The sequence below is a fragment of the Limisphaerales bacterium genome, assembly GCA_014382585.1.
In the GTDB taxonomy this organism is placed as follows: Bacteria; Verrucomicrobiota; Verrucomicrobiia; order Limisphaerales; family UBA1100; genus JACNJL01.
Genome location: JACNJL010000026.1, coordinates 57,356 through 146,745, shown reverse-complemented (window position 1 = coordinate 146,745; position 89,390 = coordinate 57,356). Strand labels below are relative to the sequence as shown.

Here is an 89,390-nt window from a genome sequence, read left to right as displayed (position 1 = left end):
AAGTCTGAAGATTCACAAAAAACCATAATCATAATGAAAACGAAAACCCTAATTCCCGCCATCCTTGGCGGCCTCATCCTCATTCCCACCGCCGCACAGGCACAACAACGCGGCCCGGGCGAAGGCGGCGACCGACGTCCCAGCGGCGGCGACCGTGGCACCATTCGCGAACAAATGCTCAAACATTTTGACAAAAACAAAGACGGCAAACTCGACGAAAAAGAGCGCCCCTCTCGCGAACAAATGCAGGAATTTTTCCGTGCCCAAATAGGCGGTGCGGGCGGCGGAGACCGTGCTCCCGGCGGCGGAAGGCCCGGCGCGGGGGGGCGCCCCGGTGAAGGGGGACGGCCCGGTGAAGGAGGTCGCCCCGGTGAAGGAGGTCGCCCCGGTGAAGGAGGTCGCCCCGGTGAAGGAGGACGGCCCGGACAAGGCGGTGACCGGCCCAATTTCGGTGGCGGACGCCCGATGAATCCTGTGATGATCGCGTTGGACGCCAATAAAGACGGTGAGATTTCCGCTGCGGAACTCAAGAACGCCACCGCCGCATTGTCCAAGCTGGACAAAAATAAAGACGGCAAACTCACCCGCGAAGAAATGCTCCCGTCATTCGACCGCGGCGGCCGTGAAGGCGGATTCAATCCCGGCCAACGCCCCGGTGGTGATCGTCCCGGAGGAGGCTTCAATCCCGGCCAACGCCCCGGTGGCGATCGTCCCGGAGGAGGCTTCAATCCTGGCCAACGCCCCGGTGGCGATCGTCCTGGAGGAGGCTTCAATCGCCCCGGCCGCCCGGATCAACGCCCCGGCGGCGACCGGCCCACCCGGCCAGGACGCCCCACCGATCGACGCTCGGACGCTTAACCTTTGGCTCGCCCCACAAATGAAATCGCTGCGCCCTGCCCTGCTTGGCCTTGCTCTGGCCTCAACCGCTTTAGCGGCTCCTGCGGCTGATAAAAACTGGCCCCAATGGCGCGGACCCAACGGCGATGGCACGGCTCCCGGCGAGTCTGCGCCGCTCACTTGGAGCGACTCTAAAAACCTTAAGTGGAAACTCCCACTCCCCGGTGCTGGCGCATCCAGCCCGGTGGTTTGGGGGGACCACCTTTTCCTCACGTGCTATTCCGGCTACGGCGTGGGTGGTGGCGATAATTCCGGCAATGACCCGCGCGAACTGCTACGCCACGTCCTTTGCATTAGCGCCAAGACCGGCGACATTTTGTGGCACAAAAAAATCAAGCCCACTGCCGAGGAAGATCGCTACGGCGGGATGGGCGTGCCCGAACACGGCTACGCCACCAGCACGCCGGCCACCGATGGCAAATCCATTTTCGTGTTCCTCGGCAAAACCGGCGTGCTCGCCTTCGATATGAAAGGCAATGAATTATGGCGTGTGAAAACCGGCACGCAATCCAGCCGCAAACGCTGGGGCTCGGCTTCCAGTCCGGTGTTGCACGGCAATTTACTTTTGCTCAACACCCTGCAGGAAGGCGGTGCCCTCGTGGCACTCCACACCGCCACCGGCAAACAAGCGTGGCGTTGGGGCCCGAAAATCATCGCCGGTTATCAGGATTCCTACGGTACACCCGCGCTCATCAAAACAAAATCAGGAACCCAAATGATCCTCGCGGTGGACAGCGAAGTGTGGTCGCTCAACCCCGCCAAAGGCACCTTCAATTGGTACGCCTTTACCAACGTGGGCGGCAGCAATGTTTCCCCCAGCGTGATAGCCGCGGGCGGCGCGGTATTTGCCTTCGGCGGTTACCCTCGCCAAAGCGGCGTCGCCCTTCAGCTCGGCGGCCAGGATGATGTCAGCAATTCTAAAACACTCTGGACCTCCACCCGCGCCCCCTACGTCGCTTCGCCCGTCCATCACGCCGACCACATTTACTGGATGGACCGCAGCGGTTACGCCGTTTGCCTTAACGCCAAGACCGGCAAAGAAGTTTACCGCGAGCGCCTCCAAAGCACGCGCGGTGTCCCAAAATTTTATGCTTCCCCGATTTTGGTGGACGGCAAACTCATTTCCGTCAGCCGCAATGCCGGTGCGTTTGTGGTGGAAGCCAAACCCAAATTCAACCAACTCGCCCAAAACAGTTTCACCAGCGACCGCACCGTCTTCAACGCCAGCCCAGCCATCAGTGATGGCCGCCTTTATCTGCGCTCCGATTCGCACCTCTATTGCGTGGGTGAGTAAGCCGATTCATCACAAAAAAACCCCACACAATGATGTGCGGAGTTTGGATGGATTTGTAGAATTCTGAACTGAAATCTATTTCGTCATCTTCACGCCGAGGCGGACTTTTCCGCTGGTCCCGCCCACACCGTCGACCATGAAGTAGATGCGGTCGCCGGGGTTGAGCCTCACTTGCGGTAATATCACGGTGCTGAAGGGGCCGCCGCCGCCGGGGGCATTATTGTTCCACTTGAAATACTGGTTGTTGAGCGGCACTTGGGTGGCCGCCTGGCCTTTGGCCACGTACATCACCCCGAGGGTGGTGTCAAATGTACTTCCCTTGGTGCTCGCCGTTAGTTGCTTAAGGGTAATGGCAGCAGCGGTGGCGGGCCATTCGATGTACCACCACACGGATTTGCCGTGGAAGGCCGGATGCCCGCGTTCGGCGTTTTCATGGGTGGCGCCGTTGTTGTGGCCGTTGATGACGGTGGCAAAGGTGGTATTATTGTTTGCCCAGCGCCCGCCATTCCATTTAGTGGCGGAATATCGGTGGTCATTAGGCACTGCGGGATTGATGGGTAATACGGTGGGATTATTAGTGGTGCCCCCGAGCCCGCCGCCGGGATTATTGGTGCCGCCCAACCCGCCGCCAGGCGGGATGACGGGCAGGGTGGGATTGCTGCCTCCACCAAGAGGAATGCCCGGCCGGTTGGTGGTAGTGGTAGGATTGGTCGCCCCGCCGAGCCCTCCGCCGGGATTAGCAGCACCGCCGGGACCCACTTGAGTGGGGGCGCCTGCGGCTGCCGTTCCACTGTTGCCACCTTTAGCGTTTGCTTGGCTCGGATTGCGACTGTAATTCACGGGCCGTTCCCCAGGCAAACCCTTGGGTGGCTCGGGCCGGACAGAGGTGCGCGAGGGGGCTCGCCCGGATCCGTTGGAGTCCCGATAGAACGCCGACAAATGCCCAGTGGCACTTATGCACTGGGCATTATCCATATACAACGGCTGGCTGTAGGATGACAAAGGGGGTGGGAGATACATCCCCCGGAGGCGACCCGTGGGTTCTCCTCGCCAGAACGCAATCGGGCTACTGTATAAAGGAATTTGGGTACTGCCGCGAGTGCTGGGGTAAGCCATGATCGTGCAGTACTTGGTGCCAAACCCCTGAGAGCCCCAGCTCATAAAGTGGTTTCCCACGGCAAGGAACGTATCCGCCACTCCATTGGAATTTGTATAAGCGTATGGGCTAAACGTGATGCCCCCATCATGCGGATGGAGCCCCGGCGTGCCGGGAAGTGAGCCGGCACCCACATCCCCCAAACCATGCGCGGCACCGAGCACGTGACCCAGTTCGTGTTGGAAGGTATACCCGCCGGTCATATATTGGCCCTGTAAAGAGAGATTGCGAATACTGTCGCGGTGACGAATTACCTCGGATGAGTTGAAATCCACATCATCCGGCCTTGTGGTGTTGGTGAAGAGATCGCGGGGCGGATTGGTGCCTCGATCGGTGAGTTTCAGTGCCAAACCCGCCGCTGGTCCGGTGAGATTCTCAGTAAGGATACAGACCAAATCCGCGCGAGTAGAAATGTATCCCATTTCAAAATCGCCGTAGGCGCCGTGGAGGTTCGGGTAACGCTGACCTCCCGCGCCGTTAAGATCCATACGCAACGCTCCCACGTCCACACCGTTGGTTCCCAACACCCCCCCGTAAGTGGGATCGAATGCCTGACCATAGGCGAGGTCCGCCACACTGCCGCGGGTCATATGGATACCGAATCCGGTGCCATTGAAATCAATCTTATTTTTATTTTTTAAGGCTTCATTCCAGCTGAGATACAGGCTGAATTGCGTGGCGCTTTCACGCCGCACATAATAATCTGTATTGAGAACGATGTTGATGCCGAGGCCAGTTGAGTAATCGCCTGAAACTGTGATTCCACGATCGTTGAAGGCTTTTTGAATCGACGCGGTATGCGCGCCCGCATAAAGGGAGAGATCCGCATTATTTATTGCGACGGCGGCAGTTCTCATAGTGCTGCCACCGGGCAGGCCAAAGTGGTGTTGCAGAATCAGCCGATCGGCGATCGAAGCATTCCCATCCGAAGCCAGAATCGCCTTGCGAATATCCCACAGAGCGCGAGACCAAATTTCGCCATCCGCATGAACCTCCCCCACCAAATCTGCCGGGTACATCTTGTTGCCATCCACGCGGCGCAAATTGGGCGGATCAATCGGAGGCCCTCCGTAGCTTTTGCGAAGGCGAAGCCCACCGAGCGGGGTGCTCCCCAGCGAATAAACCTGTAGGTTACCATCCACCCCAATCGTTTTCACCGGTCCGATCATCGCCGCGCTCGTGGAATTTCCATCGCCGGTATCGTTGGAGCCACCGCCGGAAACCGTGGTGATAATGCCCGCGACATCCACCCGCCGCACGCGTTGCGCGCTGCCATCGCCAAAATACAGTCGCCCAGAACTATCAAACCTCATGCCATCCACGTCTGTGAGCCGGCAGGAAATTGCCGTGACCGGGTTGGACGAGTTGGCGTCCGGATCATTCCCGATTAAGCCCGAACCGGCCACCGTGGTGACCAACCGCAAGGTGGGATTATCATCCACGGCAATGCGTCGAATCCGAACGCCGTTCAGGGTGGTATTGGTGTCCAGATACACAAACCGGTTTAAACCAACCGTGCGCGTAGCCAGATTTTGCACCCCCCCGAAATTGCTGTTCGAAGCCGGCGGCCCGTCCCACTGTAACAAACCGCCGCCACCGAAGAGAATCATGGTTCCGTTTGATTCCAGCCGCCAAACGCGCTGACTGGTGCGCTGGCAAATATAAAGCCGGTTCAAGTCATCAAACGCAATATCGTCGATTGCGGAGAAGCTCAAAGACGTCGCCAAAGGCGCATTCACCGGGTTGGTGGTAATTGAGGTGGGATCCCCTGCCCCGCCACCAATTACAGTGGTGAGCGAGCCGTTGGTGTCAATTCGCCGAATGCGGCACGAGCCGGTTGAGTTTTTGTCTACAAAGAACACGCCTTCGGTGGAGTTAAGGTCGATGGCCCCGAGCGTTCCAAGGCTTTGTTGCAAGGCAACATTAGCTGCCGAGGCATTGGCGTCGGGATTTTGCGCGCCGCCGCCAGCCAAACGGGTGAAGGAGGAATTCACATCTACGGTGGTGTCAAAGGTCGCATTGTGATCCATCCGCCGAACACTGCTGCCGTTGTTGTCGGTGAAATAAATTTTCTGCGAAGCGGTGGGTTCGATGACAAAATCCCCGATGTTCACCAGTTGCACATCGTTAGACAGCGCCGAAGCATTATTATCAATAAACTGTGTGCCATCGCCCATGATGGTTTTGATTTTGCCACGGGAAACATCAAGGCTGTTATCAAACGAAGGATCATACACAACCGCATCCCACTCACCCACGGCCGGCGCATGATATGTTTGATATAACGAATCGCCGTCGTTAGCGAAAATGGAGGCTGCCAAATAGTCTCCGAACCCTTCGCCCATAGCGCCCATTTCACCGCCGGCCCAGTTTATATTCTGATCGCCCTGAACCGCGTGGCCGTATTCATGCGCGACGATATCGCCATCCTCGCCATCATCCACCCCGCCGGTGCCAAAATGCAAGGTATTGTTGGCCGGGGAGAAGAATGACTGGTCTACTGTATTCCATTGTGAACAGGCCCAAGTAGCGTTGGCATCGCGAATGCCATTGGGGGGGGTATTGCTCGCGGAAAACCCAAGTGATACAAAATAATTAGCAATGCGATCAATCGTGTAATAAATCGTAGGCTGCTCAAAACGCAAATCATTCCGGCTGTAATTATAGGCACGTGAAACTTCAAACGCATCGTTGTCTGGCAGGCTGCCGCTGTTGAGGCGCACCAGATCCGCGTAGGTCCCTGTGAGATAGCCCAATCCCGCTGTGAGTCGGGGCAGGGTTACGTTGTTCATCAGGCTGTCGAGCTGGGTGCTGTTGTTGTCGGCATTATCCACCAACGTGCCGTTCACATCGCCACCGTTCACCTGATATGGGTTTGGCTTAAACACAAAACCGGAACCGCTGACCGTCGCGAAACAGATGCGGTTTTCCTGCAGCATAACTTCACCAGTTTCCGCATCCACCACCGTGTGAAAATCGCCCAGTGGTTTCATAGCGCAAACGGTGACTTCCCAGGCGAGCTTGGCGTTGCCGTGCTCGTCGGGCCACCAAACCAGCTTGCCGGATCCGGGCATCCGCGGGCGCTTAACGCCGCCTTTGCGATAGGCTGCCCCCTTGGCTGCGGTCAGGCTAAGTCGCGGACGCGCTTCAGCGGGGACATTTAAGCTGGCATGATATTTGGTGTGTAACGTGTTTATGGCGCCATCGGTTCCCTGATTCACCGTCAGAAACGCGCCGTACACGGGAATGCCGCGAACGGTTTGCTGGAAACGGGTGTGGGCCGTGCCAAAGCCGTGCTTCACCTGGAGGGTTTGCAGGTCGGAGGTGTCCTGCTTCATTTTGAGTTGCCCGGCCATTGCGCTGAGAAACGCGCGCGCGCTTTTTTCTGGCTCCGCAGTTTTGCCCAGAAAATTCAGACGCCAGTAACTGGCCCGGCCCGATTCAATCATCGGGTGCACCTTGCCTTTGCCCAGATCGATCCCGGGGTAATGCTGTGCTTCGGTGACCACGCCGAATAATCCGGCCACGATTGGGTATTCTACCACGCCCTTAATCACATCGGCGCGTTGCATTGCCACGGGGCTTCCTGGTGCTTGGGCCGTTCCAGGATTTCCGGGGCGAACAGGGTCGTCACCGCTGTCATTAGAACCGCCTTCGGCGGCTTCCACTTTCACCTTGGTGTTTTTTACCGGTTGCTGGTAAGCCTTCCACTTGGGCCGTTTGCTGCCATTGGCATCGGGTGGAGTCGTCCAGGATGAAAAATGAACCACCGACCCCGTGGCCAATCCATGTTCCGCCCCGCCAATCCATTCGAGCTGATCCGTTCCAATATCGACCAACACCGGCCCGGGAGTTGGCCCGGTTATATCGTTGTATTGCTGAACTGGGGCATGCGAGGTTGCTGCGCCCATATTTCCCGTTGGGCTACCCACCGCATAGCTGTCGTCCAGCGCATGGCTGGAACCAGCATCCTCAACCGGTCCGGTGTTCAGCTCCGGAGTGCGCGTGGAGTTAAACGTAAAAGTCACCGCATCATCTGCGGGCGTACCGGAATTGTCGTACTCGGGAACGATCGTCCAAGTCAACGTACTCGGCAAATTGATGTAGGGCCGCTGCGCGGGCGGGGTGCTGGCAAAGGTGCCGCTGCCCCAATATTGGTCACCATAAATCAGGCTATTGCTGGTGTCACCAATCCATGACAACGCCGCGCCCAAATCACCGGGGTTATAATTTTCATACTTGGGCCTGTAGATGCCTACTTTCGCGCCGTTGTTCCAATGCTTGCTCCATGCGGGGGGGGTTGCTGCCGGATCCCACACCGGTCGAACCGGAGCCTGCACCTCTTCCCAGGCCGGCCCGCCGGGGCCGCCGTTTTGCGCCAAGGTGGCATCGCCACCGGACATTGCCCGAGACCGCGCTAATGTGAGATCCGCCATACGGATTTCCAACGGGATATGGCATTGGGAAAAAATTGTATTGGTCAGCTCCACCGTGCGGATGGTGGAAAGATTCAGGTTATTCAATTTTTCAGATGCATTCGGTGGCGTTTGTTCCTGCAGCAAATCATCGGTGTAAATAAACAGAATATCGATGTACTCCGTATCGCCACCGCGCAGATGTTCTAAAACTCCAGGCGACGCAGGGCCAACCGATTGCACCGCTGAACCGCCCCGCCCCCAAAGACCAAAGCTCCGATTAGAGGGATTGATGGCCGCCAACAACGGCTTGTTGAACCCCATCGAGTTAAGCAAATTATGAGAGCTGGTTTTCACCGGCTCAGTCGCCGGGCTTTCCCGGGGCGGGATAGGCGCCAACGCACCGGTTTTTGGAATTTGATTGAGCTCGGCCTGCTTAAAGCGTTTTTTCAACTCGGTGAACGACCGGCAATCCGTACAGACCGTACCCGCGCGATGTGTATGGCCGTTGGGATCGAGCAATGCCGCCGCTTCCGAGCCGCGCACCATCCGCTGCAACGCCTTCGCCTCGGCCGAGCTTTGAGCAGCCATCGGCGAAGCGGATTTCTGTGATTTCGTTGCAGCTGTTTTGACGGGTTGCTTTGCCTGCTCCAGTTCAATCACCCCTCCGCAGCCGGGGATCTTGGACTGATCCACCTCCACAATGACATGTTTGCCATCCATCTCATGCGAAATTAAATATTGCGTGCCGAAGGTGTCCACCACCACGCCCATCAATTTCCCCGGCTGAGTGGTTTGCCGGCACATCATCATTAGCGTATCCGGATCATTATCCAGCCGCCCCACCGAGGTCTCGCTGCCGCCATGAATGAAACGATGCACCACCACCTCAGTGGTCACTTGCAGGTCATCAAACAGATTCAATCGAATCTTGCCGCCGAGCGTATTCAACCGCTCCAACGCATCAGGCGAAAGATTCACCCAACGATGACGCTTAGCCAAATTGGATTCAAAAAACGTCGCTGGCCGTTCACTCGCCGGCACATCCACAAACAATTCGGGCCCGTTTTTATAAAGATCATATTGCCAGTAACCAATTAAACTCAAAACCACCACCACCATCGACACCATGCCTGCCACCAAGGCACGCTTGTTGGCCACCGCCAACCCTTCAACCGGCTCGCCTTCATCACGCATGGCATACTCCTCATTTTCCCAACGACGACAAATTGCCATCGCCTCATCCTTGTCCGTGGTGCCAGTGCTTCGTTGTGTTCGCCGCCCGTCTGCAGTAGCATAGCAACACACCCAATTATCACTTTTCAGTCGTTTTCTTAAACTAGCCATGATGTGGTAACAACTCTGTTTTCAATCAAAAAAACACGGTAACAACGAACCGTTCACAATTGATTACCACGGAAAACTGAAAAACGCAAATTATTTTTCGGTAACAACAGCATGTTTTTATTCACCGTTTTTTACATGTTTTGGCAAAAGGTGCGATTCCAATTTGAGCAATCCAAAGGTTATTTCCTATTCAATCCCTTGCCAGAATCTGAATCGGGGTAGCCTTCAAACCGGTTGCGATGAAACAATCCGACCTCAGTTTCCAATCATTTTCCTGATGAACCGCGCCACGATGTTTGGGCACACTGCTCTGCGTTTGATCGGGTGAGGCTGATGGTGTGGGTGTGCTCGCGTTAGTGGTAGACTCACGGCAAAGTTGTCGCCGCATTAGTGGGTGTATGCATTGGGATCGCTGGTAATTTTGCTGGCCGCAGCTTGGCGGCGCGAATCAAAGCGCCGCTCAAGCGCCGAACAACTCCGCGCCGCCACACCTCACAAAAGCGTCCTCGCCGGCCGCGGGAAGATTAATCACCAGATCAGCCTTTACCCGAACTTCATTGTGCGTAGGGTTGGGGCAGATGAAACCCACACTGTATTTTCTCGTTCTCGGTTTGCTGGCCAGTGCTTGCGGCGATCAGCCGGAGCCGGACATCAATGATAATTCTTCAGGCAATCCCGCGACCGCGCCGGTGGATTATTTGGGCGCGGTAAACAAAGGCCGCAACAAAGCCATCATTGACGCCGGCCTATTGCAGGTGAATAGCGCCCTCAACCAATACCAAGCCACGAGTAGCCAACCGCCGGCCAGTTTGCAGGAATTAATATCCGAAGGCCTCCTCGCCGAATTACCCGTCGTACCCAACGGAATGAAATGGAATTACAACCCGGAAACTGGAGTAGCTTCGGTGGTGCCCACACAATAATTACGCTCGCGTAATCGGCTTTGTGCCGACATCGGTTGCGACGAACTAACTACACATCCCAAAGGGATGAACAATAATAGCCCCGGATGAAACCCGAGGTTAGAGGATGAAAAACTGAGCCAACCCCGGAGGGGTTGAACTTCCAAATTTATCGGGGCCTCCAAAGTTCAACCCCTTCGGGGTTGTTTTCCTTCGATGCTTTTTCCCCGGGTTTCACCCGGGGCTATTGTTATTGATTCCCTTCGGGAATCATCGTGGACTTTTGATGAAGTGGTCGCAGATTGCGAAACGGGATGGATTCGAACTTGAAAGAAAAAAATGGCGGGAGTGACGAGACTCGAACTCGCGACCTCTGGCGTGACAGGCCAGCGCTCTAACCAATTGAGCTACACCCCCGCAAATTTCTGCGGGCGGCAAGCTAATGCAAGCGACGCACGCCGTCAATCGTTTCAGTAAAAAATTTTGGGATTTTTTTGACTTACCTTCGAAATGCGTCGGGGCGAAAAAAGTGATCCGGGCAACAGACGCCAAGGAGGTGGGGGTGGAGAACCCCTCTGAAGAAACGTTCTGTCGCCCGGATCAAAGAAATTGGTGTCCCGACAATCTGCCCGAGATTGGCCGTTTTGTCAACCGACGAATCTTCCACAATCTGTTCACCGACAGATTTCCCGTGACATTCGCGCCCGCATCCCTATATTTCCCCGCTCTGACAGGTGGACCCCTTCGTCTAGCGGTTAGGACACCGCCCTTTCACGGCGGCGACACGGGTTCGAGTCCCGTAGGGGTCGCCACTTTTTGTGGCAATCTTTGCAAAAAACCACCTGTTTTGGACGTGTTTTCACTTTCTACGCCCCGTTTGAGAAAATTTAATGCCTGGAACTATTGCCATTGTGGGTCGCCCGAATGTCGGCAAATCCGCGTTGTTTAACCGGATTGCCGGCCGCCGCATTGCGATTGTGCACGATCAAGCGGGGGTGACGCGCGACCGAATCACCGCCGAGGCCGAATGGGCCGGACGGGCGTTTACGCTCGTGGATACCGGCGGTATCGGCCTCATTCCGGGCGAAAAATCTCAGGACATCATCGCCAGCGCCACGGTGGAACAGGTGGATTTGGCCATCGAGGCGGCGGATGCCATTATTTTTGTGGTGAATGTGCAGGAAGGCATTGTGCCGCTCGACGAAGAAGTGGCCCAACATCTCCGCCAGAGCGGCAAGCCGACATTCCTCGCAGTCAACAAAGCCGACCACCAAACCGCCGCCGACAACGCCGTGGAATTTGCCGCACTGGGCTTCGAGCATATTTTTCCCGTCAGCGCCCTGCACGATCGCGGCACCTCCGTCCTAATGGACCCTCTCCTCAAGCACTTGCCGGAGGCTGACGAGCCCTCTCTCAATCCTCAACCCTCAACTCTCAACCTCGCGGTCGTTGGCCGCCCAAATGTCGGCAAATCCTCCATCATCAACGCCCTCACCGAAAGTGACCGCGTGATCGTCAGCGAAATTCCCGGCACCACGCGCGATGCGGTGGATGTCCCCTTTACCATCGAAACTGAAGGTCGCGTGCAACATTGCCAGCTCATCGACACCGCCGGCCTACGTAAAAAACGCCGCGTGAAGGACAGCCTCGAATACTTCAGCGTCACCCGCACTGCCGAAGCCATCAAACGCTGCGACATCGCGGTGCTTGTCGTGGATGCCGAAACGGGCATTGTGGAGCAGGACAAAAAAATTGCCGACCTCATCACCCGCAGCCACCGCGCGTGCATTGTGGTTATCAACAAATGGGATCTCACCACCGACGCCGTGAAGGAGGCGCGCAAAAAGGAAATCGTCAGCCGCCGCAAAAAAGACCGCCACCGCGATGACCGCACGAAACGGTTGACGATGCTTTCGGAGTTCGGCAGTTGGGTTCAGGAACAATTGTTCTTCCTCGATTACGCCCCCGTGATTTTTACCAGTGCCAAGTCCGGTTTTCATCTCGACCGATTGCTGGAAGCCATCCGTTACGTGGCCGATCAATGGAAGCAAAAAGTCCCCACGCCGCTGCTCAACCGCACGCTGCAAGACGCCCTCGATCGCCGCCCACCACCCAACAAAGCCGGCAAACGCTTCAAACTTTATTACGCCACACAAACCAATCAAGCGCCGCCCACGTTCACAATGTTTGTGAATGCCCCCGAAGTGTACACGGATAACTACGACAAATATCTGACCCGCCATATGCGCAACGCCTTTGGTTACGAAGGTTGTCCCCTGCGAATACTCGTCAAAGCCCGCCCCAAATCTATCGAGTCCGTGCGACGCGGGAAAAAGGGTGCCCTGAGTATTGAGGCGAAAAAAGCGAACAATGAACTGTAAGCTGAACCAAACGGTTCACCGTGCACTGTCAGCAAAGTCTCGTTGACCCCCGCGCCCCGCGCTTTACCCTCCGCGTATGGCCAGAACCAAAAAGCCCAAGAAATCCGCCAACCGTTTCGTGCACGAAGACCCGTGGCGCGTGTTCCGCATTATGTCCGAATTCGTCGAGGGCTTTGACGAGATGTCGCACATCGGCCCCGCCGTCACCATTTTCGGCTCCGCCCGCACCAAACCGCGCGATCGATTTTATAAATCCACCGTGGATCTTTCCAAACGCTTGGCCGAAAACAACTACGCCGTCATCACCGGCGGCGGCCCCGGCATCATGGAGGCCGCCAACAAAGGCGCGGCCGATGGCGGCGGGCGTTCGGTGGGGCTCAATATCAAACTGCCCTTCGAGCAATGCGGCAACAAGTACGCCAATGTCTCCGTGGACTTCCATTATTTTTTCGCACGCAAAGTGTGCCTCGCAAAATACAGCACCGCGTTTGTTTATATGCCCGGCGGCTTTGGCACGATGGATGAATTATTCGAAGTGCTCACTCTCGTGCAAACCGGAAAGGTCCCGCGTTTCCCAATCATTTGTTTCGGCCGCAGCTATTGGAGCGGCCTGTTCAAATGGGCCAACAGCACGCTCAAGCGCGGCAAATACATCAGCCCGAATGATACCGATCTCGTGACCATCACCGACAGCCCCGCCAAAGCCGTGAAGATCATCAATGACTATCACAACCGCGCCGGCCACCAAACCACGCCGCCTTCCGCCTTCGCCTGATGCGTCCGCTGATCGAGCATGCCCGCACGCGCCATACGCCAGAGACTCTGGCGGAGCAACTGCGCGGCCTGCCCGGCCTGATGCTGCTGCGCAGTGACGGCGAGGCGACCGATCAGGCGCGCTATTCGTTTGTCGTGGCGCGGCCGTTTTTGACGTTCCGCGCGTGGGGAAGCCGCTGCGAGTTACGCACGGACCACCATCGCGCGATTCAATTTGGCAACCCGTGGAACGCACTGGAGCAATTGCTCGAGCGGTATGAGTTGATTGACGAGATCGATTTGCCCTTTCCGCTGGGTGGCTGCTTTGGCTACTGGGGCTACGACCTGAAAAATTTTGTCGAACCCCGCCTGCGCGCGCGCGCGGTGAATGACCTCGAGCTGCCCGATTGTGCGGTGGGCTTTTACGATAGCCTCGCCATCTTCGATCATCACCTCGGCAAAACCTGGCTGGTTGCCACCGGCCTCGCCGCTGATGGGTCGCGCAACGAAACCCGCGCCCGCCAACAGGCCGATTGGTGGCACGAACAGCTTGGGAAGGACGCCTGCCACCGCGCCCCAAATCGATTCGAAAAAAACACGGACGAGGTGGAACTCGCCCCTCCCGTTCCCTCCTCCAACTTCACCCGCGACCAATTCATCAACGCCACCCGCCGCGCCCTTGATTACATTCGCGCCGGCGACATTTACCAAGTCAACCTCTCCCAACGCCTCACGGCGCCTTGGCCCGGAGGAGGTTGGGAGTTTTATCGGGCGTTGCATGCCGCCAGTCCGGCGCCGTTTGGGGCGTTCCTCGATGCGGGTGATTTTCAGATTACCTCGTCCAGTCCAGAGCGTTTTCTACGTCTCAGCGGTCAACACATCCAGACGCGCCCCATCAAAGGCACCCGTCCGCGGGATGCCGATCCGCAACGCGACGCGCAGCTTGCGTACGAACTCCAATCCAGCGAGAAGGAGCGCGCGGAGCTGGTAATGATCACCGACCTGTTGCGCAACGACCTCGGGCGTGTGTGCGAGTTTGGCAGCATCGCCGTGCCGGAGCTGATGCGGCTGGAAAAATTCGCTCAAGTGCAGCACCTCGTCTCCACGGTCGAAGGCCGATTACGTCCGGAGCTTTCGCATCTTGCGGCGTTGCGCGAGTGTTTCCCCGGCGGCAGCATCACCGGCGCGCCGAAGTTTCGCGCGATGGAGATCATTGATGAACTCGAGCCCGTCACCCGCGGCCCCTACACCGGCAGCCTTGGCTACCTAGGCTTCAACCGCGAGAGCCAGTTCAACATCGCCATCCGCACCGCCATCGTGCGTGACGGTCAAGTGCACTTCCAAGTAGGCGCCGGCATCGTGGCGGATTCCGATCCGGAAATGGAATACGAGGAAACGTTGGCGAAGGCGGACGGGTTTGTTGAAGCGCTTTCTTTTACCTCAGAGGCACGGAAAGAAATGACCAATTCCCAATGACCAAAAACCCAACGAATGCCCAAACTCCAAGTATATTATTGGAACTTGGGCGTTGGGCCTTGGTCATTCCTCAATGAAACTCCTGCACCGTCCGCACGCCGTAGCCGGCTTTTTTGAGGGCGCGGATTCCGTTCACCGCAGCCTTGGCGCTGCTGATGGTCGTCATGATGGGCGTGCCGGTGTAGACGGCGGTGGTGCGGATTTGCACTTCGTCACTGCGCGGCACTTCGCCCGTGGGAGTATTGATGACGAGTTGCAGCTCGTTGTTCTTTAGCAAATCGAGCGAGTTCGGCCGGCCTTCGGCGAGCTTGTTCACGCGCTCCACTTGCAGGCCCGACTCCTCAATAACATTTGCCGTGCCGCCGGTGGCGACCAGCTCGAAGCCGAGATCCACAAAGTCCTTCGCCAACGCGGGCACGGTGGCCTTGTGCGCGTCGCTCACGCTGATAAACACCTTGCCTTCCAGCGGCAACGGCGAGCTGGCGGCCATTTGGCTTTTGGCATAGGCCACGCCGAGGTCGGCATCGAGCCCCATCACCTCGCCGGTGGAGCGCATCTCGGGGCTGAGAATAATGTCCTGCCCGACGAACTTATTAAACGGAAATACCGACTCTTTCACGGCCCAATAGCTCGGCCAAATTTCCTCTGTGAACCCAAGCTCACTGAGCTTTGCGCCGGCCATCACCTGCGCGGCGAGCTTGGCCAGTGGTTTACCGATGGCTTTGCTGACAAACGGAATCGTCCGCGACGCGCGCGGGTTAACCTCCAGCACATAAACAATCTCGTCCTTCACCGCGTACTGCACGTTCATCAGACCGGTGACCTCCAGCTCGCGCGCCATCGCGTGCGTGTACTCGCGCATCGTGTCGATGGCCGATTGCGACAGCTCGTGCGGCGGCAGCACCATCGCCGCATCGCCCGAGTGCACGCCGGCAAACTCCACGTGCTCAAGCATCCCGCCGATGACGATCGTGCCGTCCTTGGCATCCGCGATGCAGTCCACATCCACCTCCGTGGCGTCTTCCAAAAATTTATCCACCAACACCGGCCGTTCCGGCGAGGCCTCCACCGCGTGCTGCATATAATGGCGCAGCTCGCTGTCCGAATAGACAATCTGCATCGCGCGCCCGCCGAGCACGAAGGACGGCCGCACCAGCACCGGATAATCCAGCTTGTGCGCGGCGGCCACCGCTTCCTCCTCATTGGTGGCCAAGCCGTTGGGCGGTTGCGGGATATCCAGCTTACGCAGCATGGCGGCAAACATCTCGCGATCCTCCGCGCGCTCGATGCTCTGCGGGCTGGTGCCCAGAATGTTCACGCCGTTGGCCTGCAAACCAAGCGCGAGATTGAGCGGCGTTTGTCCGCCGAATTGCGCGATGACGCCCCAGCATTGTTCGCGCTCATAAATGTGCAGCACATCCTCCAGCGTGAGCGGTTCGAAAAACAGTTTATCGCTCGTGTCGTAATCGGTGGAAACTGTTTCCGGATTCGAATTCACCATCAACGTCTCGAACCCATCCTCCTTCAGCGCGAACGCCGCGTGCACGCAGCAATAATCAAACTCGATCCCCTGCCCAATCCGGTTCGGGCCGCCGCCGAGGATCATGACCTTCTTGCGATCCGACGCATCAATCTCGTCATCCCCGCGGTCGTATGTGGAGTAATAGTAAGGCGTGTACGCCTCGAACTCCGCCGCGCACGTATCCACCAGCCGATAGCTCGGTACCAGCCCCGCCGCCTTGCGCTCCGCCCGCACCGCATCCTCCGTGCTCCCCGTCAGATGCGCAATCTGCCGGTCCGAAAACCCGTAAGCCTTCGCCTTCGTTAATAGTTCCAAATCCATAAATTGCCGTGGCAGTTAAACGCAAGGCAAGGAACCGACGCAAGCCTTGCGTGAATTGAGTTGTCCATTAATTGCCCAAAACCCTCAGATGGAGGGTCTATTTGAGTAGGGACACGCTGCGAGTGCCCACAGAAGCGCGGAAGCGAGTCCTTGATGAGACGATTTTTTGTGGCGTGGCGTGGGGAAATTTTTCGCAGGCTCGCTTCCCTCGCCTAGAAGGGTTGAGGTTCAAGGGGGCAAGGCCATAAGGTAACGAAGCCAACCTCACCTACCGGAACCACCCGCCAACACACACCGAAAACCGAAAGTAATATAGCGAGAGTCAGGAGTGTTCCAATAACGATAGGACAATAACAAACCACCGGGACTGAAATTGTCCCAAGATGCACCTCGCATCACTCGGAATTGTTTCTCTTCTGGGTCACTCCAATCCTCACAAAATTCCCATGCATTCCCACTTAAATCATAAAGGCCATTCAATTTGACCTCAAAACTTCCAACAGGTGAGGTTTTCTCAAACTTGTCCGAGTTCTGCTCTAGGTTGAAATTCCCCGCCCCCTTTGGCGGTGGCCACGTATTACCCCATACATACACGCCCTGTATTCTTTCGGTCTTTTCAGCAGGGGTGCTTCCTTGCTCCTCTGTCAAACCCACTGCCACGCTCCATTCCGCATCCGTGGGTAAACGGTACTTCTGGCCAGCTTGGATTTTTTCCGCTGCCAACTCCATTTTTGTCAGCCATGCGCAAAATGCCTGTGCATCATTCCAGTTAACATTCACCACTGGGTGGGTGTCCGTCTGCTTGAATTCAGGTTGCTTCCAACTCCCGTCCACCCCCGCATTCGCCGCGGCGTACGCCGCGTAGTCCTTCACCCGCGTTTCCCATATGCAAAACTGAACGTCCGTACCCGGAACCGGCACGAAGGGCATCCCCAGCGTGTTGACAAAAGCGTTGGTGGGAATCTTTGCTTCCGGCTCGGGTTCGGCATTGGTTTCAGGTTCCGCCGGAGTGGTTTTCTTCCCACACCCCACCATCGCCACCGCTGCTATTAAAAGAAGGGTTTGCCGCATGGGTTGAATCTACATTTATCCAGCCTTTTTGACAAGAAGCCCGTGGAGGGAAGTCCCAAAACCCATGCTCCAATTTGGTTTTTATGATTTGGGGCTTCCTTGGGATCTGCTCATTGGACCTTGGGCATTTGCAAACCCCTTGTTCATTACTCTTAAAGCAACGCCACCGCGCGTTCCAGCTCGGCGGGGGTGTTGTAAAAATGCGGCGAGAAGCGAAGGTAATCGCGGCCGCTGCGTTCGGTGCGGACGGAGGCGACGATGTTTTCGGCAGCAAGTGTTTCGCCAAGCGCTTTCATTTCCGTACCTTCGCGCGAGCAGGAGGTGATGCCGGCTTGGGCCTCGGGGAAAAGTATTTCAAAATCCTTCGCGCGCAGTGCGTCAACGAGCCACGCGCGCTTGGTGGTGAGGTCGGCGGCAATGGTGTCGATGCCCACTTCGAGCAGCAGCCCGAGCGCGGCATTGAGGCCGGTGATGCCGAGGATGTTGAAGCTACCAGCCTCGTAACGGCGGGCATCGGTGCGGAGGGTCATTTGCTCCTGCGCGACGTAACCGGGGCAGCGCACGTTGTTCCAGCCAAAGGCCTGCGGCGCGAGGCGATCCTGCAAATCACGCCGCACATAAAACACACCGGCCGCGCACGGGCCGAGCAGCCACTTGTGGGCATCGGCGGCAAGGAAGTCCACGTGCTCCACAGTGGTGGGAAACGCGCCGAGCGTCTGGATGGCGTCGAGGCAAAACAAAATATCGCGCGCGCGCAGTTCGCGCCCAATGGCATCGTGGTCAATACGCCAGCCGGAAACGAAATGACACGAAGCCAGCGCGACGAGGCGAGTTTTGTCCGTGAGTTGTGCCAGCACCAACTCCGGCGTGATCTGCCCCAGCGCGGGCGTTTGCAAACGTCGCACCGTCACGCCGCGCGTTTCCAGCGCCAACCACGGGTAGACGTTCACCGGAAAGTCGTCCTGATAAATCAGCACCTCATCGCCCGCCTGCCAATCCAGCCCCGCCGCCACGGCACTGAGACCGGCGGTGGTGGGCCCTAACAGCGCCACTTCGGAGGGATCAGCTCCCAGCAATTCGCTGGCGCGCGTGCGGGTTTGACGGAGCAAAGCGCCCAAACCCTCTTCCTGATCTTCCCGTGCAGCAGCGCTAACGGCGGCCGCCACCGCGCGTTCCACGCACGCCGGCACCGGCGACACCCCGGCGTGGGCCAAGTAAACCTTGTCCGTGCATACGGGAAATTCGCGCTGTCGCAGCGCTTCGTCGTTTTGAAGCTCGGGGAGGTTCACCCCTTTGATGCCGTTGAAGTTAGGCGAGGGCGTTGTCGATCATGCCGACCAGCGCGGGTTTGGGTTGGCCCCCGATCAGTTCCCCGACCTTTTCGCCGCCTTTAAACATCATCAACGCCGGGATGCCGTTCACGCCGTGCGTCACGGCGAGCTGTTTGGTGGCGTCGTCCGTCTCGATATCAATCTTCGCCACCTTCGCCTTGCCGGCGTACTCGTCGGCCAGTTGATCAATCACCGGCCCAAGCATTTTGCACGGCCCGCACCACGGTGCCCAGAAATCCACGAACACGGGGACATCACTTTGCAGCACTTCGGATTCGAAGTTATCTGCGCTCACAACAATTACGTTTTCAGAAGCCATAGGCGCGGAGGTTAAACGGGCAAGGTCGCAAGGGGAAGCGGATTTTTATTCCACTTTCATCATCGCGAGCACAACGACGCAGCCGACGGTAACGAGAAAGGCAACGACGGCAAGAATGATTTCCACCTTATCGGGGCCGGCAGCGCCCATCGAGACAGGTGCCGCACTGGGAGCCATAGCCGGATTAACCGCCGGATACATTGCCCCCATATCAGGTGCCGCGCCGGGCATTGGCGAAGGTGCGGGCGCACCGGCTGGCGGGGCACCCGGTGGGGTTGTATCCACGCCGGGCCCTACAGCGGGCATCGGAGCGGCAGCGGGCATCGGAGCGGCAGCGGGCATCGGAGCGGCAGCGGGCATCGGAGCGGCAGCGGGCATCGGAGCGGCAGCGGGCATCGGAGCGGCAGCGGGCATCGGAGCGGCAGCGGGCATCGGGGCGGTGCCGGAAGTGGGAACCCCCTGATCCATCGCGGGCGCAGGAGCCCCCGGCATTGGCGCAGGTGCTGCAGCAGGGACGGGCGCAGGTGCAGCGGCCGGAACGGGTGCTGCTGCTGCGCCCCCTCGGCCGGGTAGGCTGATGCGAATGGTTTGCTTGGCGTCTGGTTTGGGCGGGAGGCCAATGCGCACGGTTGCCTTTTTTTGAGGCGGTGCGGCTCCAGGTTGTGGGGGAGGCGGCATTACAAAATGTGTTTTGGAAGCGAGGCTAAGCAAGAAGTGCCGCCCAACTCCTCCCGCTCATCCTATCACGGACAATCTTTTCGGCAAGATTTTACTCGCGCGCGTCGGTGAGTTTTCGATCCAGCAAATGGATGCGGTCCACCAGCCGTTTTTCAATGCTTTGGGCCCAGTGACTGGGGTGCGGATTGCTGCGGACGTAGCGCATGGCACCGCCCCCTTCATAGCCGCCTTCGGTCAACACGCGCAAGCTGGGGATGTACGTCATCACGTCATTGGAATAACCGGCCACCCACACTGCGCGGCCTTTGCCGAGTTCGCGCTTGAGGCGCAGTGAATAGTCGACCGCCACTTCGCCCCCCATCGTCACCATCGTAAGTTGGTCGCCGAAACGAATGACCTGTACGGGCACGGGGTAATGCTTTGGCAACGCGCCTTCGGCGTCGAGGATTTGCAGCAGCGTCTCGGCGTAGCGTTTGTCGTAACGATTGGAGCTCCTGGCTCGAGCCTCCAGCTCGGGGCGGGTGGGGTGTTTGGAGTAATCAATATCCTGATATGCCAGCGCCGCGCGCAGTGAACCGGTGAGGGATTTGGGATTCGCAATGAGCCCGGCCTCCACGGCGGTGGCCAGTGAGCGGCCGTGTTTTTTGGCTAACTCGATGGTGCCGCGCGGATAGGGATTTTGATCGGCCCCGCAGCCGGTGATAAAGAGCGCCACCGCGCCAGGATTGTCCGCCTCCAAATACTCCTGCGCCCAACCGGCGTAATCGCCATTAAATTTCATCGTCCCGGTGGTGGTGTTGTGGCAGGCGTAGCCAAATAAAATTCCCAGCAACTTGCCGTTCAGGCTGCGCACCTGCAGCACGGGCACATCGTGATCCACCGGGCCGGCGGGATTTGGGCTGTTGCGAAAACCGTCTTTCACCGGCAAGCGCCGATTCATCGCAAACCCGCACCGCGCATGACTATAAGCAAGTTTCACGGGTTGAGGGTTTTTTATGCAATCGCCGACAAGCCCGAGCACCGTGGTTTGCAGCTCTTCCATATACGCGAGCGTCTCCGCCACGCGCCGGGCTTGTTGGGCGGCGGGAATGTTATCGTAAGAAGCCGTCGCCGGCCGGATGAGTGCACCTTTGCCAATGGGCCGCACGACACGAATCATTGGACCGCTGTGCGTGTGCGAAGCGTTGAGTAACAAATGCGACGTCGGCAACTTGAACTTTGCGAGCGCCGCCTTTTCCATCGCCAACCGAAACGGCCGCGGCACACCAATGAGATCCAGCGTGACGATGACCATCCGTTCCCCTGAGGGATCCTCCACCATCAATGCCTTGGCAAAAAGATCCTGCAACTTCCCCTCCGCACCGGATTTACGCGAAGCGTAACCAGCCATCCACAATGGCTTATCCGGCGTGATCACCGCCTTGGCCACGGCGGCCTTCCATGTGGGTGCAGCGGAAATTGTCTGGAAAACACACAGCGACACAAGGAACAATATGCGCGATTTCATCCGGATAAAAATCCAACGCTCCCTCACCGTTGTCCATTCTAAAATTCAACCGTTTATTTCAGAACCTTGCCGAATGCGCCCGCATTGTTTAGAGTCAAAACCGCAGATTGATGAGGGCCATCATTGCAATATTAATTCTCGGCACAGGCGTAACACACGCGGCGGGACCAGTGTTTTTTGAAAAAGACATCCGGCCGATTCTCAAGGCGCATTGTTTCCATTGCCACGGGGAAGACGGGCGGGAACGCGGCGACCTCGATGTGCGGTTGCGACGGTTGTTGCTGGAAGGCGGCGAGCACGGGCCCGCCATCGTCGAAGGCAAGCCGGAGGAAAGCCGGCTGTTCCAGATGGTTCAGTCCGGCAAGATGCCGAAGGAAAAGGCGAAGCTGGCAGCCGAAGAGATCGCCCTGATCCGCGAATGGATTGCCCAAGGCGCCAAGACGGCGCGACCGGAGCCGGGGGATCCCGATGCCGTGGGTATCACGGCGGAAGAACGCAGCTTCTGGGCATTTCAGCCGATTCAAAATCCCAAGGTGCCCGAGGGCGCGAAACATCCGGTCGATGCGTTTCTACTGCGACGCCTGCACGCGGAGGGCTTGAGCTTCTCCGCTGCCGCGGACAAGGCCACGTTGATCCGCCGCGCCACCGTGGATCTTACCGGTCTGCCGCCCACACCGGAGGAAACCAAAAATTTCATTGCCGACCCATCGCCCGACGCCTACGCCAAGCTGATCGATCGCCTGCTCTCCTCGCCGCAGTACGGCGTGCGCTGGGGCCGGCATTGGCTGGATGTGGCGGGCTATGCCGACTCGGAGGGGTACAACGAGAAAGACACCGAACGCGCGTGGGCCTGGCGTTATCGCGATTATGTCGTCAACGCCTTCAACAAGGATTTGCCGTGGGACCAGTTTATTCACGAACAACTCGCCGGTGACGAGATGGTGAAGCCGCCGCATACCGAGCTGCAGCCTGACCAAATCGACAAGCTCACCGCCACCGGCTACCTCCGCATGGCGCCGGACGGCACGGGCACGGCCAACAATAATGACGCCCGCAATCAGGTGATGGCCGAGACCCTCAAGATTGTGTCCAGCTCGCTCATGGGCCTCACCGTCGGCTGCGCGCAATGCCACGACCATCGTTACGATCCGATCCCGCAAAAAGATTACTACCAACTGCGCGCCATCTTCGAGCCGGGCCTTAACCCCAAGAGTTGGCGCGTCCCCAACAGCCGCCGCATCACGCTCTACACCGATGCCGACCGCAACAAGGCCGCCGAGATCGAGGCTGAGGCCAAGAAGGCGGATGCCGAGCGCCAAAAGAAGGTTGAGTTCTTCATCGAGCGCACGCTCACATGGAAACTCGAGGCTGTGCCAGAGAAGGATCGCGCCGAACTGCGCGAAGCCTATCGCTCCAAGAAACGCACCGACCCGCAGAATGCCATTCTAAAAAAATACCCGAGCGTGCGGCAGATCAGCGCCGGTTCGCTGTATCTCTACGACCGCGAATACAACGGCGAAATCAGCAAGCTCAACACTGAGCGGAAAAAGTTTGCCGATAAAAAAGATGACGAGAAGGCGGCCGCCGAATTGAAGCGCATTGATAAACGCATCCAGTTTTTCAAGGAGGCCCTCAGCAAGAAGGTGCTCGATGCGATGGCCAAAAAGGCGAGCGACATCCGCGCCACCAAGCCGGAGGAGCCTTTCATCCGCGCACTCACCGAGCCGGCCGGCACGCCGCCAACCACGCACGTGTTTTTCCGTGGCAACCACGATCAACCCAAAGACGCCGTGCCCCCCGCCGGCCTCACCGTCGTGTCCGCGCCCAGCTTTGCCGAAAATAATCCCGCCCTGCCCTCCACCGGCCGCCGCACGGCCTTTGCTCAGCATCTCACCAGCGGCAAACATCCGCTCACCGCGCGCGTTTTGGTGAACCGCTTTTGGCTGCATCACTTCGGCCGAGGCATCGTCGATACGCCCGGCGATTTTGGCCGATTGGGCGAACTGCCCAGCCACCCTGAGCTGCTCGACTGGCTCGCCGCTGATTTCATGCAACACGGCTGGCGCCTCAAGCGACTGCACAAACTCATCATGACCAGCCAAGCCTACCAACAGGTTTCCCGCCGCACCGCCAAGCAGGATGCCATCGATCCGGACAACCGTCTGCTCGGCCGCATGAACGTCCGCCGCATGGAAGCCGAGACCATTCGGGATGCGATGCTGGCACTCAGCGGCCAGATCAGTCTGCGCCTAGGCGGCAAGCCCGTGCCGGTGATGGAGGATGAGGTCGGCCAGTTCATCATCGGCAAGGAAAACCTCGACGGCGAACGCAAGCCCGGCAAGGCGGTCGATCTTCAAGGCGCGCAACATCGCCGCAGCCTCTACGTACAAGTGCGCCGCACGCGCAAGCTCTCCTTCCTTGAAGCCTTCGACGCGCCCGCCATGGAGCCCAACTGCGCCAAGCGCCCCGTCTCTACCGTGGCGCCGCAAGCATTGATCTTCATGAACAACGCCTTTGTCATCAGCCAAAGCCGCGCCATGGCCGAGCGTTTGCAGGCCGCCGCCAAGGACGATCTCGATGCCCAGCTCACCGGCGGCTGGCACCATGCCTTCGGCCGCGCCGCCACGCCCGAGCAGCTCTCCAAGTCGCGCGAATTTGTCCACCGCCAAACCGCCGTGTTCAAGGAGCGCAAAGACAAAACCCCGGAACTCACCGCGCTGGCCAACTATTGCCAGGCGCTGATGAGTGCAAATAATTTTGTGTATGTGGAATGATGTTGAAATGACCCATTGCCCAATGACCAAGAACCAAGGAATGACCAATTCCCAAATTTGGGCCTTGGTGATTGTGAATTCCTTGGGCCTTGGCCCTTGGTCCTTGGACATTTCCCCCGCAACCCCAAATCACCCATGACCTCTCCCTCCCCATCCACCCGCCGACATTTCCTCGCGCAGAATGCGATGGGGATCGGGGGCGTGGCGTTGACGTGGCTGTTACAGCGCGAGGGGCTGCTGGCCAAACCGGTGAAGCCGGATCTGGGATCCGCCGCGCATACCTTATTGCCCAAGCAACCGCATCACGCTCCGCGCGCCAAGGCGATGATTTCCTGCTTCATGCAAGGCGGCCCGAGCCAGATGGATATTTGCGATCCTAAGCCCCAGCTCGATGAGTGGGACGGGCGCGATTTCCCGGAGAAGATCAAGTACGACAACGCCGCTCAGGCGAGCAGCAAGGTGCTCGCCAGTAAATGGAAGTTCAAGCAACACGGCCAATGCGGCATGGACTTCAGCGAACTCGTACCCGGCTTTGGCGAGGTGGCTGATGAGCTCTGCCTCATTCGCAGCATGCACACCGGCGTGAACAATCACGGTCAGTCCATCCACGCGATGAACAGCGGCCGCACCACCGACGGCCGACCGTCGCTCGGCAGCTGGCTCACCTACGGGCTCGGCACGGAAAACCAAAACCTGCCCGCCTACATGGTACTGCGCGATCCGGTGAACATCCCCGTGCTGGGCGTGTTGAACTGGTCGCCCGGCTGGCTGCCCAGCCTGTACCAAGGCACAGTCGTCCGCGCCCGCGAACCGCGCATTCTCAATCTCGATCCGCCGCCCGCCCTGCGCGGCAAGCCACAGGAAAATTTTCTGGAATTCCTTAGCGAACTGAATGGCGACCCCTCTGGCGGCGAACTGGACCTCGAGGCACGCATTGCCAGCTTCGAGCTGGCGGCCCGCATGCAGACTGCCGCGGCGGAGGTCATGGATATCTCCGGCGAAAGCGAGGCCACCAAGCAGCTGTACGGTATCGATGATCCGGCCACCAAAGATTTCGGTACGCGCTGCCTGATCGCCCGACGATTGGTGGAGGCCGGCGTGCGGTTCGTGCAGGTGTTCACCAAGAACCAATACTGGGATCACCACGGTAACATCACCAACGCCCTGCCCGCGTCCTGCAAGAAAATCGATCGGCCCATCGCCGCGCTCATCAAAGATCTCAAGGGCCGCGGGCTGCTCGACAGCACAGTCGTCCATTGGGGCGGCGAAATGGGGCGCCTACCCGTGGTGCAAAACGAGAAAAGTCCCGGCCGCGACCACAACACCTACGGCTTTTCCATGTGGCTCGCCGGCGGCGGCTTCAAGCCCGGACACATCCACGGCGCCACCGACGAATGGGGCCACCGCGCTGTGCAGGATACAGTCAACCATTACGATTACCACGCCACCCTCCTGCACCTGTTCGGCCTCAACCACGAACAGCTCACCTACAAACGCGCCGGCCAAGAACAAACCCTGACCGACGGCCAACCGGGCAAAATCGTGAAGGAGATACTGGCGTAATGACCAATACCCAAAACCCAATCCCCAAGTTTGTGTCAGGGGTCATTGGATATTTCTTGGTCATTGATCATTGGTCCTTGGACATTCACCCATCATGAACGACCTCGCCCACACTCGCCGCCAATTCCTTGCCCGCAACACCATGGGCATTGGCAGTCTGGCGTTGGCGTGGTTGTTGCAGCGTGAGAAACTGCTCGGCACGCCCAAGGACATCCCGCGCGCCCAGCGTCGGTTTGATCTGAAGCCCAAGCAACCGCACTTTGCGCCCCGGGCCAAGGCGATGATTTCCCTCTTCATGCACGGCGGCCCGAGCCACATGGACCTCACGGACCCCAAGCCCGAGCTGCAGCGTTGCAACGGTATGGAATACGGCGGCAGCGTCCATTACAGCTTTGCTAACGAAGCCAGCCGCAAGCTCTTCGGCAGCCCCTGGCAATTCAAGAAGCACGGCCAATGTGGTATGGACTTCAGCGAACTGCTGCCGCACACCGCAAAGATCGCCGACGATCTCTGCATGATCCGAAGCATGCACACCGGCCACAACGGCCACGAGGTTTCCATCCGTTACATCAACGCCGGCATCCCGGGCATCACCGGCCGCCCCAGCCTCGGCGCTTGGCTCACCTACGGGCTCGGCAGCGAAAACGACGAGCTGCCCGCCTACATGGTGCTCAAGGATCCGGGCGGCAAACCGGTCGATGGCAATCACAACTGGAGCAACGGTTGGCTGCCCAGCCTTTATCAGGGCACCGTCCTGCGCGCCAAGGAACCGCGCATTTTTAACCTCGACGCCCCCGGCCATCTGCTTGGTGCGCCACAGGAAAATTTTCTGCAATTTCTCAGCGACCTCAATGCCGATCAAACCCAGGCGTTGCCCGGCGAAGACGCCCTCGAGTCACGCATCGCCAGCTTCGAGCTGGCCGCCCGCATGCAGACCGCCGCCAAGGAAGCGCTCGATATCAGTGGGGAAAGCGAGGCCACCCGAAAGTTGTACGGCATCGATCAAAACGAAACGAAGGAATACGGCACCCGCTGCCTCATCGCCCGACGGCTCGTCGAACGCGGCGTGCGTTTCGTGCAGCTCTTCCTCAACGGCCAGCCGTGGGATAACCACGAAAACATCCACGCCGGTCTGCCGTCCATTTGCCGCCGCACCGATCAACCCGCCGCTGCGCTGGTCACCGATTTAAAACAACGCGGCCTGCTCGACAGCACCGTCGTCCATTGGGGTGGTGAGATCGGTCGGCTGCCGGTGGTGCAATCCCGCAGCAAACCCGGCCGCGACCACAATGGCCAAGGCTTCAGCACCTGGCTCGCCGGCGGCGGCTTCAAGCCCGGCACCATCTATGGTGAAACCGACGAAGTCGGCCACCGCGCCGCCGTCGATAAGGTCACCGCCAACGATTACCAAGCCACCCTTCTGCACCAATTCGGCCTCGACCACACCCAACTCACCTACCACCACGGCGGCCAATCCCAAAAACTCACCAATGATCGCCCCGCCCGCGTTGTGAAAGAGATTGTTGGGTAACCCTTTCACCACAGAGTCAAAGAGGATACAGAGAAAGTCTCTTGAAAATTCTGTGCTCTCGGTGCCTCTGTGGTTAGATCATTGTCCCTGAAAACACCGCCACCTTTGACCCATCCGCATTCATCACCGAATCCGGTTCACCCGCCAGTGCCTCGGCCCATTCCGGGCCGTAAATCGCCAGCACATCCAAGTCGAATCGCGCCAACTCCACGGAACGAACCTTCCAAGTGGGATGCGTCACCTCGTACTCCATCGAGCCACCGTCGGTTTGCCGATTATACCCCCAGTAATGTTCGATGAAAAACTCCTCCATTGCCTCCGGCCCGCGCCAATCACCCGCGGCATCCACCGCCATTTGCTGGCGGGCACCGTCCAGTTCCAATTCGTAACCAGTGCGCCGGCCCTCAACCAAGGCGCGCAGAGGCAGCGTTTCGTACGGTTCATTATACACCGCGCGAGCCACCCACTCGACCAGCCGACGCGGTGTGAGTTCACGCAGAAACACCACTCCACGGCGCAGTTCCCCTTTCACCTCGCGGCGTACATAAAACCGTAAGTTTATTTCCGGAAAATTCCGGTGCCCGATCGCCGGCACCCCTTTCACTGCCAGATCCAAAAAACGAAAGCCCACCAGACTCACCCAATGCTCGTCTTCCCTCGGATCCAGTTCCGTGCCCGCCGGCACATGCGGCGCCAGCAACGCCGAATCCACGCGCCAGTTGAACAGTATCAAGTCGCGCCACGCCGCGGTGAGAAATGAATCAGGCACGGGTACAGTATAAACACAGCGTGCACCTTTGCCAAAACGTTTGCCCTCGGCGACAACACGGATACACTCCGCCCATGAGCAACACCGAGCCGCCTGTCTCCCCGCGCCTTGCCAGCTACCTTTGCCCGCCGCTGGCCATTTGGCTGTTGTGGCGGCATCGCCTCCCGTGGCGCGGAGGCAAGACTGTGATGCTGCTCATCTTCATGCTCGTCCAATTCATTCTCGGAATTTTGCTAATGACCAAGGCCGGCTGGACGCGTGTGGACTGGGATGGACGCGGCTTGCCCGGCGATCTCCGTTGGGTGCTGGCCGCACCCGGCGATGCAGATTGGAATTATTCTGATCGTAAACCCAACTCCGATGACCCCGCCCATTGGCCGGGCTATCGTGGCGCGCGGCGCGATGGCGTTTACAACGGGCCCACCATCCGAACCGATTGGGACACCGCCCCGCCGAAGTCCGCGTGGACCACCCCGGTCGGGGGCGGCCACGCCTCGATGACCCTCGCCCGCGGCCGTCTCTTCACCCTCGAGCAATGGGCCGAAGGCGAAGTGGTCACCTGCTACAACCTCACCGACGGCCGTGGACTCTGGCGGCACACGTACGCTGGAAAATTTAACGACACATCCGCAATGGGTGGCGTAGGCCCGCGCTCCACACCCACGTGGGATGACGATCGCCTCTACACACTCGGTGCCGAAGGCCAACTCCATTGTCTCGCCGCCGACACCGGCAAAGTAATTTGGCACAAAAACATTTACGACGCCTTCGGCACGCGCAACCTCCCCTTCGGCACGTGCGCTTCGCCGTGGGTGGCTGGCGAAAAACTGATCATCACCGCCGGCGCCCGCGCGGGATCAGCCAAGCACACCGTGTTTGCGTTGGACAAAATGACCGGCGAAGTCTTGTGGCGTTCCGCCGCTGAAAAACAAGCGTACATGTCGCCCATCACCACCACGCTCGGCGGACGCGAACAAATCCTGCTCTGCGCCGGCCGCGCGATCCAAGGGCTCTCACTTGAGGACGGCGAAATTTTGTGGACCGTAAAATGGACCGTGAGCTACGACAACAACATCGCCCAACCCGTTGTGATCGATGACACACACGTTTTCATCAGCGCCGGCTACGGCACTGGCTGCGGCCTCATCGAAATTGAAAAAACCGGCGACACCTTTTCCGCCAAACTCGTATGGGAAAATAAACACCTGAAAAACAAATTCACCAGTTCCGTGCTACACGAAGGCCACCTTTATGGCCTCGACGATGGCGGCGGCGACAACGCCGCGTACCTCGTCTGTCTCAACGCCCAAACCGGAGAAAAACAATGGCGCGGTGACAACTACGGCCACGGCCAGCTTTTGCTCGCCCAAGGCCACCTCATCATCCAATGCGAAAACGGCGACCTCGCCCTCGTCAAGGCCACCCCCGAATCCCATCAACAAATCGCCCGCCTCCCCGCCCTCCCCGGCAAAACTTGGAACAACCCCGCCCTCGCCAACGGTCGGCTTTACGTCCGCAATGACCAACAAATGATCTGCTTCGACATCCGCCCCGGCTCCGAAGCCGGCTCTGTCATTCTAAACAACCGCAACGCCGAGGCGCTCTCCGTTTTGGCAACGGCGTTTCTGTTACTAAACGGACTAGGCTGCATTGGGCTTGGCTGTTTTGTGCGCCCGACAGGCGAATGAATCCCCGCTAATACTCACGGCTACGCCACAACACACCGTTCGAGTTTTTCAAACACCAATCACCTCGAGCGATGGAAAGGCAAATCCCTTTTTGTCGCCGCACAGAAAACACTTCGACACCACTTTCACCTAGGCGTTTGAGCAACTCGGCTGAAGCACGTTCGGCGATGGGGTATTTGCTGTCGTGAACAATAATCACTTTCGGATCGATGAGGCGCAGCAAACCGGTATTCAGTGGTTCGCCATAGCTGGGGATGGCCACGACCACGATGTCCGCGCGCAAATCAGCATCGCGGGCCAGCATGGCTTGGCAGCCATCCGGGCCCACATCGGAAAGGAGGAGCACGCGCACTCCGTGAAACTCGCCGCGCAAAACCATCGCATCATCGGTGCTGCGGGCAAAATCATCACCTTTCGCCGGATGCAACACTGTCCACCGGCCGATAGAGTCGCCAGCGGATACGGTGCGTTTCAATCCCTCGTGTTGCGCCAATTCCGCCAGTACGGTTTTATGAAATCTGGAGGATGATTTGGCGTGGCTCAAGGACACGCGCTCCAGCGGCTGCGCAGCCAGCAAATGAGTAAAGCCGCCTATGTGATGGCCGATGCCGTGCGTGAGCGCCACAGCCTGTAGGGCATCCACACCGCGCGCTTGCAAATGACGCTGCACGGTATATTCCACGGCCATCGCGTTGCCGGTATCGATCAGCAAACCGGATGTATGCGCGTTAGCCTCCACGTGAATCATCGGCCCTTCCGGAAGCATCGTGATCCGCACTTCCTGTTGATCAAATTGCCAACGCGCCAACAACAAAACCACAAACACGCCGCCGCCACCCAAGGCCCAGCGACGCACAGCGGGTTTCAAAAACCAGCCCGTGCCCACGCCGAAAAGCACCGCGTACCAGCCGGCCATCATCCACGGCGCAGGCGCGCGCACATATTGCCACGCACCGGGGAGATCGGAAGTCCATTGGCTGATGGCCATCATGCAGTTCATAAAAAACCACGCCGAGTGATTAAACAAAATCGTCAGCGGCTCCAGCCAACCGCCGCAAATAAAACTCCCCATACAACTCGCCAACGCCAAAGTGCCGCACGCCACCACCGGCACATTCGCCAGCAATGCCACGGGGTTAACCAAATGAAAATAATGCGCAATGAGCGGCAACGACGCGAGCCACGCGCAAAAGGAAACCGCGATTGCCCCCACCAACCAATACGACGGTTCCAAAATCCACCGCCGCCAGCGCGGCCAAAGTTCGCGCGGCAAAAATAGATCCGGCCGCACGCCTGCTTGCAGTCGTTCCACGATGGGCGGCATCACCAACGCAAGGCTGAAGACCACAGCGAAAGACAATTGAAAGCTCGCACGGAACAGTTGTTGCGGATCCCACAACAAAATCAGAAACGCCGCCATCCCGAGCGAGTTCAAAATATTGACGGGCCGTTTAAGCGACCACGCCGCAAGGATGAGCGTCATCATCACCGTCGCCCGCACGGCGGAGGGTTGCCAGCCGGTGGCCGCGGTGTAAAACCACAGCAACGGAATCGCCACGACCCCCACCCACGCACGCGGCACACGCAGCACCCGCAGCAGCACCACGAAAATTCCCGCCACCAATCCGATGTGCAATCCGCTGATTGCAAAAAAATGCATCGTGCCCGATCGCATAAACGGCGCAGCCACTTCGCCCGTGAGTGCCGTGCGCCAGCCGAGACTCATCGCCCACAGCAACTCCAGCGCTTCGTCTTGCTCCGGTTGTCCTCGACTGAGATTGTGCCGCGCCCACGCACGAAAGCGATCGGCCAATGGAGGGCGCGGCGATGAGCTTTGCGGGATGAGTTTCCAGCGCGTGAGTTTGTCCGTATTCAGTTCAAAATAAATGCCACGCCGCCGCAGACTTTCGCGGCGGTCGTACAATCCCGGCGCTTTCGCGTGCTCGGGTTGGATGAGCACGCCATCGACCTCCACGAATTGCCCGGCATAAAAATCTTCGCCCAGCTGATTCGTGGTCGTCACCATCACCGTGCCATGGGCGGGTTGGCTTTGACCGCGGCGTGTAATGCTCTCGGCGCGGATGCGCAGTGAGGTGCGCTCCACCACGCCCGCGTGACGGCGTTCCGGCGTGGCCACCAACTTGCCGCGCAGCGTGACAATCGCGCCCTCTTCCGGAATGAGATGCCGCAGATCATTCGGTGAAATAGGCGCAGTTTGCCGTATGTAATTGGCCCAACCCACCAACACAATCGTGGCAATCAACGCCACTTGCCGCACGACATCGGCTATGCCGGAAACCATCCTGAGGCGGTCATTAGAAAATCCTACTCGTTGCGACACCGCCCCATCGCAGCGTTGGCCGAGCCACACGGCAGCCAATCCCACGCCCGTTGCCGGCAACGCCATCGCCAAAATGATTGCCGGCGATATTTCGATCCAATCGCCCAACAACACCCCCGCCATCAACAATGCGGCGATGATGAGCATTGGAAATTTCACATCGAATTTTTAACACACACCGCGGAGTTGGCAAGGCGGGGGAATTTGCGTAGCGTGTCCCGATGCTTAAGTTGGGAGTCAACATCGACCACGTCGCGACGCTGCGCGAGGCGCGTTATCGAGGGCAAAGTGGGCAAAAGCGCGGCGAGCCTTCGCCGGTGGACGCCGCCATCGCCGCCGAGGCCGCGGGCGCGCACGGCATCACCGCGCATTTGCGCGAGGATCGCCGCCACATTTTGGATGCCGACATCGCCGCGCTGCGCAAAGCGGTGAGCGTGCGGTTCAATTTCGAAATGGCCAACACCGCCGAGATGGTCCGCATCGCCCTGCGTACCAAACCGGAAATCGTCTGTCTCGTCCCCGAAAAACGCGAGGAGATCACCACCGAAGGCGGGCTCGATGTGGCCGGCCAATTACCCGCGCTGAAGCGCACTTGCAAAAAAATGGCGAAGGCCAACATTGAAGTCAGTTTATTTATCAATCCCGATGCCAAACAAGTGGACGCCTCCGCGCGTTCGGGCGCGCAGTTTATCGAGCTGCACACCGGCCAGTTTGCCGAGCACTTCGGCAATGCCCGCGCCCGCCAGCGGGAACTCAATCGCCTCATCGCCGCCGCCGAGCACGCGCACAGCCTCGGCCTGCGCGTGAATGCGGGGCACGGAATTAATTACGACAACCTCAGCACACTCCACGCCGTGCCCCATTTGGAAGAGTTGAACATCGGCCACTGCATCATCAGCCACGCCGTGAGCGTGGGCTTGCCGCGAGCGGTGAAGGAAATGTTGCAGCTGATGAAAGGCTATCGCGGATGATTTTTGGGACCGGCATCGACATCGTGGAAGTGGAGCGCATCCGCGAAATTTGCAAGCGCTGGCGCAAACGGTTTTTGAATCGCGTGCTGCGCGAGGAGGAAATTAAATATTGCCTCTCGCAAGGCGACCCCGCCCAATGCATCGCCGCGCGCTTCGCCGGCAAGGAAGCGATCAGCAAAGCCTTCGGCACCGGCATCGGCGCACAACTCGGCTGGCACGACATCGAAATCGTCCATCAACCCAAAGGCCGCCCGACGGTGAAATTGCACGGTCGCGGAAAAATTCTATTACTCGAACAAGGCGGCAAAAGCGTCCACGTCAGCCTCAGCCACAACGGCGGCCAAGCAGCGGCTATGGCGTTGTTTGAGGGTTAAAGTCCCTACTTTCTTTTCCGAGTGCTTTGTCCAACACCTTCTCAATCTCGTCCCAAAAAGGGTGGCCGATGTCCTTCAACTGTTTTGCGCTACGCGCAGACGTTTGACGAAACAATTTCTTTTCCTCAAGTGTCAACTGTTTCCCATAAAAGTAAATTTGATCATCGTTGAAATCGGGATGCTTCCGAATCAAAATCAAATTATCCTTTCTCATAACCCCGTTCACAGCACCCAAGAAATTCATAATCCGAGCGTTGCAACGTTTCTCAGCAGCCAAGTGCCATTCTGCCCTAGTGTACCCCCACACCTTTCCTTCTTCAACAACGCCTTGGCAGCCAACAGCTATCAAGGCCACCACAAAGCAAAACAATCGATCGAATTTTAACTGATTCACAAGTCTTCGTGCCTCCTCCCAAACCAATTTAAACTTCCAATCACAATACTCAATATATAATTTATTTCCACCTTATACGGGCCGCAACCCTCAGGAACAATTCCACCTATTAAGTTCGTGCGTTTATAAATGGGGATTTTGCGCGTATAATTATTTAAATCACCAACTGTGTCTTCAAGCGGCACCAAACCATTATTCATAGCTGTGTAGCGATACCATTTATCCTTTTCAATTCCTCGTTCTGATTGTATTTGGAAATCCCACGCAAACATCCGCCTCACTTTCTTTGTGAACAATGTCCTCGCCGCGCCACCTTCCACGTCAGTTACATTTATGGTGACATCATGTACATACTCGCCGGAGAGAGCCAGCTGCCACGCTGTATACCCGACTACTTTGCCATCCACATCAACAATTTCAACCCAAAAAAGTATTTCCCCCTCGTCCCTATGGAACCATATGTTGATTTTATCATCAGATAGTCCTCGTACTTTATTCAGTGGCTGGTTATTAAAAAAAGGTTGAGGCATCCATATCCATGGAACATCAAGTGTTTCCTTAAACAAAAGACTCATCATATCCAATTCATGGAAGTCTAGTAAATCAACCACAGAGGACTCACTTGAAGTCCATTTTTCGCCCTCACCCTCATCCACTTGATGTTCCTCCATCTCCAACATCACGTCATTCGACACAAAAGATTTTTTTCCGTCCCAGACCTGTAATAAAACTTGATCCGCCAACTCATTGAAGTCAAGTAGATCTAATTTATTGCTAACCCACTCCTCATGATAAGAACCACATGACTCTGACAGACCATTGATCTCACAAAGCCCATCTTCTACAACGCATCCGTGTTCTTCATAAAATCCTGACTCCTCGGAATATCCCATTTCTTCGAAGTGCCCCGAATCATCGAACGTGCTGATTTTTTCATAATAACCATAGTCTTCATCGTACCCAGTTTCTTCATAGAAACCTTCTCCGGTAATAAGGTCAAATTCTTCAATGTATGTATGAACACCTGAGCGCACCGAGTACGTTAATAGGGTGAAAATGACTGACAGTAACAGGGGAATGTTGGTTTTCATTTTAAACTTTTTTCATAGTTAGTCAGAACTGTTCAAATCTGACATTCAAACGGTTGTTGTCAACATGTATTTTTACGCCTCGTGCAGCGCGGCGATGACGTGGCGGAGCATTGTGGCGATGAATTGTTGGCGGCTTTCTTCTTCTACTTTTTCGCCATCGATGTCAGTGAGATAAAAGCTATCGTTGGCACCGCCTTTTTCGGTGTTAATGCGGGCAAGCTCGATGGTGAGGCCGAGGGCGTTTAGCGTATGCGTAACGGCATAGAGGAGGCCCACGTGGTCCTCGGCTTCGAGATCGAGCACGGTGAAGCGTGCGCTGGAACGGTTGTCAAAATGGATTTCGGTGGGAATGCGTTCGCCGGTGAGCGAGGTGTATTCGATGCCGGAATCGGGAAGGGCCGCGAGATCGAGATCGGGGTCCTCGTGCGCGGCGAGGGCGGGTTTGAGGTGCTCGGTAAATTGCGCGCGTTGTTCGCCGGTGGGCAACTGGCCGGTGCGGGCGTCAGTAAGATGAAAGTGATCGAGCACCATCGAATCGCCGCGCGTAAAAATCTGCGCGCTTAAAATATTTAAGCCGCATTGTGCGAGTACGCCGGTGATGCGGCTGAATAGCCCGGAGCGATCCCACGTGCAAATGCTGGCAACGGCATAGCCACGGTCGCGGTCGCGCTGCCATTCCACGGCGGGCTCGAGCATTCGATCGTCAAAGGCAATTTGCAGTCGGATGAATTCGTTGACCAACCCGATGTCCTCGGCGATTTCATCAGCCGGCAAGGCGCGAAAGTAACGCATTGGCAATTGCTCAAAGTGCGCGGTGATTTCCTCGCGCGGCACTTTGTTGCCAATCAATTTGGTGACTTCAGCCTCAATTTCGGCGCGTTCCTCTTCTTCCGCACGCACCGCAACAGGGCCTTCGCGGAAGAGCGCGCGTGTTTTCCAAAACAAACTCCACTGCGAAGTATCCTTGAACCCATTCCACAAATCATCGCTCGTGCCCAGCGAATCGGCCAGCGTGTGCAGCATCAGCAGGTTCAGATTTTCTTCCGTCTCCATTTCCTCGGCGAATTGCCTGATGACCTGCGGGTCTTCCAAATCGCGCCGCTGCGCCACTTGCACCATGGTGAGATGATGCCGAATGATGAGCTGCAAACTATCGGCAGCGGCTTCATCGAGGCCGAGGCGATCGGCCACGTGCTCGGCCACACGCGCGCCTTCGCGTTCGTGGCGATCGCTCTCGATGCCCTTGCCCGAGTCGTGCAGCAACAGCGCGAGGTACAGCGTGGAAGGCCGATCAATTTCCTCAAACACTTCGTGGTAGCGGCGGTAGTCCGGCCACGTTTCCTCCCACAAGCCATCGAGTTTTTCGAGGCACACGAGGGTGTGCTCGTCCACGGTGTATTGATGATAAAACTCGTGCTGCACCAGGCACGTCAGTCGGCCAAACTCCGGCAGGAATTTGCCCAACAAATCCAGCTCGTGCATCCGACGCAGAATGCGGCCGACCGCGCCGGGGTGATTGAGGATTTCCAGAAAGGTCTCGTGCACGTGCGGGTCCTCGCGAAAGGCGCGATCCACCAGCCACACTTGTTGGCGAATAATCTGCGCGAGATCCGGATGCAACCGCAAGCTATGGCGTTGCATCAGCAAAAAAACGCGCATCAGTTTGCGCGGTTGATCGCGAAACACGCGGCGGTTTTTCGTATTGATCGCGCCATCCTCAATCGTAAACCCATCGATCACCTGTTCCTTGCGGCCACTCACCCAACGCCCGAACGCCTGTTGCCACGCCGGACGCGGCACCAGCGCGAGACGTTGTTCGATGGCCCGCACGGTGAGATCAATGTGGCGCGCATGCTTGTAATAATCCCCCATAAATGCCTCCAAGCGCTTGGCGGGCGAGCGGTTCGTGTAGCCCAACTGCCACGCCACCTTCGGCTGAACGGCTTTGGTGAGCACCTCCACGGGACGATCCATCTGATAATGCAGCTCATTGCGCGCGCGCAGCAAAAAAGAATACGCCGCCTCCAGCCGTTCCGCCTCGGCTTTGGTCACCACCTTGCGCGCCTCCAAATCTTCCATCATCCGGAACCCCTCGCGGAAGTGCATCATCCAATGCAGATTTTGATAATCGCGCAGACTGCCGCAGCCATTTTTGATATTCGGCTCCTGCATCGTCACCGCGTTGCCATGCTTGGCACGCCGCGCCGCTTGATCCTCCAGCCGCGCGGCGATGTAATGTTCCACGTGCGGCTTCACGCATTTGGCGTGCACCGTGCGCTCCATTTTTTCAAACAGCGATGCATCGCCGGCCACACGGCGCGATTCGATCAGCGCCGTTTTGCTTTGCATATCCTTGTTCGCCTCCTCCACGCAATCGCGCACGCGCCGCACCGAATGACCAATCTTCAAGCCCACATCCCACAACGTGTACAGCACCGTGTCCGTGACACTCTGCAAAAACTCCTCCGGCTTCGGCTTGGCCAACAAACGGTCGTCACACAGAAAAAGAATATCGATGTCGCTCTGCGGATTCAGTTCCGCGCGGCCATACCCGCCGATGGCCACCACGGCGATGGACGGCGGGGTTTTGAATTTTCCCAATGGCGCAAGCCCAATCGCCGTATCGAGCAAATGCCGGATGAGCGCGTCGATCACTGCCGCCCGCGCGCGGCACACCTCACGCCCAAGGCCCCCGCCGCGATGCAACTTCTTGAGCCGCGCCGCCTCGTCCTTGAGAAACCGCTTGTAACGCGCCAACTCCGCCGCCGGCGTTTGACCTTCCGCCAACACCAACCGCTCCGCCGCGTGCGCCTCCACCTCTTTAATCAAATTCGACACGCGGCGTGATTACCCCAAAACCGCCCGCGCATACAGTTTATTCAGGTGCAAACAAGCCAAGCTTGCTCCGGACTGCCGCGCGGATTAACGTGCCGCGTGCATCCGGTTGCATTTCAAATTAGCGGGTTAACGGTTCATTGGTACGGCATTTTGCTGGCCTCGGGATTTATGCTGGGGCTGTGGACGGCTGGGCGGCGCGGAATGAAGATCGGCCTCAACGCGGAGGATCTCTCCAACCTCGTGCTGTGGATTTTCATTTGCGGCATCGCCGGCGCCAAGCTGCTGTACGTCATCAACGAAGGCGACAGCGGCAAGCCGCTCAAGGAATTGCTCTTCCAACGCTCCGGCTTGGTGTTCCACGGAGCGCTCATTGGCGCGAGCATCGCCATCATCATTTTCACGCGCGTGAAAAAAATGCCCGTGTGGGCCACGTTCGATGCCCTCGCGCCAAGCATCGCGCTGGGCCACGCCTTCGGGCGGTTGGGCTGTTTTATGACCGGCTGTTGTTATGGAAAAACCTGCGCCTTGCCGTGGGCGGTGACGTTCCCCGAGGGTCACCCCACCCACCCCGGCCACGTTCATCCCACACAGATTTATGAATCGCTTTTGAACTTCGCCCTGTTCGCGGGGCTGGCGTTGCTATTTCGCAAACGCAAATTCGACGGACAAATCTTTGCCGCATATTTAATGGGCTACGCAGTCATTCGATTTGGAATAGAATTTTTAAGGGACGATCCCCGTGGCAACACTCTGGGCGAATTACCTCCTGGCCAACTCATCAGTATCGGCTTGCTCGTCGCCGGAGGCATTTTGTGGGCCAAGCTGAAAGATCGCCCCGTGAAAGAGGTATGAGCCGACGCGAGACACTGCGCGTCGAGGAATCGCAACCCAAGGCGCGGCTGGACAAGTTTTTGCAGGGGCATTTCCCCGAAACCTCGCGTGGCACCTTCCAGCGCCTCATCGAAAACGGCAACGTGCGCGTGGACGACCAACCGACCAAAGCCACGCACCACCCGCGGGCGGGCGAGGCGATCACCATTGAATGGCCCGAAGCGATCCCCTCTGAGGCGATACCCGAAGACATCCCGTTGGACATTCTTTTTGAGGATGACCATTTGCTGGTGCTCAACAAACGCGCAGGCATCGTCGTGCATCCCGCCGCCGGCCACGAAAGCAACACGTTGGTGAACGCGCTGCTGCACCATTGCGCCGGTCAGCTCAGCGGCATTGGCGGTGTGGCGCGGCCGGGCATTGTGCATCGGCTGGATAAAGACACCAGCGGCTGCCTCGTGGTGGCCAAGAACGACGACGCGCACCTCGCACTCTCCGCACAGTTTGCCGACCGCACAACCACCAAAATTTATCACGCCCTGGTGTGCGGCCAACCGTCCAAACCAAAGCACACTGTGAAAGAACCCCTCGCACGCCATCCGGTGCATCGCAAAAAAATCGCCATCACCCCCAATGGCCGCGATGCGCACACAGATTTTCGAGTACTCGAACTCTTAAATAAATCCGCACTGATCGAAGCCACCCTGCACACCGGACGCACCCACCAAATCCGCGTGCACCTACAGCACCTCGGCTGCCCCGTGGTGGGCGATGCCGTCTACGGCGGCCGCCCCACCCGCGCCTTCACCCAAGCCACCAGCTACACCGCCCCGCGCCAACTGCTCCACGCCTTCACGCTCAGCTTTGATCATCCCGCCAGCGGTAAACGCCTCACGCTCGAAGCGCCCTTGCCGGACGATTTCCAAATAGCCTTGGACTTGCTGCGCGCAGAGTAGTGCAACTCTCGGGAGGGCGAAGCTCCCACCCAGTTTTGGCATCACCTTCAAGTTCGTTAAAAATGCGCGAAAACCGCTGTTTTTCTGCTTTTATCGGGCGCTTGCTTGGTCTATGCTCCGCGCCCGCTTATGGCGAAATTGACGATTAATAACTTAAATTTAAAGGGAAAACGCGTGTTTACACGCGTGGACTATAATGTGCCGATGGAGGAAACCGGCGGCACAATGGTGATCAATGATGACACACGAATCCGCGCCACGCTGCCCACGCTTCGATTGCTCACCGAAAAAGGCGCGCGCATCATCCTCGCCGCGCATCTTGGCCGGCCCAAAGGCGAGCGCGTGGCATCGATGAGCCTCCGTCCGGTGGCCAACAAACTTGCCGAATTGATCGGCCAACCCGTGGCCTTCGTTGACGATTGTGTGGGCGAAGCCGCCTCTTCGGCGGTGAACAATTTGCAGGACGGCGAAATCCTGTTGCTCGAAAATGTCCGCTACCACGCCTGCGAGGAAGCAAATAAACCGGACTTCGCCGAACAACTTGCGGCCAATGCCGATGTGTTTGTGAACGATGCCTTCGGTGCAGCACATCGAGCGCACGCCAGCACGGCGGGCATCGCGGAAGTCATCACCGCCCGCGGCGGCCAATGCGCAGCGGGATTGTTGATGGAACGCGAGTTGAAATTTCTTGGCGAAGAACTGAAAACGCCGGACAAGCCTTTCGTCGTCATTCTCGGCGGCGCAAAGGTGTCCGATAAAATCAAAGTCATCGATCGCTTAATTGAAAAGGCCGACACCATTCTGATTGGCGGCGCAATGGCCTACACCTTCAAACTCGCGCTCGGCAAATCTGTGGGCGATTCGCTGGTGGAACCGGATAAAGTCGATATCGCCCAAGCCGCGCTGGACAAAGCCGCCGCCCGTGGCGTTGAATTTTTATTGCCGACCGATAATTTAATTTCCCAAATGAATGACGGCAAATGGGCCGACCCCGAGGTAAACAGCTCCGAAGACATTCCCGATGGACGCGAGGGCGTGGACATTGGCCCCGCCACCGCTGCACGCTATGCCGAGGCCATCACTGGCGCAAAGACAATTTTATGGAACGGTCCGATGGGCATTTTTGAGGACGCGCGATTTGCCAAAGGCACGATGGCTGTGGCTGTCGCCGTGGCGGGCGCCACGGGCGCGGGGGCTGTCAGCATCATCGGCGGGGGCGACAGCGTGAAGGCGTTGAACCAAAACGGATTGGCCGAACAAGTCACTTTTATGAGCACCGGCGGCGGCGCGAGCCTTGAATTTCTTGAGGGCAACGAATTGCCCGGCGTAGCCGCGCTCTCTGAACAATAATTTAATCGAATGAACAAAGATCGAAAATTAATCGTTGCCGGAAACTGGAAGATGAACAAAACCGTGGCCGAAGCCACGGAACTAGTGGAGGCCCTCAAGCTCGAACTCGCCAATCAAACAGAAGTGGACGTGGTGTTGTGCCCGCCGTTCACCGCGTTGGAGCGAGTGTCGGCGGGGATTCGCGAAACTCGCATCCGCCTTGGTGCACAAAATATGAGCGAGCAGGATTTCGGCGCGTTCACCGGCGAGATTGCCGCCGGGATGCTGCGCGAGTTGCTGGTGCACTTTGTCATCCTCGGCCACTCCGAACGGCGCGCGATCCAAAAGGAAAGCGACGCGCTCGTAAACGCCAAGGCCAAAGCCGCGCTCGCCGCCGGACTTAAGCCGATTGTTTGCGTGGGCGAAACGCTCGCCCAACGCGAGGGCAATCAAACTGAGGAAGTGGTGGGCGAACAAATTCGCGGCAGCCTTACCGGATTGACGGATGACCAATTGCGCGACACCATCATCGCTTACGAGCCCGTGTGGGCGATCGGCACCGGCAAAACAGCCACCACCGAACAGGCGCAAGCCGCGCACGCGTTCATCCGCGGCCAGTTGCCCGCGAGCGTGTCCGCCGAAGTGCGGATTCAGTACGGTGGCAGCGTGAAGCCCGACAACGCGCGCGAATTAATGAGCCAACCCGATGTGGACGGCGCCCTCGTCGGCGGAGCATCATTGGAAGCCAAAAGTTTTATTGAAATCATTACCAACACACTCAATTAAGGAAACCCAATGGAAATTCTAAATCTTGCCCTCACGATCATCCTGTTTTTAATCAGCCTATTTCTCATCCTGCTGGTGCTCGTGCAACTGCCCAAAAAAGAAGCCGGTCTCGGCACAGCCTTTGGTGGCGGCACCACCGACGCCCTCTTTGGCGCCGGCGCCGGCAACGTACTCACCCAACTTACCAAATATTGCACCATCCTGTTCCTCGTACTCTGCCTCGTGCTATCCTACATGAACAAACGCGACGGCGAAACAACCGGCACTGCGAAAACAGGTAATAATAAAGCCAACACAGAACAACCCGCCCGACCGGGCAACGGATTAGGCGGTGTCCCTTCCACCAATCAGCCTGTCCCTTCCACCAATCAGCCTGTCCCTTCCACCAATCAGCCTGCCCCTTCCACCAACCAGCCTGCCCCTTCCACCAACCAGCCTGCCCCTTCCACCAACCAGCCTGCCCCTTCCACCCCCGAAACCGCGCCAACACCGTTAGAGGGTAAAGAAGACTAAAACTAGCGCTTGGGCAATAGCTCAAAGTGCTGAGACTTGTGTGAAAAGAGCATCCCTTTTGTCGGCATATGCCGACAAAAAATCATGCCACCCGCTGCTTGATGAAGTCCACGCTATCGCGGGGAATGGCCTCGATGAGACGTTGGGTGTAATCCTCGGCGGGGTTAGCGTAGATGGCTTCGGCTCTGCCCTGCTCCACGATTTTCCCATCGCGCATCACGGCCATTGTATCGGCCATAAATTTGACGACGCTGAGATCGTGGCTGATGAATATGTAGGTAAGGTTGCGGCGGCTTTGAAGTTCCTTCAATAAATTCAAAACCTGTGCCTGCACCGAGACATCCATTGCACTGACAGCTTCGTCGCACACGATGAACTCCGGTTCGAGCGATAGCGCGCGCGCCACGCAAATACGCTGGCGTTGGCCGCCGGAAAATTCGTGCGGATAACGGCGCAGAAAATGCGGCTCCAAATCGACCTCCTCCAGCAAGACCGCCGCGCGGTCGCGACGATCGCTGTGGCTGCTGCCAATGCCGTGCACGGCCATCGGCTCGGTGAGCGCCTGTTCGATGGTGAGGCGCGGGTTGAGCGAGGAATACGGATCTTGAAAAACGATTTGCATCCGCTTGCGCAGCGGCAACATTGCAGCGGCATTGCGGCCGGCGATTTCTTCGTCCAAAAATTTCACACTACCGGCGGTGGGCGCCACAAGGTTGAGAATGGCGCGGCCGGTGGTGGTTTTACCACTGCCGGATTCGCCAACAAGACCGAGTGTGCTGCCAATCGGCACGATAAAGCTGACGCCGTCGACCGCTCGCACCACGCCTTTTGGGCCGGAAAAAAAGCCGGCGCGTTCAGGGAAATGCACTTGGAGATCGTTCACCTCGAGCAGCAAATCAGTTTCGTCGATTTTCGGTTCCTCGATTTTTTGCATCGCCTCAATGCGGGCGACCGCATCGGGCTTTTCGCTGAGCTCGATTTCGCCGGCCACTTCCGTTTCATCAAGATAATCGGAAACGGTGGGCAGCACGTTGAAGGTCGATTCCAATCGTGGTCGACAGGCGAGCAATCCTTTGGTGTACGGATGTTGCGGGTTTTCAAAAATCGGCAAGACCTCGCCCTGCTCCACAATATGGCCGTGATACATCACCACCACGCGATCGGCCAGCTCGGCGATGACCCCGAGATCGTGCGTTATGAAAATAACTGACACGCCGAGATCGCTTTGCAATTTCTTCAGCAACCGCAGAATTTGCGCCTGCACAGTGACGTCCAGCGCGGTGGTCGGTTCATCGGCAATGAGTACTTCGGGATCGGTGATCAGCGCCATGGCGATCATCACGCGCTGGCGCATACCGCCGGAGAATTCGTGCGGATACGAATGCACTCGCTCGGCGGCGTCGCTCATACCCACTTTCTCGAGCATCGTGATGGCACGTTGCAGCGCCTCTTCACGATTAGCTTGGCCGTGAATGAGTAGCGGTTCGATAAGCTGCTCAGAAATTCGCAAATACGGGTTGAGCGAAGTCATCGGATCCTGAAAAATCATTGAGATGCGCTTACCACGTAGCGACCGAAACACCGCTTCATCAGCGGCAAGCAAATTGTTGTCATCAAACATTGCCGTGCCGCCCTCGATGCGTCCGGGCGGTTGTGGCACGAGGCCCATCAGCGTGTGCACCGTCACCGATTTGCCCGAGCCGGACTCGCCCACGATACCGAGAATTTCGCCCTTTTCTAGATGGAACGAAATGCCATCGACCGCCTTCACCACGCCATTGCGCGTGTGAAAGTAAGTTTTCAAATTGTCGACTTCGAGTATTGCCATATCAATCCTTCGATGATTTAGGATCCAACGCATCACGCAGTCCATCGCCAATAAAGTTTAGGCTAAAAAGTGTGAGCGAGAAAAAAGCAGCCGGGAAAAGCAGCAACCACGGGTAATCCTCCATACCCTCGGCGCCCTGTTTGATGAGCACGCCCCAGGAAGTGTCCGGCGCCTGCACGCCTAGCCCAAGGAAGCTGAGCACCGATTCAAGCAGCATCACCGCTGGCACGGTTAGCGTGGTATAAATAATCACCGGCCCAAGCAGGTTGGGGAACAGATGGCGGAAAATAATCCGCGCCCGACCATAGCCAAGCGCCACGGAGGCCTCGACAAACTCCTGATTTTTCAACGCCATTACCTGCGCGCGAACAATGCGCGACATAGTCAGCCATTCGACAAAGCCAATGGCGAAAAAGAGCAGCAGGAAGTTGCGCCCGAACATAACCATCAGCAGCACGACGAAAATGAGAAAGGGCAACGCATAAAGGACATCTACAATGCGCATCAAAAACTGATCCACACGCCCGCCAAAGTAACCGGCCACCGCGCCCCAGATGACACCGATGACCAGTGACACTGCCGTGGCCATGAAGCCAACGGCCAGCGACACGCGGCCGCCTCGCAGCACTGCGGCGCAAAGGTCGCGGCCCAACTTGTCGGTACCCATCAGGTGGCGGGCGGGTTGGGTGGCAGCCGGTTCCAGCGGCGTGTTGCAGACATAACAGTTTTCATCTTCGGAATAAAGATGCACGTATTCATGGTTTGGGCAAACGAAGGGGTGCTTTTCCGATAAAGGCGGCCGCGCTTGGAAGGGCAAATCGATGCTCTCGTGATCGTATGGCAGCAGCGAGGGGCCCACGAAACTGAGCAGTGTGATCAACGAAAAAACGCACAATCCGAACACTGCCATCTTGTTTTGAAACAAACGGCGCCGGGCGTCCTTCCAAAGGGAACTGCCTTCGTCAAGATTAACATCAGCTAGGCGGTCGCGTTTCATTGGGTTCGGATGCGGGGGTTGAGCCAGGCTTGGAGAATGTCGACAATGAGGTTGAGCATTAAAATAAGCGTGGCGTAAAACAGCACGGTTCCGAGCACGAGGGTGTAATCGCGGTTAGTCGCCGCCTCGATGAAATGTCGTCCAAGTCCGGGGATTTGGAAGATGGTTTCAATGACAAACGAGCCGCTGATAATCCCAGCGAAGGCGGGCCCGAGAAAACTGACGGTAGGCAGCAACCCGCCGCGCAAGGCGTGCTTTACCACCACACGCGTTTCGGTGAGACCCTTGGCACGGGCGGTCTTGATGAAATCCTGACTAAGCGTCTCGAGCATACCGCCGCGGGTGAGCCGAGCCACCATGGCGGCGTAGAAAAACCCCAACGTGCAGGACGGCAATACGCGGTCGCCGGGCCAGCCCTCGGGGAAAAAGCCTTCGGCGCCCCAAGCCGACCAGCCGGCTACGGGGAACCATTCCAGCCAGAGGCCAAAAACCAGTACCAGCAGCGGGCCCATCACGAATGTGGGCAGGCAAATGCCCACCATCGCGAACGACATGGGGGCGTAATCGAGGATGGTGTTTTGTTTCAATGCCGCAATGGCACCGGCGGTGATGCCCAACAACAGCGCGATAGCCATCGAGTAAAGGCCCAGCTCCAGACTCTTGGGAAATGATTCGCGGATGATGTCGTTCACACTCTTGCCCTTGTGCTTGAAGGATGGGCCGAGATCGCCCTGCAATAAACCGGAGCGTTCCCGGCGAAACACCTCCACCTCGCGCACGCCGGAAGTGGCGTTTTGATCCAAAGGCCGGGTCAGCCATTGGCTGTCGCCCTGCACGGTCTTGACCACGCCGGAGACCGTGACGCGGAGGGTGGCGTTCACATCCTCGCGCCGGTATTCCTTAGCATTTTCACCAGTCGCAAAGGTCACCCGATGCTTACTCACCTCCTTGGCCATTATGCCAAGATAAATGAGGTATTGTTTTCCAAGCGGCTGATCCAACCCATAGTAGGCCTTGATGCGATCGCGCACTTCCTCGGTCATTTCCTTTTCATCGCTGAACGGATCGCCCGGCGCCATTCGAACCATAAAAAAGGTTATGGTGGCAATGACCCAGAGAACCGGGACAAAAATAATAAGCCGCTTGAAAAGATACCGGATCATTGCACGCAGCTACTCGAGATAGATGTATTTGTAGGGGTGATGATCAAGGATGTTCGGGTGCCAGCCGCGCACGTTGGGTTTCACGAGGGACAGGCTCACATAAAAATAAATGGGGATGACCGGCATTTCGTCGAGCAGGATGGCCTCTGCCCTCTGAAATTTCTCGAAGCGCGCTGTGGAATCGCTGCTCTGTCCGGCTTCATTGATCAGCCGGTCGTAGCGGGCATTGGACCAGCCAGTTTGGTTGTTGCCGCCGCCAGTGAGCCACATATCGAGGAAGGTGTTGGGGTCATTATAATCTCCAATCCATCCGGCGCGGGCCACGTCGTACTTAATTTTGTTAACGGTGTCCAAGTACACTTTCCATTCCTGATTAAATAACCCAATGTCAATATTGAGGGTTTTCTTCCACATTTGCTGGAGCGCTTCGGCAACTTGTTTGTGGGCTTCGCTGGTGTTGTAGTAAATATCAATCTTGGGGAAGCCTCGGCCATTGGGATAGCCCGCCTCGGCCAGCAACTGGCGCGCGCGGTCAGGATCAAAGGTGAACTTGGTCTTCGATGTGTAGCCGGCAGTGTCGGGCGGCGTCATATAATAAGCAGGAATCTGACCGGCCTTCATCACGAAGCGGGTTATCTCATAGCGATTGATGGACATCGCCAGTGCCTGTCGAACGCGTTTGTCCTTCAACGCTTTGTGATTCACATTCACTCGATAAAAATAGGTGCCGAGGTACGGATCCACACGCAGCACTTGCGGCTCCTCTTTTTGGTAATGCTCAATGCGGGTGAGTGGAATGGTCTGGGTAACGTGCAACTGGCCATCCCGAAACATTTTTTCTTCAGTCTCGGCACTAGAGATGGGTAGAAAATAAATCTTCTCCAGCCGGACCTTGTCCGCGTCCCAGTAGCGGGGGTTTTTCTCAACAAGAATGTGCTCGTTGAGCTTCCATTCCTTGAGGCGAAAGCTGCCGTTGCCCACGTAATTTTTGGGCTGGGTCCATTGAGAATCGCGCTGGGTCATGCCACCAAACTTCTCGATGGTGGGCGGGTGTACCGGATACCACGAGTAATGATTGATGAGCTGGAGAAAATATGGAGTGGACTCCTCCAACGTAAGCACAAGCGTACGGTCATCCACCGCCTTTACGCCAACTTTGGAAAAATCTTTCAATGTGCCCTCGTTAAACGCCTTGGCATTTTTCAGCACATGCAGCATGTAGCCGTACTTGGTGGCCATTTCCGGGGTGAGCATCCGCTCGTATGAGTATGCAAAGTCGCTGGCTTTCACCGTATCGCCATTGGTCCATTTTGCATTTGCGCGAAAGTGGAAGGTGTATTCGCGGCCGTCCTCGGATATTTCCCACCGCTCGGCCACTCCCGGCTCAGGCGCAAGGGTCTTGGGGTTTTCGCTCAGCAACCCTTCCAATAACGCAGCCAGAATGAAATGCTCCGGCACACCGGTAACGATTTGCGGGTCCAGTCCTTCCGGTTCCGATGAATTGCCGAGCCGAAGTACCTGTTTGCTCTTATCAATCGGCTGACCTCCCCCCGAGCCTTTGTTGGTTTCATCCGCCTTCCCGCATCCCGCGCAAAGGACGGCGAAGCAGGAAATGAGTTGAACAATCCGCATAGGGAAAAGGTGGTTCACCAATCGCGCCGGGGCAAGCCGGGATTATTACTGGCCGGGACCGGGTTGGGGTTGGGGGCCCGGCGATGGCGGAGGTGTGGGCACCTCGGGCATTTCGCCTTCGGCTAACCCAACGGCAGTCCGCAGCATGGCTGCGCGCACTTTACTTTCTTCCAGGAGAAAGGCGCGCATCCGTAGAATCCGAATGACTTCAAACGGAGGCAAGGAGACTCGACCGCCTTTGGCATTAGCAAATCGCGCATTATAGCGGTCCACCACTTCTTTGGCCATTCCCAAGGCGGAGTCAGCCTCTTCCGCATCGCCTTCACCCAGCAAGGTAAAGTGGCGAATCAGTAAGCCGGTGAAGAGGGCCTGTGTTTTGTCGAAGTTGCCTCGCTTCACGTCTTCCTCCAGCTTGTAACGGATAAACTCATCCATGTTTATCGTGTCATTCTCAAAATCAAAACCGGGGTAGAACCGGACTTTGCCCGGATAAAGCTTGGCGCAAACTGTCAGCCAATAGCGGGCTTCTTCTTCGCGGTTGTAGTAGTAGAACCAGTTGGCGGCGCGGCGCAAAAAATTAAAATGCGCCGTTCCGAAGGTGCTGGAAATATCCTCACCGCGCGTCTCCTGCGCCTGCTTGATCATCTCCTGATAAGCCTCATGAGCTTTTGTGGTGATGTCCAAATTGGGAATAGTGCTCCAACTGGCGCTGATGTTCATCATATTCCGGGTGGAACCTCCAGGGCCGGTGACATTCTGAAATTCGTACTGATTGTCAATTGGGTTCCAGTTCAACTTGCCGCGCTCGAAGGCATACATCATCGATTGATAAATGATGCGCTCGAGCTTTCGTAACGCCTTCTCGCGGGATGGATTATGCGAACAGCGTTTGAGGCCGAGGTGAGCCCAGTAAATGGAATGTGTTTCAGGAATCCGCCAGTCCAAGGCGTTCACGATCTTGCCGTTGGGAAGCTTGGATCTGCCGTACTTAATGGCCACCGCTTTGATTTCGCGCGGATCCAGCCGATATTTTTTGCGCAACACTTTCACGCGCGCAGCCACTTCGTCATTGGGCGGGTCGATTAGCTCATCAAAGTTGGGGACGCCATTGGAATTGCGGGCATCCTCGGGTGTGGCCCACAGTACCGCGGTCATGTTGTTCATCCATTGCCGTTTATATAAACGATGGTGGTCATCCATGTTATGCCCAACCTTGTGTTGGAAAATCCAGGCCAACTCGTGGTAGATGATTGGCTCCTGCGGACAGTAACGGATGCCTTCATCGCGTAATAACCGAATGCCCTCCTGCACGTATATCCAGCGGGTTTCGCCATCGGGATGTTTCACCGAGATATTGTAAGCCATGTTCCAGGAACGATTGGCCCACACCGTGGGGACATTGGGCTGAAGTTGGGAGACCCATTGGGAAAGTTGCATTTGTTCCTGATACCGTTTTTCCAGCTGGGCTTCGTTTGCGCGCAGCCAAAGGTAGGAGGAGATGATTCCGCGAAACCCGCTCAACGCCTGAGTGGCAAGCACCAGCAAGGGCGGGGCATTCTGCAAGGGTTCGAGATAGTTATGACTCAGCTCGGCCCGTTGCTCGTTCAGCCGGCCTTGAACAACAAACGTCAATGCCAACAACAACACGATGAGCCCGGCCAAGGCGGGCTTGGGCAGGCTATCAACGGTATTGGCGCGGCGTGCGGTCATTCGGTAGTATCGGTAATGGCCAGTTGGCGGCGGGTTAAGATTAGCATCCCGAGCCCGGAAATCAAGAGGCCCGTTACGCCCCAAATATAACTATAGGCCCGGCCCAGTTGCCCCCAAGTGATGGCCCGGCCTTCGGTGAGATCTCCAATCGGTGAGTAATCCTTTACTGGTGAGATCACTGCCACCATCACCTTAAATGAATTGATTGCAAAAATATCCACCACAGAAGTGTCGTGCACTCCGTCGGTATAGGTCTGCATAATGGTATCATCTTTCACCACGTCTTTCAGCAATCCGGTGCAAAAGGAAATGAGCAGGATTCCTGTGCAGGCAAACACCGCCATAGGGAGGGACATAAAGCTTGCGGCCATGAGCCCCAGCGCGGCCAACGCACCCAGCCAGGCAAATACCACAGCCAATGCGCGCAGGTAATTTTTGAAAAATCCGCCCTCATAATACATCACCTCCACGCCGCGAGGATCCAGCTCGCCGGTGGTTTCATTCAGAAATGGCAGTTTCAGCGCGGCCATATATTCCTGTTCCGGTTGCGGAATTTCCGCATTCATCACATTCACATACAATTTACCATCCTCACCAAAAACGCTGACCTCTTCGCGTTCACCATTTTCTCCAAGGCGAAATCCCTTGGCCAGCATCGCCTCCTCGATTTGGGTTCGCGCAATATAGCTTCCCACAATTTCAATGCCGGGTTGATCGATTGAAGGCCCATACCCCACTACGGTACGATATTGACGATCCCCTTTGAAATTCATACGAGTATCCAACAGTTGAAATCTCAGAACCAACCCGCTGTCTTCGTCAAACCCTCCCCTTGGTTTTTGGAAGATAAACTGCCTTGCGGTTTCCGGCCGCATCACTTGTGAGCTGATCAGGTATCCCATGCGCACCCTGTCTTGAATTTGCCGCTGAATATCAAAGGGCAGCGACTGGGGAATCTCCACATTCTCGAAAGCGCCCCCCTTATTTGCCCGGCGATCCTGCTCGGCCCGGGCCATCGCCTGAACCTCCATTAGGGCTTTGGCTAATTCCACTCGCTCATCATTTTCCCGCTGCAGTTTCCTCCAGTCTTTATACGAACTGGAATTCATACTGTTCCCGCTCCGCTCCATTATTTTTACATCCACCAATTCCAGCGGAGCCCGGGCGACCAGCACTTGCGTTCGCAGTTCACGCTCCGGCAAACCCGCCAACAATTGCTTAAGCGCACCCATCGGCTGAAATATCGGTCTTTGATTGTCGTCCAACTTTAATTGGCGTTTCTCTTCCTGAAGCACAAACACCTCTTCAACCCGAACCCGGTTTTCCCTCAATGCCTTGGTGACATCCTGTTTAATTTCATCATCAGTCCGATCTTTGAGCCGTTCGTATTGGGAACTGGTCAGCACACGCGCGCGGTATTCCACCATCGCGTACACCACCGTTCCCGCCAAACCTAACAGGACGAGGTTTAGGCCCATGATGCCCAGCCATTTGCCCAGCCAGATTTGCCAGCGAGCGATGGGTTTGGTGACTATCATCTGCATTTGGCATCCGCCAATATCCGACGCCATACTGCCCACCGCCAGCCACAACGTGGAGAGCCCCAAAATGCCGGTGGTCATGCTCAGGGTGTAGGTGAGGATGATTTGCGCCATGCCCTTGGCCGAGCCGTCATCTCGCAAAACAGCCGGCAGCCCGCCCACAGCGAGCAACAGAAGAATGATCATCACCCAAATAAAACGAAGGCGAACCGCCGTTTTCCACGTAAGCATGGCAACGTGTCGAACGCGACAATCTAAAATACCCCACACGATACCGCCGCAGATGACAAGCAGCAACATGCCACTCAACGCAACGCGGGTCCAACTCATTAAATAACTGTGTTCAATGGGGTTGAAGTCCATCGTGCAAAGTCGGCGAGGTTGAATCAATCGCCGCCGAGCAGACCGGAGAGTTTGTCATCGGCCTCGTCGAGGGATTGTGATTGTTTAGTTTTTCCTGAATCCCGTTTGACGAGCTCTTTCTTAGTCTCGTCACCGGAGAGGGAATCAAGTTTAGCGGTGTCCACTTTTGGCTTCTCCGGCACGGGCTCAGCCGGGGTGGGGACGGTTTTGGCGGATTCCTTTTCGGCAAGCCGCTCAAGCATCTTGTCTGCCTGCGTGGGCAACGGATCATCCGCCCGCAAAAATTCAGCCACCTCATTACCCGCCGTGGAGCCGGAGGTCCCCTCGTCCTTCGCGATAGCATTTTCCACCACGTTCAGGAAAAAGCTTTCCAGGTTTTGAGTCGGGTTTTCCACGCGCACCTGATCTTTGGCCACGTGTTTACCAAGGACGTTCATGACTTCCTGCTGGGCTTTCTCGGACAACGCAGGAAGCGTGAAGCGAATGGTGTCGCGTTCGGTCAGCAATTCCTCCAGCGTTCCGTACTGTTGAATTTTGCCGCCATAATAAATCACTGCGCGATCGCACACATCCTCCACGTCAGCGAGCAGATGACTGGACAGGATAACCGTCTTCCCCCGCGCTTTGAGGTTGAGAATGAGATCCTTAATTTCCCGGCAACCCACCGGATCCAAACCACTGGTGGGTTCATCGAGAATCACCAGATCAGGATCGTTGATCAACGCTTGAGCCAACCCGATCCGGCGCTGCATACCTTTGGAAAACTCACCCACTGTCCGCATTTGCGTGGCGGTGAGTCCCACCATGTCCAACAATTGTTCTGATCGGATTTTTTTCTCTTTGGAATCCAGCGCAAACAAACCGCCAAAAAAATCCAGCGTCTCAGTTGAATTCAAATACTTGTAAAGATACGATTCCTCCGGCAGATACCCGATCCGTTCTTTCGTTTTCACATCACGCGGGCTTTGGCCAAAAATGTCGATGAATCCCTTGGTCGGATTGAGCAGGCCGAGCATCATTTTGATGGTGGTGGATTTCCCCGAGCCATTAGGGCCCAGCAAGCCGAAAACCTCGCCGGTGCGCACCTCGAAGTTCACCCCATTTACCGCGCGCGCTTTGGGCCGTCCCCAGAAATCGCGAAATACTTTGACCAAATTGTCAACCCGTACGATCGCCCCGCCTTCGGTTTCGCGCGATGTATCTTGTGTTTGTGTTTCAACCATAAGCGGGAATCAAATTAGTCCGTCTCCACTGCCAATTTGGGCTCTGCCCCAATTTCGATCTCGGCCGGTTCTGAATCCTTAGCCTCGGGCTCGGACTCGCGCCCTTCTTCAAACGGATCAAATTCCTCACCTTCACGAACCAGTCGGGCACTATTGAATACCACGATCAACGAGCCGGCCACATTCAACATGGCTGCCTTCACCGGAGTGATGTAACTCAACGTGGCCAGAACCAGCCCGATGATGACAAACAGAATTCCAAAAATAAAATTCTGGTTAATCACGCTGCGTGTCATCCGGGAGAGATGCACTAAAAAGGGAAGACGCCGCAGATCATTATTCATCAGCGCGATGGTGGCACTTTGAATGGCCACATCACTGCCAGCTGCGCCCATAGCGATGCCGATATCGCCTGCCTTGAGCGCGGGGGCATCGTTCACGCCATCACCCACGAAGGCAACCTTGTAACCCTTGGATCGGATATCCTGAACGTATTCCACTTTTTGGCCGGGCAAACATTCCGCGCGCACCTCTTCGCAGCCCACCTCGGCGGCCACACGCTCGGCCACCGGCGTACGGTCACCGGAGACAATCGCAAGGCGGCGCACACCTTCATGCCGCAATTCCGACAGCGACTCGGCCGCCTCAGTGCGGATCTCATCGGTCATCCCCACCCAGCCGATGAATTCCCCGTTGCGACTAACAAACACCAAACTGTATCCGGCGGCTTCATCAATATCTACCGAGCCGGTGAGATCACCGGTCACGCCAATTTCGTTGAGCCACATTTCCCGGCCCACCAAAATCTTGGCACCGTCCACTGTGGCCTGCACGCCTTTACCGGCGATTTCCTTAAAATCTTTTGGATCAGAGAGCTTCAACCCCGCTTCCGCTGCCAGTTTCCCAATCGCTTTTGCGGTGGGGTGATTGCTGTATTGTTCCGCCGTCGCGGTTGCCAGTAACAACTCGGCGCGGGTTACCCCTTCCACCGGAGCCAAACGACTCACCGTCAGGGTGCCTGTGGTGATGGTGCCGGTTTTATCAAATACAAACGCGTTGATCTTCGCAGCTAATTCAATATCACTCACCTGCTTGATGAGAATCCCCAAACGCGACGCAGTGGCCACCGCAGCCACCATCGCAGTGGGAGTGGCGAGGATAAAAGCCACGGGGCTGGACACAATGAACACAGAGATCACGCGGTTCAAATCCTGCGTGAAGGCCCAAACCAACGCGCCAATGACCAACACCAACGGCGTGTAAAATCCCATGTACTGATCCACAATTTTCATCAGCTGCGTCTTGGATTGCGCCGCCTGTAAAATCAATTCGCGCACCCGGCCAAATTCCGTTTGCTCCCCGACTTTGGTGACGTTGACTTCCAACATCCCGTCCAGATTGATCGTGCCCTGAAAAACATTGTCGCCGGGTTGCTTATCCACCGGCAGCGATTCACCGGTGATGTTGGCTTGATTGATCGATCCGGTGCCCAGAAGAATCTCACCATCCGCAGGCACATTGTCGCCCGGCCGCACGCGGATGCGATCGCCCACGGCGAGGTCCACCGCCGCCACTTCTTCCTCAACGCCATCCACGATCCGAATGGCTCGGGTGGGCGTCAGCTTCATCAATCGGCGAATAGCTTCCTTGGCCCCGGAAGCGGTTCGGCTCTCAATCATTTCACCGAGCAACATGAAAAATGCCACGAGCCCGGCGGCGTGATATTCGCCCGATGAAAACGTTGCCAACACCGCGATGGCCACCAGCTCATTGGTGGTGAGCAGTCCTTGCCGCAAATCATGTATGGTGGTGCGAAAGATGCGAATGCCAAGAATGAACGCACCGATCATGGCGCTCAGGTCACCCACGCTGGATTCCGATCCGAGAAACCAATCAGCAATAAAGCCATTGATGACGAACAGGATGCCGACGAAAATATATTTCACCGTGGTGGCGGCCTGTTTGACTTTGGCGTTCTCCGCCGTTTCAAGTTGTTCGGTGTCCTGCATGGGTTTGGCAAAAAATATTTATTGGCCGGCCGGCGGCGTGGGTGGCGGTCCACCTCCGGGAGGCCCCTGTTGTCCACTTAAATTATCGTAAGGTGATTTCTTCGGCTCGGGCGGTTTGGGGTTAATGAGTAGATGCACTTTTTGCCGGGGCCCGCTGCGATTAGAAATCACATAAATTTTCAGATCCGACTCCGTCATGAGCCGGTCGAATACTTCAAAATAAAGCCGGTGCATCCCGTGCCTCCGCTCCTCGATCGAGCGCACCGGGGCGCCTTCTTCTTCCCCGCCGTAAATACTGTAAAACCGCTGACGCAATGCCTCCGCTTCCCGCATGGTGCTGACGGCCTGCCCCTTGGCTTTGCTCAGAACGACGGCCACTTCACCGGTGGGGTTGGTGCTGTTTTCGTCGCCCATAATGGCATCAACCGTTTGGCGGGCTTTGTTTTTTTCCTGTTGAATAATATCACCTGCATTTTTCAGGGAACTGTTCATCCCTTTATATGCGGTCCGAATCATAAACGGCAACTCCACATCCGCCTGTCGAATGTAAACTCCGTTGATTTTCACCCCTAATCCGTATTGCTTGGCCAGTTCCTTCGTCCGGTTCTTCACGTCTTCAGTGAAAAGCTGAAGCTGGGACTGAAGCTCTTCCATTCTCACTTCAAAGGCCGCATGGGTGATGGCACTTTCGAACGCGGTGGTTAACACTTTCTCGGGCTGGGCAAAATTAAAGGCAAATGCTTTTGGATCTTCGATTTCAAAATTCAAGGTGGCCTCCAAATGCAGAATCCGTCCATCGCGGGTTAACACGTAGCCATCTTTTTCAGCGTTCAACGGATGGTTATCCAAATCATCACCGATCTCAATGCGGCCCACCGGTGAGTATTTGAAAAACTTTGTGGTGATCGGACGTTCCCGTTCGATGGCCACCCGTTCCTCCAACGGATAAGGTAGGGCAAATCGGATCCCCGATTCGAACACATCTTTGGAGGAGGCTTCACGCGCTTTACCAAAGCGCAGGATGATTACGCCTTCTTTCTTTCCTTCCACCGTGGAGGTATTGGAAAAAATCAGATAAACCACCAGCACCGCAATCACTAGCTTCAGGATGGTGAAGCTGCTTTGCAGCGCCTGATCCATCGCCCGCGACCCGGCTTCATGCCCCAAGTCGTGGTCGACCAAATCTTTGTTTTTTTCGTCCGAATCGCTCATCATTCAGGGGCAGACTCAGTCTGCGTATTATCGGGGAGCTTGGTTTCCTTCATCAAAAAATTCCCGCGCAACGGTTGCAGGAATGGGAAATTCTCATCGAGGAAGAGAGTGGTTTCCTTTTTCAAAACCGATTCCATTGCATTGAGCTCGATGAGAAAGGCGGCTAAATCCGCATCTTTTTCTTCCAATTCAGAAAAAATCTTTGCTTCATCAGCGCTTGCATTGGCTGCGATGATGTCGGCTTTTGCCCGGGCCTCTTTGAGCGCGCTCGTTCGTTTGTTCGCGGCTTCCGTTCGAATTCGCTGGGCTTCGTCTTGAGCCTTTTTCATGTTCGTGGCGGCCTCATCGTCCCATTGAGTAACCATGGAATTTAACGTCACTTGAACACTGTGTTCAGTGATCCCAACCCGGCGAATGCCCACAAACCGTAGCTCAATTCCAAATGCTTCGGCCTTGGGTTTCACGTTGCTCAGAATTGCCGCTTCCAATTTCCCGAAGGTGTGTTGCTTCCCTTGTGCTGCCCGTTCTCCTTCATGAAGTGATTCGGTGGTGACGATTAGGTTTTCTTTGTCACCAAACACCGAGGTCACCGCTCCTTCGAGGGCCTGTCGCAAATAGGCTTCGGCAGAAGCGCGGCGGGCGGCAGCGGAACTGCCTTTCGCTTTTTCAATGAAGGTCTTGGGGTTATCCTGAATGCGCCAACCGAGGTAGGGCTGCACCACTAGGCTGCTGTCGCCGGTACTGATTTGGCCGTATTGGGTGGTGAGCAAATGGATGCGGCGGTCAAAGGTGTAAACCTCCTGAATGGGCCAGGGCCAACGAAATCTCAGGCCGGGTTCCTGTATGGCATCGGCACGTTTGCCAAAGGTTTCCACGAACACCACCTGATCCTGTCGCACTTGAAAGGTGAATATGTACGAGCCGAAGATCAGCAGCAGCAACGCAAAGATGATTATGTTTACGGTTTTTTTCATAGTGTAATTCCTGGGTTATTTTTTGTCTCCGGCGGGCGGCACTTTCACATCCAGCATGCCGCGCCGTGTGAGCTCCTTAAGATCGATGTCGGCTGATATGTCCGCATTTTTTACGGCCACAATATATTTCCGGGTGTCAACCAGTGAACGTTTCACTGAGCGGGTGTATAGCCAAAGAGAAAACAACCGCGGTGCGCGCCGGAAGGGTTCATTTTGTTGCCGACTTAATTCCAATCGAGACTGGGCCACTTTCAGTTTCACGGTGGCATCGCTAATGGCGGTATTGATGATCGTCTGCACCTCATTGGTTTGCATGGATTCTTCCCGGCGCGCGGCATTACGAGCGAGTGCCTTGCCGGTTTCCTGTGTGATGTTCGCCATGATGGCCCGTTCAAATACTGCAGCCACGGGAGTCGGACTCATGGTTTCTTTCTTATTCGGACCCGCGCTTTTGTCTTCTTTCATGCCCGCCATTTGGATGGGGGATTCGGCCGGCGGTCGCAAATCGGCCATGCCCACGTACAGGATTTCCACGCCAAGCCCGCGGGCATCAGTCAACATCTGCAATTCTTTTTTAACGTCATCCATCGCCTGATTGCGGCCGGTGCGCATCAGAGTTTTCATATCTTTGCTGATGAAATAGCGCGACACCACACGGTGCGCCAATTCCTTGATCACCGCTTCCGGATCGGAATACCGGAGCCAACCATCTTCCAATCCTTTGCGATCAGTCTCTGAGGACCCATAAATCCGATAGTGAACCGGAATGCTGGGGACGATGAGATTTTCCGATACGCCTGCTTTTCCGCTGCCGGTGGGGAAATAAATTTTCCCTTTGCCCACGCCGTTTTGATTTCCGTTCAGCTCGCTGTCGTAATTTTTCCCGCTGGGCTTGAGCCAAATACGCGCCCGTTTCACCACATCCGGATCGTCATCTGCCTCCAAGCCGACATAAAAACTGTGAACCTGATTGGGGTGAAACCGCTCTACTTCGGCAAATGGCCAGGGCAATTTAAAATGGATCCCCGAACCCAGCCACTGCGAGGTTTGGTTGCCGGACATCAGGTTTTGCAAACGCCCACGCTCGGATGGCCCGATGGTGACCACGCTGGTGGACAGCCAAAATATAATAATTTGAATCCCGATCAGCACGCCCAACCGTTCACGCAAAAACTGGTAGCCCCAGGTTTCTGAAACTTTGAAGCCAAACTGATAGTCGAGCACTTTGCCCGCGGTGGTGAAGAGGTTTTCCGGTTTGGCAATCAACCCGATTAAACGGCTCCGATACAGCAATCGCCCCTGCCGCCCGGACACGCGCGGGCGGTAAACCTCGAAGATCATGCTCAGCAAATTCTCCAGCGCTATGCCAACCAACAGGCAGGTCATCACAATTCCCACCCAAAGATCCACCCGTTGCTCCTTGAAACTCACCGCCAATACCGCCGCCAACGCAATGAGCAGGTAGGCTGAAAACAGGATAAAATCGGATGCCGGTTGTAACAGCCGATCACGCTGCAGGCGCGCCAGGTTTGAGGCAAATTGTCCGCGCATGAAGAGGATCACCGCTAATAATGCCGCTCCTGCCAAACCTAAATAACGCGATTCCACCAGAATCGGCGTGGCATCTGTTTTCATCCCCTCCAAGATTCCGGAAATTTTGTGGAAACCGAGGTAGTACGCCCCCCCAAGCTGCAACCCCAACATCACCACAGAGATGACCGGCACAAACCATCGCTCAAATTGTTCGCGTGACCGCTTGGCGGGTAACACTTCGCCCTGCTCAAACAACGCATCGCCGCCTCGACCGGCTTTGATGGCGTCCATTTCCAGCGTCTCCATTCCCTCGCGGTCCGTGAGATCCATGTGCAACAGCCCCACCAAACTCACCAGCAAACACAGCCCCAGAAAAAAGGAAACCGCGAGCGCCGTGGTGGAATTGGTTTTCCAAGCCACAATGCCCGCGAGCGCCGCCGCTCCAATGCTGATGGCCACATTCCACAGTCCGCCGGTTTTGTTGATTTTTTCCATGTCAGGCTAATTCTCGATTCTCAAACAACATCAGCGCACCCGAAAGCATCACGCCAACATAAACCACCACATATATTAGTGAGGTTAAAATGTACTTCCAAGGCACCTGACCTTCGCGGTAACTAATGTCTGCCCGTTTCTGAACTTTTACGTTCTGGGTCATGTCCACCCGATCGCCAGTTTTGCCGGCCTCAACCTTGGCCGCTTCCAAATCGCGGCGGCTGGATAACTCTTCAGCTTCCACGCCCACAGAATCTGAGAGCCAAAAAAGCTGCCAGTTTGGCACTAAAACGTAAAGGATTTTCGCCCATACAGCACCCCGAGCCACGGTCACTTCCTCATCCACCGAGGCATCCAGTTTGGTGAGGGTGCCGTGTTCAGGCATAATCCACAGGGCTAAATGGCCGGGCACCACTTCAGTCGTCACCTGATCATCCAGAATGCGAAACTCAATCAGCAGGTCTTTTTTCGCCTCATCTTGCTCTAATTCGGCGCTTCGGTTGTTGATTTCCTCGCGAATTTCACCGGCCAGTTTGAGTTCCATCGAATTTCCGGGGAATTCTCCGGGCAACAATAACCGGCCAATTTGAATCATTTTGCGCTCCAGCGGCTCGTTCCAACGGAGTTTCAGCACCCCATCCAACTTCGTCTTGAGCTCTTCGTACTCGATCTTAATCTGGCCGTCATCCGTGGTCACATCCAGCGTCAACACCCCATCGACCAGCTGCTTGTCTTTGGGTGTGGCGGGACCATTTACATTCATTTTCACAAGGAATTCCATACCCGCCAATCGCCGGATCCCGCGCGGCTTGAGCCTGAACACTGAATGCGTGCCGGCCTGATTTCCTGGTGGATTCCAAATTACATATTCGCCGGAATGGATCATTCCCCCGCCTTCCGCCGTGCGGCCCAATAAATAATCAGACATCAGCCCCACTAAAAATACCCCTGAACAGATGGACATCGTTGGTAGCCACGAAAGTCGAGTAGAACATAACAACGCAAGCGCCGAGAGTAACCACAAGGCAAAGAGGATGAGCAGGCTGAGCTGAATTATACCCCAATCCACACCGGCGGCAAACTCGTCTTTCTCTTCTGCACCCAACGCTTCCCCGCGGGAATCGGTGCCGGCTGCGTCTGTGAATACCCAAATGTCCATAAATCCCGCGTTCATATCCTCGCCGGAATCCACCACCCACCAAGCCCGTTGTTTATCCATCGCACACACGGTGAGAAACCCAAGGGTGAGCAACACCACCAATAACGTCACGCAGGTGGGCACAAAGGGTTTGCGTAAAAAATAATTCAAAAAGCCCGCAGCAACATAAGCCAACGCCATGAAACCGAGAATGGTGAGTACCCCGACAATATCCGGATTCCCGTAGGCATCATAGCCCATGCGGCTGGCCAGCAATACGGCGAGGAGATTCAGATAAGTGCCCACGGTCAGCGCGCCGGCCACGCCAAGAAATTTGCCCACCACAAAATGCATGCGGCCCACCGGCTTGGAAAGCACCACCATGGCTGTGCCCGAGGAAATTTCCTTCGCCAATGAAGTCGACGCACAAATGACCGCAGCGAACAGACCCGAAATCAGCATCACCGTCAGCGCGCCGTCCTTCACCATTTTTACATCGAAATTAACAACGTCAATGCCCGTTCCGCCAAAACCAAAATACGGAGTCGCCGCCAGCAACAAACACACAATCACGGATAGGGTAAACAACAGCAAAAAGACAGGCTGCCGTATCAACTCCATGAAGGCATTAAATGCAATTAATGGTATCTGCCGCATAAGTCGGGATAAACGGGCGCGCATCATAGGAAAACCAAGCCTGATTGCAAGCCCAACCACGCCGTCCCCCTGTCTTGCGGCTTGATTTTTGGCCGTTTTTCAGGCAGCCTGCACTCCCGTCACGGTGTGGCGGCAAGGAGGAACTGTGCCAACTGCCATTATTAAACTGGTAGCCCATAAGGGCGGTCAGTTGCTGGTCTCGTATGACCTCGTCCCGGGCGAATTCCCAATCGGCCGCGATCCCGCGTGCCCCATTACGCTCGACAGCCCGGAGGTTTCCCGCCAACACGCCAATCTCACTATAACCCCCGACCGCTGCCTGCTCGAAGACACCGGCGGAAAATTCGGCACGCTCATCGATGGCCGCCAAATCGCCGGCCCCGTTACCATCCAGCCCGGCCAATCCTTTTCCATCGGCAAAATTGTCGTCACCCTTCACGCAATCCCTGCCGCCGACACGCCCCCCGCCGCCCTGCCCCATCGCTACGAACGGGTCCGCCATCTCGCCAAGGGCGGTATGGGCGAAATCCATCTTGCGCACGACCGCCAACTCCAACGCCACGTGGCGCTTAAACTAATGACCCCCGAGGTCGCTGCCTCCGCCAGCCTCGCGCGGCGCTTCACCCAGGAAGCGCTTGTCCTTGGGCGGCTTGACCATCCGCACATCGTCCCCATCCACGACCTCGGCGTGGACGCCGCCGGCCAAAACTATTACGCGATGAAATACGTCCGCGGCACCACCCTCAAAGACGTGCTCAACGGCTTGCGCCAAGGGCAATCCAATGTGGTCGACCGTTATCCCCTCCATCAGCTGCTGCGGATTTACCAAAAAATTTGTGATGCCGTTGCCTACGCTCACGCCAAAGGCATCATCCATCGCGACCTCAAGCCCGCCAACATTATGCTCGGCGAGTACGGCGAAGTCTTCGTGATGGACTGGGGCCTTGCCAAGATTATCAACCAGGCCGAAGAGCCCATGCCGCCTTCCGGCGAAAACGAAGGCACCCGCTATGGAACCGTCATGGGCACCCCGGGCTTCATGGCCCCCGAGCAAGCCGAAGGCCGGCTCGAAGCGATCAACCAACGCACCGACATCTATTCGCTTGGCGCAATCCTATACCACATCCTTGCCCTGCGCCCGCCCTTCACCAGCGGCGGGCCCGAGGTGTTGGAAAAAGTCAAGGCTGGCCAAATCACTCCCCTCACCAAACTCGCCGACCAACCTAACGCCGCCGTACTCGTCCACTGCCCCGAGCGCAGCGTGCCCGAAGCATTGGCCGCCGTGGCAATGGAGGCGCTGCAACGCGATGCCGCAAAGCGTTACCCCGCCGTAGAAGCCCTGCAACGCGACGTGGCCGCATGGCAATCGGGCTACGCTCCCAGCGCCGAACACGCCGGGCGATTGCGCCAATTCCGCCTGTCCATCCGCCGCAACGGGCCGCTTGCCGCTGCCGCCAGCATCATCGTGCTGCTCGGGGTCGCGGTGGGTTGGCAACATTTACGCCATCAACATCATCGCAGCGAAGATGCCGCCCGCCTCCAGCGCACCGCACCGATTTGCCACAAGCAAGCGGGCGACCTTATCGCGCAGGGCAACTTCCCCGGCGCACTGGCCACCGCCCGATTGGCGCACGAGTTGGACCCCCAACCCGCCCACACCCATCGCCTCGCCCGCGTACACCTCGCCCTCATGCAACCGGCCGAGGCCGCGGCGGTATTAAAATCGATGAACGAGCCGCATCCTTTCGGTGCGCGTGCGCTAAAGCTCAGCCAGGAGTTGATTCGTGATTTCAATCAATTCAACAAGGGCGCCCTGCCCCTGCACGCGATGAGCCGTGTGCACCAATGGCAAACCCATCAACGCCTCGGCCCCGATGCCCGCCACACGGCTGCGTTGATGGAACGCGAGAAGCTTGCCGTCTGGCAACGCGGGGTCGCCGCAATGAAACAGATCGGCCTTTCCGGACGTTTGCAGCGGGATGCGTTTGGATATTTGAGGATCAATCTTTCCGGCACCCAAACCCGTGACCTCAAGCCGTTTGCGGGACTGCCAATCAGCTCGCTTAACCTGTGGCGTACGCGCGTGAACGATCTCCGTCCGGTGAAAGGGATGCCGCTGCATGAGCTGTACCTCGCCTACACGGCAGTGGACGACCTCACCCCACTCGCGGGGTTGCCGCTGCAATCGCTCACCATCGCCTTCGCACCAGTGGATGATTTGAATCCGCTGACGGGTACGCCGCTGGTGTACCTGCACCTCAGCGGCACGCAAGTAAACTCACTCGCACCACTCAAAGACATGCCGCTGCGCACACTGCATTTAGACCGCACGCCGGTGACGGACCTCAAGCCGCTGGCCGGATTGCCAATCAGGGAACTGCGCCTCGATGGCTGCGAACAACTGCGCGACCTCACAGTGCTTTCTCAGTGCACCAATCTGGAGGTGTTGGTACTGCCGCGCGAGCACGGGGAGATTGATTTCCTGCGCAACCTGCCCAGGCTCAAACGCCTTTCGTATCATTTTGACGCGGACGCATCGAAGATGGAAACCGTGGAACAATTCTTCCGTACTCGCCGACTGGCCACGAAGCGCTAGTCCACCGCTAGTTCGCCTTCGGGGGGGGCAGTGGCTTAAAGGATTTTATTTTTTTCTCCGCAATCGCCTTTTCTTTTTCCGAAAGTTTCAGCGCATCCCGCGCCTTGCCGGCAGCGTTTACTTTTTGTTTTGCGGCCAATGAAAACCAGACGAAGGCCTCCGCCACATTTTTTTCCAATCCGGTGCCTTCGGCCAATGCCTGACCCAGTTTAAACTGCGCCGCACCATCGCCGTACTCCGCCATCGCCATCGCCTTACGCAGGGTCAGTGCTTTGGGCGCCAGGAAGTTTGCTGCGTCTTGCGGGATGTCGAACACTTCGTCCGGCGTCAGTTCGGTGGAAGCGAGGGTTTGCAGTTGGGCGAGGGTTTCAATTTGCTTGGGATCGTCCACGTGCCGACGGGCAACGATAAACCAGTAGTAAGCTTGAGCCGGATTGCGCGGCGAGCCTTCGCCTTTTGCACACATCACGCCCCAGTCAATCTGTGCGGCGGCATAGCCCAGACGGGCGGAGAGATTCCAAAACCGTGCGGCCCGCGCAGGATCCTTTTTCACCCCGCGCCCCAACGCGAACATGCCGCCCAGCCGATGCGCGGCCTCCGCCGAGCCCAACCGGATGGCGCGAAGATACCACTTCACCGTTTGAGCGGAATCAACCGGAAGACCCGAACCGGTTTCGTAGCGACGGGCTAATTCAATTTGAGCCTCAATCCCGCCCTGGTCGGCGCGGGCATGAAGGGTATCCATATCGGGCAACAGACGCGGCGCCTGATTGGCCAAGCGCTCCAGCAACGTGCGCGCGCGTTCGGCATCGCCGGGGTGCTTCACGGCGGTGGCTTTCATTAGCCATTGTTTGCCGACCTTCAAATTTTGCCGCCGACCGCGGCCCTGTAATTCCAACGCGGCAAGATGAATCATGGCCGGCCCAAATCCCTTCTGCGCGGCACGGGTAAACCATTCGCCCGCCTTGGTGGGATTGGCCTCGACTCCCTGTCCGGTGAGATAGGCACTGGCCAAATCAGCCTGAGCCTTGATGTTGCCCTGCTTCGCGGCTTTGAAAAACCATTGTGCCGCGGCGTCGGCATCCTGTTCCACACCCACGCCGCGGGCAAAAAGAATGCCGAGCTTCCCTTGCGCATCGGCCTGTCCGGCCTGAGCTTCTTGGGTGAGTGCGGGTAAACATTTTTTGAAAAGGGCCATCCCCGCCTGCGCATCGCGCGTGCCACCTTCGCCGAGCAGTCGCATGGAAGCCAACCGATACTGCGCCCGGGCATGACCTTGATCGGCGGCTTGAGTGGTCCATCGGCGGGCGGCATCCAAATCGCGCGCCACGACCCGGGCTTCATGTAAGATTTCGCCCAATTGATATTGAGCCTTGGCGTCGCCGGCGGCAGCCTGTTTGCGCAGGGCCGCAAGATCAGCCGCGGGCAGATCGGCCGTCAGCGCCAACAACAGAATAAGGCCGACCGCGCGCATCGATTATTTTTGTTCCGGCTTCACCGGTTTAAACTTTCGGGCAAGCCGTTTAGCCGCGATAATTTGCGGGTTCTTCATGGATTGGCTGAGGGTATCGAGTTCCGCTCCGGCAGTTGCATGGCCGGCATCCTTGGCCAGGGTGAGCCATTTGTAAGCCTGCACCAAGTCGGCCGGGCCATTGAGTCCTTTGAGGTGCAACATGCCAAGCTGATATTGGGCCTCGGAATCGCCTTGATTAGCCTTGGCTAGCGTAGCTTTGGGATCGCCCGTTGCGGTCTGATTCGGATTATACAGATTGATGGCCACGAATTTTTTGGCCCGTTCTCCAGCGGCTTCGATTTCTTTACTGGAAAGTCCCGCCGCCACTTCACGTTTCTTCTGTGCAACCAATTCGAGGTTCATCCTGATTGCATTGAGATAGTTAGGGGTTTTGGTTTTTTGAGCTTCTCTCAAAAATCCTTCACCGGCAATGAGCAGCCATTCATAGGCTAGCCGTGAATCTTTTTTGGCAACGCCATCGCCATAATGATACGCGGCGCTCAAGGCAATTTGTGCCCTGGCGTTTCCCTGTCGGGCCGCCAGTGTGAACCACTTCACCGACTCAACGTAATCGATCCCCTTTTTCGAATGGCCTTGCAACAAAAATGTGCCGAGATTTTGTTGGGCTTCACTATGCCCCTGCCGCGCTGATTTTCGGAAATATTCTTCCGCCTTGGGCAAATCCTGCCCGCTTGCGGAGCCTTCCAAATACATCGTAGCAAGGTTGTTCTGGGCGGGCGCATCTCCTGTATCCGCTAATGCCTGATACAACTCAAAGGCGCGCGGAAGATTCTTTTTCAAAAAATCCCCTTCCACGTACAATCCAGCCAGTCTGGACATGGCTTCGGCATCCATTTGTTTTGCGGCTCGCTCGTACCATTTCGCCGTCAATTCCGGGTTTTTTGGGGTGCCCATCCCTAATAAGTACAGTGCGGCCAAATTATGTTGAGCATCCACAAAATCGTTCTCAGCGGCGATTGTTAACAGACGTCTTGAATCGGCATATAATTTGTTGGCATCGGTTTCATCTTGAGCCGCGCGAAGCATTAATTCCTGTGCTTTGAGTCGGGCGACCTCTGTGCCTTGTCGCGCCATCTGAGCGGCCACGTTTTGCAATTGGCCATGTCGAAGGGTCAATTGTTGCGCGCGGTCTAAATATTCCATGCCCAACACCAAAGCCGCACCGGCATCGCCTTTATCAATGCGCCACTCAAATAATTCTTCCCGAATTGATAGTTGCGTGCGGATTGAGCAGCCCATCAGGCCCAACGAATTGTTTTCAGTCACGGGAGTGCGTTGAATTTTTAACGCATTGGCACGTTGCAGTACGGCCAGCTGCTGATCCGCCGTGAGTTCGGTGGTGATGGTTTGTTTAATTTTGAGTGTATTGGGAGGAGAATTGCCCTGTCGTTCCAGAAGGGTGAGCCACATATAAGATTGCTCAAAATCTTTTTCCACGGATTTTCCGTGGTAATATTTTTCAACCAGAATTTCCTGTGAAGTTTTGTGCCCCTGCATCGCTGCCCGGCGATACCATTTCAAAGCCAATTGTTGATTGGCCTCACCCAAGTCACCACTTTCCAACAAACGGGCATAAAGGAACTGGGATTTTCCTAAACCGAGTTCCGCCGACTGCTTGAGCCAACGCGCCGCCTCCTTGGGTTTGCGGGGGCCCATCAAATCCGAATACAACAGATCACCCAATATTTCCGCGGCATATGGATGGCCCAACTCCGCGGCGCGAAGAAACCATTGGGCGGCCAGTTTCGGGGTATTGATGGGATCCTTCGGTGATTTTTTGTATTGATTAAATATATCCAATCCCAGCAGGTAAACCGCATCGAGATGCCCTTTCTCGGCCGACATTTTGAGGCGTTTACGGGCCAGCACAATGTCCGCCTCAAATTGGTTGACTGAATTGCATCCCCGAAAATAAAGCTGCGCCGAGATATAGAGCGCATGGGCATCGCCCTGCAGCGCGGCTTTTTCGATGCCGGGGCCGGCTAGGACCAGCAATTTAATCGCCGCCTTTGAGTCCCCCTCAACTCCGTGAGCCAAAAACAATTGTGTGGCATGTAAAAACTGAGCTTTGGCATTGCCGGCTTTGGCAGCGCGGTTGGCCCATTTGGCGGAGGCTTCCAAATCACGGTCGACGCCCTTGGCCCAGTACAGCGCATGGGCCAATTCGAATTGCGACGCCGCATCGCCTTTGGCCGCGCGGGCTTGCAGCTTGGCATGATCGGGAGCCTCTGCACCCCAAACTATTCCGGCACACACCAGCCCGAAAAAAACTATTACCTGTTTCATTTACTGCCCTCTACTCATTGATCCGCCGCCAGGAAATTTGCTCGCGGAGCCGTTTGATTGATTTTTCCAGTGCCTTGGTTTGCAACCCATCCAGTAACCGTCGCTCGGCGCGGCGGCGCAATTCTTCGCCGGGCACTTGCCGGTCTTTTTCGTATTGCTCAATGTAGATTAGGTAGTAGTAAGCTTTATCCTTCCAGGAGCCGGAGGTGGGGCCCGTGGTTTCGCCGAAAGAAATCAGCTCGTTCGCATTGTCGCGGCTGACGCCCGGCGGCAGGGGTTGACTCTTGTTTGCATAAATCCAGCCCAACGATCCTTTGTCTTCTTCCTTGTATTGCTCAGCCAGTTTTTCCACGGCGGCCACCGACTTGAGGCCCGCGGCGAGTGCTTCGGCTTTGGCGGCGTTCATGTCTTTGGTGTCGGTTGGGATTCTTACCCAATGCGCTTTCACTGCTTCGCCTTTGCCGGCTTCCTCGGGGTGATCTTTTAGGTATTGCTCCACCGCGCCGGGGGAAACCTGAACCGAATCAATCACCAAACTCTGCGCGATGCTCAGCAGTTCTTCATCCACCAATTCGGCCATGCGTTGCTCTACGGTTTTGCCTTGAGCTCGTAGTTTGTTCACCATCGCCTCGCGTTCGTTCTCGTATATGTTGGCAACTTCCTGATTTAACAATTCCTCACCACGCTCGGGCCGTTCGGCCAGCACTTTGTATTTTTCGTGAATCTTGATGCTGTGCACAAACAACGCTTCATTAATCATCTCAGTCAAAATCTGTTCGAGATCTCTCACCGGTTGGCCGTCGGCATCGCGAATTAACCGGTAGACGTTTCCCGCGCGCAAAATAATATCCCTTTGGGTAATCACCTTGCCGGCCACCACTGCGCGCACACCGTTGATGGGTTGGCTTTCCGCCGCGCGGGCGGTGAGATTAAATAACAGGCAAACCGCCATCCAAAGTCTAAAAGCATTCATCGGCGGAACCCTACCCCTCTGCCCGAACGTGTCAAGAGTGCGCCATTCACAGGTTGCCCTCCGGCCCGACACATCTGGAAATCCAATCCAAATACCGCGCACTACCTGCTTCGATGGTTTGCGCCACAAACTCCGGCGTGTCATATGGATGCTCCGCCAAGACAAATGCCTCAAGCGCCGGCAACTGTTCCCCCGTAGTCTTGAGCACCATTAACACCTCAGATTCCTTACACACTTTGCCCTCCCACCGATAATGCGATTCCACACCGGGCACAAGATTCGCACACGCCGCCAGCCGGTTTTCTATCACGTCCCGCGCCAAACGACGAGCCACCTCAAGATCGGGCGCAGTGGTAAAAATAATGTGGTGCATTTGGGAAACATCCAACGCCCAACGCCCAAAGTCCAAGCAAATCCAAAACCCCAAAACCAAGCTCGAGGGTTGGTGGTTGATCATTCCGTGAGATTTGGGGATTGGTCATTGGATTACCTTCCACTATCTTCCGCCCGTGAACCAAATCGATCTTTCCAATCGAAACGCCATCGTCACCGGTGGCGCCCGCGGCATTGGCTATGCTATCGCCCGGCGACTCCTCCAATCCGGCGCCCGCGTCAGCCTTTGGGACATCGACCCCCAAGCCACCGCTGAAGCCAAGGCATCGCTGTCCGAACACGGCACTGTCGAAACTCAACCCGTCGAGCTCACCGATGCTGACGCCGTCGTTGCCGCCACCGAAAACACCATCGCCGCGCTCGGCCACATTGATATCCTCTGCAACAACGCCGGCATCGCAGGCGGCAACTATCCTACTTGGGAATACCCCGTCGAAGAATTTCGCCGCGTCATCGATGTGGACCTCAACGCCGTGTTTCTCTGCTGCCGAACCGTCGTGCCGCACATGCGCGACCGCGGCTACGGGCGCATCATCAACACCGCCTCTATCGCCGGCAAAGAAGGCAACCCCAACGCCAGCGCCTACAGCGCCGCCAAGGCGGGCGTCATCGCCCTCACCAAAAGCCTCGGCAAAGAACTCGCCACCGACGGCATCCGCGTCAACTGCATCACCCCCGCCGTTATCCAAACCGAGATCCTCGAACAATGCACCCAAGAGCACATCGACTATATGCTCAGCAAAATCCCGATGAGCCGGTTCGGCGAAGTCGACGAAGCCGCCGCAATGGTCGCATGGCTCGCCAGCGAGGATTGCTCGTTCACCACGGGTGGCGTATTTGACCTTTCCGGCGGACGAGCGACCTACTAAACCCCAATGGATGATTGGGGTTTTGGATTTGCTTGGACATTGGGCATTGGACGTTGGACATTCCCCCTATGACCCGCCCCGAAGCCAGCGAGAAAATCAAAGCCAGTTGTAAAACCATCGCCCTCGAAATGATGGACCTCAATCCCACCATCGCCTCACTGGACGATACCGAAACACAGGAAGCCCTCTACGAAGCCAGCTACGAACTGACCAAGCAGCTGGAGATCATCAAGAAACGTGTGATCAAGCTCGAACGCCGCGGCGACGCCGGCGCCGATACCTCCACGAAGTTGTGATATGACCTCGGCCGATTTTGCTGACCTGGCAGTGCGCGGCACGGCCTGGTTGGCGATGGCCTGTTATTTCCTCGGCGCCTTTCTCCTACTGCAAACCCACGGGGCGCGACCGCGCTTTCCCGCCACGCGTTGGGTGTGGGCGATGGGTTGCGATTTTTATTTCTGGCACGTGATCGCTGCGTTTCATTTTGCACACGACTGGAGCCATGCCGCCGCCGTGCAAAGTGTCAACGAACGCGCCCTTGCCTTCACCGGCCAGTCTGCGCCCTATGGTATTTGGTTTAACTACGCATTTCTGGCCGCGTGGATCATCGATGCCGCCTGGCTTTGGAGTGATGAAGAAAGTTATCTGCGCCGCCGCCGCGTCCTCAACTGGGGACTGCACGGGTTTCTGCTTTTCATGGTGATCAATGGCGCGATCGTCTTTGCGCCTGATTACGTGCGCTGGCCGAGCATCGTCGCTCTGGCCGTCCTGGCGTGGGTGTGGTTTACCAGCCCAGCACGTGGGCGAACATGAGTGGAGCCACGATGGTGGCGTCGCTTTCGATGACAAACTTGGGCGTGTTCGGCTCGAGCTTGCCCCAAGTGATTTTCTCATTGGGCACGGCGCCGGAATAGCTGCCGTAACTGGTGGTGGAATCGCTGATCTGGCAGAAGTACGCCCAGCAAGGGCATTCCAAGCTGAGATCTTGATGGAGCATCGGCACCACGCAAATCGGAAAATCGCCCGCAATGCCGCCGCCGATTTGAAAGAACCCCACGGTGCTTTCCTGCGCTGCGCAAGGGCCGCCCTTGGCGGGCAGGGTTTCGGTATCGGCCTGCGATTCGGCGCACTCGCGCACGGACTGGCCCATGGTGGTTTGCAAATACCAATCGGCCAACGCCCCCATGTACTCTGTGCCGGAACGAACGACATTAAAATCCAGGTCACCGACCAAACAATGCCCCACGAACATGTTGCCCAGCGTGGAGTCTTCCCAGCCGGGCACAAAAAGCGGCAGATTCTTCTCCGCCGCAGCGACCAACCAGGAGTCCCTCGGATCAATCTGGTAATGCGCCTTCACTCGCTCTTCGTTGAGCAGGCGATACAGGTATTCGTGCGGGAAATGCCGCTCACCCTGCGTCTGCGCCTCCTGCCAAAGCGCCAGCACGGCGTGTTCAATGCGGCGCATGGCTTCCTCTTCGGGAATGCAGGTGTCGGTAACCCGATTGAGATGACGGTCAAGTAACGCCTGTTCGTCCGCCGGCGTGAGGTCGCGATAATGCGGCACGCGCTCATAAAAATCGTGCGCAACAAGGTTATACAAATCCTCCTCAAGATTGGCGCCCGTACAGCAAATGCCGTGCACTTTGTCGCGCCGAATCATCTCCGCCAGCGACAACCCCAACTCCGCCGTGCTCATTGCGCCGGCCAATGTAACAAACATTTTGCCGCCGCCCTCCAGCAACCGCGCGTAACCCTCCGCCGCGTCCCCCAGCGTAGCCGCGTTGAAATGGCGGTAGTGGCGCTGAATGAATTTGCTGATGGGACCGGTCATTGTTCAACCTTCCTTGTCGTCGCCAAAAAATGCCTCGTGCAACACGCGCGTTGCTTCCTCGCCTCGGCTGGCCTCCACCACCACCGAGATTTTAATTTCGCTGGTGGAAATCATTCCGATGTTGATATTTGCAATACCAAGCGTTTCAAACACCTTCGCCGCCACGCCCGGATGCGTGCGCATTCCTACGCCCACCACGGATACTTTCGCGATCGTCTCATCGCCTGCCACATCGGCGTAACCGATTTCATCTTTGAGATCTGCGATCACCTGCCGTGCGCGTGGCAAATCCGAGGCATCGGCCGTGAAGGAAATATCCGTCGCCGGCGTGGCCGTGCCGTGGCTGACGTTTTGCACAATCATATCCACATTCACTGCCGCCTCCGCCAGCGCGCTGAACACCCGCGCCGCGTGACCCGGTTTATCCGGCACCGCCGTCACCGTCATCTTCGCCTGATTGCTATCCAACGACACGCCGCGCACGACCACCGCTTCCATACTGTCAGTTTCTTCCATCACAATTGTTCCCGGGTTATTGTTGAGGCTCGAGCGCACTTCAAATTTTACATTAAACTTTTTGGCAAATTCCACTGATCGACTTTGCATCACCTTTGTGCCGAGGCTGGCCAGCTCCATCATTTCGTCATAAGAAATCTCATCCAACTTCCGCGCATTCGGCACCACCCGCGGGTCCGCCGTGTACACGCCATCCACATCCGTATAAATTTGGCACAAATCCGCTTTCAACACCGAAGCCAAAGCAATCGCCGTCAAGTCCGACCCGCCGCGCCCCAGCGTGGTAATGCGCCCATCACTCGTCTGCCCCTGAAACCCGGCCACGATGACCACTTTTCCCTTTTCCAGCATCGCGTGCACTTGACCCGGCGTGATGTTTTGAATTTTTGCTTTCGAGTGCACCCCATCGGTCACGATGCCCGCTTGCGCGCCAGTCAACGAAACCGCCGGCATATCCAGTGAATGCAACGCCATCGCCAACAGCGAAATCGTCGTCTGCTCGCCGGTCGCCAACAGCATATCCATCTCGCGATTATTGGGCATCGGATTAATTTCCCGCGCCATCTTCACAAGATTATCCGTCACCCCGCCCATCGCCGAAACAACCGTCACCACTTTATCCCCCCGAAGCCGAAACGTGCCAACCCGCGCGGCAACATTTTTGATCCGATCGGTATCTTTAACGGATGTCCCGCCATATTTTTGAACAATGAGAGCCATCGTTACAGTCCAATCGCAGCTTTCACCGCATCCAAATTCGGTTCCACCGTCGTGGCTTTAACCTTCGCGTGCTCCACAGCGGTGTCCGGATCTTTCAATCCGTGGCCGGTCATCGTCGCCACCACGATGCTGCCTTCGGCGATTTTATTGGCACTTTGGAGTTTGATGATTCCCGCGAGCGCGGCCGCCGAAGCGGGCTCGACGAAGATGCCCTCTTGCGCGCTGATCATTTGGTACGCAGTCAAAATTTCTTCGTCGGTGACTTTGTCAATCGCGCCGGCGGAAAATTGCAGCGCGGCCTTGGCCGGTTGCCAGTTGGCGGGTTTGCCGATGCGAATGGCGCTGGCGATGGTTTCGGGGTGATCGATAAACACGTCCTCCACAAACGGCGCGGCACCGGCGGCTTGAAAACCCATCATACGCGGCAGCGTGTCGCTTTTTCCGGCGTCGGCATATTCGCGGTAGCCTTTCCAATACGCCGAAATATTGCCGGCATTGCCCACGGGCAGCACGTGCATATCCGGCGCGTCGCCGAGCGCATCGCAGATTTCAAACGCCGCCGTTTTCTGCCCTTCGATCCGATGCGGGTTGATGCTGTTCACCGATTCCACCACGCCATCGGCGCACAGCTCGCGCACGATCGTCAGCGCGTCATCAAAGTTACCGGGCATCTGCAGCGTGGTCGCCCCGTACATCAACGCTTGGGCAAGTTTGCCGCGGGCGATTTTGCTTTCGGGGATGAGCACCACGCATTTCATTTTCGCGCGCGCGGCATATGCGGCAGCGCTCGCGCTGGTGTTGCCCGTGCTGGCGCAGGCGACCACCTGCACGCCGCGTGCCTTGGCTTTGGTGACGGCCATCGTCATCCCGCGATCTTTGAAGGATGAGGTGGGATTGAGCCCCTCGTATTTCAGATATAAATCAAACGCACCGCCGATCGCCTCCACAAAATTGGGCACGCGAATGAGCGGCGTATTGCCTTCATGTAAACTGATGATCGGCGTTTCCAGCCCCACCGCGAGATGCTCGCGATAGCCTTGAATGATGCCGCGCCAACCGGCGGCGTTTTTGTGTTCACTGCTCATTTAATCAAAGTTTTCTACTCGAATCATCGTGGGTTTTTTCACGGCGGAAATTTTCCGGATCGCTTTCAGCGCATTCGCCATCGAAGCCTCGGGCGCGGCATGCAGCATCAGCGCGAGCAAAACATTTTTGCCTTCCTGCCCTTCCGGTTGCAAGACAGACGCGATGCTGATTTTGGCTTTGGCTAAAGTCGACGCCACTTGATTGAGCACGCCGGGGCGGTCCAACACATTGAGCCGCAAATAATAACTGTTCACCACATCATCAATCGCGCCGACCTCACCATTGGCTTCGTGTGGCGTGAAAGCGCGCACGCGCTCGGGCGAATCGTGCTTTAAATCCAACGCCGCATCCGCGATGTCGCCCAACACCGCGCTGGCCGTGGCGTCCTGTCCCGCGCCTTGGCCGTAATATAAAGTGTCGCCAAGGACATCGCCTTTCAAATAAATCGCATTGTACACGCCACCCACACTGGCGAGCACGTGATTTTTGGGGACAAGCGCCGGATACATCGTCACCTGCACCGGCGCATCCTTGGCGGCTTTCACCGTGCCGAGCAGTTTGATGCGATAGCCCAATTGATCGGCAAACGCCAAATCCTGCGGCGTCACGTGGCGGATGCCCTCGGTGTACACGCGCTTGGGCTTCACCCAAAACCCGTGCGCGAGCGAAGCGAGAATGCCGACCTTGTGCGCCGCATCGTGGCCATCCACATCCGTTGAGGGATCCGCCTCGGCGAAGCCTTGCGCCTGCGCATCGGCGACCGCCTCGTCGAAGCCCATTCCGTCTTCCTGCATTTGCGTGAGGATAAAATTGCACGTACCATTGAGGATGCCGTACAGCTCGGTGACGCGATTGCCGATGAGCCCTTCGCGTAATAATTTGATGATCGGAATCCCGCCTGCCACGCTGGCCTCGTAATAAAGATTCGCGCCGCTCTTCTCCGAAGCCGCAAAAAGTTTTTCGCCGTGAAATGCCAGCAACGCTTTGTTCGCCGTCACCACCGGTTTGCCCGCGCGCAAGGCCGCGAGCACCACGTCCTTTGCCGTCGTCGTGCCGCCCATTAACTCCACCACCAAATCGATTTTTGGATCCTCAACAATCTCGCGCCAATCGGTCGTCAATAAATTTGCCGGCAACTTCACCGCGCGCTTCTTGCAACGGCTCCGCACAGCGATGCGTTCCACGCGCAAGCGCACGCCAAGGCGGCTCGCCATCAGCGCGCCATTACGCCGCAATGCCTGCACCACGCCGCCACCCACGGTGCCGCCGCCGATTATGCCTATATTCACTGTGCGCATTTTGTCTCTAAAACCCCTTGAGGGCGCGGGAGCTTGCCCGTAAATGCTTTTTTAAACAAGATTTTTGCCCTTTCGCCGCGGCACACCCGCCCGCATACTGCCCGCGGAATGGCTTGGTACAAGCGACTACATTGGCAGATCATCCTCGGCCTCGTGCTCGGCACCGCCTACGGCATTGGCGCGGCACACTGGGGCTGGGGCGGGTTTACGGCGGACTGGATCGCCCCCTTCGGAAAAATTTTCCTCAACCTCCTCAAGCTCATCGCGATGCCGCTGGTGCTCGCCTCGCTGGTATGCGGCGTGGCGTCGCTTTCTGATTTCAAAAAACTTTCGCGGATGGGCGGCAAGACCATCGGGCTGTACCTCGCCACCACCGCCGTGGCGGTGACGATTGGCTTGCTTGTCGTCAACACCATCAATCCCGGCAAAAAATTACCGCAAGAAACGCGGGCTCAACTTCAGGAACAATACAAATCCGACGTGGCCAAACGCAGTGATGTCGCCGCTGAAACTCAAAAGCGCGGGCCGCTCCAGCCGTTAGTGGATATGGTTCCGGACAATTTTCTCGAAGCCGCCGGCAACAACCGCGCCATGCTACAGGTGGTCTTCGCCAGCTTGCTCTTTGGCGCGGCGCTGGTTTTGGTGGAGGAACGAAAACGAAAACCCGTTTACGATGTGTTCGCCGGCCTGCAAGAGGTCGTCATCAAAGTAGTACACCTCATTATGCTGATGGCGCCCATCGGCGTGTTTGCGCTCATTGCCGACACCATCAACACGATGGCCAAGGACGATCCTTCGCAAATTATTTCGCTGCTCGGCTCCCTCGGTTGGTATTGCGCCGCAGTCGTCATCGGCCTCGCGCTGCACGCGATCATTGTTTACCTCGGTTTGCTCAAACTCCTCACGCCGCTTTCCATCAAACATTTTTTCAGAGGCATCGGCCAGGCGCAGTTGCTGGCCTTCTCCACCAGCAGCAGCGGCGCCACCTTGCCGGTCACGATGAAATGCGCGGAGGAACATCTTGGCGCCTCCAAGGAAGTTTCTTCATTCGTGCTGCCGCTCGGCGCCACCATCAATATGGACGGCACCGCCCTGTACCAAGCCGTGGCCGCCGTGTTCATTGCCCAAGCCAGCGGCATCGAGCTTACGTTGGCCGCGCAAGTCACCATTGTGTTCACCGCGGTGCTCGCCTCCATCGGCACCGCCGCCGTGCCGGGCGCGGGCATTGTGATGCTCATTGTGATTCTCGAAGCCATCAATGTCCCCGGCGAAGGCATTGCGCTGATCCTCGGCGTGGACCGCATTCTTGACATGTGCCGCACGGTGGTTAACGTCACCGGAGATTCCACGGTGGCTTGCATCATCGCGTCGTCTGAAAATCAACTGGATCCCCCTCCGGTAGATTAGTTTGCTGAAACCAACTGAACATGGCCGGCTTGAATTCCATAGCCGGAGGTATTGGTAATTACCAAGCCTTCCGGATGATGCCGTATCGTACCTTGCGCTTTCCCGGCAGCGAGAACGCGCAGGCGATCCCCGCCGCAATGGATCAACGCTTCGGCTACCGCCAGCCCATCGGCCCCATCGCGCAATTCCCCACCCACAGCGCCGTGCTCGGCCTACGCCCTTTCCTCGACCGCGGCCATCCCGATCTCACCTACATCAAACACCAAGCCAACCGAGGCGTGGGGCCATTCAAATCCGGTTTGGATATTTATGTGTGAATTTTTTTGAACCGCAAAGACGCCAAGAATTTTTCCAAGTAAACTTGGCGGCTTTGCGTCTTGGCGGTTCACCCCTTCCTCCGCAATCGCCTTGACTACTTCACCCTCTGCCTCAATCATCGCGCCTCCGTTTTACAAACACCTATGACGACCATTATTGATATTCAAGCCCGCGAGATTCTCGATTCCCGTGGCAACCCAACTGTCGAAGCCGATGTCATTCTCGACAGCGGAACAATGGGCCGCGCCGCCGTGCCCAGCGGTGCCAGCACCGGCGTCAACGAAGCCGTTGAACTGCGCGATGGCGTCAAGAAACGCTTCGGCGGCAAAGGCGTGCAAAAGGCGGTCAAGAATATCGAGACCAAAATTCTGCCCGAACTGCTCGGACGCGATGCCACCGATCAAGTGGGCATCGACCACGCGATGCTTGCCGTCGATGGCACCGCCACCAAATCCAAACTCGGCGCCAACGCCGTGCTCGCCGTATCCCTCGCCACCGCCAAAGCTGCGGCCAATGCGCTAGGACAGCCGCTTTATAAATACCTTGGCGGGCCAAACGCCAAAGTGCTCCCCGTACCGATGGCGAATGTCATCAACGGCGGCGCGCACAGCGATGCGCCAATTGATTTCCAGGAATTTATGGTGATGCCCACCGGCTTGCCCACATTCAGCGAAGGCTTGAGAGCGATCACCGAAATTTTCCACGCGCTCAAAGGCGTGCTTAAAAAGCGCGGACTCTCCACCGCCGTTGGCGATGAAGGCGGCTTTGCCCCCGCACTCAAGGGCACCGAGGACGCGCTCGAGTGCATCCTCGCCGCCATCAAAGCCGCCGGTTACAAGGCCGGCAAAGACATCCACCTCGCGCTCGATGTGGCCAGCAGCGAGTTTTACGACAGCAAAAAGAAACGCTACGTGTTCAAGAAAGGCGATGGCCGAAAAATGACCGCCGATGCGATGGTCGATTTCTACGCCCAGCTCACCAAAAAATATCCCATCATCAGCATCGAAGACGGCTGCGACGAAAACGACTGGGCCGGTTGGAAAAAACTCACCGACAAAATCGGCGACCAAGTCCAACTCGTCGGCGATGATCTCTTCGTCACCAACGTTAAATTCCTGCAAAAAGGCATCGACACTGCCACGGCCAACTCCATCCTCGTCAAGGTCAACCAAATCGGTTCTCTGACCGAGACCCTCGACGCCGTCGAACTCGCTCACAACAATAACTATACCGCCGTCCTCAGCCATCGCAGCGGCGAAACCGAAGACGCCACCATCGCCGACCTCGCCGTGGCCACCAACTGCGGCCAAATCAAAACCGGCTCCCTCAGCCGCAGCGACCGCACCGCCAAATACAACCAGCTCCTCCGCATCGAACAGGAGCTGGGCAGCAGCGCGGTATACGGCGGGCGGATTTAATCTTCTTCACAGAGGGTTGGTAGGGCGGTTTCTCCGAAACCGCCGTGGCGCGCTCGGAGTGCACGCCCTCTCTCTGTGGTAAAAAACGAGTTGGAACTCGCCCCTCCCCTCACGCGCACTTGACGCACATTACTACGTCGGGGGAAATTTCGAGCCGTTCTTCGGCGATGGGTTGTTTGCAACGGCCGCAGAAGCCGTAGCGGTTTTGATTCATTCGCTTGAGGGCATTGGTGATGCGTTGGAGTTGTTGCTCTTGGCGACGGCGCAGTTCGAGGGCCATTTGCTGGTTTTGCATGGCGTCCATCCGCGAGAGGCGGCCGATGGCGGTGTCCAGCTCCACCACGCCGGAGGCATCCTTACTGACGGCGAGGTCGGCTTGGATTTCTTTTTCCAACGCGAGCAGGCGTTCGCGAAAATGGCTGAGGCGTTCGGGCGTCATTATTTTGGATAAGGCGCGCTCGGATAGCACGCCCTACCTATTTAGTGGCGCTCACCTTCTCAAAAAACACCACGTGTTGCCACGGGAGTTTTTTATAAGTGCCCACGTGTTTGAGCGGGAAGAGGGCAGCTTCTTTTTTGACCTGCGCTTCGGTCATTTTGTGGAGGCGTTTGATGGGAACTTTGGGGTCTTCGCCGCGATATTCCACAAAGGCGATGCGGCCACCAATTTTGAGGCCATTCACGATGCCGGCCATCATTTCGTAGGGATGAGAAAACTCATGATACACATCAACCATAATGGCAAGGTCGATTGAATTTGGCGGCAGCTTGGGATCGCTGATGGTACCGAGCACGCCTTTGACATTGGCGATGCCGGCGGCTTTCATTTTTTGGGCAAGCAGTTCGAGCATCTCGGGCTGGATATCCACGCCGTGCACGGCGCCTTTGGGGCCAATTACCTTGGCCATGTGGCGCGCGATGTAGCCGGTGCCCACGCCGATATCGGCCACTTGATCACCCGGCTGCAGTTTGAGGCTGCGGATCATCTCGGCGGTATGTTCCTCACGCTCACGCTCGGGGCGGTCAAGCCAACGCGCGGCTTGATGGCCCATCACGTGGGAAATCTGCCGACCCAAATAAAACTTGCCGATGCCTTCGACATTGGGTTTGAGCAGCTGTTGATACAGCGCATCGGTGCTGGGCAAGGTCACCGGCCCAAATGGCGCGGGCGCAGGAGGGTTTTCCTGCGCCACGACTGCCCCGGCGAGGCCGGTGATTAGGATTAATATTTTATAAGTCTTCATCTTGAAACTCACCCAATTGGCGGGTAAACGTGTAATGGTACGGGTACATCACGAGGTTGCGTTTGGCATCCTCCTGCCCGCCCGCGGGAATGGTGAACGGCAACGACACCACATAAAACGCGCTGCCCGCTACCAGCGCGCACAGGCCCAATGGCCGACACACCACCACATCGGCCACAATCGCGGGCACGGACTTTCCGGAACCCGCCGGATTTGCATTTGCTTTTCCAGTCAGCAGAAAAATCGCCGCCAACCCCACCACTAGGTATTTGCTAATTTTATTCATATCAAACCTCCTTGGAATTTTGATACGCTCTTTATCAGAAAAGTCAACCACACGTTGCCCACTGCCGCGGTTGCGCTTGCCATTGGCACAGTGCGCGGCTACACCTGCGCGGTGGAACAAACCGAACAACAAGGCCGAACGGGTGAGGTGCTCTGCCACCTGTCGCCGTTGGTTTTAGTGGTGGGCATTCCTTTGGCAAACGTCATCGGGCCGCTCATCGTTTGGTTCATCCGCAAAGAAGCCTCGCGAAGCGTGGATCGACACGGTCGCGCGGCATTGAATTTTCAAATCTCGATGACGGTTTATTTCGTGGCGCTGTTTATCCTCACCCAAATCCCTTTTGACCCATTAACGACGCTGGGCCATATTGGTCTGCGTGCTTGGGCATATCTGAACCTCATCCTCATCATCCACGCCGCTTATCAGGCCACCAAAGGCGAGCTGGCGGTGTACCCGCTTTCCATTCGATTCCTGCCGCAATAACGCCGTGCAAAGCTTGCGCGAGCAGAACTACGCCGGTAGCGTTGCGGTATGTCAACACACACATTGAAAACCCTTCTCGCGTGCGTGGCGTTGCAGGCTGTGCTGTTCATCACGCCGACGCTGCACGCCTTGGAACCGGCCCCGCCGGAAATGGAAAAACCCGGCGAACACCATCAGCATTTGAAAATGATGACCGGCACTTGGGATGTGAAATTAAAAATGCACCACGCCCCCGGACAGGTGATGGATGGCACCGGCGAGGAAACTGCCCGGATACAACCCGGCGGCTTCTGGCTCATCAGCAATTTCACCGGCACCTTTGCTGGCATGAAATTCACCGGCCACGGCGTGCTCGGTTACGACGCACACAAAAAACGCTACACCGGTGTCTGGACCGATTCGGTCGCCAGCGTGATGCTCCATTCCGAAGGCCATTGCGAAAAGAACGGGCGCCTCAACACCATGACCGGCAAGGCTTATGACCCGATGAAAAAGCGCGTGGTCACCTACCTGCAAGTCACGAAAATCAAAGACGCCAACACCAAAACGTTTCATATGTACGACGTATCCGGCAAACGCAAAATCTTGATGATGGAGGCCGTCTACAAACGGCGCGTGGAAAAAAATATTAAGGACGCCAAAGCCCCGGCGAAGTTCACCCACACCATCGTCGGCCTCAGCGGCGCACACTATTATCTCGGTGGCCCACAACAGGCGCGGCCGCCGGAAGGCCAGTTCAAACCCGGCACACGCATCAAGTTGGTACGCAAAAACGGTAGCTACTCCATCGTCCAAAGCGAAACTGGCATCACTGCCCACGTCTCCAATACCGCGCTAAAGCCAATTGGCCGATGAGGTTTTTCACCTGAAAGGTAAAACCATTTTAGCCGGGGGCAACGCCCACTGAAAACCGCACCGTACAATTGTGCCCTGAAAGGGCACTCCAATTTCCCTTCATCGAATAAAATCGCCAATCGTCATACGTAAATTGTAAATTCAGCCGATGCGAGTCGGAATTATTGGTGGCGGCCTGATGGGACGCGAAGCGGCGTCCTGTTTTGGGCGGTGGTTTGCGCTGCAGAATTTCTCGGTGCGTGCGGAGCTCACCGCCGTGTGCGATCTCCGCGAGGATTTGCTCGAATGGTTCGGCCAAGTGCCCACCGTACAACTCCGCACGCGCGATCATCACGAACTGCTCACCAGCGAAAATGTCGATGCCGTTTACGTCGCCGTGCCGCATCATCTGCACGAGCCACTTTACTGCGACGTGCTCGCCGCTGGCAAAGATTTGCTCGCCGAAAAACCCTTCGGCATCGACCTCGCCGCTGCCCGCCGCATTCGCGATGCCGCAAATGCCTCCGGCCGCTTCGTGCGCTGCAGTTCGGAATTCCCCTTCGCCCCCGGCGCACAACGCGCCATCGACTACGTCCAATCCGGCGCGCTCGGTCGCGTGCTGGAAATCCATTCAGGGTTTTTGCACAGTAGCGATCTCGACCCCGCCAAACCCGCCAACTGGAAACGCCACTCCAAAACCTGCGGCGAAATCGGCGTCATGGGCGACCTCGGAATGCACACCGTCCACATCCCCTTCCGCCTCGGCTGGAAACCCAAGCGCGTCTTTGCCCAACTCCAAAAAGGTTTCCCCCAACGCCCCGACGGCCAAGGCGGCACCACCGAATGCGACACGTGGGACAACGCCACCCTCAACTGCGATGTGGAAATCGACGGCAATGACGGCCAAACAATCCCAATGCGGCTCCAACAAAAACGCCTCGCCCCCGGCCAAACCAACTCGTGGCACTTCGAAGCCATCGGCACCAATGGCGGCGTGCGCTACAACACTCGCGACGCCAACACCATTCACATTTACGAAAAAGAAAAAGACGGCTGGACCCGTATCGACCTCGGCCACGTGATGGCCTTTCCCGTCATCACCGGCGGCATTTTCGAAGCCGGCTTCCCCGACCTCAACCTCCAAATGTGGGCCGCCTTTGCATCTGAAAGAGCTGGTGAATTGGACGATCGCTTCGGCTGCGCCACCCCGGACGAAGCCATCGCCAGCCACGAACTCTGGCAAGCTGCCCTAAAATCGCATGCGGAAAATTCCGTGGTTGAACTTTAGTCGTTCAAAAACACAACATCCTTTGATTCCAGCCGCAATACGTTCGGCAATGCTTTCGCATCGAGACGGAGAACAAAGCGGTGGTTACCGGCCACAACTTTGGCGGTGAATTGACTGGCTGTTCCCAGCGATTTGCCGTCGAGCCACGCCTGAGCTTTCATTCCTTTGGGGAGCGTAAAAGTTGCGTTGCCGGTTTTTTGCATTTCGAATTTTGTGCCGGCGAAGACGTGAACGAGCCCGACGTGGCGGCCGACGCTGGCGGTTTGCGCGATGTCCGCGGCGGGCAAATCGCCATTGACGCGGGCGGGCAGAATATTCCATCCCGCGCCATTGCCCGCACCGAGAATGTGATTGGACCATTTCATTTCAAAACCCGCCTCGACGATTTTATTGATGCCGTATTGCTCCACGCGATGCGTGCCGGGAAGCAAACGCCACGTGCGGGCGACACCAGTTTGGGTGGCGTCAAAGGGCCCGGCCTTGCCCAGTTCAGAGAGGAATCGGTAGAGATGCAGTTGCTCGTCCTCGGCGAGCCCGGTAATGAGGCCGGGGGTCATCATTGAAACGGGGGCGGCGGTTTTTTTGCGGACTTGATTTTTGGGGATGGAGACGAGTTTGTTGGCGAGGTCGCGCAGCACGAGTTCGCCACCGGCATCGCGCACCACCACGCCGGCGAGGGTGCGGTTGTCTTTGGTTTCCACCACGGTGGTGTGATAGCCCTCTTTAATTTTTCGGTTCGGGTACCACAGCGATTCGATGATGTAATCGGGCTGCGCGCTGGTACCGAGCGAGGTAAAGTCCGGGCCCACCTTGCCGCCCGCGCCGCCGATGGCGTGGCAAACCGTGCAGGCCAATTCCGTGCGGCGATATATTTTCTCACCCGCAAACGGGTCGCCCTCTTTCATCGCGCGCGCGGCCAGTGCTTTGAGCTCGGCGGGAGTCATTTGCTTGGTGAGCAGCGACATATTTTGCGAACGGGCGAGCGCGGTGACGAGCGCCTTTTCGTTGCGTCCGCCTTCACGCGCGGCGCGGATGCCGGCGGTGACGACTGGCTTGGGCAGTTGTGCGCCCGCCACGCCCCCGGCCAAGGCGGCGCCCGCGCCTTTTTGCTGGAGCAACACGCGCCAAAGTTCCAGTGCTTGTTGGCTGTCTTTCGTAGCGTTCAAAACGGCGAACACTTGCGGGAGATTACCCCGCAGATTAATGACCGCCAGCGTGCGGGCGGCTTGTTGCCGGAGCGGCAACGGTTGCTTCTCGTCGGCCAATGCGAGTAGTGCGGAGGTAGCTTTGCCGCCGCGAATTTGCCCGAGGCTGGCGAAGGCCGCGCTGTTGCCAGCTTTGGCGAGCGCGAATAGCTTGGCCACTTGCGACTGTTGTTTCCACGCGCCCGCGAGCCGAATGGCCGCATCACGCGTGCCGGCATCCTTCGCGTCGATGAATTCGTCCAACCCATTCAAGTCCCCGCTCGGCCGCGCATTGCGCAATCGGGCGGCATTGGCGAGAGCGGAAAGCACCCGCGCGTGCACGGCGGCATCGAAGCCCCCGCTTTTGAGTTGGCTGAACAAAATGGCCAATTCGCCTGCGCCTCCGGCGGTTCCAACCAATTCAATTAATGGGCCTTGTCCGGTGCGCGGCAGTTTACGCTGGTGAACAAGTTTGCTAATGAGAGCAACCGCTTTTTCCGTTTCCAAAGCCCGCAACGCAAATTCGGCGTGCGCGCGGGTATCGCTAAAGTTGAGCGCGCCATTTTTCATCCCACGCACAAACGGATCTGCGAGGTCATTCATTGTCAGCCACAAACTGTAATCGAGAAACCCATCCACCGGCTGATCCAGCGCTTGCAATGCGTACTTGGCGTATTGATGCGCAACAGTGGAGTTTTTCAACTCCGCATAAACCCGCATTGCCTCTAGCCGCACACGCGGATGTTTATCGCGAATTCCAGCGGCGGCGTGAAGTTCGGTGGTGTTCAATCGATCTCGCCAATGACCAAGCACGCGCATCGCGGCGGCACGCACACGGCCGTCGTTTGCTTCTAAAGTAAGCATCAGCAATGTTGCGTTCACGACGCCGATTGAATCGTGCAGCCACAGTGCTTCAAGCTGGGCGGTTTCACTTTCATCGTGCCGGGCAAGCCACTTATTAAGGTCACCCAAAATCTGCTTTCCCCTTTCCTGCAACACTCGTCGCGCCTGACGCTGATCGTATTGGTTGTCGGTTAAAAGGGTGTTGAAGAGCTGTTCGTTTTTTTGTTTTTTAAAATTTTGTTTTTTGGCGAGGGGACGGTCCTTGAAGGTGACGCGCCAGATGCGGCCGTGTACTTTGTCGCGGCGGGGATCGCGGAAATCAACTTCGCCGTGTTGGATAATCGGGTTGGACCAGTCGGCGATGTACAGCGCACCGTCGGGGCCTTGCTTGACATCGATGGGGCGGAAGCTGGTGGCGCTGCTGCGGATGAAATCGCCTTCGTGTTTGGCGGCAAAGCCGGCGCCGTTTTCGCTGAGAGTGAAGCGGACGATGCGGTGCGCGCGGAAGTCGCAGGTGATGGCCGCGCCACGGAATGATTTGGGGAAGTGCGGGCTGTTGAGAATCTCGAGGCCGGCGAACTTGGGATAGTTGCCGGGGCTGATGCTGTCCATGATGCGGCGCGCGCCGGCGTAGGTGAAATACATCGCGCCGGGGATGGCGTAGCTGATGCCTTGGAAGCCGGCGCCGTCGGTGACGAAGGCGTTGCCGAAGTCATCAAAGTGATGACCCCACGGGTTGCACCAGCCGCGATAGGCGATGCCGGCGCGGAGGGTGTCGGGGCGGAGATGCCAAATGCCGCCGCTCTTGAGGCGCACGACGCCGTGCGGGGTTTCGACGTGGCTGCGGATGTAAATGGATTGATTAAAATAAAGGCGGCCGTCGTGTCCCCAGCGGAGGGTGTGGAGCGTGTGATGGGTATCCTCGGTGCCGAAGCCGGAAAGGACGATCCGTTTTTTGTCGGCGCGGCCATCGCCGTTGGTGTCGGCGAGGTGGAGGAGCTTTGTGCTTTGGGCGACGTACGCGCCGCCGTCGCCGGGCTCGATGCCGGTGGGGATGAACAGGCCATCGGCGAAGACGGTGGTTTTGTCGGCACGGCCATTGCCGGTGGTATCCTCGAGCACGATGATTTTGTCATCGGCGACTTGGCCGGGTTTCACTTGCGGATAGACGGAGGAAGTAGCAACCCACAAACGGCCTTGGGGGTCGAAATTCATTTGGATGGGCTTGGCGAGCGATGGGTTTTCGGCGAAGAGATTGATTTCGATGCCGTTCATTGTGTTGAACTCGGGGAGTTTTTGTGGCGTGAAAGGGGCCGGCACGGCGGCAATTTTTTTTGGCGGTTGCTTTTTCAACGGCGGCAAATTGCGGCGCATAGTGATCTCCTTTTCCTCGACAGTGACGAGCGGGTCAAATTTGGGAATCTCCACTGCGTTGTTGCCCTGCTCGTGTTTGCGGAAGCCAAAAATGTACGCCATGTTCTGCGGTCGCGAGCGGTCGAAGAAGAGCTTGTTTTTGCGGCGAATGATTTCGCGAAGGGCGCCCGCTTGCGGGGTGCCCAATCGCGGATGCGCGGGGATTTTGAGTTGCCTGCAAATTTCGCGCGCGATGGATTCGTATCCTTCGGCGGTGGGATGGATGCCATTTTCTGTAAGTGGCCGGGCATTCAAATGTGCCGGAGCATCGTAGAGCAACACAAACGCATCACCGTCGGCCTCGGCCATTTCACGCAATTCTTTGGTGTACGCGGCCAGTTGGCGATTATGCGTGGATGGATCAGGCAACCCGCGGCCCAGAATTTCGTGGCGTAGCGGCGAGAGCACGACGAAGCGCACAGGGGCGCCCACCGCTTTCCGAATCGCGGCCTTCAAGGCACGCATATCCCTGCCAAATTGTTCGGGTTGATTTTTAAATGAGCTAGCCATTCCGTACCCGAGAAAAACCACTGTCGGCTTCACTAGTTCGATTTGTTTTTGCAACTGCTTCCATCCCTCATCGGCGGGCTCGCGCCCGGCTTGCAACAGCGAAAGCCCCGCACGCGAAATGCCGCGCGGCGTGTCGCCGCTCCAACCGATATTTCGGAAAATAATATTCCGTTTCGGCCAAGCCGTCGTGAGCCGCAGCTCGAGGTGATTAAATTCCTGCATCCGCTCGATGAGCGTGTCGCCTAAGAATGCCACGCGGTCGCCGTCCTGAAGTTGGAAAGGGGGAAGCGGCTTTGCTTGGACGCTAAAAATGATGCCGAGCCCGAGGGAAATGCTAAAAACAAGCTGTTTCATGGTGGTTTGTGCGGGAATCAAAGCGGTTTTGGCTGGTCGGCGCAAGTTCTTTGGGATTGAACTTTGCTGCCAATTCGGTATTGTCCGCGTGTGCACACACTTCCTCACGCCCCACTGGGCGCGCTAGGCGCATTGTCGTCTCCCGCCAGCGACAGCCCTTTAGATTGGGTGGCACTCATTATGTTGGGCTTGTTCCTCGGCATCCTTTTGGTGGCGGGCATGTTTTATTTTATGGCACGGCGGCAAATGAAACAGATGCAAAAAGAGCGCGCCCTCGAGCGTCCGCCCTTTGAGCAACTGATGCCCACCAGCCTCAATCTCCCCGAACAATGGATGGCCATTCGCACCGGCAACGTGGCCGCCGTACAGGAGTCCCTCGGCCTTTCCAACGCACGCCGTTGCTCCTGGCAGGATGGATTTCAAATTGCCGGGGTGGAGCATCTCTTTATTTCGCCGCCGGTGAACGGCTGGATTCTGGTGGTTGGCCCCGCCCTGCCCGCGCCGGAAGAAGATGTGGATTTTTGTTTTCACTTTCTCAGTCATATCAGCAAGCGCCTCGGGCACGTCCAATACTTCAGCCTCAACCGCGCACTCGGCCATCACTGCTGGGTGCGCGCCCACACCGGCCGCATTGAGCGCGCCTATGCGTGGTTCGGTGAAACGCTTTGGAATCAAGGCACCTACACCGCAGAAGAAAAACTTTTAGGGATGGAATGCCACCCTTACGGCCGGGTTGTCGAAGAACTGGATCACCAGTCGATGAGTCGCCTCAACGAAAACACGGAGAACATCGGACGCCTCGCCGCGCGCTGGAGCCTCAACCCCGCCGCGGTGAAACCCGAAGTGTTCACTGCCACCGCCGGGATTACCGGGGATCTGTTCCCGGAACCCTCGGAATCCGAATAACCCAACGCGCGGCACGCCGCGCCAACCAACCTGAAATTGAATTATGTCTTTTGAATTGGCACTAAAAGAGGTAGCCCCCTCATTTACCAGTGACGATGGAGTGGAACTGAAAATCCGCGCCATCGAATCCACTGACTCCAAAACCCTGCTCGGTTTCTTTAAAAATTTGCCCGCGCCCGAGTTAATGTTTTTCAAACACCGCGTCACCGACCCCGAAGTCACTGAAGGCTGGTGCAGTAACATCACCCTCGAATCGAACCTCCCCCTGCTCGCCCTCGACGAAGGAAAAGTAGTCGCCGTCGCCACGCTGCACCAAAACAAAGGCGGCTGGAAGCGCCACATCGGCCGCATCAGCTGCAGCGTGTTGCCCAAGTACCGCCAAAAAGGCATCGCCGGCAAACTCGTCCAGGAACTCGTGGACATCGCCCGCATGGCCGGCCTGCAAAAAGTGGAAGCCGAGTTCATCGACAAACAGGAAGGCGGCCAAAAAATGTTCGCCCTCCTCGGCTTCACCCACCTCGTTAAGCTCGAGGAATATGTGCAGGACATGCAAGCCATCAACCACGACTATGTGCTGATGGGGATGGACCTCAAGACCGACGAAGAATACGCCGGCATGGGCTGATGCCGCCGGATTACTGCGAAAACTGCGGCGCGGCCATCCCGCCCCGCGCCGCCGCCTGTCCCGAATGCGGGGCTGACGAATTCACCGGCTGGGCCGACACCGAAGCCGAAAACCCCGATGAAGATTTCGATTACGACGATTTCGTCGCAAGAGAATTTGGCGAAGAGAAACCCGAAGTCATCCCCCACGGTCTCCATTGGTTTTGGTGGCTCGTCGGCATCAGCCTCATCGCCGCGCTGGTTTTGATGTGGACTTGATTCGCGCCAAACCCAAAACTTCTCCAATGAAACACGCCTTCCTCATTTCATTCCTGATCACCGGAATTCTTTCCGCCGAAGATTGGCCACAATTCCTTGGGCCGCGACGCGACGGCACCTATCAAGGCAAAGCCCTTCCCAAATGGCCCGCCGAAGGGCCAAAGCAACTTTGGAAAAATAACATCGGCGCGGGATTCGCCGGTCCCGCCGTGGCCAACGGCAAACTCTTTCTTTTCCACCGCCAAAACAATCAGGAAATCCTGGAGTGTATGAACGCCGACACCGGCGCGGTGTTGTGGAAATCCGCCTCGCCCGCGAATTACGATGACGATTTCGGCTTCGACGACGGGCCGCGCGCCGTGCCCACCGTGCACAATGGCAACGTATTTACCCTCGGCGCAAACGGTTTGCTCCGGAGCAGCCAAACCGCCACCGGACGCCTCAATTGGATCATCGATTGCCGCAAAACATTCGGCGCCGGCAAAGGCTTTTTCGGCATCGCCTGTTCGCCGCTGGTACACGACAAAAATGTGCTGCTCAACGTCGGCGGCCAAGCTGGCATCGTGGCCATCGATGCCGCCACCGGCAAACTCCGCTGGCAAGCCACCAAGGACGAAGCCAGCTACGCCTCGCCAATCATTGCCACCATCAATGACATCCCGCAGGCCCTGTTTTTCACCCGCGCCGGATTGGCCTCCATCCATCCCGCCAGAGGCACCGTTAATTTTACCCACCCGTGGCGGCCTGCCATTAACGCCAGCGTCAACGCCTGCACCCCTATTGCGGCAGGCAATCTTATTTTCCTTTCCACCAGCTACGGCAAAGGCGCAACTGTGCTCGCGGTGAACGATAAAAAAATCGAAACGGTGTGGAACAACGACACCAGCCTTTCCTGCCATTACTCCAGCGTGGTCCATCACGAGGGATATTTATACGGCTTCCATGGACGCCAAGAGCGTGGCGGCGAACTGCGCTGCGTTGACCTGAAAACCGGCAAAGTCCAATGGAGCCTCGCCGGTTTGCGCGCGGGCTCGGTGATGATCGCCGGCGATGAACTGCTCATCTTCACCGAGCGCGGTGAACTCCTACGCGGCGCCGCCACGCCGAAATTCTTTCTCGCTACCGCCCGCGTGCAGCTCATGGGCGCAACCGTCCGCGCCTACCCCGCCCTCGCCAATGGCAAACTCTACCTGCGTAACGGCCGGCAACTCGCCTGTTTTCAAATCGGCACTCAATTCAACGAATAGAACTAAGCTTGCGCGCGTCCATCATCGCAGTCACATAAACCTTTCTATGAACCGCAAATTCACATTCGCCCTCC

The 89,390-nt window shown here is 57.0% G+C and carries 68 protein-coding genes and 2 tRNA genes (1 of these 70 cut by a window edge); 33 read left to right on the top strand and 37 right to left on the bottom strand.

Features of this window, described 5'->3' with window-relative positions:
- Together H8E27_04095 and H8E27_04090 are read left to right on the top strand one after the other, a co-directional pair.
- Positions 1–858 (top strand): hypothetical protein (locus tag H8E27_04095; GenBank protein MBC8324787.1); only part of this gene is annotated, 858 nt, incomplete at its 5' end.
- A gap of 19 nt (positions 859–877) precedes the next feature.
- Entirely contained in the window at positions 878–2,191 is a 1,314-nt protein-coding gene (locus H8E27_04090; protein MBC8324786.1) for a PQQ-binding-like beta-propeller repeat protein, read from the top strand.
- Between the two features lie 75 nt (positions 2,192–2,266).
- On the opposite strand, the gene H8E27_04085 is transcribed toward H8E27_04090, so the two are convergent.
- Entirely contained in the window at positions 2,267–8,998 is a 6,732-nt protein-coding gene (locus H8E27_04085; protein MBC8324785.1) for a hypothetical protein, read from the bottom strand.
- Between the two features lie 689 nt (positions 8,999–9,687).
- On the opposite strand from H8E27_04085, the gene H8E27_04080 reads away from it, so the two are divergent.
- On the top strand, positions 9,688–10,032 hold the full coding sequence (locus tag H8E27_04080; protein MBC8324784.1) for a hypothetical protein: 345 nt from the start codon (positions 9,688–9,690) through the stop codon (positions 10,030–10,032).
- A 319-nt stretch (positions 10,033–10,351) separates the two neighbouring features.
- Here H8E27_04080 and H8E27_04075 read toward each other — a convergent pair.
- Positions 10,352–10,428, bottom strand: a tRNA-Asp gene (locus H8E27_04075).
- Between the two features lie 320 nt (positions 10,429–10,748).
- On the opposite strand from H8E27_04075, the gene H8E27_04070 reads away from it, so the two are divergent.
- From H8E27_04070 to pabB, 4 genes are all read left to right on the top strand, one after another.
- A tRNA-Glu gene (locus H8E27_04070) sits at positions 10,749–10,823 on the top strand.
- A gap of 78 nt (positions 10,824–10,901) precedes the next feature.
- Positions 10,902–12,392, top strand: a complete 1,491-nt coding sequence (gene der / locus H8E27_04065) for a ribosome biogenesis GTPase Der (GenBank protein ID MBC8324783.1) — start codon at positions 10,902–10,904, stop codon at positions 12,390–12,392.
- Positions 12,393–12,468: 76 nt separating this feature from the next.
- Complete coding sequence (locus H8E27_04060; GenBank protein ID MBC8324782.1) at positions 12,469–13,167, top strand: TIGR00730 family Rossman fold protein; 699 nt, start codon at positions 12,469–12,471, stop codon at positions 13,165–13,167.
- On the top strand, positions 13,167–14,621 hold the full coding sequence (gene pabB / locus H8E27_04055) for an aminodeoxychorismate synthase component I (protein ID MBC8324781.1): 1,455 nt from the start codon (positions 13,167–13,169) through the stop codon (positions 14,619–14,621). The genes H8E27_04060 and pabB overlap by 1 nt, the downstream gene beginning before the upstream one ends.
- Positions 14,622–14,691: 70 nt before the next feature.
- On the opposite strand, the gene carB is transcribed toward pabB, so the two are convergent.
- The 6 genes from carB to H8E27_04025 all read right to left on the bottom strand — a co-directional run bounded on the left by carB (position 14,692) and on the right by H8E27_04025 (position 21,370).
- Positions 14,692–16,464, bottom strand: a complete 1,773-nt coding sequence (gene carB / locus H8E27_04050) for a carbamoyl-phosphate synthase large subunit (protein MBC8324780.1) — start codon at positions 16,462–16,464, stop codon at positions 14,692–14,694.
- A gap of 264 nt (positions 16,465–16,728) precedes the next feature.
- A complete protein-coding gene (locus H8E27_04045) occupies positions 16,729–17,535 on the bottom strand; it encodes an SUMF1/EgtB/PvdO family nonheme iron enzyme (GenBank protein MBC8324779.1) in 807 nt (268 codons plus the stop codon).
- Positions 17,536–17,687: 152 nt separating this feature from the next.
- The gene (locus H8E27_04040; GenBank protein MBC8324778.1) at positions 17,688–18,824 is read right to left on the bottom strand and encodes an aminotransferase class V-fold PLP-dependent enzyme; all 1,137 of its coding nucleotides are present in this window, start codon (positions 18,822–18,824) and stop codon (positions 17,688–17,690) included.
- 19 nt (positions 18,825–18,843) lie between these two features.
- Positions 18,844–19,185 carry a thioredoxin gene (gene trxA, locus H8E27_04035; GenBank protein ID MBC8324777.1) on the bottom strand — a complete coding sequence of 114 codons (342 nt, stop codon included), beginning with the start codon at positions 19,183–19,185 and terminating at the stop codon, positions 18,844–18,846.
- A gap of 45 nt (positions 19,186–19,230) precedes the next feature.
- Positions 19,231–19,812, bottom strand: coding sequence for a hypothetical protein (locus H8E27_04030; protein MBC8324776.1), 582 nt, complete (start codon positions 19,810–19,812; stop codon positions 19,231–19,233).
- Between the two features lie 142 nt (positions 19,813–19,954).
- On the bottom strand, positions 19,955–21,370 hold the full coding sequence (locus H8E27_04025) for a hypothetical protein (GenBank protein ID MBC8324775.1): 1,416 nt from the start codon (positions 21,368–21,370) through the stop codon (positions 19,955–19,957).
- Between the two features lie 110 nt (positions 21,371–21,480).
- Here H8E27_04025 and H8E27_04020 point away from each other — a divergent pair, with 110 nt between their 5' ends.
- From H8E27_04020 to H8E27_04010, 3 genes are all read left to right on the top strand, one after another.
- Complete coding sequence (locus H8E27_04020; protein MBC8324774.1) at positions 21,481–24,144, top strand: DUF1553 domain-containing protein; 2,664 nt, start codon at positions 21,481–21,483, stop codon at positions 24,142–24,144.
- Positions 24,145–24,279: 135 nt separating this feature from the next.
- Entirely contained in the window at positions 24,280–25,707 is a 1,428-nt protein-coding gene (locus H8E27_04015; protein ID MBC8324773.1) for a DUF1501 domain-containing protein, read from the top strand.
- A 142-nt stretch (positions 25,708–25,849) separates the two neighbouring features.
- Complete coding sequence (locus tag H8E27_04010; GenBank protein ID MBC8324772.1) at positions 25,850–27,238, top strand: DUF1501 domain-containing protein; 1,389 nt, start codon at positions 25,850–25,852, stop codon at positions 27,236–27,238.
- 73 nt (positions 27,239–27,311) lie between these two features.
- Here the strand turns inward: H8E27_04010 and H8E27_04005 are convergent, their stop codons facing one another.
- Positions 27,312–28,007, bottom strand: coding sequence for a DUF2071 domain-containing protein (locus tag H8E27_04005; protein MBC8324771.1), 696 nt, complete (start codon positions 28,005–28,007; stop codon positions 27,312–27,314).
- Between the two features lie 74 nt (positions 28,008–28,081).
- Between H8E27_04005 and H8E27_04000 the strand changes: the two genes are divergently transcribed.
- Positions 28,082–29,695, top strand: coding sequence for a PQQ-like beta-propeller repeat protein (locus H8E27_04000; GenBank protein MBC8324770.1), 1,614 nt, complete (start codon positions 28,082–28,084; stop codon positions 29,693–29,695).
- 7 nt (positions 29,696–29,702) lie between these two features.
- Here H8E27_04000 and H8E27_03995 read toward each other — a convergent pair whose 3' ends face one another.
- Complete coding sequence (locus H8E27_03995) at positions 29,703–32,195, bottom strand: ComEC/Rec2 family competence protein (protein ID MBC8324769.1); 2,493 nt, start codon at positions 32,193–32,195, stop codon at positions 29,703–29,705.
- A 62-nt stretch (positions 32,196–32,257) separates the two neighbouring features.
- On the opposite strand from H8E27_03995, the gene H8E27_03990 reads away from it, so the two are divergent.
- The gene (locus H8E27_03990) at positions 32,258–33,007 is read left to right on the top strand and encodes a pyridoxine 5'-phosphate synthase (protein MBC8324768.1); all 750 of its coding nucleotides are present in this window, start codon (positions 32,258–32,260) and stop codon (positions 33,005–33,007) included.
- Entirely contained in the window at positions 33,004–33,381 is a 378-nt protein-coding gene (gene acpS / locus H8E27_03985; GenBank protein ID MBC8324767.1) for a holo-ACP synthase, read from the top strand. Before H8E27_03990 ends, acpS begins: the two co-directional genes overlap by 4 nt.
- Here the strand turns inward: acpS and H8E27_03980 are convergent.
- The 3 genes from H8E27_03980 to glnD form a co-directional block, all read right to left on the bottom strand.
- Complete coding sequence (locus H8E27_03980) at positions 33,359–33,775, bottom strand: hypothetical protein (protein ID MBC8324766.1); 417 nt, start codon at positions 33,773–33,775, stop codon at positions 33,359–33,361. The genes acpS and H8E27_03980 overlap by 23 nt on opposite strands.
- Positions 33,772–34,866 (bottom strand): hypothetical protein, encoded by a 1,095-nt coding sequence (locus H8E27_03975; GenBank protein ID MBC8324765.1) that lies wholly within the window; start codon positions 34,864–34,866, stop codon positions 33,772–33,774. Before H8E27_03975 ends, H8E27_03980 begins: the two co-directional genes overlap by 4 nt.
- Before the next feature lie 72 nt (positions 34,867–34,938).
- On the bottom strand, positions 34,939–37,704 hold the full coding sequence (glnD, locus tag H8E27_03970; protein ID MBC8324764.1) for a [protein-PII] uridylyltransferase: 2,766 nt from the start codon (positions 37,702–37,704) through the stop codon (positions 34,939–34,941).
- A gap of 96 nt (positions 37,705–37,800) precedes the next feature.
- Here glnD and lgt point away from each other — a divergent pair, with 96 nt between their 5' ends.
- From lgt to secG, 5 genes are all read left to right on the top strand, one after another.
- Entirely contained in the window at positions 37,801–38,556 is a 756-nt protein-coding gene (gene lgt / locus H8E27_03965) for a prolipoprotein diacylglyceryl transferase (GenBank protein ID MBC8324763.1), read from the top strand.
- Positions 38,553–39,491, top strand: a complete 939-nt coding sequence (locus tag H8E27_03960) for an RluA family pseudouridine synthase (protein MBC8324762.1) — start codon at positions 38,553–38,555, stop codon at positions 39,489–39,491. Before lgt ends, H8E27_03960 begins: the two co-directional genes overlap by 4 nt.
- Positions 39,492–39,620: 129 nt before the next feature.
- Positions 39,621–40,841, top strand: coding sequence for a phosphoglycerate kinase (locus tag H8E27_03955; protein ID MBC8324761.1), 1,221 nt, complete (start codon positions 39,621–39,623; stop codon positions 40,839–40,841).
- Positions 40,842–40,850: 9 nt separating this feature from the next.
- On the top strand, positions 40,851–41,606 hold the full coding sequence (locus tag H8E27_03950; GenBank protein MBC8324760.1) for a triose-phosphate isomerase: 756 nt from the start codon (positions 40,851–40,853) through the stop codon (positions 41,604–41,606).
- Between the two features lie 9 nt (positions 41,607–41,615).
- On the top strand, positions 41,616–42,119 hold the full coding sequence (secG, locus tag H8E27_03945; protein ID MBC8324759.1) for a preprotein translocase subunit SecG: 504 nt from the start codon (positions 41,616–41,618) through the stop codon (positions 42,117–42,119).
- Between the two features lie 82 nt (positions 42,120–42,201).
- On the opposite strand, the gene H8E27_03940 is transcribed toward secG, so the two are convergent.
- The 12 genes from H8E27_03940 to H8E27_03885 form a co-directional block, all read right to left on the bottom strand.
- Positions 42,202–43,947 (bottom strand): ABC transporter ATP-binding protein, encoded by a 1,746-nt coding sequence (locus H8E27_03940; GenBank protein ID MBC8324758.1) that lies wholly within the window; start codon positions 43,945–43,947, stop codon positions 42,202–42,204.
- A gap of 1 nt (position 43,948) precedes the next feature.
- Positions 43,949–44,857 carry an ABC transporter permease gene (locus tag H8E27_03935; GenBank protein MBC8324757.1) on the bottom strand — a complete coding sequence of 303 codons (909 nt, stop codon included), beginning with the start codon at positions 44,855–44,857 and terminating at the stop codon, positions 43,949–43,951.
- Between the two features lie 83 nt (positions 44,858–44,940).
- The gene (locus H8E27_03930; protein MBC8324756.1) at positions 44,941–45,900 is read right to left on the bottom strand and encodes an ABC transporter permease; all 960 of its coding nucleotides are present in this window, start codon (positions 45,898–45,900) and stop codon (positions 44,941–44,943) included.
- Between the two features lie 216 nt (positions 45,901–46,116).
- Complete coding sequence (locus H8E27_03925) at positions 46,117–47,739, bottom strand: peptide ABC transporter substrate-binding protein (protein ID MBC8324755.1); 1,623 nt, start codon at positions 47,737–47,739, stop codon at positions 46,117–46,119.
- A 45-nt stretch (positions 47,740–47,784) separates the two neighbouring features.
- Complete coding sequence (locus tag H8E27_03920) at positions 47,785–49,449, bottom strand: hypothetical protein (GenBank protein ID MBC8324754.1); 1,665 nt, start codon at positions 49,447–49,449, stop codon at positions 47,785–47,787.
- Entirely contained in the window at positions 49,446–51,320 is a 1,875-nt protein-coding gene (locus H8E27_03915) for an ABC transporter permease (protein MBC8324753.1), read from the bottom strand. Before H8E27_03915 ends, H8E27_03920 begins: the two co-directional genes overlap by 4 nt.
- 56 nt (positions 51,321–51,376) lie before the next feature.
- On the bottom strand, positions 51,377–52,576 hold the full coding sequence (locus tag H8E27_03910; GenBank protein MBC8324752.1) for an ABC transporter ATP-binding protein: 1,200 nt from the start codon (positions 52,574–52,576) through the stop codon (positions 51,377–51,379).
- Between the two features lie 14 nt (positions 52,577–52,590).
- The gene (locus H8E27_03905) at positions 52,591–54,585 is read right to left on the bottom strand and encodes a cation-translocating P-type ATPase (protein MBC8324751.1); all 1,995 of its coding nucleotides are present in this window, start codon (positions 54,583–54,585) and stop codon (positions 52,591–52,593) included.
- Between the two features lie 18 nt (positions 54,586–54,603).
- Complete coding sequence (locus tag H8E27_03900; GenBank protein ID MBC8324750.1) at positions 54,604–55,800, bottom strand: hypothetical protein; 1,197 nt, start codon at positions 55,798–55,800, stop codon at positions 54,604–54,606.
- Positions 55,797–56,771 carry a hypothetical protein gene (locus tag H8E27_03895; protein ID MBC8324749.1) on the bottom strand — a complete coding sequence of 325 codons (975 nt, stop codon included), beginning with the start codon at positions 56,769–56,771 and terminating at the stop codon, positions 55,797–55,799. The genes H8E27_03900 and H8E27_03895 overlap by 4 nt, the downstream gene beginning before the upstream one ends.
- Positions 56,772–56,786: 15 nt before the next feature.
- Complete coding sequence (locus H8E27_03890) at positions 56,787–58,799, bottom strand: hypothetical protein (GenBank protein ID MBC8324748.1); 2,013 nt, start codon at positions 58,797–58,799, stop codon at positions 56,787–56,789.
- A 1-nt stretch (position 58,800) separates the two neighbouring features.
- On the bottom strand, positions 58,801–60,558 hold the full coding sequence (locus H8E27_03885; protein ID MBC8324747.1) for an ABC-2 transporter permease: 1,758 nt from the start codon (positions 60,556–60,558) through the stop codon (positions 58,801–58,803).
- A 181-nt stretch (positions 60,559–60,739) separates the two neighbouring features.
- Here H8E27_03885 and H8E27_03880 point away from each other — a divergent pair, with 181 nt between their 5' ends.
- A complete protein-coding gene (locus tag H8E27_03880) occupies positions 60,740–63,190 on the top strand; it encodes a protein kinase (protein MBC8324746.1) in 2,451 nt (816 codons plus the stop codon).
- A gap of 7 nt (positions 63,191–63,197) precedes the next feature.
- Here the strand turns inward: H8E27_03880 and H8E27_03875 are convergent, their stop codons facing one another.
- From H8E27_03875 to H8E27_03860, 4 genes are read right to left on the bottom strand one after another with little or no spacing between them, the layout of a single operon-like run.
- Entirely contained in the window at positions 63,198–64,664 is a 1,467-nt protein-coding gene (locus H8E27_03875) for a sel1 repeat family protein (GenBank protein MBC8324745.1), read from the bottom strand.
- Positions 64,665–64,667: 3 nt separating this feature from the next.
- Positions 64,668–67,010, bottom strand: coding sequence for an SEL1-like repeat protein (locus H8E27_03870; protein MBC8324744.1), 2,343 nt, complete (start codon positions 67,008–67,010; stop codon positions 64,668–64,670).
- 10 nt (positions 67,011–67,020) lie between these two features.
- Positions 67,021–67,983, bottom strand: coding sequence for a hypothetical protein (locus tag H8E27_03865; protein MBC8324743.1), 963 nt, complete (start codon positions 67,981–67,983; stop codon positions 67,021–67,023).
- Positions 67,984–68,029: 46 nt separating this feature from the next.
- Entirely contained in the window at positions 68,030–68,356 is a 327-nt protein-coding gene (locus tag H8E27_03860; GenBank protein ID MBC8324742.1) for a divalent-cation tolerance protein CutA, read from the bottom strand.
- A 136-nt stretch (positions 68,357–68,492) separates the two neighbouring features.
- Here H8E27_03860 and H8E27_03855 point away from each other — a divergent pair, with 136 nt between their 5' ends.
- From H8E27_03855 to H8E27_03845, 3 genes are all read left to right on the top strand, one after another.
- A complete protein-coding gene (locus H8E27_03855; protein MBC8324741.1) occupies positions 68,493–69,245 on the top strand; it encodes an SDR family oxidoreductase in 753 nt (250 codons plus the stop codon).
- A 68-nt stretch (positions 69,246–69,313) separates the two neighbouring features.
- Positions 69,314–69,541 carry a hypothetical protein gene (locus H8E27_03850; GenBank protein MBC8324740.1) on the top strand — a complete coding sequence of 76 codons (228 nt, stop codon included), beginning with the start codon at positions 69,314–69,316 and terminating at the stop codon, positions 69,539–69,541.
- Between the two features lies 1 nt (position 69,542).
- Positions 69,543–70,058, top strand: coding sequence for a hypothetical protein (locus tag H8E27_03845; protein MBC8324739.1), 516 nt, complete (start codon positions 69,543–69,545; stop codon positions 70,056–70,058).
- On the opposite strand, the gene H8E27_03840 is transcribed toward H8E27_03845, so the two are convergent.
- From H8E27_03840 to H8E27_03825, 4 genes are read right to left on the bottom strand one after another with little or no spacing between them, the layout of a single operon-like run.
- Positions 70,030–71,079 carry a deoxyhypusine synthase family protein gene (locus H8E27_03840; GenBank protein MBC8324738.1) on the bottom strand — a complete coding sequence of 350 codons (1,050 nt, stop codon included), beginning with the start codon at positions 71,077–71,079 and terminating at the stop codon, positions 70,030–70,032. The two genes, H8E27_03845 and H8E27_03840, sit on opposite strands and share 29 nt — an antisense overlap.
- 3 nt (positions 71,080–71,082) lie before the next feature.
- Positions 71,083–72,315, bottom strand: a complete 1,233-nt coding sequence (locus tag H8E27_03835; GenBank protein MBC8324737.1) for an aspartate kinase — start codon at positions 72,313–72,315, stop codon at positions 71,083–71,085.
- Positions 72,316–72,317: 2 nt separating this feature from the next.
- On the bottom strand, positions 72,318–73,400 hold the full coding sequence (locus H8E27_03830) for a threonine synthase (protein MBC8324736.1): 1,083 nt from the start codon (positions 73,398–73,400) through the stop codon (positions 72,318–72,320).
- Positions 73,401–74,699, bottom strand: coding sequence for a homoserine dehydrogenase (locus H8E27_03825; GenBank protein MBC8324735.1), 1,299 nt, complete (start codon positions 74,697–74,699; stop codon positions 73,401–73,403).
- Between the two features lie 108 nt (positions 74,700–74,807).
- On the opposite strand from H8E27_03825, the gene H8E27_03820 reads away from it, so the two are divergent.
- The 3 genes from H8E27_03820 (at position 74,808) to eno (ending at position 77,842) form a co-directional block, all read left to right on the top strand.
- Positions 74,808–76,106 (top strand): dicarboxylate/amino acid:cation symporter, encoded by a 1,299-nt coding sequence (locus H8E27_03820; protein MBC8324734.1) that lies wholly within the window; start codon positions 74,808–74,810, stop codon positions 76,104–76,106.
- Positions 76,107–76,126: 20 nt separating this feature from the next.
- Entirely contained in the window at positions 76,127–76,423 is a 297-nt protein-coding gene (locus H8E27_03815) for a hypothetical protein (GenBank protein MBC8324733.1), read from the top strand.
- A gap of 144 nt (positions 76,424–76,567) precedes the next feature.
- Positions 76,568–77,842, top strand: a complete 1,275-nt coding sequence (eno, locus tag H8E27_03810) for a phosphopyruvate hydratase (GenBank protein MBC8324732.1) — start codon at positions 76,568–76,570, stop codon at positions 77,840–77,842.
- Between the two features lie 109 nt (positions 77,843–77,951).
- Here the strand turns inward: eno and H8E27_03805 are convergent, their stop codons facing one another.
- From H8E27_03805 to H8E27_03795, 3 genes are read right to left on the bottom strand one after another with little or no spacing between them, the layout of a single operon-like run.
- Entirely contained in the window at positions 77,952–78,281 is a 330-nt protein-coding gene (locus H8E27_03805; GenBank protein ID MBC8324731.1) for a TraR/DksA C4-type zinc finger protein, read from the bottom strand.
- A 37-nt stretch (positions 78,282–78,318) separates the two neighbouring features.
- Positions 78,319–79,086, bottom strand: a complete 768-nt coding sequence (locus H8E27_03800; GenBank protein MBC8324730.1) for a class I SAM-dependent methyltransferase — start codon at positions 79,084–79,086, stop codon at positions 78,319–78,321.
- The gene (locus H8E27_03795) at positions 79,073–79,372 is read right to left on the bottom strand and encodes a hypothetical protein (protein MBC8324729.1); all 300 of its coding nucleotides are present in this window, start codon (positions 79,370–79,372) and stop codon (positions 79,073–79,075) included. Before H8E27_03795 ends, H8E27_03800 begins: the two co-directional genes overlap by 14 nt.
- Positions 79,373–79,426: 54 nt before the next feature.
- On the opposite strand from H8E27_03795, the gene H8E27_03790 reads away from it, so the two are divergent.
- From H8E27_03790 to H8E27_03780, 3 genes are all read left to right on the top strand, one after another.
- On the top strand, positions 79,427–79,855 hold the full coding sequence (locus tag H8E27_03790) for a DUF4870 domain-containing protein (GenBank protein ID MBC8324728.1): 429 nt from the start codon (positions 79,427–79,429) through the stop codon (positions 79,853–79,855).
- Between the two features lie 48 nt (positions 79,856–79,903).
- Positions 79,904–80,710: a DUF1579 domain-containing protein gene (locus tag H8E27_03785; GenBank protein ID MBC8324727.1), complete on the top strand. Its 807-nt coding sequence runs from the start codon at positions 79,904–79,906 to the stop codon at positions 80,708–80,710.
- Positions 80,711–80,858: 148 nt separating this feature from the next.
- The gene (locus tag H8E27_03780) at positions 80,859–81,977 is read left to right on the top strand and encodes a Gfo/Idh/MocA family oxidoreductase (GenBank protein MBC8324726.1); all 1,119 of its coding nucleotides are present in this window, start codon (positions 80,859–80,861) and stop codon (positions 81,975–81,977) included.
- On the opposite strand, the gene H8E27_03775 is transcribed toward H8E27_03780, so the two are convergent.
- The gene (locus tag H8E27_03775; protein ID MBC8324725.1) at positions 81,974–86,281 is read right to left on the bottom strand and encodes a sorbosone dehydrogenase; all 4,308 of its coding nucleotides are present in this window, start codon (positions 86,279–86,281) and stop codon (positions 81,974–81,976) included. The genes H8E27_03780 and H8E27_03775 overlap by 4 nt on opposite strands.
- 90 nt (positions 86,282–86,371) lie before the next feature.
- Between H8E27_03775 and H8E27_03770 the strand changes: the two genes are divergently transcribed.
- The 5 genes in view from H8E27_03770 to H8E27_03750 are tightly spaced (at most 46 nt apart) and all read left to right on the top strand, a layout consistent with a single transcriptional unit that may run on beyond the window.
- Entirely contained in the window at positions 86,372–87,187 is an 816-nt protein-coding gene (locus tag H8E27_03770) for a hypothetical protein (GenBank protein MBC8324724.1), read from the top strand.
- A 43-nt stretch (positions 87,188–87,230) separates the two neighbouring features.
- Entirely contained in the window at positions 87,231–87,812 is a 582-nt protein-coding gene (locus H8E27_03765) for a GNAT family N-acetyltransferase (protein MBC8324723.1), read from the top strand.
- Complete coding sequence (locus H8E27_03760) at positions 87,812–88,069, top strand: zinc-ribbon domain-containing protein (protein MBC8324722.1); 258 nt, start codon at positions 87,812–87,814, stop codon at positions 88,067–88,069. The genes H8E27_03765 and H8E27_03760 overlap by 1 nt, the downstream gene beginning before the upstream one ends.
- A gap of 26 nt (positions 88,070–88,095) precedes the next feature.
- The gene (locus tag H8E27_03755) at positions 88,096–89,316 is read left to right on the top strand and encodes a PQQ-binding-like beta-propeller repeat protein (protein MBC8324721.1); all 1,221 of its coding nucleotides are present in this window, start codon (positions 88,096–88,098) and stop codon (positions 89,314–89,316) included.
- Positions 89,317–89,362: 46 nt separating this feature from the next.
- Positions 89,363–89,390, top strand: partial view of an SMP-30/gluconolactonase/LRE family protein gene (locus tag H8E27_03750; GenBank protein ID MBC8324720.1) — the beginning only. The gene runs 1,064 nt beyond the window's last position; the window shows 28 of its 1,092 coding nt (coding positions 1–28); the start codon lies at positions 89,363–89,365; the stop codon falls past the right edge of the window.

Coding starts and splice junctions, on each gene's coding strand:
- H8E27_04090 (MBC8324786.1), top strand. CDS start 878: ATGAAATCGCTGCGCCCTGCCCTGCTTGGCCTTGCTCTGGCCTCAACC.
- H8E27_04085 (MBC8324785.1), bottom strand. CDS start 8,998: ATGGCAATTTGTCGTCGTTGGGAAAATGAGGAGTATGCCATGCGTGAT.
- H8E27_04080 (MBC8324784.1), top strand. CDS start 9,688: ATGAAACCCACACTGTATTTTCTCGTTCTCGGTTTGCTGGCCAGTGCT.
- der (MBC8324783.1), top strand. CDS start 10,902: ATGCCTGGAACTATTGCCATTGTGGGTCGCCCGAATGTCGGCAAATCC.
- H8E27_04060 (MBC8324782.1), top strand. CDS start 12,469: ATGGCCAGAACCAAAAAGCCCAAGAAATCCGCCAACCGTTTCGTGCAC.
- pabB (MBC8324781.1), top strand. CDS start 13,167: ATGCGTCCGCTGATCGAGCATGCCCGCACGCGCCATACGCCAGAGACT.
- carB (MBC8324780.1), bottom strand. CDS start 16,464: ATGGATTTGGAACTATTAACGAAGGCGAAGGCTTACGGGTTTTCGGAC.
- H8E27_04045 (MBC8324779.1), bottom strand. CDS start 17,535: ATGCGGCAAACCCTTCTTTTAATAGCAGCGGTGGCGATGGTGGGGTGT.
- trxA (MBC8324777.1), bottom strand. CDS start 19,185: ATGGCTTCTGAAAACGTAATTGTTGTGAGCGCAGATAACTTCGAATCC.
- H8E27_04025 (MBC8324775.1), bottom strand. CDS start 21,370: ATGAAATCGCGCATATTGTTCCTTGTGTCGCTGTGTGTTTTCCAGACA.
- H8E27_04020 (MBC8324774.1), top strand. CDS start 21,481: ATGAGGGCCATCATTGCAATATTAATTCTCGGCACAGGCGTAACACAC.
- H8E27_04015 (MBC8324773.1), top strand. CDS start 24,280: ATGACCTCTCCCTCCCCATCCACCCGCCGACATTTCCTCGCGCAGAAT.
- H8E27_04010 (MBC8324772.1), top strand. CDS start 25,850: ATGGGCATTGGCAGTCTGGCGTTGGCGTGGTTGTTGCAGCGTGAGAAA.
- H8E27_04000 (MBC8324770.1), top strand. CDS start 28,082: ATGAGCAACACCGAGCCGCCTGTCTCCCCGCGCCTTGCCAGCTACCTT.
- H8E27_03990 (MBC8324768.1), top strand. CDS start 32,258: ATGCTTAAGTTGGGAGTCAACATCGACCACGTCGCGACGCTGCGCGAG.
- acpS (MBC8324767.1), top strand. CDS start 33,004: ATGATTTTTGGGACCGGCATCGACATCGTGGAAGTGGAGCGCATCCGC.
- H8E27_03975 (MBC8324765.1), bottom strand. CDS start 34,866: ATGAAAACCAACATTCCCCTGTTACTGTCAGTCATTTTCACCCTATTA.
- H8E27_03960 (MBC8324762.1), top strand. CDS start 38,553: ATGAGCCGACGCGAGACACTGCGCGTCGAGGAATCGCAACCCAAGGCG.
- H8E27_03955 (MBC8324761.1), top strand. CDS start 39,621: ATGGCGAAATTGACGATTAATAACTTAAATTTAAAGGGAAAACGCGTG.
- H8E27_03950 (MBC8324760.1), top strand. CDS start 40,851: ATGAACAAAGATCGAAAATTAATCGTTGCCGGAAACTGGAAGATGAAC.
- secG (MBC8324759.1), top strand. CDS start 41,616: ATGGAAATTCTAAATCTTGCCCTCACGATCATCCTGTTTTTAATCAGC.
- H8E27_03940 (MBC8324758.1), bottom strand. CDS start 43,947: ATGGCAATACTCGAAGTCGACAATTTGAAAACTTACTTTCACACGCGC.
- H8E27_03935 (MBC8324757.1), bottom strand. CDS start 44,857: ATGGCAGTGTTCGGATTGTGCGTTTTTTCGTTGATCACACTGCTCAGT.
- H8E27_03930 (MBC8324756.1), bottom strand. CDS start 45,900: ATGGCCAAGGAGGTGAGTAAGCATCGGGTGACCTTTGCGACTGGTGAA.
- H8E27_03925 (MBC8324755.1), bottom strand. CDS start 47,739: ATGCGGATTGTTCAACTCATTTCCTGCTTCGCCGTCCTTTGCGCGGGA.
- H8E27_03920 (MBC8324754.1), bottom strand. CDS start 49,449: ATGACCGCACGCCGCGCCAATACCGTTGATAGCCTGCCCAAGCCCGCC.
- H8E27_03915 (MBC8324753.1), bottom strand. CDS start 51,320: ATGAGTTGGACCCGCGTTGCGTTGAGTGGCATGTTGCTGCTTGTCATC.
- H8E27_03910 (MBC8324752.1), bottom strand. CDS start 52,576: ATGGTTGAAACACAAACACAAGATACATCGCGCGAAACCGAAGGCGGG.
- H8E27_03905 (MBC8324751.1), bottom strand. CDS start 54,585: ATGCAGGACACCGAACAACTTGAAACGGCGGAGAACGCCAAAGTCAAA.
- H8E27_03900 (MBC8324750.1), bottom strand. CDS start 55,800: ATGATGAGCGATTCGGACGAAAAAAACAAAGATTTGGTCGACCACGAC.
- H8E27_03895 (MBC8324749.1), bottom strand. CDS start 56,771: ATGAAAAAAACCGTAAACATAATCATCTTTGCGTTGCTGCTGCTGATC.
- H8E27_03890 (MBC8324748.1), bottom strand. CDS start 58,799: ATGGAAAAAATCAACAAAACCGGCGGACTGTGGAATGTGGCCATCAGC.
- H8E27_03885 (MBC8324747.1), bottom strand. CDS start 60,558: ATGGAGTTGATACGGCAGCCTGTCTTTTTGCTGTTGTTTACCCTATCC.
- H8E27_03875 (MBC8324745.1), bottom strand. CDS start 64,664: ATGCGCGCGGTCGGCCTTATTCTGTTGTTGGCGCTGACGGCCGATCTG.
- H8E27_03870 (MBC8324744.1), bottom strand. CDS start 67,010: ATGAAACAGGTAATAGTTTTTTTCGGGCTGGTGTGTGCCGGAATAGTT.
- H8E27_03865 (MBC8324743.1), bottom strand. CDS start 67,983: ATGAATGCTTTTAGACTTTGGATGGCGGTTTGCCTGTTATTTAATCTC.
- H8E27_03860 (MBC8324742.1), bottom strand. CDS start 68,356: ATGCACCACATTATTTTTACCACTGCGCCCGATCTTGAGGTGGCTCGT.
- H8E27_03850 (MBC8324740.1), top strand. CDS start 69,314: ATGACCCGCCCCGAAGCCAGCGAGAAAATCAAAGCCAGTTGTAAAACC.
- H8E27_03845 (MBC8324739.1), top strand. CDS start 69,543: ATGACCTCGGCCGATTTTGCTGACCTGGCAGTGCGCGGCACGGCCTGG.
- H8E27_03840 (MBC8324738.1), bottom strand. CDS start 71,079: ATGACCGGTCCCATCAGCAAATTCATTCAGCGCCACTACCGCCATTTC.
- H8E27_03835 (MBC8324737.1), bottom strand. CDS start 72,315: ATGGCTCTCATTGTTCAAAAATATGGCGGGACATCCGTTAAAGATACC.
- H8E27_03830 (MBC8324736.1), bottom strand. CDS start 73,400: ATGAGCAGTGAACACAAAAACGCCGCCGGTTGGCGCGGCATCATTCAA.
- H8E27_03825 (MBC8324735.1), bottom strand. CDS start 74,699: ATGCGCACAGTGAATATAGGCATAATCGGCGGCGGCACCGTGGGTGGC.
- H8E27_03820 (MBC8324734.1), top strand. CDS start 74,808: ATGGCTTGGTACAAGCGACTACATTGGCAGATCATCCTCGGCCTCGTG.
- H8E27_03815 (MBC8324733.1), top strand. CDS start 76,127: ATGGCCGGCTTGAATTCCATAGCCGGAGGTATTGGTAATTACCAAGCC.
- eno (MBC8324732.1), top strand. CDS start 76,568: ATGACGACCATTATTGATATTCAAGCCCGCGAGATTCTCGATTCCCGT.
- H8E27_03805 (MBC8324731.1), bottom strand. CDS start 78,281: ATGACGCCCGAACGCCTCAGCCATTTTCGCGAACGCCTGCTCGCGTTG.
- H8E27_03800 (MBC8324730.1), bottom strand. CDS start 79,086: ATGAAGACTTATAAAATATTAATCCTAATCACCGGCCTCGCCGGGGCA.
- H8E27_03795 (MBC8324729.1), bottom strand. CDS start 79,372: ATGAATAAAATTAGCAAATACCTAGTGGTGGGGTTGGCGGCGATTTTT.
- H8E27_03785 (MBC8324727.1), top strand. CDS start 79,904: ATGTCAACACACACATTGAAAACCCTTCTCGCGTGCGTGGCGTTGCAG.
- H8E27_03780 (MBC8324726.1), top strand. CDS start 80,859: ATGCGAGTCGGAATTATTGGTGGCGGCCTGATGGGACGCGAAGCGGCG.
- H8E27_03775 (MBC8324725.1), bottom strand. CDS start 86,281: ATGAAACAGCTTGTTTTTAGCATTTCCCTCGGGCTCGGCATCATTTTT.
- H8E27_03765 (MBC8324723.1), top strand. CDS start 87,231: ATGTCTTTTGAATTGGCACTAAAAGAGGTAGCCCCCTCATTTACCAGT.
- H8E27_03760 (MBC8324722.1), top strand. CDS start 87,812: ATGCCGCCGGATTACTGCGAAAACTGCGGCGCGGCCATCCCGCCCCGC.
- H8E27_03755 (MBC8324721.1), top strand. CDS start 88,096: ATGAAACACGCCTTCCTCATTTCATTCCTGATCACCGGAATTCTTTCC.